The 114139-nt window shown below is 74.7% G+C and carries 102 protein-coding genes, 7 tRNA genes and 1 pseudogene (1 of these 110 cut by a window edge); 68 read left to right on the top strand and 42 right to left on the bottom strand.

Annotated elements, in window-relative coordinates:
• Nucleotides 1-1025 precede the first annotated feature (1025 nt).
• The 12 genes and pseudogenes from ACZ4MO_RS07240 to ACZ4MO_RS07295 all read left to right on the top strand — a co-directional run bounded on the left by ACZ4MO_RS07240 (nucleotide 1026) and on the right by ACZ4MO_RS07295 (nucleotide 14243).
• On the top strand, nucleotides 1026-1817 hold the full coding sequence (locus ACZ4MO_RS07240) for a tetratricopeptide repeat protein (RefSeq protein WP_255437144.1): 792 nt from the start codon (nucleotides 1026-1028) through the stop codon (nucleotides 1815-1817).
• A complete protein-coding gene (locus ACZ4MO_RS07245; protein WP_175008672.1) occupies nucleotides 1814-2836 on the top strand; it encodes an HAD-IIA family hydrolase in 1023 nt (340 codons plus the stop codon). Before ACZ4MO_RS07240 ends, ACZ4MO_RS07245 begins: the two co-directional genes overlap by 4 nt.
• A 149-nt stretch (nucleotides 2837-2985) precedes the next feature.
• Nucleotides 2986-3189 (top strand): hypothetical protein, encoded by a 204-nt coding sequence (locus tag ACZ4MO_RS07250; protein WP_085388060.1) that lies wholly within the window; start codon nucleotides 2986-2988, stop codon nucleotides 3187-3189.
• Nucleotides 3186-4019: pseudogene (locus tag ACZ4MO_RS07255) on the top strand (TlyA family RNA methyltransferase); the annotation flags it as partial. The gene ACZ4MO_RS07250 and the pseudogene ACZ4MO_RS07255, both read left to right, overlap by 4 nt.
• A gap of 224 nt (nucleotides 4020-4243) precedes the next feature.
• Complete coding sequence (locus tag ACZ4MO_RS07260) at nucleotides 4244-5245, top strand: NAD kinase (protein WP_175008671.1); 1002 nt, start codon at nucleotides 4244-4246, stop codon at nucleotides 5243-5245.
• A gap of 2 nt (nucleotides 5246-5247) precedes the next feature.
• Nucleotides 5248-6978 carry a DNA repair protein RecN gene (recN, locus tag ACZ4MO_RS07265; RefSeq protein WP_175008670.1) on the top strand — a complete coding sequence of 577 codons (1731 nt, stop codon included), beginning with the start codon at nucleotides 5248-5250 and terminating at the stop codon, nucleotides 6976-6978.
• Nucleotides 6979-6984: 6 nt separating this feature from the next.
• Nucleotides 6985-8172 (top strand): putative cytokinetic ring protein SteA, encoded by a 1188-nt coding sequence (gene steA / locus ACZ4MO_RS07270; RefSeq protein ID WP_021482582.1) that lies wholly within the window; start codon nucleotides 6985-6987, stop codon nucleotides 8170-8172.
• A 124-nt stretch (nucleotides 8173-8296) separates the two neighbouring features.
• Nucleotides 8297-9391, top strand: a complete 1095-nt coding sequence (locus ACZ4MO_RS07275) for a copper transporter (protein ID WP_175008669.1) — start codon at nucleotides 8297-8299, stop codon at nucleotides 9389-9391.
• A 1-nt stretch (nucleotide 9392) separates the two neighbouring features.
• A complete protein-coding gene (locus tag ACZ4MO_RS07280) occupies nucleotides 9393-10232 on the top strand; it encodes a hypothetical protein (RefSeq protein WP_186810410.1) in 840 nt (279 codons plus the stop codon).
• Nucleotides 10229-11863, top strand: a complete 1635-nt coding sequence (murJ, locus tag ACZ4MO_RS07285; RefSeq protein ID WP_255437142.1) for a murein biosynthesis integral membrane protein MurJ — start codon at nucleotides 10229-10231, stop codon at nucleotides 11861-11863. The genes ACZ4MO_RS07280 and murJ overlap by 4 nt, the downstream gene beginning before the upstream one ends.
• Nucleotides 11864-11933: 70 nt before the next feature.
• Nucleotides 11934-13607, top strand: coding sequence for a CTP synthase (pyrG, locus tag ACZ4MO_RS07290; RefSeq protein ID WP_255181295.1), 1674 nt, complete (start codon nucleotides 11934-11936; stop codon nucleotides 13605-13607).
• Entirely contained in the window at nucleotides 13608-14243 is a 636-nt protein-coding gene (locus tag ACZ4MO_RS07295) for an NUDIX domain-containing protein (RefSeq protein WP_175008668.1), read from the top strand. It abuts the gene before it with no gap.
• A 770-nt stretch (nucleotides 14244-15013) separates the two neighbouring features.
• Here ACZ4MO_RS07295 and ACZ4MO_RS07300 read toward each other — a convergent pair.
• From ACZ4MO_RS07300 to ACZ4MO_RS07310, 3 genes are all read right to left on the bottom strand, one after another.
• Nucleotides 15014-15967 (bottom strand): COX15/CtaA family protein, encoded by a 954-nt coding sequence (locus ACZ4MO_RS07300; protein ID WP_175008667.1) that lies wholly within the window; start codon nucleotides 15965-15967, stop codon nucleotides 15014-15016.
• 67 nt (nucleotides 15968-16034) lie between these two features.
• The gene (locus tag ACZ4MO_RS07305) at nucleotides 16035-16838 is read right to left on the bottom strand and encodes an ABC transporter permease (RefSeq protein WP_175008666.1); all 804 of its coding nucleotides are present in this window, start codon (nucleotides 16836-16838) and stop codon (nucleotides 16035-16037) included.
• The gene (locus tag ACZ4MO_RS07310; protein ID WP_175008665.1) at nucleotides 16835-17791 is read right to left on the bottom strand and encodes an ATP-binding cassette domain-containing protein; all 957 of its coding nucleotides are present in this window, start codon (nucleotides 17789-17791) and stop codon (nucleotides 16835-16837) included. The genes ACZ4MO_RS07305 and ACZ4MO_RS07310 overlap by 4 nt, the downstream gene beginning before the upstream one ends.
• Before the next feature lie 204 nt (nucleotides 17792-17995).
• Here ACZ4MO_RS07310 and ACZ4MO_RS07315 point away from each other — a divergent pair, with 204 nt between their 5' ends.
• The 11 genes from ACZ4MO_RS07315 to ACZ4MO_RS07365 all read left to right on the top strand — a co-directional run bounded on the left by ACZ4MO_RS07315 (nucleotide 17996) and on the right by ACZ4MO_RS07365 (nucleotide 29953).
• A complete protein-coding gene (locus tag ACZ4MO_RS07315; protein WP_175008664.1) occupies nucleotides 17996-18784 on the top strand; it encodes a DNA glycosylase AlkZ-like family protein in 789 nt (262 codons plus the stop codon).
• A 94-nt stretch (nucleotides 18785-18878) separates the two neighbouring features.
• Nucleotides 18879-20339, top strand: a complete 1461-nt coding sequence (sufB, locus tag ACZ4MO_RS07320) for a Fe-S cluster assembly protein SufB (RefSeq protein ID WP_074805987.1) — start codon at nucleotides 18879-18881, stop codon at nucleotides 20337-20339.
• 1 nt (nucleotide 20340) lies between these two features.
• A complete protein-coding gene (gene sufD, locus ACZ4MO_RS07325) occupies nucleotides 20341-21597 on the top strand; it encodes a Fe-S cluster assembly protein SufD (RefSeq protein ID WP_175008663.1) in 1257 nt (418 codons plus the stop codon).
• Nucleotides 21594-21938, top strand: a complete 345-nt coding sequence (locus ACZ4MO_RS07330) for a non-heme iron oxygenase ferredoxin subunit (protein WP_021480875.1) — start codon at nucleotides 21594-21596, stop codon at nucleotides 21936-21938. Before sufD ends, ACZ4MO_RS07330 begins: the two co-directional genes overlap by 4 nt.
• A gap of 67 nt (nucleotides 21939-22005) precedes the next feature.
• Nucleotides 22006-22788, top strand: coding sequence for a Fe-S cluster assembly ATPase SufC (sufC, locus tag ACZ4MO_RS07335; protein WP_137280410.1), 783 nt, complete (start codon nucleotides 22006-22008; stop codon nucleotides 22786-22788).
• Between the two features lie 27 nt (nucleotides 22789-22815).
• Entirely contained in the window at nucleotides 22816-24132 is a 1317-nt protein-coding gene (locus ACZ4MO_RS07340) for a SufS family cysteine desulfurase (protein WP_175008662.1), read from the top strand.
• Nucleotides 24133-24143: 11 nt separating this feature from the next.
• Complete coding sequence (sufU, locus tag ACZ4MO_RS07345) at nucleotides 24144-24680, top strand: Fe-S cluster assembly sulfur transfer protein SufU (RefSeq protein ID WP_175008661.1); 537 nt, start codon at nucleotides 24144-24146, stop codon at nucleotides 24678-24680.
• A complete protein-coding gene (locus ACZ4MO_RS07350; RefSeq protein WP_074805999.1) occupies nucleotides 24677-25030 on the top strand; it encodes a metal-sulfur cluster assembly factor in 354 nt (117 codons plus the stop codon). Before sufU ends, ACZ4MO_RS07350 begins: the two co-directional genes overlap by 4 nt.
• 174 nt (nucleotides 25031-25204) lie before the next feature.
• Nucleotides 25205-26674 (top strand): helix-turn-helix domain-containing protein, encoded by a 1470-nt coding sequence (locus tag ACZ4MO_RS07355; RefSeq protein ID WP_175008660.1) that lies wholly within the window; start codon nucleotides 25205-25207, stop codon nucleotides 26672-26674.
• A 301-nt stretch (nucleotides 26675-26975) separates the two neighbouring features.
• The gene (gene nirB, locus ACZ4MO_RS07360) at nucleotides 26976-29531 is read left to right on the top strand and encodes a nitrite reductase large subunit NirB (protein WP_175008703.1); all 2556 of its coding nucleotides are present in this window, start codon (nucleotides 26976-26978) and stop codon (nucleotides 29529-29531) included.
• A complete protein-coding gene (locus tag ACZ4MO_RS07365; RefSeq protein ID WP_175008659.1) occupies nucleotides 29528-29953 on the top strand; it encodes a nitrite reductase (NAD(P)H) small subunit in 426 nt (141 codons plus the stop codon). Before nirB ends, ACZ4MO_RS07365 begins: the two co-directional genes overlap by 4 nt.
• Nucleotides 29954-29957: 4 nt before the next feature.
• Here the strand turns inward: ACZ4MO_RS07365 and ACZ4MO_RS07370 are convergent, their stop codons facing one another.
• A complete protein-coding gene (locus ACZ4MO_RS07370; RefSeq protein WP_175008658.1) occupies nucleotides 29958-30518 on the bottom strand; it encodes a mycothiol transferase in 561 nt (186 codons plus the stop codon).
• Between the two features lie 119 nt (nucleotides 30519-30637).
• Here ACZ4MO_RS07370 and ACZ4MO_RS07375 point away from each other — a divergent pair, with 119 nt between their 5' ends.
• Nucleotides 30638-31345 carry a lysoplasmalogenase family protein gene (locus ACZ4MO_RS07375; protein ID WP_175008657.1) on the top strand — a complete coding sequence of 236 codons (708 nt, stop codon included), beginning with the start codon at nucleotides 30638-30640 and terminating at the stop codon, nucleotides 31343-31345.
• The gene (locus tag ACZ4MO_RS07380; protein ID WP_175008656.1) at nucleotides 31330-31656 is read left to right on the top strand and encodes a hypothetical protein; all 327 of its coding nucleotides are present in this window, start codon (nucleotides 31330-31332) and stop codon (nucleotides 31654-31656) included. The genes ACZ4MO_RS07375 and ACZ4MO_RS07380 overlap by 16 nt, the downstream gene beginning before the upstream one ends.
• Nucleotides 31657-31660: 4 nt before the next feature.
• Here ACZ4MO_RS07380 and ACZ4MO_RS07385 read toward each other — a convergent pair whose 3' ends face one another.
• From ACZ4MO_RS07385 to ACZ4MO_RS07405, 5 genes are all read right to left on the bottom strand, one after another.
• A complete protein-coding gene (locus ACZ4MO_RS07385) occupies nucleotides 31661-32230 on the bottom strand; it encodes a DapH/DapD/GlmU-related protein (RefSeq protein ID WP_175008655.1) in 570 nt (189 codons plus the stop codon).
• A gap of 9 nt (nucleotides 32231-32239) precedes the next feature.
• Nucleotides 32240-33115 carry an MmyB family transcriptional regulator gene (locus tag ACZ4MO_RS07390; RefSeq protein ID WP_175008654.1) on the bottom strand — a complete coding sequence of 292 codons (876 nt, stop codon included), beginning with the start codon at nucleotides 33113-33115 and terminating at the stop codon, nucleotides 32240-32242.
• A gap of 95 nt (nucleotides 33116-33210) precedes the next feature.
• On the bottom strand, nucleotides 33211-34254 hold the full coding sequence (locus ACZ4MO_RS07395) for a zinc-binding dehydrogenase (RefSeq protein ID WP_186810409.1): 1044 nt from the start codon (nucleotides 34252-34254) through the stop codon (nucleotides 33211-33213).
• A gap of 96 nt (nucleotides 34255-34350) precedes the next feature.
• A complete protein-coding gene (locus ACZ4MO_RS07400) occupies nucleotides 34351-35673 on the bottom strand; it encodes a SpoIIE family protein phosphatase (RefSeq protein WP_175008653.1) in 1323 nt (440 codons plus the stop codon).
• Between the two features lie 98 nt (nucleotides 35674-35771).
• Nucleotides 35772-38222: a DNA topoisomerase (ATP-hydrolyzing) gene (locus ACZ4MO_RS07405; RefSeq protein ID WP_175008652.1), complete on the bottom strand. Its 2451-nt coding sequence runs from the start codon at nucleotides 38220-38222 to the stop codon at nucleotides 35772-35774.
• A 258-nt stretch (nucleotides 38223-38480) separates the two neighbouring features.
• Here ACZ4MO_RS07405 and ACZ4MO_RS07410 point away from each other — a divergent pair, with 258 nt between their 5' ends.
• The 4 genes from ACZ4MO_RS07410 (at nucleotide 38481) to ACZ4MO_RS07425 (ending at nucleotide 43817) form a co-directional block, all read left to right on the top strand.
• Nucleotides 38481-41240 (top strand): GNAT family N-acetyltransferase, encoded by a 2760-nt coding sequence (locus tag ACZ4MO_RS07410; RefSeq protein ID WP_175008651.1) that lies wholly within the window; start codon nucleotides 38481-38483, stop codon nucleotides 41238-41240.
• A 73-nt stretch (nucleotides 41241-41313) separates the two neighbouring features.
• The gene (locus ACZ4MO_RS07415) at nucleotides 41314-41907 is read left to right on the top strand and encodes a DUF5998 family protein (protein WP_074806042.1); all 594 of its coding nucleotides are present in this window, start codon (nucleotides 41314-41316) and stop codon (nucleotides 41905-41907) included.
• The gene (locus tag ACZ4MO_RS07420) at nucleotides 41904-43106 is read left to right on the top strand and encodes an alkaline phosphatase family protein (RefSeq protein ID WP_175008650.1); all 1203 of its coding nucleotides are present in this window, start codon (nucleotides 41904-41906) and stop codon (nucleotides 43104-43106) included. Before ACZ4MO_RS07415 ends, ACZ4MO_RS07420 begins: the two co-directional genes overlap by 4 nt.
• Nucleotides 43107-43175: 69 nt before the next feature.
• Nucleotides 43176-43817 (top strand): thymidine kinase, encoded by a 642-nt coding sequence (locus tag ACZ4MO_RS07425; RefSeq protein WP_175008649.1) that lies wholly within the window; start codon nucleotides 43176-43178, stop codon nucleotides 43815-43817.
• Between the two features lie 13 nt (nucleotides 43818-43830).
• Here the strand turns inward: ACZ4MO_RS07425 and sepH are convergent, their stop codons facing one another.
• Nucleotides 43831-44943: a septation protein SepH gene (sepH, locus tag ACZ4MO_RS07430; RefSeq protein WP_175008648.1), complete on the bottom strand. Its 1113-nt coding sequence runs from the start codon at nucleotides 44941-44943 to the stop codon at nucleotides 43831-43833.
• Between the two features lie 282 nt (nucleotides 44944-45225).
• On the opposite strand from sepH, the gene ACZ4MO_RS07435 reads away from it, so the two are divergent.
• From ACZ4MO_RS07435 to ACZ4MO_RS07445, 3 genes are all read left to right on the top strand, one after another.
• A complete protein-coding gene (locus ACZ4MO_RS07435) occupies nucleotides 45226-45879 on the top strand; it encodes a trimeric intracellular cation channel family protein (RefSeq protein WP_074806054.1) in 654 nt (217 codons plus the stop codon).
• Nucleotides 45880-45882: 3 nt separating this feature from the next.
• Entirely contained in the window at nucleotides 45883-46734 is an 852-nt protein-coding gene (locus ACZ4MO_RS07440; protein ID WP_255181129.1) for an inositol monophosphatase family protein, read from the top strand.
• A 277-nt stretch (nucleotides 46735-47011) separates the two neighbouring features.
• Complete coding sequence (locus ACZ4MO_RS07445; RefSeq protein WP_021483601.1) at nucleotides 47012-47311, top strand: DUF4193 domain-containing protein; 300 nt, start codon at nucleotides 47012-47014, stop codon at nucleotides 47309-47311.
• A gap of 77 nt (nucleotides 47312-47388) precedes the next feature.
• Here ACZ4MO_RS07445 and ACZ4MO_RS07450 read toward each other — a convergent pair whose 3' ends face one another.
• Nucleotides 47389-47904, bottom strand: coding sequence for a DUF3093 family protein (locus ACZ4MO_RS07450; protein WP_175008646.1), 516 nt, complete (start codon nucleotides 47902-47904; stop codon nucleotides 47389-47391).
• Nucleotides 47905-48021: 117 nt separating this feature from the next.
• Here ACZ4MO_RS07450 and dut point away from each other — a divergent pair, with 117 nt between their 5' ends.
• The 4 genes from dut (at nucleotide 48022) to ACZ4MO_RS07470 (ending at nucleotide 50687) form a co-directional block, all read left to right on the top strand.
• A complete protein-coding gene (gene dut / locus ACZ4MO_RS07455; RefSeq protein ID WP_499278742.1) occupies nucleotides 48022-48453 on the top strand; it encodes a dUTP diphosphatase in 432 nt (143 codons plus the stop codon).
• A gap of 106 nt (nucleotides 48454-48559) precedes the next feature.
• Entirely contained in the window at nucleotides 48560-49303 is a 744-nt protein-coding gene (locus ACZ4MO_RS07460) for a DUF3710 domain-containing protein (protein ID WP_175008644.1), read from the top strand.
• A gap of 1 nt (nucleotide 49304) precedes the next feature.
• Nucleotides 49305-49679, top strand: coding sequence for an OB-fold nucleic acid binding domain-containing protein (locus tag ACZ4MO_RS07465; protein ID WP_034652381.1), 375 nt, complete (start codon nucleotides 49305-49307; stop codon nucleotides 49677-49679).
• A gap of 108 nt (nucleotides 49680-49787) precedes the next feature.
• A complete protein-coding gene (locus tag ACZ4MO_RS07470; protein WP_175008643.1) occupies nucleotides 49788-50687 on the top strand; it encodes a DUF3159 domain-containing protein in 900 nt (299 codons plus the stop codon).
• A gap of 24 nt (nucleotides 50688-50711) precedes the next feature.
• Here ACZ4MO_RS07470 and ACZ4MO_RS07475 read toward each other — a convergent pair whose 3' ends face one another.
• Nucleotides 50712-51440 (bottom strand): potassium channel family protein, encoded by a 729-nt coding sequence (locus ACZ4MO_RS07475; RefSeq protein ID WP_074807155.1) that lies wholly within the window; start codon nucleotides 51438-51440, stop codon nucleotides 50712-50714.
• Entirely contained in the window at nucleotides 51440-52108 is a 669-nt protein-coding gene (locus ACZ4MO_RS07480; protein ID WP_286185643.1) for a potassium channel family protein, read from the bottom strand. The genes ACZ4MO_RS07475 and ACZ4MO_RS07480 overlap by 1 nt, the downstream gene beginning before the upstream one ends.
• Before the next feature lie 79 nt (nucleotides 52109-52187).
• Here ACZ4MO_RS07480 and ACZ4MO_RS07485 point away from each other — a divergent pair, with 79 nt between their 5' ends.
• From ACZ4MO_RS07485 to ACZ4MO_RS07505, 5 genes are all read left to right on the top strand, one after another.
• The gene (locus ACZ4MO_RS07485; RefSeq protein WP_175008642.1) at nucleotides 52188-54191 is read left to right on the top strand and encodes an amino acid permease; all 2004 of its coding nucleotides are present in this window, start codon (nucleotides 52188-52190) and stop codon (nucleotides 54189-54191) included.
• Nucleotides 54192-54315: 124 nt separating this feature from the next.
• On the top strand, nucleotides 54316-55695 hold the full coding sequence (locus tag ACZ4MO_RS07490; protein WP_175008641.1) for a TRAM domain-containing protein: 1380 nt from the start codon (nucleotides 54316-54318) through the stop codon (nucleotides 55693-55695).
• Nucleotides 55696-55864: 169 nt separating this feature from the next.
• Nucleotides 55865-56098, top strand: a complete 234-nt coding sequence (locus ACZ4MO_RS07495; protein ID WP_175008640.1) for a hypothetical protein — start codon at nucleotides 55865-55867, stop codon at nucleotides 56096-56098.
• A gap of 210 nt (nucleotides 56099-56308) precedes the next feature.
• A complete protein-coding gene (locus ACZ4MO_RS07500) occupies nucleotides 56309-59131 on the top strand; it encodes an aconitate hydratase AcnA (RefSeq protein WP_175008639.1) in 2823 nt (940 codons plus the stop codon).
• Between the two features lie 114 nt (nucleotides 59132-59245).
• Nucleotides 59246-60130, top strand: a complete 885-nt coding sequence (locus tag ACZ4MO_RS07505) for an arginase family protein (protein WP_175008638.1) — start codon at nucleotides 59246-59248, stop codon at nucleotides 60128-60130.
• Between the two features lie 36 nt (nucleotides 60131-60166).
• Here ACZ4MO_RS07505 and ACZ4MO_RS07510 read toward each other — a convergent pair whose 3' ends face one another.
• Together ACZ4MO_RS07510 and ACZ4MO_RS07515 are read right to left on the bottom strand one after the other, a co-directional pair.
• The gene (locus tag ACZ4MO_RS07510) at nucleotides 60167-60874 is read right to left on the bottom strand and encodes an NUDIX domain-containing protein (protein WP_175008637.1); all 708 of its coding nucleotides are present in this window, start codon (nucleotides 60872-60874) and stop codon (nucleotides 60167-60169) included.
• A complete protein-coding gene (locus ACZ4MO_RS07515; RefSeq protein WP_175008636.1) occupies nucleotides 60871-62322 on the bottom strand; it encodes a GuaB1 family IMP dehydrogenase-related protein in 1452 nt (483 codons plus the stop codon). The genes ACZ4MO_RS07510 and ACZ4MO_RS07515 overlap by 4 nt, the downstream gene beginning before the upstream one ends.
• Before the next feature lie 203 nt (nucleotides 62323-62525).
• On the opposite strand from ACZ4MO_RS07515, the gene dxs reads away from it, so the two are divergent.
• Nucleotides 62526-64448: a 1-deoxy-D-xylulose-5-phosphate synthase gene (gene dxs, locus ACZ4MO_RS07520; protein ID WP_175008635.1), complete on the top strand. Its 1923-nt coding sequence runs from the start codon at nucleotides 62526-62528 to the stop codon at nucleotides 64446-64448.
• A 90-nt stretch (nucleotides 64449-64538) separates the two neighbouring features.
• Here dxs and ACZ4MO_RS07525 read toward each other — a convergent pair whose 3' ends face one another.
• Nucleotides 64539-65636, bottom strand: coding sequence for a carboxylate-amine ligase (locus ACZ4MO_RS07525; RefSeq protein WP_061268198.1), 1098 nt, complete (start codon nucleotides 65634-65636; stop codon nucleotides 64539-64541).
• A gap of 378 nt (nucleotides 65637-66014) precedes the next feature.
• On the opposite strand from ACZ4MO_RS07525, the gene pflB reads away from it, so the two are divergent.
• The 7 genes from pflB (at nucleotide 66015) to ACZ4MO_RS07560 (ending at nucleotide 73810) form a co-directional block, all read left to right on the top strand.
• Nucleotides 66015-68330, top strand: a complete 2316-nt coding sequence (pflB, locus tag ACZ4MO_RS07530) for a formate C-acetyltransferase (protein ID WP_074806089.1) — start codon at nucleotides 66015-66017, stop codon at nucleotides 68328-68330.
• A gap of 30 nt (nucleotides 68331-68360) precedes the next feature.
• On the top strand, nucleotides 68361-69353 hold the full coding sequence (pflA, locus tag ACZ4MO_RS07535) for a pyruvate formate-lyase-activating protein (RefSeq protein WP_175008633.1): 993 nt from the start codon (nucleotides 68361-68363) through the stop codon (nucleotides 69351-69353).
• 71 nt (nucleotides 69354-69424) lie between these two features.
• The gene (locus tag ACZ4MO_RS07540) at nucleotides 69425-70045 is read left to right on the top strand and encodes a GrpB family protein (protein WP_175008632.1); all 621 of its coding nucleotides are present in this window, start codon (nucleotides 69425-69427) and stop codon (nucleotides 70043-70045) included.
• A gap of 60 nt (nucleotides 70046-70105) precedes the next feature.
• The gene (locus ACZ4MO_RS07545; RefSeq protein ID WP_108047630.1) at nucleotides 70106-70303 is read left to right on the top strand and encodes a CopG family transcriptional regulator; all 198 of its coding nucleotides are present in this window, start codon (nucleotides 70106-70108) and stop codon (nucleotides 70301-70303) included.
• Between the two features lie 2 nt (nucleotides 70304-70305).
• The gene (locus tag ACZ4MO_RS07550) at nucleotides 70306-70692 is read left to right on the top strand and encodes a type II toxin-antitoxin system death-on-curing family toxin (protein WP_175008631.1); all 387 of its coding nucleotides are present in this window, start codon (nucleotides 70306-70308) and stop codon (nucleotides 70690-70692) included.
• Entirely contained in the window at nucleotides 70689-72995 is a 2307-nt protein-coding gene (locus ACZ4MO_RS07555; RefSeq protein WP_222592375.1) for a DEAD/DEAH box helicase, read from the top strand. Before ACZ4MO_RS07550 ends, ACZ4MO_RS07555 begins: the two co-directional genes overlap by 4 nt.
• A gap of 59 nt (nucleotides 72996-73054) precedes the next feature.
• Nucleotides 73055-73810 (top strand): PIG-L family deacetylase, encoded by a 756-nt coding sequence (locus tag ACZ4MO_RS07560; RefSeq protein WP_175008630.1) that lies wholly within the window; start codon nucleotides 73055-73057, stop codon nucleotides 73808-73810.
• Nucleotide 73811: 1 nt separating this feature from the next.
• Here ACZ4MO_RS07560 and ACZ4MO_RS07565 read toward each other — a convergent pair whose 3' ends face one another.
• From ACZ4MO_RS07565 to ACZ4MO_RS07590, 6 genes are all read right to left on the bottom strand, one after another.
• Nucleotides 73812-74000, bottom strand: a complete 189-nt coding sequence (locus tag ACZ4MO_RS07565; RefSeq protein WP_175008629.1) for a hypothetical protein — start codon at nucleotides 73998-74000, stop codon at nucleotides 73812-73814.
• Between the two features lie 20 nt (nucleotides 74001-74020).
• Nucleotides 74021-76180, bottom strand: coding sequence for a 3-hydroxyacyl-CoA dehydrogenase NAD-binding domain-containing protein (locus ACZ4MO_RS07570; protein ID WP_175008628.1), 2160 nt, complete (start codon nucleotides 76178-76180; stop codon nucleotides 74021-74023).
• Nucleotides 76181-76182: 2 nt separating this feature from the next.
• Nucleotides 76183-77478, bottom strand: coding sequence for a thiolase family protein (locus ACZ4MO_RS07575; RefSeq protein WP_051028501.1), 1296 nt, complete (start codon nucleotides 77476-77478; stop codon nucleotides 76183-76185).
• A 190-nt stretch (nucleotides 77479-77668) separates the two neighbouring features.
• The gene (locus ACZ4MO_RS07580; RefSeq protein WP_255437139.1) at nucleotides 77669-78712 is read right to left on the bottom strand and encodes a lipid II:glycine glycyltransferase FemX; all 1044 of its coding nucleotides are present in this window, start codon (nucleotides 78710-78712) and stop codon (nucleotides 77669-77671) included.
• 21 nt (nucleotides 78713-78733) lie between these two features.
• Nucleotides 78734-80008, bottom strand: coding sequence for an HRDC domain-containing protein (locus ACZ4MO_RS07585; protein ID WP_175008627.1), 1275 nt, complete (start codon nucleotides 80006-80008; stop codon nucleotides 78734-78736).
• Complete coding sequence (locus ACZ4MO_RS07590) at nucleotides 80005-80628, bottom strand: DUF3000 domain-containing protein (RefSeq protein ID WP_074806118.1); 624 nt, start codon at nucleotides 80626-80628, stop codon at nucleotides 80005-80007. The genes ACZ4MO_RS07585 and ACZ4MO_RS07590 overlap by 4 nt, the downstream gene beginning before the upstream one ends.
• A gap of 257 nt (nucleotides 80629-80885) precedes the next feature.
• On the opposite strand from ACZ4MO_RS07590, the gene gnd reads away from it, so the two are divergent.
• Together gnd and ACZ4MO_RS07600 are read left to right on the top strand one after the other, a co-directional pair.
• On the top strand, nucleotides 80886-82322 hold the full coding sequence (gene gnd, locus ACZ4MO_RS07595) for an NADP-dependent phosphogluconate dehydrogenase (RefSeq protein WP_061268192.1): 1437 nt from the start codon (nucleotides 80886-80888) through the stop codon (nucleotides 82320-82322).
• A 162-nt stretch (nucleotides 82323-82484) separates the two neighbouring features.
• Nucleotides 82485-83654: a DegT/DnrJ/EryC1/StrS family aminotransferase gene (locus ACZ4MO_RS07600; protein ID WP_175008626.1), complete on the top strand. Its 1170-nt coding sequence runs from the start codon at nucleotides 82485-82487 to the stop codon at nucleotides 83652-83654.
• A gap of 102 nt (nucleotides 83655-83756) precedes the next feature.
• Here ACZ4MO_RS07600 and ACZ4MO_RS07605 read toward each other — a convergent pair whose 3' ends face one another.
• Nucleotides 83757-84989, bottom strand: coding sequence for an ATP-grasp domain-containing protein (locus tag ACZ4MO_RS07605; protein WP_175008625.1), 1233 nt, complete (start codon nucleotides 84987-84989; stop codon nucleotides 83757-83759).
• Between the two features lie 99 nt (nucleotides 84990-85088).
• On the opposite strand from ACZ4MO_RS07605, the gene cuyB reads away from it, so the two are divergent.
• Nucleotides 85089-85829 (top strand): cysteate racemase, encoded by a 741-nt coding sequence (cuyB, locus tag ACZ4MO_RS07610; protein ID WP_175008624.1) that lies wholly within the window; start codon nucleotides 85089-85091, stop codon nucleotides 85827-85829.
• Nucleotides 85830-85890: 61 nt separating this feature from the next.
• Here the strand turns inward: cuyB and ACZ4MO_RS07615 are convergent, their stop codons facing one another.
• Both ACZ4MO_RS07615 and ACZ4MO_RS07620 read right to left on the bottom strand, forming a co-directional pair.
• Nucleotides 85891-86376, bottom strand: a complete 486-nt coding sequence (locus ACZ4MO_RS07615) for a hypothetical protein (RefSeq protein ID WP_175008623.1) — start codon at nucleotides 86374-86376, stop codon at nucleotides 85891-85893.
• A gap of 5 nt (nucleotides 86377-86381) precedes the next feature.
• Nucleotides 86382-87254, bottom strand: a complete 873-nt coding sequence (locus tag ACZ4MO_RS07620; protein ID WP_222592374.1) for a dihydrofolate reductase family protein — start codon at nucleotides 87252-87254, stop codon at nucleotides 86382-86384.
• Between the two features lie 37 nt (nucleotides 87255-87291).
• Here ACZ4MO_RS07620 and zapE point away from each other — a divergent pair, with 37 nt between their 5' ends.
• Entirely contained in the window at nucleotides 87292-88419 is a 1128-nt protein-coding gene (gene zapE, locus ACZ4MO_RS07625; protein ID WP_222592373.1) for a cell division protein ZapE, read from the top strand.
• A gap of 3 nt (nucleotides 88420-88422) precedes the next feature.
• Here zapE and ACZ4MO_RS07630 read toward each other — a convergent pair whose 3' ends face one another.
• The 4 genes from ACZ4MO_RS07630 to glgX are packed head-to-tail and all read right to left on the bottom strand — an operon-like array spanning nucleotide 88423 to nucleotide 96078.
• Nucleotides 88423-89313, bottom strand: coding sequence for a PPK2 family polyphosphate kinase (locus tag ACZ4MO_RS07630; RefSeq protein WP_175008622.1), 891 nt, complete (start codon nucleotides 89311-89313; stop codon nucleotides 88423-88425).
• Between the two features lie 14 nt (nucleotides 89314-89327).
• The gene (gene treZ / locus ACZ4MO_RS07635; protein ID WP_175008621.1) at nucleotides 89328-91223 is read right to left on the bottom strand and encodes a malto-oligosyltrehalose trehalohydrolase; all 1896 of its coding nucleotides are present in this window, start codon (nucleotides 91221-91223) and stop codon (nucleotides 89328-89330) included.
• Entirely contained in the window at nucleotides 91220-93874 is a 2655-nt protein-coding gene (gene treY / locus ACZ4MO_RS07640; protein WP_175008620.1) for a malto-oligosyltrehalose synthase, read from the bottom strand. Before treY ends, treZ begins: the two co-directional genes overlap by 4 nt.
• Complete coding sequence (gene glgX, locus ACZ4MO_RS07645; RefSeq protein ID WP_175008619.1) at nucleotides 93871-96078, bottom strand: glycogen debranching protein GlgX; 2208 nt, start codon at nucleotides 96076-96078, stop codon at nucleotides 93871-93873. The genes treY and glgX overlap by 4 nt, the downstream gene beginning before the upstream one ends.
• Before the next feature lie 215 nt (nucleotides 96079-96293).
• On the opposite strand from glgX, the gene ACZ4MO_RS07650 reads away from it, so the two are divergent.
• Nucleotides 96294-96509 carry a hypothetical protein gene (locus ACZ4MO_RS07650; protein ID WP_074806138.1) on the top strand — a complete coding sequence of 72 codons (216 nt, stop codon included), beginning with the start codon at nucleotides 96294-96296 and terminating at the stop codon, nucleotides 96507-96509.
• A gap of 24 nt (nucleotides 96510-96533) precedes the next feature.
• Here the strand turns inward: ACZ4MO_RS07650 and ACZ4MO_RS07655 are convergent, their stop codons facing one another.
• The 9 genes from ACZ4MO_RS07655 to ACZ4MO_RS07695 form a co-directional block, all read right to left on the bottom strand.
• Nucleotides 96534-96848: a hypothetical protein gene (locus tag ACZ4MO_RS07655; RefSeq protein WP_342779548.1), complete on the bottom strand. Its 315-nt coding sequence runs from the start codon at nucleotides 96846-96848 to the stop codon at nucleotides 96534-96536.
• A gap of 56 nt (nucleotides 96849-96904) precedes the next feature.
• The gene (locus ACZ4MO_RS07660; RefSeq protein WP_175008618.1) at nucleotides 96905-97228 is read right to left on the bottom strand and encodes a DUF2277 domain-containing protein; all 324 of its coding nucleotides are present in this window, start codon (nucleotides 97226-97228) and stop codon (nucleotides 96905-96907) included.
• A 47-nt stretch (nucleotides 97229-97275) separates the two neighbouring features.
• Nucleotides 97276-98160: a serine/threonine-protein kinase gene (locus ACZ4MO_RS07665; RefSeq protein ID WP_114553557.1), complete on the bottom strand. Its 885-nt coding sequence runs from the start codon at nucleotides 98158-98160 to the stop codon at nucleotides 97276-97278.
• Nucleotides 98161-98211: 51 nt separating this feature from the next.
• Nucleotides 98212-98286 (bottom strand) — tRNA-Val (locus ACZ4MO_RS07670).
• Nucleotides 98287-98300: 14 nt separating this feature from the next.
• A tRNA-Cys gene (locus ACZ4MO_RS07675) sits at nucleotides 98301-98371 on the bottom strand.
• Nucleotides 98372-98425: 54 nt separating this feature from the next.
• Nucleotides 98426-98498 (bottom strand) — tRNA-Gly (locus ACZ4MO_RS07680).
• A gap of 159 nt (nucleotides 98499-98657) precedes the next feature.
• Nucleotides 98658-98729, bottom strand: a tRNA-Val gene (locus ACZ4MO_RS07685).
• 21 nt (nucleotides 98730-98750) lie between these two features.
• A tRNA-Cys gene (locus tag ACZ4MO_RS07690) sits at nucleotides 98751-98821 on the bottom strand.
• 48 nt (nucleotides 98822-98869) lie between these two features.
• Nucleotides 98870-98942, bottom strand: a tRNA-Gly gene (locus ACZ4MO_RS07695).
• A 173-nt stretch (nucleotides 98943-99115) separates the two neighbouring features.
• Here ACZ4MO_RS07695 and ACZ4MO_RS07700 point away from each other — a divergent pair.
• The 3 genes from ACZ4MO_RS07700 (at nucleotide 99116) to ACZ4MO_RS07710 (ending at nucleotide 101268) form a co-directional block, all read left to right on the top strand.
• Nucleotides 99116-100225, top strand: coding sequence for a chorismate-binding protein (locus tag ACZ4MO_RS07700; RefSeq protein WP_175008617.1), 1110 nt, complete (start codon nucleotides 99116-99118; stop codon nucleotides 100223-100225).
• Nucleotides 100222-101142, top strand: a complete 921-nt coding sequence (locus ACZ4MO_RS07705; protein WP_175008616.1) for an aminotransferase class IV — start codon at nucleotides 100222-100224, stop codon at nucleotides 101140-101142. The genes ACZ4MO_RS07700 and ACZ4MO_RS07705 overlap by 4 nt, the downstream gene beginning before the upstream one ends.
• A 54-nt stretch (nucleotides 101143-101196) precedes the next feature.
• Nucleotides 101197-101268: transfer RNA gene (locus ACZ4MO_RS07710), tRNA-Val, on the top strand.
• Between the two features lie 986 nt (nucleotides 101269-102254).
• Here the strand turns inward: ACZ4MO_RS07710 and ACZ4MO_RS07715 are convergent.
• Genes ACZ4MO_RS07715 through ACZ4MO_RS07725 form a run of 3 tightly spaced genes read right to left on the bottom strand, consistent with a single transcriptional unit; the run spans nucleotide 102255 to nucleotide 104204 of the window.
• Complete coding sequence (locus tag ACZ4MO_RS07715; RefSeq protein WP_175008615.1) at nucleotides 102255-103343, bottom strand: DUF6545 domain-containing protein; 1089 nt, start codon at nucleotides 103341-103343, stop codon at nucleotides 102255-102257.
• Nucleotides 103340-103744: a hypothetical protein gene (locus tag ACZ4MO_RS07720; RefSeq protein ID WP_175008614.1), complete on the bottom strand. Its 405-nt coding sequence runs from the start codon at nucleotides 103742-103744 to the stop codon at nucleotides 103340-103342. The genes ACZ4MO_RS07715 and ACZ4MO_RS07720 overlap by 4 nt, the downstream gene beginning before the upstream one ends.
• Entirely contained in the window at nucleotides 103737-104204 is a 468-nt protein-coding gene (locus ACZ4MO_RS07725; RefSeq protein ID WP_175008613.1) for an XRE family transcriptional regulator, read from the bottom strand. The genes ACZ4MO_RS07720 and ACZ4MO_RS07725 overlap by 8 nt, the downstream gene beginning before the upstream one ends.
• 183 nt (nucleotides 104205-104387) lie before the next feature.
• Between ACZ4MO_RS07725 and ACZ4MO_RS07730 the strand changes: the two genes are divergently transcribed.
• The 9 genes from ACZ4MO_RS07730 (at nucleotide 104388) to ACZ4MO_RS07770 (ending at nucleotide 112664) form a co-directional block, all read left to right on the top strand.
• Entirely contained in the window at nucleotides 104388-104603 is a 216-nt protein-coding gene (locus ACZ4MO_RS07730; RefSeq protein ID WP_175008612.1) for a hypothetical protein, read from the top strand.
• Between the two features lie 127 nt (nucleotides 104604-104730).
• On the top strand, nucleotides 104731-106761 hold the full coding sequence (gene thrS, locus ACZ4MO_RS07735) for a threonine--tRNA ligase (protein WP_186810408.1): 2031 nt from the start codon (nucleotides 104731-104733) through the stop codon (nucleotides 106759-106761).
• 6 nt (nucleotides 106762-106767) lie between these two features.
• The gene (locus tag ACZ4MO_RS07740; protein ID WP_499278694.1) at nucleotides 106768-107406 is read left to right on the top strand and encodes an HIT family protein; all 639 of its coding nucleotides are present in this window, start codon (nucleotides 106768-106770) and stop codon (nucleotides 107404-107406) included.
• Complete coding sequence (gene pgsA, locus ACZ4MO_RS07745; RefSeq protein ID WP_114553008.1) at nucleotides 107406-108074, top strand: phosphatidylinositol phosphate synthase; 669 nt, start codon at nucleotides 107406-107408, stop codon at nucleotides 108072-108074. Before ACZ4MO_RS07740 ends, pgsA begins: the two co-directional genes overlap by 1 nt.
• A complete protein-coding gene (locus tag ACZ4MO_RS07750) occupies nucleotides 108074-109054 on the top strand; it encodes a phosphatidylinositol mannoside acyltransferase (protein WP_114553007.1) in 981 nt (326 codons plus the stop codon). Before pgsA ends, ACZ4MO_RS07750 begins: the two co-directional genes overlap by 1 nt.
• Nucleotides 109051-110262, top strand: coding sequence for a glycosyltransferase (locus ACZ4MO_RS07755; protein ID WP_175008611.1), 1212 nt, complete (start codon nucleotides 109051-109053; stop codon nucleotides 110260-110262). Before ACZ4MO_RS07750 ends, ACZ4MO_RS07755 begins: the two co-directional genes overlap by 4 nt.
• Nucleotides 110259-110909: a hypothetical protein gene (locus tag ACZ4MO_RS07760; RefSeq protein WP_175008610.1), complete on the top strand. Its 651-nt coding sequence runs from the start codon at nucleotides 110259-110261 to the stop codon at nucleotides 110907-110909. The genes ACZ4MO_RS07755 and ACZ4MO_RS07760 overlap by 4 nt, the downstream gene beginning before the upstream one ends.
• 190 nt (nucleotides 110910-111099) lie before the next feature.
• A complete protein-coding gene (gene pdxS / locus ACZ4MO_RS07765; protein WP_034652135.1) occupies nucleotides 111100-112041 on the top strand; it encodes a pyridoxal 5'-phosphate synthase lyase subunit PdxS in 942 nt (313 codons plus the stop codon).
• Nucleotides 112042-112100: 59 nt separating this feature from the next.
• Entirely contained in the window at nucleotides 112101-112664 is a 564-nt protein-coding gene (locus ACZ4MO_RS07770; protein WP_175008609.1) for an NUDIX domain-containing protein, read from the top strand.
• Between the two features lie 6 nt (nucleotides 112665-112670).
• On the opposite strand, the gene ACZ4MO_RS07775 is transcribed toward ACZ4MO_RS07770, so the two are convergent.
• Entirely contained in the window at nucleotides 112671-113342 is a 672-nt protein-coding gene (locus ACZ4MO_RS07775; protein WP_186810407.1) for a hypothetical protein, read from the bottom strand.
• A gap of 85 nt (nucleotides 113343-113427) precedes the next feature.
• Here ACZ4MO_RS07775 and pdxT point away from each other — a divergent pair, with 85 nt between their 5' ends.
• Entirely contained in the window at nucleotides 113428-114090 is a 663-nt protein-coding gene (pdxT, locus tag ACZ4MO_RS07780) for a pyridoxal 5'-phosphate synthase glutaminase subunit PdxT (RefSeq protein ID WP_175008608.1), read from the top strand.
• A gap of 6 nt (nucleotides 114091-114096) precedes the next feature.
• Nucleotides 114097-114139: the start of a YebC/PmpR family DNA-binding transcriptional regulator gene (locus tag ACZ4MO_RS07785; protein ID WP_053370897.1), read on the top strand. Its footprint extends 719 nt past the window's final position; 43 of the gene's 762 nt are visible here — the first part of the coding sequence; its start codon is at nucleotides 114097-114099; its stop codon lies beyond the right edge, outside the window.

The following is a 114139-nucleotide window of genomic DNA, read 5'->3' on the forward strand; positions in this document are numbered from 1 at the left end:
ACTGCCCTGGAGACGGGGTGGGAGAGTAGGACGCCGCCGGACAACCCTTCACCGAAGGCCCACCCCACACGGGGTGGGCCTTCGGCATTTCCGCACCCAGCACGCCGGATCGCCGGCGGCGCAGCAGGCCGCACGTCGCCCGGAGCGCGAGCGAGGGTCGCCGACGTCTGGCGGACGCCGCCGCTCGTCGGCCGCCGGGTGCGACGCCGCGCCGCCGCATCATGTGCGGACCGCCTGTGACAGGGCAGGATCCTCGTCCTCCCGTCGTGGGAGGATGGCCTGCGCAAACTTCAGAACGAGAGGGAACCCCGGTGAACGACACCCCCCGTGAGCCCGAGCCGGATCGTCCGTCCTCGGGCGACGACCGCGGTGGTCGACGCGACCGTGACGGTCGGCAGGAACCTCCCCGTGCGGGACGTGGTCGGGAGGGCGGCGCGCCGTCGGGCGACCGCCGTGGCGGGCCCGCCCGTGGAGCCGGCCGTGGTGCCGGGGACCAGCGAGACCGCGGCCAGGGTGGCTACCGCGGTCGGCGCGACGACGACCGTGGCCGCCCGGGCAGCGATCGTCCGGCACGCGACGGGGCGAGCCGCGGCTCGGGCGGGCGCCCGGACCGCGACCGACGAGACGGCTCCCGCGGGACCGCCGACGCACGGGGTGGGGACCGCTCCGACCGTCGCGGTACGTGGGGCGAGCGCGGTGACTCGTCGCGCGGCCCGCGCCGTGAGTACGGCGCAGCGCGCGACGACCGGTCGCGTCCCCGCGACGGTGACGCCGGGTCGCGTCCGTGGCGCGACGGTGCGGACCGTCCCGCACGGGGCGGAGACGCTGGTCGCGGGCGCTTCGAGCGCGACTCCGCGGGCGGGCGTCGCGGACCGGGCGGACCGCGCGACGACCGCCGCGGCGGTGACCGTCCCGGGGGAGAGCGCCGGGGCCACGCCCCGCGCGCCGGGGCCGGCCGCGACCGCGAGGGCTTCGACCGACGTCCTGAGCCTCGGCACCCTGCCGGCCCGGACCTGCCCGAGGACGTGCAGATCTCCCAGCTCGACCGCGCAGCGCGCGGCAGGCTCCGGACGCTGAGCAAGGACACCGCCGAGGTCGTCGGGCGCCACCTCGTCATGGCGGGCCGCCTCATCGACACCGACCCGGAGCTCGCGTACGAGCACGCCCAGGCCGCGGTGCGTCGTGCCGGACGGGTCGACGTCGCGCGCGAGGCCGCGGGGCTGACCGCCTACCGGACCGGACGGTACGCCGAGGCGCTGCGTGAGCTGCGCACGGTGCGCCGCCTCAACGGGTCCTCCGAGCACCTGCCGATCATGGCCGACTGCGAGCGCGGTCTGGGGCGTCCCGAGCGTGCGCTCGCCCTCGCGTCGTCGGACGAGGCCGCGACCCTGGACGACGTCGGCCGGACCGAGCTGGCGATCGTCGTGAGCGGCGCGCGCGTCGACCTCGGTGAGCTCGACGCGGCCCTCGCCGTGCTCGACAACGTGCCGCCGGTCGGTCGCGGCGGCGAGCTCGGCGCGCGCGTGCTCCAGGCGCGCGCGTCCGTCCTGGAGCTCGCCGGCCGCACGGAGGAGGCCGCCGAGATTCTCGCCGGCATCGACGCGCGCCTGCTGGCCGCCGCGCTGGGCGAGGAGGACGAGGACGTCGTCGTCTACGACCTGAGCGAGGAGCTCGAGGAGGAGGACGAGGACTCGGACGTCACGGGCGACGAGCCGGACGCCTCGACCGGCGAGCCCGAGGCCGCTCCTGACGAGGCCGAGACCGGGTCGGCGTCGTCCGACCCGGATGAGCGGCCGACGGACGGGGGCGACCGGTGACCGCCGGCCTGCTCGCGAGCGACGTCGCGCTCGCCGACCGCTACGACCTCGCGCTCGTCGACCTCGACGGTGTCGCGTACCGCGGGCACGAGCCGATCGAGCACGCGTCCGAGGGCCTCACGGCCGCGCGGGGGCGCGGGATGCGGCTGGTGTTCGTGACGAACAACGCGTCCCGCGAGCCGGAGTCGGTCGCCGAGCAGCTCACCGGTCTCGACATCCCGACGACGCCGGACGAGGTGATGACCGCGGCGCAGGCCGCCGCGGCGCTCCTGCGCACCCGGCTCGAGCCGGGGGCGCGCGTGCTCGTCATCGGCGGTGCGGGCCTGCTGACGGCGGTGCGCGAGGCGGGCTTCGTCGTCGTGGAGAGCGCGGACGACGAGCCCGACGCCGTCGCGCAGGGGTTCGCGCCCGAGCTCGGCTGGACCCAGCTCGCCGAGGCCGCCTACGCCGTCCAGCGCGGCGCGTGGCACGTGGCGAGCAATCTCGACCTGTCGCTCCCGACCGCGCGCGGCTTCGCCCCGGGCAACGGGTCGCTCGTCGGGGCGGTGCGCGCCGCGACGGGCGTGACGCCCGACAGCGCGGGCAAGCCGTCGCCCACGATGTACGGCCTCGCGATCGACCGGGCGGGTGCGCAGGCGCCGCTCGTCGTCGGCGACCGGCTGGACACCGACCTCGCGGGAGCGCGGGCCGGGGGCTATCCCGGTCTGCACGTCCTCACGGGCGTGAGCACCGCGCGGGACGCGATCCTCGCGGAGCCCGGGCTGCGTCCGCACTACGTGGGCGCGGACCTGCGCAGCCTCCTCGAACCGCACCCCGCGCCCGAGCGCGACGCCGAGGGCTGGTGGGCGTGCGGGGACAGCGCGGCCCGCGTCGAGGACGGCGCGCTCCGCCTGGACGTGCGCGGCGCGGCGACGGTCGACACGGTGCGAGCCGCGGCGTCGGCCGCCTGGGCGGCGGTCGACGACGGGCTGCCCGTCGACCCGGCGGGCGTCCCCGACCTCCCGGTGGGGACGCACTGACGGCACGCGGGGCGGATCACCGCGGCGGCGCACGGCGCGCGGCGTGCTTCCGGCACCGCGCGCCCTCGTCCGTGGGACGCTACCGGTAGCGTGGTCCGCGGTCCCGGGGCGACGCTCCGGGTGACGCGCGACCAGACAGGAGGCAGGACATGACGGACGGTCCGCAGCGACCCGTGCCCGGTCCGCCCCCTGGCCGTGCGGCCGACGCGCGCGTCGGCGACGCCGAGGTGTCGCTCGAACCGGTCCTCGCTCGGCTCGCCGAGCTGGACGGCCTCGCGACGGCTGACCACGTGGGGGTGCTGGAGGCCGTGCACGACGCGCTGGTCGCCGAGCTGGCCCGCGCGGAGGACTGAGCGTGGGGGAGCGGGACGGCGCCCGGCTGGACGGCGAGCTCGTCCGGCGCGGGCTCGCACGGTCACGGCGGCACGCGGCCGAGCTCGTCGCGGCGGGCCGGGTGACGCGCGCCGGGACGGTGCTGACCAAGCCGTCGACCGCCGTCGGCTCCGAGGACCTCGTGGCGGTGACGCCCGACCCGCACGACCCAGGCTATGCGTCCCGGGCCGCGTTCAAGCTCGCGGGCGTGCTCGACGCGCTGGACGCGGCCGGTCGTGCAGGCTCGGCGGAGGCCGGGGGGCTGCCCCGTGCCCCGGTCGTCGACGGTGCGCGATGCCTCGACCTCGGCGCGTCCACGGGTGGGTTCACCGACGTGCTGCTGCGGCGCGGCGCGCGCGAGGTCGTCGCGGTCGACGTGGGCCACGACCAGCTGGTGCCCGCGCTGCGGGCCGACCCGCGCGTCGTCGTGCACGAGGGGCTCAACGTGCGCGACCTGTCGCCCGAGCACGTGGGCGTCGTGCCCGACGTCGTGGTCGGCGACCTCTCGTTCATCTCGCTGGCGATGGTCCTGCCCGCCGTGGCCGGCGTCGTCGGGCCCGGGACGGACCTCCTGCTGCTGGTGAAGCCCCAGTTCGAGGTCGGCCGCGAGCGGCTCGGCAGCGGCGGGGTCGTCCGCGACCCCGCGCTGCACGTCGAGGTCGTCGCCGCGGTCGCGCGGCACGCCGCGCTGGTCGGGCTGCGGCCGCTCGCCGTCGTGCCGAGCCCGCTCCCCGGTCCGAGCGGCAACCGCGAGTACTTCTGGTGGCTGCGCGCGGGGGACCCGGGCCGGGCCGACGGCGCGGCGTTCGAGGACGAGGCGCTCGAGGGCGCCGCGGCGCAGGCCGTCGCGTGGCAGCCCGGGCCCGACGGCGGCCCGCCCCCGGTCGTCGCGGTCGCCCGCACCGTGGGCCCGTCCGCCGAGCTGTCCACCGAACCGCCCGATCGACCCTCCGCCGCGGCCGTCCCGCCGCCGGCACCGCACGCCGCACCGGGTGCGGCCCCGACCACCGACCGACCCCTGACCGGAGGAGCAGCGTGACGCGACGCGTCCTGATCGTCACCCACGGCGGCCGCCCCGAGGCGGTCGTCGCGCTGCACGAGGCGGTGAGCGAGCTCGAGCGCGCCGGTTTCGAGGTGACGCTGCACGACGACGACCTCGCGGAGACGTTCGGCGACCACATGGCGCGCACGCGGGCGCGCGAGGGCGTCGCGGAGTCCGAGGTCGTCATCGTGCTCGGCGGCGACGGCACGATCCTGCGCGCGGCGGAGCTCACCCACGGCACGGGCGTGCCGCTGCTGGGGGTGAACCTCGGCCACGTCGGGTTCCTCGCGGAGAGCGAGCGCGAGGACCTGCGCGCGGCGGTGGGCCGCCTCGCGGCGTTCGACTACACGGTCGAGGAGCGCACGATCGTCGAGGTCCGCGCCTACCTGCCGGGCGAGCCGGAGCCGCTCGTCGGCTGGGCGCTCAACGAGGCGACGGTGGAGAAGGCGCAGCGCGAGCGGATGATCGAGGTCGTGCTCGGCGTCGACGGCCGTCCGCTCTCGTCGTTCGGGTGCGACGGCGTCATCACGGCCACGGCGACGGGCTCGACGGCGCACGCGTTCTCGGCCGGCGGCCCCGTGATGTGGCCCGAGGTCGACGCCGTGCTCGTCGTGCCGCTCGCGGCGCACGCGCTGTTCGCGCGCCCGCTCGTCGTCGGTCCCCGGTCGACGATCACGGTGGACGTGCTGCCGGACTCGGCGTCGTCGGGCGTCCTCACGTGCGACGGCCGGCGCCGCATCGACCTGCCGAACGGCTCGCGCGTCGAGGTGCGGCGCTCCGACACGCCGCTGCGTCTCGCGCGCCTGAGCACGGCGCCGTTCACGGACCGGCTGGTGTCGAAGTTCTCGCTGCCGGTGGTCGGGTGGCGCGAGCGTGCGGCGAGCGTCGCCGCGACGGCGGGCACCGCCGCGGAGCGCGCCGCGGCCGCTCCGGGCGGCGCGGGCGAGACGGGCAGGCGCCCCGGCGACGGGGGCACCACGGACGAGGAGGAGTGAGCGTGCTCGAGGAGATCGCGATCGAGAACCTCGGGGTCATCCGGTCGGCGCGCGTCCCGGTCGGCGCCGGGCTGACGGTGATCACGGGCGAGACGGGTGCCGGCAAGACGATGGTCCTCACCGGCCTCGGCCTGCTCATGGGCGGCAAGGCGGACCCGGCGACGGTGCGCCCGGGCGCGGCGAGCGCCGTCGTGGAGGGCCGGGTGCGCGTCGCGGACCGACCGGCGGTCGCGCAGCGCGTCGACGACGCGGGCGGGCAGGTGGACGACGACGGCTCGGTCGTCATCCTGCGCACGGTGGCCGCGGAGGGCCGCTCGCGCGCGCACCTCGGCGGGCGCAGCGTCCCCCAGGGCGTCCTGGCGGAGATCGCCGACGACCTCGTCACGGTGCACGGGCAGTCGGACCAGCTCCGGCTGCGCACCGCGAGCCGTCAACGCGTGGCGCTCGACGCGTTCGCCGGGCCGCAGCACGCCGATCTCCTCGGGCAGTATCGCGAGGCGTGGGCCGAGCGGTCGGCGCTGCAGGCGCAGATCGACGACATCGAGACGCGCGCGGGCGAGCGTGCCCGGGAGGCGGAGCTGCTGCGCCTCGGGCTCGCCGAGGTCGAGCGGGTCGCGCCCCAGCCGGGCGAGGACGTCGAGCTCACCGCGCTCGTCGCGCGGCTCGGGAACGTCGAGGAGCTCCGGGTCGCCGCGCAGCTCGCGCACGACGCCGTCGCGGGCGACGAGGCCGCCGAGCCGCAGGAGAACGCCGTCGTGTCGGTCGACCGCGCGCGCCGCGCGCTCGAGTCGGTGGCCGGGACGGACCCGGCGCTCGCGCGCCTCGCCGAGCGGCTCGCCGAGGTGGGCTACGTGCTCGCGGACGTCGCGACGGAGATCTCCGGCTACGTCGAGGACCTGGCGGCGGACCCGGCCGGCCTCGAGTCCGCGCACGCGCGCCTCGCCGAGCTGGGGACGCTCACGCGCAGCTATGGGGAGACGGTCGACGACGTCCTCGCCTGGGCGAGCGACGCGGGGCTGCGGCTCCTGGACCTGGACGACGGCGGGGAGCGGCTCCAGGCCGCGACGGCACGCCGCGACGAGCTCGACGCGGAGCTGGACCGGCTCGGCACGGCGATCACGGCCTCGCGCGAGCGGGCCGCCGCCGAGCTCGCGACGGCCGTGACCGAGGAGCTGCGCGGGCTCGCCATGGGAGGCGCGAGCCTCGTCGTCGACGTCGAGCGCGCCGAGGAGCCCGGCCCGTGGGGCGTCGACGCCGTGACGTTCTCGCTCGTCGCGCACGCCGGCGCGCCCGCGCGCCCGCTCGGCAAGGGCGCGTCGGGCGGCGAGCTCTCGCGCGTCATGCTCGCGATCGAGGTCGCGCTCGCGACGGCCGCCGTCGACGGCACCGGGCAGGTGCTGCCCACGTTCGTGTTCGACGAGGTCGACGCGGGGGTCGGGGGCAAGGCGGCCGTGGAGGTGGGGCGCCGGCTCGCGTCGCTCGCGCGGCGCACCCAGGTCGTCGTCGTCACCCACCTCGCGCAGGTCGCCGCGTTCGCGGACGTGCAGCTCGTCGTCACGAAGGCGTCGGGCGAGGGCGACCCGTCGACCGCGGTCACGGTCACCGGTGTGCGCGAGGTCACGGGGGAGGAGCGCGTCCGCGAGCTTGCGCGGATGCTCTCGGGCCAGGAGGACTCGGACGCGGCCCGCCGCCACGCGGTGGAGCTTCTGGAGTCGTCGGTCGTGGGACGATAGGGCACGATGAGACTCACTCTGCGCAAAGCCTCCCTGCCGGAGGCCGGGTCCGGCACGCTCGGCCCGGCCAAGGTCGACGCGCGCACCAAGGCGCTCACCAAGCGGCTCAACCCGGGGGACGTCGCGGTGATCGACCACGTCGACATCGACCGGGTCGCCGCCGACGCGCTCGTCGCCGCGAAGCCGTCCGCCGTGCTCAACGCGGCCAAGTCGGTCTCGGGCCGCTACCCGAACCTCGGCCCCGACGTCCTCGTCGAGGCCGGCATCGTGCTCGTCGACGACCTCGGCCCCGCGATCATGGCGATCCCCGAGGGCCGCGTGGTGCGGCTCGACGGTGGCAAGGTGTACCTGGGAGACGACCTCGTCGCCGAGGGCGTGCTGCAGAGCGAGGAGACGGTCGCGCGCAGCCTCGAGGAGGCGCGCGCGAACCTCTCGGTCGAGATCGAGTCGTTCGCCGAGAACACGATGAACTACCTGCGCCGCGAGCGGGACCTGCTGCTCGACGGCGTCGGCGTCCCGGACATCCGCACGTCCATCGAGGGGCGTCAGGTCCTCATCGTCGTGCGGGGCTACCACTACCGCGAGGACCTCGCGACGCTGCGTCCCTACATCACGGAGTACCGGCCGGTGCTCATCGGCGTGGACGGCGGCGCGGACGCGATCCTCGACGCAGGGTGGAAGCCCGACATGATCGTCGGGGACATGGACTCGGTCTCCGACCGCGCGCTGAGCAGCGGCGCGGAGATCGTCGTGCACGCCTACCGCGACGGCAAGGCGCCCGGCCTCGAGCGCGTGCAGGAGCTCGGCGTCGAGCCCGTCGTCTTCCCGGCGACCGGCACGAGCGAGGACATCGCGATGCTCCTCGCCGACGACAAGGGCGCCGAGGTCATCGTCGCCGTCGGCACGCACGCGACGCTCGTCGAGTTCCTCGACAAGGGCCGCGCGGGCATGGCGAGCACGTTCCTCACCCGGCTCCGGGTCGGCGGCAAGCTCGTCGACGCCAAGGGCGTGTCGCGCCTGTACCGGCACCGGATCTCCAACCTCCAGCTCTGGCTCCTCTCGATCGCCGGGCTCCTCGCCGTCGTCGCGGCGCTGTGGTCGACGGCCGCGGGCCAGACGTTCTTCGGGATCGTGGGCGCCCGGTTCGACGACCTGTGGTCGTGGATCGGGACGCTCTTCTCGGGCGGCGGCTGAGCCCGCCGGGCCGTCGTCGTCGACGGCCCGCGCACGTGCCTCCGGCGCGTGCCCTCCGGCGGACGGCGCCGACCCTGACCCTTGCCAGCACGCAGCAGCTCGAACCGAAGGACACCACCGCACAGTGATCGACTTCAGGTACCACATCGTCTCGTTGATCTCGGTCTTCCTGGCGCTCGCCGTGGGGATCATCCTCGGCGCGGGCCCGCTCCAGGGCGCGATCGGCGACCAGCTCACCGGGCAGGTCGAGCAGCTGCGCACCGAGCGCAACGAGCTGCGCGACCAGCTCGACCAGGCCAACGTCACGCTCGGCGACGACGCGCGGTACATCGAGGCCGCGGGGCCGCAGCTCGTGGCGGGGTCCCTCCAGGACCGTCGCGTGGCGGTCGTCGACCTGGACGGCGCGGACGACGAGCGCGACGACGCCGTCACCGCGCAGCTCGAGACGGCGGGCGCGTCCGTCGTCGGGCACGTGCGCCTCACGGACTCGTGGACGAGCCAGGACGAGGAGAGCGCGCGGCAGACGGTGGCCGAGGGCCTCGGCGACAAGCTCGGCGACGTCCCGCAGGACGCGACCCCCGAGCAGCGCCTGTCGCGCGCGCTCGCGCTCTCGCTCACCGGGGCGGCGCCGTCGAGCACGGAGGAGCGCAGCCCCGAGGCGGTCGAGCTCGAGGCGCTGCTCGAGCGCTTCGCGCTCGTCGACGTGGTCTCCGAGCAGACCCTCCCGGCGGACGTGGTCCTGCTGCTCGCGGGCTCCGCTCCCTCGCCGGCGACCCCCGCCGCGGAGGGCGAGGAGCCGCCCGCACCCGACACGTACGCGGTCGACATCGAGGTCCAGGTGGCCGTCGCCGCGCAGGACGTCGCAGGCGCCGCGCTGGTCGCCGGCCCCACGGCGGTCTCGGGCGACGTCGTCTCGACGATCCGCGCGAACGAGGACCTCGCCTCGACGGTCTCGACCGTCAGCGGCATCGAGGCCGAGCCGGGCCGGATCAACGTCCCGCTCGCGCTCGCGGCACGGCTCGCGGACCAGGTGGGTCAGTTCGGGTTCGAGGAGAGCGCGACGGCCGTCCTCCCGCCCGCGGTCGAGCTCCCGCCGGTGACGCGCACGACGGCGTCCCCCGCGGGCGCGCAGGACGCCGCGGCGGGCGACGCCGCGGGCGCCCCGGCCGGTGCCGGGGCCGACGTCGAGCAGGCCGACGCCGGCGCGGGGGAGGGCTGACGTGGGGCGCGCGCTGCGCACGCTCGCGGCCGCCGGCGTCGCCGCGACGGTGACCACCGTGGCACGCCGCGCGGCCGGGTCGCGCGCGCCCGGGGGCGCGGAGCGCTGGACCCGGACCAACCACCGGGGCGAGCCGATCAGCCTGCTCGAGGGCCCGGCCGTGGCGGCCGGCCTCGTCGCCGGCACGCTCGCGGCGGGCGGCGACGCCCGCACGCGCGCGGCGGTCGCCCTCGCGACGGCCAGCGCGGGCACGTTCGGCCTCGTCGACGACCTCGCGGAGGACACGACGAGCCGCACGAAGGGGCTGCGCGGCCACCTCGGAGCGCTGGCGCAGGGTCGGGTCACGACGGGTGCGCTGAAGATCCTCGGGATCAGCGGCGTCTCGCTCGTCGCCGCGGCGATCGGCACGCGCCGCACGGGCGGGGCGTTCGGGCACCTCGTGGACGTGGGCGTGAACGGCGCGCTCATGGCCGGCACCGCGAACCTGCTCAACCTCCTCGACCTTCGCCCGGGGCGCGCCCTCAAGGCCGCCGGGATGGCGTCGCTCCCGTACCTCGGCACCGCCGCGGCGCCGACGACGGGTGCCGTCCTCGGCGCGGCGGTCGCCGCGGCGCCGGGGGACCTCGGCGAGCGCGACATGCTCGGCGACTGCGGCGCGAACGCGCTCGGTGCCGCGCTCGGCTCCCAGGTCGCGCTCACCGCGCCCCGCCCGGTGCGCTGGCTCGCGCTCGCGGGCGTCGTGGGGCTCACCCTCGCGAGCGAGAAGGTGAGCTTCTCGAAGGTCATCGAGGGCAACGGCGTGCTGCGGCGCGTGGACACGTGGGGCCGGCGCCCGGCGTGAGCGCGCGGGCGGGGCGGCTGCGCGCCGCCACGGGCACCCTGGCGGGCGCCGCCGCGATGATCACGCTCGTGACGGTCGCGAGCCGGCTCGTCGGGTTCGCGCGGTCGCTCGTGCAGTCCGCCGCCGTCGGCACCGAGGGCGTCGGGTCGGCGTTCACGGCCGCGAACCTGCTGCCGAACGTGCTGTTCGAGGTCGCCGCGGGCGGTGCGCTCGCCGGCTCGGTGGTCCCCCTCCTCGCCGGGCCGATCGTCCGGCGCGCGGGCACCGAGGTGTCGCGCATCGCGTCGGCCCTGCTCGGGTGGACGCTCGTCGTGCTCGTCCCGCTCGGGGGGCTGCTCGCGCTCCTCGCGCAGCCGATCGCCGGCCTCCTCATGCGCGAGCACCCCGAGCTCGTCGACGTCACGGCGACCTTCGTGCGCGTGTTCGCCCTGCAGGTGCCGCTCTACGGGCTCGCGGTCGTGCTCGGGAGCATCCTCCAGGCCCACAAGCGGTTCTTCTGGCAGGCGTTCTCGCCGCTCCTGTCGAGCGTCGCGGTCATCGTCGTCCTCCTCGTGTTCGCGGGTCTCGCGGGCGGCAACCAGAAGGACGTCGCCGAGCTGTCGGGCCAGGCCATCGCGTGGCTCGGCTGGGGCACGACGGCGGGAGTGGCCGTCCTCGCGCTGCCCCTCGTGCTCCCCGTGCACCGGCTGGGCGTCCGCCTGCGGCCCACGCTGCGCTTCCCGGGCGGCGAGGCGGTCCGGGCGCGCAACCTGGCGTTCGCGGGCGTCGGGGCGCTCGTCGCGCAGCAGCTCTCGGTGCTCGCGATCATGGGCGCCGCCTACCGGTTCGGGCCGGAGCAGACCTTCCCGACCTACTGGTACGCCCAGCAGGTCTACCTGCTCCCGTACGCGGTGCTGGCCTTCCCGCTCGCGACGAGCACGTTCCCGCGCCTCGCGGAGCACGTCGCGCACGCCCGGCACGACGCCTACCGGCGCCTGCTCGCGACCACGACGCGCACGCTGCTCGTCGTGGCGGGGCTCGGCGTCGCCGCGCTGATCGCCGCGTCGGCGGCCGTCGAGGCGGTCTTCGCCCGCATCGCGACGGGCTCGGTCGACGGGCTCGGGGGAGCGGTCGCCGCGATGGCGGTGGGCATCGTCGGGTTCTCGCTGGTCCTGCACCTGTCGCGCGCGCTGTACACGATCGACCGCCAGCGGGTCGCCGTCGTCGTGACCGCCGCGGGCTGGCTCGTCGTCGCGGCGACCGCGTACGTGCTCCCCGCCCTCACGGGTGCCCGCGACCAGGCCGGGGTGCTCCTGCAGCTCGGCCTCGCGACCGCGGTGGGGATGTCGGTCGCGGGCGCGGGGCTGCTCCTCGCGACGCGCCGCCACGCCGGCCCGGAGGCGACGCGCGGCGTCCCGCGGACGCTCGTCGTCGTCGCGGTCGGCGTGGCGCTGGGCGCGCTCGCGGGCTCGGCGCTGTCGAGCGCCCTGCTGCCCGACGACGCAGGCTGGCTGTCCGCCGTCGGCGTCGGAGTGCTGGCTGCCCTCGTCGCGGGCGTGGTCGTCGTCGGCGTCTCCCTGGCCGGCGACCGTGCGGCCCTCCTGGGCGTCCTGCGCCGCGGTGCGCCGGGCTCGCCGCGCCACCCGGTGTGAGCGGACCGACCCTCGGGTCCGCGTGCCGTCGTCGGGCACGCTGTTAGGATGGAGTTCCGTGGCAGATCACCTGAACCGGCCCTCCTCCCGCCTCAACGCCTCGGGCGCTCGTACCGAGCACCGCACCGCGCACGTCTTCGTCACCGGCGGCGTCGCCTCCTCGCTCGGCAAGGGCCTCACGGCGTCCAGCCTCGGTCGTCTGCTCCGCTCGCGCGGCCTGCGCGTCACCATGCAGAAGCTCGACCCGTACCTCAACGTCGACCCCGGGACGATGAACCCGTTCCAGCACGGCGAGGTGTTCGTCACCGAGGACGGCGCCGAGACGGACCTCGACATCGGCCACTACGAGCGCTTCCTCGACGTCGACCTCGAGGCCTCCGCGAACGTCACGACCGGCCAGGTCTACTCCCAGGTGATCGCGCGCGAGCGGCGCGGCGAGTACCTCGGCGACACGGTGCAGGTCATCCCGCACATCACCGACGAGATCAAGACGCGCATGCGCGCCCAGGCCGGTGAGGACGTCGACGTCATCATCACCGAGATCGGCGGCACCGTCGGCGACATCGAGTCGCAGCCCTTCCTCGAGGCGGCCCGCCAGGTGCGCCACGAGCTCGGCCGGGACGACGTCTTCTTCCTCCACGTGTCGCTCGTGCCGTACATCGGCCCGTCGGGCGAGCTCAAGACGAAGCCCACGCAGCACTCCGTGGCGGCGCTGCGGTCCATCGGCATCCAGCCCGACGCGATCGTGCTGCGCGCGGACCGCGTGGTGCCCGAGCCGGTGAAGCGCAAGATCGCCCTCATGTGCGACGTCGACAACGAGGCGGTCGTCAACGCGATCGACGCGCCGAGCATCTACGACATCCCGCGCGTGCTGCACTCGGAGGGCCTCGACGCCTACGTCGTGCGCCGCCTCGGCCTGCCGTTCCACGACGTCGACTGGGACGGCTGGAGCCAGCTCCTCGAGCGCGTGCACCAGCCCGCCCACCGCGTCGAGGTCGCGCTCGTCGGCAAGTACATCGACCTCCCGGACGCGTACCTCTCCGTCACGGAGGCGCTGCGCGCCGGCGGGTTCGCGAACGACGCGAAGGTCACGATCCGCTGGGTCGCGTCCGACGAGTGCCAGACGCCCGAGGGCGCGGACGACGCGCTGCACGGCGTGGACGCGGTGCTCGTGCCCGGCGGGTTCGGCGTGCGGGGCATCGAGGGCAAGCTCGGCGCGCTGCGCTGGGCGCGCGAGAACAGGGTCCCGACGCTCGGCATCTGCCTGGGCCTGCAGTCGATGGTCATCGAGTACGCGCGCAACGTGCTCGGCATCGACGACGCGTCCTCGACCGAGTTCGACCCGGGCACGTCGCACCCCGTCATCGCGACCATGGAGGAGCAGCTCGCGATCGTCGGCGGCGACGGCGACCTCGGCGGCACGATGCGCCTGGGCTCCTACGAGGCCGCGCTCACCCCGGGGTCGGTCGTCGCGAAGACCTACGGCGCGGAGCGCGTCACGGAGCGCCACCGCCACCGCTACGAGGTGAACAACACCTACCGCAAGCAGCTCGAGGAGGCGGGGCTCGTCATCAGCGGCACGTCGCCCGACTCGTCGCTCGTCGAGTTCGTCGAGCTCCCCGCGGACGTCCACCCGTACTACGTGAGCACGCAGGCGCACCCGGAGTTCAAGTCGCGCCCCACGCGCTCGCACCCGCTGTTCAGCGGGCTCGTCCGCGCCGCGCTCGAGAACCAGGCGGACTGAGTGGCCGGCGAGCACCCGGTCGTGGACGCGCTCGCGCCCCGGCCGGTCGTCGAGACGACGGTCGTGCACGAGGGCCGCGTGTTCGACCTGCGGGCCGACGTCGTCGACCTCGGGGACGGGGGCCGCGTCACGCGCGAGTACCTCGACCACCCCGGCGCGGTCGCGATCGTCGCCCTCGACGCCGACGAGCGCGTCCTGCTGCTGCGCCAGTACCGCCACCCGGTGCGGCGCGAGCTGTGGGAGGTGCCCGCCGGCCTGCTCGACGTCGTGGGCGAGGACGGCCGCGTCGCCGCGGCCCGCGAGCTCGCCGAGGAGGCGGACCTGCGGGCGTCGCGGTGGGACGTGCTCGTGGACTACTTCACGACGCCCGGCGGGTCGAACGAGGCGCTCCGGGTCTTCCTGGCACGCGACCTGTCGCCCGTGCCGGACGACGAGCGGTTCGAGCGCGAGGCCGAGGAGCTCGACATGGAGGTGCGGTGGGTCCCGCTCGACGACGCGGTGGCCGCCGTCCTCGGTGGCGCGCTGCACAACCCGTCGGCGGTCGTCGGGATCCTCGCGGCCGCGACGTCGCGCGCGGGCGGCTGGACCTCCCTGCGCCCCGCCGACGCACCGTGGCCGGAGCGCCGCGGGGGCTGACGCCGACCGGACCGGTCCGGTCCGACCAGGAACCGGTCCGGTCCTCGACGGCCCGGCCGCGAGCGACGTCGGGCCATGCCGCGGCCTCTCGTCCCCGGCGTGGCTGGCCACCGGCCCCGGTCTCGTGCCGTTCTGCCCCGGCCCCGCCGAGGCGGGCGCGCTGGCGTCGATGTCGGTCGTGCACCGAGCCGAGGAGGTGAGCCCCGTGAACGCTGTGTCCGTACCGGGCGCTCCCTCGCAGCCCACGATCGCGCGACGGCCGTAGCCGTCCCGGGAGCGCTCGCCGCACCGTCGCGAGAGGCGACTCCCCTGAGCACCACCACACCCTCTTCTGCTCCGGGCTCCTCGACGGGGGCCACGACCCCTGGTCCGGCAGCGGCAGTCCCCGGATCGACGCGGGCGAGCGCGCCCTCGTGCTCGGGGGCGGCGGCTCCACCGGCAACGCGTGGCTGATCGGTGTCGTCGCCGGTCTGGCGCACGCCGAGGTCGACGTCACGACGGCGGGCCTCACCGTGGGGACGTCCGCCGGCGCCACCACCGCGGCACAGCTCGCGGGCGCGGCGCCGGCCGAGCTCTACGCCGCCGTGGCCGCCGGAGCCCCGCCGCGGCGCACGGACGTTCCCGGGGCGGGCGAGCGCCGGGAGCGGACCCGCCAGGCGGCGGAGCAGGTGGCGCGCACGGCCGCGCTCAGCGCCGCGTCGCACGACGCGGCGGACATGCCATGCAGCTCGACGCGCAGGTCGCGGAGCTGCGCTCGCCGGGCCCCGGTGTCAGGCGCGCGTGCGGGTCGTGAGGACGACGCGCGTGGACCCGGCGACGAGGAGCGCGGAGCCGAGCATGTGCAGGCCCACGAGCAGCGCGGGCAGGCCCGTGAAGTACTGGACGTAGCCGATCGCGCCCTGGGCGAGCGTGATGGCGAGCAGGATCCACGCGGCGCGGCGCACCTCCTGCGGCCCGCGGCGGACGCTCACGAGGTACACGACGAGGACGGCGACGAAGACCCAGACGGCCCATGCGTGCACCTTGCTCATGAGCGCCGGGTCGACGGCGAACCGGTACCCGACCTCCTCGTCGCCGCTGTGCGGGCCTGCGCCCGTGACGATCACGCCGAGGACCACGACGACGGCGGTGAGCCCGTACAGCGCCCACGCGAGCAGGCGCGGGCGCGGCGCGACCGTCGGGACGGGCGGGCCGTCGCCCTCGCCGGAGCGGTGCAGCAGCAGCAACGAGACGGACACGAGCGCCGCCGAGACCACGAAGTGGAGCGACACCCAGCCCGGGTGCAGGTGCAGCAGCACGATGACACCGCCGATGATCGCCTGCGCGGCGACGCCGAGGAGCGGCACGGCGCCCAGGAGCCGGTAGGACAGGACGCGGGAACGGTCGGTCCACACGAGCACGAGGGCCGCGATCGCGATGACGCTCAGCACCCCGGTGAGCGTGCGGTTCCCGTACTCGACGAACTGGTGGTACGTCGTCTCGGGGTGGAAGCGTGCCGCGAACTGCCCGGGCTCGCACTGCGGCCACGTGGAGCAGCCGAGGCCCGAGCCGGTGAGCCGGACCGCGCCACCGGTGACGATGATGCCGATCTGCGCGACGAGGTTGGCGACGAGCACCGGTCGGGTCCAGCGGCGCAGCGGCGCGAGCCGGTCCGGTCGGGTGCCGCCGTCGCCGGCGGGGCGGTCGGTCGTGCCGGGGTCGAGCGCGGGGGGCGGGGTGCTCACGGTCCCACGGTATCGGGACGTGCCCGCAGGCCCGGAATCCTGCGGGTGTGAGATGTGCCCGGGCCGGTCAGGTCCAGCGGAAGAGCTTGCCGGCACCCCAGCCGAGCGCGGCGGTCCAGCCCAGCAGCACGACGACGGAGAACGGCGGCACGGACCCGTCGAGCAGGGCGCCGCGCATCGCCTCGCCGAGCGCGCCCGACGGGAGCAGCAGGGCGACGTGCGCGAGCGGCCCGGGCAGCTGGTCCGCCGGGACGAGCACGCCCCCGCCGACCGTGAGGAGCACGAGCACGAGGTTGGCGACCGCGAGCACGCCTTCGGCGCGCAGCGTCCCCGCGAGCAGCATCGCGAGCGACGTGAACGCGGCTGTGCCGAGCAGGACGGCGAGGAGCGCGGCCGGGATCCCCGCGAGGTCGGGCCGCCAGCCGAGCGCGAGCGCGACGGCGGTGATGACGACGACCTGCACGACCTCGACCGCGAGCACGCCCAGCACCTTGCCCGCGAGCAGGCCCCCGCGGCCGAGGGGGGTGGTCGACATGAGGCGCAGCACGCCGTTGCGGCGGTCGAACGCGGTCGCGATGGCCTGGGACGTGAACGCCGTCGACATCACGGCGAGCGCGAGCACGCCGGGCGTCACGAAGTCGACGCGCGTCGCACCGCCCGTGTCGAGGTCGACGAACGACGTGAGCACGAGGCCGAGCAGCAGCATGACGGGCAGGATGACCGTCACGAGCAGCTGTTCCCCGTTGCGCAGGATCATCCGGGTCTCGAACGCCGTCTGGGCGGCGACGCGGCGCCACGCTGGCGCGGCGAGCTCGGTCCCGGCCGGTCGCTGGGCCGCGGTCGTGGCCGACGGCTTCTCGTTCGCGGTCATCGCAGGTGCCGTCCCGTGAGGTCGAGGAACACGTCCTCGAGCGTGCGGCGGCCCACGGTGACGCGCGACGCGAGGACGCCGCGCGCGGCGAGCCACGTCGTCAGCGCGACGAGCGTCGCCGGGTCGGCGGGGCCGGTGAGGGTGTACGAGCCGGGCTGCGGCTCGGCGACGGACCACGCCTCCGGGCCGGGGGCGCCGTCGCGCGCGGCGAGCGCGTCGCGCAGGCCGGCGAGGTCCAGGCCCGCCGTCGCCTCGACGCGCACGGTGCGGTCGGTCTCGCCGTCGGCGCCGGACTCGAGGAGCTCGCGCGTCGCGCCCGCCGCGATGACCTTGCCGTGGTCGACGACGTACACCCGGTCCGCGAGGTCCTCCGCCTCGTCCATGAGGTGCGTCGTGAGGACGATCCCCACGCCCTCGGCGCGCAGCTCGCGCACGAGCTCCCACACCGCGTGGCGGCTCTGCGGGTCCATGCCCGCGCTCGGCTCGTCGAGGAAGACGACCTCGGGTCGCCCGACGATCGCCGCGGCGAGCGCGAGGCGCTGCCGCTGGCCGCCGGACAGGCGCCGGACGGTGGTGCGGGCGAAGCTCTCCAGCCCGAGGCGCTCGGTGAGCTCGCCGACGTCGCGCGGGCGGGCGTACATCGACGCGACGTGCCGCAGCATCTCCAGCGCGCGCACGCCCGTCGGCAGCCCGCCGTCCTGGAGCATCACGCCGACCCGGGGGCGCAGCTCGCGCGCGTCGGTCAGGGGGTGGAGCCCGAGCACCTCGACGCGCCCGGCGTCGGGGGAGCGCAGGCCCTCGCAGCACTCGACCGTGGTGGTCTTGCCGGCGCCGTTGGGGCCGAGCACCGCGGTGATCGCGCCACGCTCGGCGGTGAGGGACACGCCGTCGACGACGGCACGACCGTCGTAGCGCTTGACGAGGTCGTGCACGAGCACGGCGGGGGCGGGCACCCGGCCGATTCTAGGGGGAGCGCGCGCGCCCGCCGACCCGCGGCCGCCCTGGTCGCGCGGGGTGTCGCGTACGCCACACCGGCCGCCTCGAGGACCCGTCTGAGGGTCGCCTTGCTTGCGCCGGAACAATTAGGGAACAACCATGTTGTCTATATCGAGGGCGCTGCGCGCGCAGGCGTGCCCCGACCGACCACGGAGGTGAGCATGGGAGCAGGAGCGGTCCGACCGGACGCGCTGCGTACCGTCGCCCCCTCCGGCGCGCCCGCGACCGACGTCGACCGGCGCACGCGCGAGCGCGTGCTCGAGCTCGTCGCGAGCGCGGGCCCCGTCAGCGCCGGCGACCTCGCCGCGACGCTGGGCCTCACGCCCGCCGCGGTGCGCCGCCACCTCGCGCTCCTCGAGGAGGACGACCTCGTGGCCGTCCACGACGCCGGGCACCCCACGGGGATGCGCGGCCGCCCCGCGCGCCGGTACGTGACGACGTCGGCCGGGCAGAGCGAGCTCAGCGGGACGTACGCCGACCTCGCCGCCCAGGCGCTGCGGTACCTGCGCGACGTCGCGGGCCCCGACGCCGTCGAGCGGTTCGCCCAGGACCGGCTGTCCGAGCTCGCCGACCGCTACGCGGGCCGGCTCGACGCGCCGGACGTCGAGGGCCGCGCGGCCCAGCTCGCCGCCGCCCTCGCTGACGACGGCTACGCCGCGAGCGTGCGCCCCGTGCCCGGCACCTCCGCCGTCCAGCTGTGCCAGGGGCACTGCCCGGTGCAGCACGTCGCCGAGGAGTTCCCGCAGCTGTGCGAGGCGGAGGCGCAGGTCTTCGCCAAGCTGCTCGGCTCGCACGTGCAGCGCCTCGCGACCCTCGCGACCGGCGCGCACGCGTGCACCACGAACGTGCCGGTCGGGATCTCCGTCCCGGCCCCCGCACCGCGGGTGGCGCGAGCCGCCCTGGCCCACGACGTCCGGGCGCGGGGGCGCCCGTCGTCGGGCGAGACCTGACCCCGAGGGGCACCCCGCCCCGCCCGTACGACCTCCCCCGAAGAACCTGTACCGACTGCCCCCGCCCGCAACGACGGACAGTGGAAGGACGACCATGAGCGCTCCCACCCAGGACGCCGCCGGCACGGCCCTGCCGACCGGTGAGAAGCAGACCGACGACGAGATCATCGCCTCGATCGGCGCCTACGAGTACGGCTGGCACGACTCCGACGAGGCCGGCCAGATCGCGCAGCGCGGCCTCAACGAGGACGTCGTGCGCAACATCTCCCGGCTCAAGAACGAGCCCGAGTGGATGCTGAACCAGCGCCTCAAGGCGCTGCGCCTGTTCGGCAAGAAGCCCATGCCGAGCTGGGGCTCCGACCTCACCGGCATCGACTTCGACAACATCAAGTACTTCGTGCGCTCCACGGAGAAGCAGGCCGCCACGTGGGACGACCTGCCCGAGGACATCAAGGAGACGTACGACAAGCTCGGCATCCCCGAGGCGGAGAAGCAGCGCCTCGTCGCGGGCGTCGCCGCGCAGTACGAGTCCGAGGTGGTCTACCACCAGATCAACGAGGAGCTCGAGCGCCAGGGCGTCATCTTCCTCGACACGGACACCGCGCTGCGCGAGCACCCGGAGATCTTCCAGGAGTACTTCGGCACCGTCATCCCGTCGGGCGACAACAAGTTCGCCGCGCTCAACTCGGCCGTGTGGTCGGGCGGGTCGTTCGTCTACGTGCCGCCGGGCGTGCACGTCGAGATCCCGCTGCAGGCCTACTTCCGCATCAACACGGAGAACATGGGCCAGTTCGAGCGGACGCTGATCATCGCGGACGAGGGCTCCTACGTGCACTACGTCGAGGGCTGCACCGCGCCGATCTACTCCTCGGACTCGCTGCACTCCGCGGTCGTCGAGATCGTCGTGAAGAAGAACGCCCGCGTGCGCTACACGACGATCCAGAACTGGTCGAACAACGTCTACAACCTCGTGACCAAGCGGGCGACCGCGGCCGAGGGCGCGACGATGGAGTGGGTCGACGGCAACATCGGCTCCAAGGTGACCATGAAGTACCCGGCGATCTACCTGCTCGGCGAGCACGCGCGCGGCGAGACGCTGTCGATCGCGTTCGCGGGCGAGGGCCAGCACCAGGACGCCGGCGCCAAGATGGTCCACGCGGCGCCCCACACGTCGTCGTCGATCGTCTCGAAGTCGGTCGCGCGCGGCGGCGGACGCACGTCCTACCGCGGCCTGGTCCAGGTGCTCGAGGGTGCCTCGCACTCGGCCTCGACCGTGCTGTGCGACGCGCTGCTCGTCGACCAGATCTCCCGGTCCGACACCTACCCGTACGTCGACGTCCGCGAGGACGACGTGTCCATGGGGCACGAGGCGACGGTCTCGCGGGTGAGCGAGGACCAGCTGTTCTACCTCATGTCCCGAGGCATGGAGGAGACCGAGGCGATGGCCATGATCGTGCGCGGGTTCGTCGAGCCCATCGCGCGCGAGCTGCCCATGGAGTACGCGCTCGAGCTCAACCGCCTCATCGAGCTGCAGATGGAAGGGTCCGTCGGCTGATATGACCACCACCACCGTTCCCGAAGAGGCCGGTCTGACCACCGACCACTCGCGCGCGCAGGCCGACGGGGCGCACTCCCACGGCGTCGTCGTGCCCCAGGGCTCGCGCGCCGAGCGGCTCACGTCGTTCGACCTCGCCGACATCCCCGTGCCCTCCGGGCGCGAGGAGGAGTGGCGCTTCTCGCCCGTGGCGCGGCTCGCGCCCCTGTTCGACGACAAGATCGTCGGGCAGAGCGGCGGCGGCGACGTGCGCGTCACGGTCGTCGAGGCGCCCGAGGTCGAGGTCACGATCGTCGGCCGCGACGACGAGCGCCTCGGCACCGCCGGCAAGCCCGGCGACCGCACGGCCGTGACGGCGTGGAACGCCTTCGAGCAGGCCACCGTCGTCACGGTGCCGAAGGAGGCCGTCGCCTCCGACGTCACCTCGGTCCGCATCGAGGGCCACGGCTCCACGCCGACGGCGAGCCACGTCCTCGTGCGCGCCGAGCGGCACTCCGAGGCCGTCGTCGTGCTCGACCACGTGGGCGCCGCGACGCTCAACGAGACGGTCGAGATCGTCGTCGAGGACGGCGCGCACCTCACCGTCGTGTCCGTCCAGGACTGGGCCGACGGCGCCGTGCACGCGTCGTCGCACCGCGCGCGGATCGGGCGCGACGCGCGCCTCAAGCACGTGGTCGTCACGCTCGGCGGCGACGTCGTGCGCGTCACCCCGGACGCCGAGTTCACCGCCGAGGGCGGCGAGGTCGAGATGGTGGGCCTCTACTTCGCCGACGCGGACCAGCACCAGGAGCACCGTCTGTTCGTCGACCACGCCGTCCCGCGCTGCAAGTCCCGCGTGACGTACAAGGGCGCGCTGCAGGGCGAGGGCGCGCACGCCGTGTGGGTCGGGGACGTGCTCATCCGGGCCGAGGCCGAGGGCACCGACACGTACGAGCTCAACCGCAACCTCGTCCTCACGGACGGCGCGCGCGCGGACTCCGTGCCGAACCTCGAGATCGAGACGGGCGAGATCGAGGGTGCGGGCCACGCGTCCGCGACCGGCCGCTTCGACGACGAGCAGCTCTTCTACCTGCAGGCGCGCGGCATCCCGGAGGTCGAGGCGCGTCGCCTCGTCGTCCGCGGCTTCTTCGCCGAGCTCATCCAGGAGATCGGCGTCACGTCGGTCGAGGAGCGCCTGCTCGAGGCGATCGAGCGCGAGCTGAGCAAGTCCATGTCGATCATCGACGGGAGCGCCGAGCCCGCCGAGGCGACGGCGTGACCGCACAGCCCGCCTGCACGACGTCCGACCTCGGCCCGGAGGAGGCGCTGCGCGTCGAGCTCCCGGCCGAGGACGGGCGCGTCGTCGAGGTCGCGGTCGTGCGCGACGGCGACGGCGGGTGGCACGCGATCTCCGACATCTGCTCGCACGGGGCCGTGTCCCTGTCCGACGGGGAGGTCGAGGGCTGCTTCGTCGAGTGCTGGCTGCACGGCTCGCAGTTCGACCTGCGGACCGGCATGCCGACCGCGCTGCCCGCGATGCGGCCTGTGCCGGTCTACCCGGTGACGGTCGACGGCGAGCAGGTGCTCGTCGACGTCGACCGCGTCGTCGCTCCCACCTGACCCGACCTTCTCTGACCCGGCGCGCCGCGCGCGCCCCCCAGCTCAAGAACCTCTTGGAGAACCACTGATGTCCACTCTCGAGATCCGCGACCTGCACGTCAGCGTCGAGACCAAGGAAGGGCCGAAGCCGATCCTGCGCGGCGTCGACCTGACGATCGCCAGCGGCGAGGTCCACGCCATCATGGGCCCGAACGGCTCGGGCAAGTCCACGCTCGCCTACTCGATCGCCGGCCACCCCAAGTACCAGGTCACCGGCGGCACCGTCACGCTCGACGGCGAGGACGTCCTCGCCATGAGCGTCGACGAGCGCGCCCGTGCCGGCCTGTTCCTCGCCATGCAGTACCCGGTCGAGGTCCCCGGCGTGTCCGTGTCCAACTTCCTGCGCACCGCGAAGACCGCGATCGACGGCGAGGCCCCCGCGCTGCGCCACTGGGTCAAGGACGTCAAGGGCGCCATGGAGCGCCTGCGCATGGACGACTCCTTCGCCGAGCGCTCGGTCAACGAGGGCTTCTCCGGCGGCGAGAAGAAGCGCCACGAGATCCTCCAGATGGAGCTCCTCCAGCCGAAGTTCGCCGTCCTCGACGAGACCGACTCGGGCCTCGACGTCGACGCGCTGCGCATCGTCTCCGAGGGCGTGAACCGCGTCCACGGCGAGACCGACGCGGGCATCCTCCTCATCACGCACTACACGCGCATCCTGCGCTACATCAAGCCGGACTTCGTCCACGTCTTCGTCGACGGCAAGGTCGCGGAGGAGGGCGGCCCCGAGCTCGCCGAGCGCCTGGAGGAGGAGGGCTACGACCGCTACCTCGGTGGCGCCGTCGAGTCCGCCTCGGCCGCCTCGGCCTGAGCGCTCGCACCACCTGAGGAGACGACCATGACGACCACCGCGCACCCCGCAGGGCAGCAGGCCGGTCCGGCGCGCCTGACCGACGTCGAGCTCGCCGCCGTGCGGGCGGACTTCCCGCTGCTCGAGCGCACCGTGCGTGGTGGTCGTCCGCTCGTCTACCTCGACTCCGCGGCGACGTCGCAGAAGCCGCAGGTCGTCCTCGACACCGAGGTCGACTTCTACGAGGAGCGCAACGCGGCCGTGCACCGCGGCGCGCACCAGCTCGCCGAGGAGGCGACCGAGGCGTTCGAGGACGCCCGGGACGACGTCGCGGCGTTCGTCGGCGCGCGTCCGGGCGAGATCGTCTGGACGTCCGGCGCGACGGCCGCGATCAACCTCGTCGCGTACGGGATCTCGAACGCGACGCTCGGCCGCGGGGGAGAGGCGGCCCGCCGCTTCGCGCTCGCGCCGGGCGACGAGATCGTCCTCACCGAGGCGGAGCACCACGCGAACATCGTCCCGTGGCAGGAGCTCGCGGCCCGCACCGGGGCCGTCCTGCGTTGGTTCGAGGTGGACGACGACGGCCGCGTGCGCGTCGAGGACGCGGCGACCGTCATCACCGAGCGCACCCGCGTCGTGGCCTTCACGCACGTGTCGAACGTGACGGGCGCGGTCACGCCGGTCGAGCCGATCGTGGCCCGGGCGCGCGAGGTCGGGGCGCTCACGGTGCTCGACGCGTGCCAGTCCGTGCCGCACCTGCCGGTCGACCTGCCTGCGCTCGGCGTCGACTTCGCCGCGTTCTCGGCGCACAAGATGCTCGGGCCCACGGGCGTGGGCGTGCTGTACGGGCGGCGCGAGCTGCTCGAGGCGCTGCCGCCCGTGACCACCGGCGGGTCGATGATCGAGGTCGTCACGATGACCGAGTCGTCGTACATGGCGCCGCCGCAGCGGTTCGAGGCCGGCACGCAGCCCGTCGCGCAGGTCGTCGGGTTCGGCGCCGCCGCGAAGTACCTGCACGAGCTCGGGATGGACGGCGTCGCCGCGCACGAGCTCGAGCTCGCCGCGGAGCTGCTGCGCATCGGGGAGATCCCCGGCGTGCGCATCATCGGCCCGCGCGAGCCCGAGGACCGGCTCGCCGTCGTGTCGTTCGTCGTGGACGGCGTGCACGCGCACGACGTCGGCCAGGTGCTCGACGACGCGGGCATCGCCGTGCGCGTCGGTCACCACTGCGCCCAGCCCCTGCACCGCCGCTTCGGGGTCGCCGCGACCGCGCGCGCGTCCGCGTCGGTGTACACCACGCGCGAGGACGTCGACGCGTTCCGGGAAGCATTGGCCGGGGTGCGCGCGTTCTTCTCGGTGGACTGAGAGAGGACCCGATGAGCTCGATCGAGCAGATGTACCAGCAGGTCATCCTGGACCACGCGAAGACCCCGCACGGCCGGGGCCTGGTCGAGGTGGCCGACGGCGCGGCCAGCGGCCAGTCGCACCAGGTGAACCCCACGTGCGGCGACGAGGTGACGCTGCGCGTCGAGCTCGCCGGCGACACGATCGACCGCGTGAGCTGGGAGGGGCAGGGCTGCAGCATCTCGCAGGCGTCCCTGTCCGTCCTCACCGACCTCGTGACGGGGCGGCCGGCCGCCGAGGCCGAGCACCTCGGCGACGTGTTCCGCGAGCTCATGGGCTCGCGCGGCAAGGGCCTCGACGAGGCCGCAGAGGACGAGCTCGGTGACGCCACGGTGTTCACGGGCGTCTCGCGCTACCCGGCACGGATCAAGTGCGCCCTGCTCGGCTGGGCCGCGCTGCGCGACTCGCTCGTCACCTCGGGCGCCCTGAGCGCGCTGGGCGACGCATCAACCGCAATGGCTTCCGACGCGGCGCTCGCCGCGCGGGGAACGACGGAGGAGAACCGATGACCACCGAGACCGGCGCGCCCGCCGCGGGCGCCACGCCGAGCCCGCCGAACGTCGCCGACGTCGAGGAGGCGATGCGCGACGTCATCGACCCGGAGCTCGGCATCAACGTCGTCGACCTCGGCCTCGTCTACGGCATCCAGATCGACCAGAACAACCACGCCGTCATCGACATGACGCTCACGTCCGCGGCCTGCCCGCTGACCGACGTCATCGAGGACCAGTCCGCGCAGGCCCTGGAGGGTCTCGTCGACGGCTTCCGCGTGAACTGGGTCTGGATGCCGCCGTGGGGCCCGGAGAAGATCACCGACGACGGCAAGGAGCAGCTCCGCGCGCTCGGCTTCAACGTCTGAGATCACCGCTCCGACCGACGCCGCGTCCCCGTCAGGGGGCGCGGCGTCGTGCTGTTCCCGGCAGGGCGAGACGTGCCGTCCGCCTCCGTCCGCGGTTCGCCCCTTCCGGTACGTTGACGCGGATCGTCCTGAGTGTTGGGATATGTGCGCCCACACCACTTTTCGGAGGACGACGTGACACAGCAGGACCAGACCGACGCGGGCGGTTCCCCGCGGCAGGTGCGCTATCGCGGCCGGCACCTCCCGATGGTGGCGGTGGTCATCGCGGCGACGATCGCCACCGCCCTGGCGTACAGCGGCATGGTCCTGTTCGGTCTCGAGGTGGCCCACATGTCGCCGCTCGAGGCGTACGGGCTCGCGGGCTTCCTCGAGATCAGCCTCGTCGCCGTGGCGCTCATGGCGCGCAACGCGGCGCTGGAGGGGCGGCCCTACGGCGTGCTCCTCGCGCTCACGTGGGTGCTCTCGGGGACGTCGGGCCTGTTCGCGGCGCTGCACGAGATCGCCGTCCCGACGGCGAGCACCCCGTACATGGTGGTGTTCCGGTTCGTGCCGCCGCTGGTCGCCGCGCTCATGTGGCACCTCGCCCTCGTGGGGGAGCGGCACATGGTCACGGGGCACACGCTCGAGGAGCGTCGTCGTGAGCTGCGCGTCCACGGGTACGTCTCCGCGCTGGAGCAGTGGCGTGACGCGCGCGCCGACAGCGCTGGCTCGCCTGCGGACCTGCGCAAGGTCCGTGCCGCGCACGAGCGGCAGCGCGCCGCCCGGGACGCCGCGCTCAAGCTGCTGACGGTCGAGGACTTCGAGCGTCGCATGCAGGTCTGGGTCGACCGCCTGGAGGCCGCCGAGCGGCACGGCAACCGGCTCGACCTCATCGGGGCGAGCTCCGCGAAGCGCGGCACCGCGCGTGGCAAGGCGGGGGCCGCGGTGTCCGAGGCTCCCGCGCCCGCCGAGCCGCCCATGGCCGTGGCCGCCGTGGCCGCCGGGGCGAGCGGCCCGGCGCTGCTCGCGCCGGGGCCCGCGCGCCACGACGACACCGACGCGGTCGAGACTTCCCCGACTCCCGATCCGGTCGACGTCGTGACGACCGACGCCGTGACGACCGACGCCGCGCTGCGCGACGAGGTCCCGACGGACGGTGCGCCGTCGGCCGACCTCCCGGTGCGCGAGGTGACCCGCGACCTGCCCGCCGCCGAGGCGACGGCCGAGGCGACCGACGCGGAGACTGCGGAGGACGCGCCCGCCGCCGAGCCCGCGTTCGAGGCCCTGCCGGACCTCGAGGCACGAGTCAAGGAGATCTTCGGTCGCACGCGGCCGCTCCCGTGGGAGCAGCCCGCCCCCGAGGAGGCGGAGACGCCGTCGGCCCCCGAGCCGCCGGCCGTGACGGGGCACACGCGCCGCGTCGAGGTCTTCGACCTCCCGCGGCCCCAGGACGTGGAGCCGACGCCGGCGGACGACGCCGGGACGACGCTCGGTGAGGACCCGATGGCCGAGCGCGACCGCCGCATCGTCGAGCTCGCGCGCGAGGGCCTCAACCAGCGCGAGATCGCCCAGCGGGTCTCGGCGTCGCGGTCGACCGTGAGCCGCGTCGTGCGTCGCTACGAGGACCAGCTGGCCGACGAGGCCCGCGAGCTCGCGAACGCCTGAGCCCCCGCCGAACGATCGGCGGCACGACGCCGCGTCCCGTCCGGGGCGTGGCGTCGTGCCGTTCCCACCGCACGCATGGCCGGCGGGTGGCTTTCGCCGTGGGTACCGAGGACCTTGGTCCCCGGGGGCGGCTGTGGTCGGACCGCGTCGCCTAGGGTCGGGGCAGGCACCGGTCGCACCCGGGTCGGGGCCTCGACGCAGCCCCCGCCTCTCGAAAGTGCTCCCCGTGCCCTCCCTCTCTCAGCCCCCGTCCCCCGACGGCCCCCTGGACGGCGACCGGATCGTCGTCGTCGGCGCCGGCATGACGGCCCACCGCCTCGTCGCGGGCCTGCGCACGCGCGACCCCGAGGGCGCCTGGTCCGTCACCGTGATCGGTGACGAGCCGCACGAGCCGTACGACCGCGTGCACCTGTCCGAGTGGTTCGACGCCCGCGACGTCGACGCCCTCACCCTGGACCGCGCGGTGTGGGACGACCCGCGCGTCATGCTCGTCACCGGGGACGCGGTCGCGTCGCTCGACCGCACGGCGAGCGTCGTGACGACACGGTCGGGGCGCCAGGTCCACTACGACCGCGCGGTGCTCGCGACCGGCTCGTGGGCGTGGACGCCGCGCGCGGAGGGCACGGACCTGCCGGGACTGTTCACCTACCGCACGCTGGACGACGTCGAGCGGCTCGCCGAGTGGGTGCGCCTGCGCGAGCGGGCGCTGGGGCGGGCGGTGCGCGGCGTCGTCGTCGGCGGTGGCGTGCTGGGCCTCGAGGCGGCGGCGGCGCTCCAGCGGCTCGGCGCGGAGGCCACGGTCGTGGAGTTCGCCGACCGGCTCATGAGCGTCCAGCTCGACCAGGGCGGCGGCGAGATGCTGCGCCTGCTCATCGAGGACCTCGGCGTCACGGTCCGCACCGGTGCGGGCGCGCACCGGTTCCTGCCTGCGGGCGACGGGTCCGTGGGCTCGGTCGAGCTCACGGACGGCTCCGAGCTGGCGACGGACGTCGTCGTCTTCTCCGTGGGCATCCGTCCGCGCGACAGGGTGGCGCGCGAGGCGGGCCTGGCGATCGGCGAACGCGGCGGCGTCGTCGTCGGCGAGGCGTGCCAGACCTCCGACCCGGGCGTGTGGGCGATCGGCGAGTGCGCGTCGGTCGACGGCGCGTGCGCGGGCCTGGTCGCGCCCGGGAACGACATGGCCGACGTCGTCGTCGACCGCTTCCTCGGCGGCGAGCGCGTGCACCGGCGCACCGACGACGGCACCAAGCTCAAGGGCGTGGGCGTCGAGGCGGCGTCGTTCGGCGACGTCAACGCGGTGAGCGCGGGCGCGCTCGAGGTCTCGTTCGTCGACCCGATCCACCGCCGGTACCGCAAGCTCGTGCTCTCGGACGACGCGACGACGCTGCTGGGCGGCGTGTTCGTCGGCGACATCGAGCTCTACTCGGCGCTGCGTCCGCTCCTGGGCCGCCCGCTCGGCGCCGACCCCGCGGCCGTGATCGCGCCCGACGGCGAGGGCCTGGCCGAGACCGAGCTGCCCGACGAGGCCGTCGTGTGCTCGTGCAACAACGTCGACGCGGGGACGGTCCGGGCCGCGGTGACCGAGCACGGCTGCCGGACGATCGGGCAGGTCAAGGACTGCACGACGGCGGGCACGGTGTGCGGGTCGTGCGTCCCGGCGCTCACGAAGCTGCTGAACGGCGAGCTGTCCCGGGCAGGGGTCACCGTCTCGGACGCGCTGTGCGAGCACTTCGCGATGTCCCGGGCGACCCTGTACCGGATCGTGCGGGAGGAAGGGCTGCGCACGTTCTCCGAGATCGTCGCGGCGCACGGGACGGGCCGCGGCTGCGCGGTCTGCCGCCCGACCGTCGCGTCGATCCTCTCGACGCTGCGCCGCGGGCACGTCCTCGAGGGCGAGCAGGCCGCGCTCCAGGACACCAACGACCACGTCATGGCGAACCTGCAGAAGAACGGCACCTACTCGGTGATCCCGCGGATGCCCGGGGGCGAGGTGCGTGCGGACCAGCTCCTGGAGTTCGCGAAGGTCGCCGACGACTTCGGGCTCTACGTGCGTGTCACCGGCGGCCAGCGGCTCGCGATGTTCGGCGCGCGCCTCGACCAGCTCCCGGAGATCTGGCGGCGCCTGACGGCCGTGGGTTTCGAGTCCGGGCACGCGTACGGGAAGTCGCTGCGCACCGTGAAGACGTGCGTCGGGCGCACGTGGTGCCGGTTCGGCGTGCAGGACTCGTCGGCCATGGCGGTGCGGCTCGAGCTGCGCTACCGCGGCCTGCGCTCGCCGCACAAGATCAAGTTCGGCGTCTCCGGGTGCGCGCGCGAGTGCGCCGAGGCTCGTGGCAAGGACGTCGGCATCATCGCGACCCACAAGGGGTGGAACCTCTACGTCGGCGGGAACGGCGGAGCCCAGCCGGCCCACGCCCAGCTCCTCGCCGAGGACCTCGACGACGAGACCCTGGTCCGCTACGTCGACCGGTTCCTCATGCTCTACGTCCAGGAGGCCGACCGTCTCCAGCGCACGGCGCCCTGGGTCGCGGAGCGCGCGGGCGGGCTCGAGGAGCTGCGCCGCGTCGTCGTCGAGGACTCGCTGGGGATCGCCGACGAGCTCGAGGCCGCGATGGCCGAGCACGTGCGCGACTACGAGGACGAGTGGAGCGCGACGCTCGCGGACCCGGCCAAGCTGCGCAAGTTCACGCCGTTCGTCAACGCGCCGGAGGTCGTCGACGGCGACCTCGCGTTCGTCCCCGAGCGCGGGCAGGTCCGTCCCGCCGACGAGACCGACGCCGTCGCCTACCCGGACCCCCGCGGGGCGCGCGACGTCGCGCTCGTTGCCGCCCGCGCCGAGCTGGAGGACGTCCGATGAGCACGTTCGTCGACATCTGCGCGCTCGACGACCTCGAGCCCGAGCGCGGGGTCGGGGCCCTCCTGGGCGGGATCCAGATCGCCGTCTTCCGGCTCGCCGACGGCACCGTGCGAGCCGTCCAGCAGCGGGACCCCTACTCCGGCGCCAACGTCATGTCGCGCGGCCTCGTCGGCACGCACCGCGTCACGCTCGACGACGGCACGGAGCGCGACGTCGACACCGTGACCACCCCGATGCTCAAGCAGGTCTGGGACGTCGACACCGGCGAGGTGCTCGACGCCGGGGGCAAGGACCGCAGACCCCTGGCGGTCTTCGCGGCCGAGGTGCGCGACGGGCGCGTCCTCGTCGCGGACGTCGCGACCTCGATGCGCGAGGACGGCGGGACGCGCGACGACGTGAGCGGCAGGGCCGTCGTCGGCTGAGGACCTACTGGCCGGTCCTGCCGTCGATCCGCTCGCGCAGGAGGTCGGCGTGCCCGCAGTGCCGGGCATACTCCTCGATCCGGTGGACCAGGACCTCGCGGACCGCGACCCGGTCCGCGCCGAGCCGCTCCCCGAGGTCCGGGTGCCGCGCCAGCACCGCGTCGGTCGCGGCCTGCTCGCGCGCCAGGTTCGCGTACGCCTCGTCGACCACGCCCTGGTCGGCGACCGCGCCGTCGAAGTCCGCGTCGTGCCCCCCGTACAGCGCCGGCTCGCCGTCGTCGTCGGAGACCCACCCGCGCCACTCCCGCTCCACCTCCGCGAGATGGCGGACGAGGCCGAGCAACGACATCGTCGACGGCGGCACGGAGCGCCGTGCGAGTTGCTCGGGGTCGAGGCCCTCGCACTTCATGAGCAGCGTCGTCCGGTAGCTCGCCGTGTAGTCGAGCAGCGTCGCGAGCTCGCCGTCCGGGCTCACGCCGTCGGTGTTGCGCGGGTCCTCGTCGGGATCCACCCACATGTCCGGGTAGACGGTCGCGCGGGTCCAGCGCACAGGCTCCTCGGTCATCGCCCCATGCTCGCGCGCGCCGGTGCTCCCCACAAGGTCATTCGTCGGCGGCCCCGGGCGCTAGGATCGGCCACCGCCGGCAAGGACGCCGGTGCACGACCGAAGGAGTCTCCTCGCCCATGATCGTCGCGTGGGGCGCGCTCGCCCTGCTCACCCTCGTCCACCTCGTCGCCCACCTCGTCGGTGCCGAGACCCTCGCCGACTCGTCGCAGTGGTTCCTCATGCCGGTCCTGGCCGGGTGCCTCTGGCTCGCCGCGCGGCGTCGCGCCGCCGACGACCCGGGCCGGCGCTCGCGGCTCATCCGGCTCACGCTCGTCGCGCTGGGCTTCTCGTGGCTCGGCGACACCGCACCCGACCTCGCCGACGGCGACACCGCCTTCCTGGTCATGGTCGGGTTCTTCCTCTGCGCCCAGATCACGTACACGATCGCGTTCTGGCCGTACCGTGCGGGCTCGGTGCTGCGCCGGCCGCTCGCGCTCGTGCCGTACGGCCTCGCGCTGCTCGCCCTCGTCGTCGCCTGCGCGCCCGGCACCGGGTCGCTGCTCGTCCCGGTCGTCGTCTATGGCGTGTGCCTCGTGACGATGGCCGTGGTCGCGACGGGCGTCGACCGGCTCGCCGCGGTCGGGGGTGCGGTCTTCCTCCTGTCCGACGCGCTCATCGCGCTGAACGCCTTCGCCCCGTCGTACGACCTGCCCGGGCACGGCCTCTGGGTCATGCTCACCTACGTCGTCGGCCAGGTGCTGCTCGTGCTCGGTGTGCTCCGTCGAGAGCGTGCGGCGGTGGTCCCCGTCGCGGAGAAGGGAGGAGCCGCATGGGCGTCGACGTGACGCTCGCGAGGGTCGTCCAGCAGGGGACGAGTCCCCGGCGTCGTTCCACGACGTCTGTCGACGTGGTGCCCGACGACGGTGACGTGCTGGCCCGGCTGCTCCCGGCCAGCGGCTTGCCGATGCTCGCGCGGGTCGATCCGTACGGTGACGTCGTGCTCAGCGGCTCCGAGATGGAACAGCTCCTCGACGAGCTGCACATCCTCATGGACCGCTCGTCCCCTCCTGACGCCGTCGTCCTGGGCGCGGTCGTCGCGCTCGCCGAACGGTGTCGTCGGGAGCTCGGGGCAGAGCTGCGGTTCGAGGGCGACTGAGGCCTCAGGCGTCGAGCGCGCGGACGACGCGAGCGGGTGTGCCGACGACGACCGTGCGCGGCGGCACGTCCCGGGTGACGACGGAACCGGCCCCGACGACGGCGTCGTTCCCGATCGTCACGCCCGGGAGGACGGTCACGTTCGCCCCGAGCCAGACGTTGCGGCCGAGGACCACGCGTGCGGGGTGCATGTCGGCGCGGCGGGCCGGGTCGAGGTCGTGGTTGAGGGTCGTGAGGACGGCGTTGTGCCCGATGAGGCACCCGTCCCCGACGAGGATGCCGCCCTGGTCCTGGAACCGGCAGCCGGAGTTGACGAACACGCCACGCCCCAGGGTGAGGTTCTTGCCGAAGTCGGCGGTGAAGGGCGGGAAGAGGTTCACGGACTCGTGCACGGGCTTGCCCGTCAGCTCCGCGAGCAGCTCGCGGACCCGCTCGGGGGAGCGGTAGGCGCCGTTGAGCTCGCCGGCGATGCGCAGCGCCTCCTGGCTCGTGCGGTGCATGACGGCGTGCAGCGGCGAGCCGCCAGGGATCGTCCGCCCGGCGTCGAGCTCGGCCAGCAGGTCGGCCAGGTCCATGGGTTCCTCTCAGTCGGTGAGGGTCGCGGTGGCCGAGGCCGCGGTCGCCGCCCACGACGCGAGCAGGCGCAGCGACTCCTCGGTCGGGGACCCCGGGGTCGCGGTGTACACGGTCATGCCGAGCCCGGGGTCACCGTGGAGCTCGAGCGTCTGGTAGTGCAGCTCGAGCTCACCGACGACGGGGTGGCGGAACGTCTTCTGCCCGGCGTAGTGCCGACGCACGTCGTGGGACGCCCACAGCTCGCGGAACCGCTCGCTGCGCGTCGACAGCTCGCCCACGAGCGCCTGGAGCCGCCGGTCGTGCGGGCTGCGGCCGGCCTCGCGCCGCAGGATCGTGACGTTCGTCCACGCCGCTCGGTCCCAGTCGGGGTAGAAGTCGTGGGACGTCGGGTCGAGGAAGATGTGCCGCGAGAAGTTCGCCGGGCCCGCGGAGCCCGCGATCATGGGCGCGTACATCGCGGACCCGAGGGCGTTGGCGGCCACGAGGTCCATGCGGTCGTTCTGGATGAACGCCGGCGCGGTCGTGATCGCGTCGAGCAGGTACTGCAGCTCGGGGCGCACCGGTGTGTCGCCGTGGCCGCGCTGCGGGCGAGCGCCCACGGGGTTGGCGGTGCGCGCGAGGTCGAGCAGGTGCTCGCGCTCGGCCGCGTCGAGGAGGAGGGCCCGCGCGACGGACTCGAGCACGGCGTCGGACACTCCGCGCAGGTTCCCGCGCTCGAGCCGCGTGTAGTAGTCGACGCTCACGCCGGCGAGCCGGGCGACCTCGTCGCGACGCAGCCCGTCGACCCGCCGGCGTCCGCCGAACGTCTCGATGCCCGCCTGCTCGGGCGTCACCCGGGCCCGGCGGCTCATGAGGAACTCGCGCACCTCGGAACGGTTGTCCATGGCCTCCACGTCCTTCACGGTAGTGCGGGACGACGGCGCGGCGCGGGCGGGCGGCACCCCCACGCCGCGCACGCCCGGTCCGAGCGTCCCGCCGGTCAGAACGTGACGATCGTCTTGAGGGACTCGCGGCGGTCCATCGCGGCGTAGCCCTCGGCGATGTCGTCGAGCACGACGGCCTTGTCGAACACGCGGCCGGGGTCGATCTCGCCGCGGAGCACCTGCGGGATCGCGTCCTCGAGGTACGCGCGGACGGGGGCGGGCCCACCCGTGAGCGTGATGTTGCGGCCGAAGAGCGAGGCGAAGCCGACCGGTGCGTCGTCGTACTGCGGGACGCCGACGCGGCTGATCACGCCCCCGGCGCGCGCGACGCCGTAGGACTGCTCGTAGGCGGGCATGTGCCCGACGGCCTCGAGCACGACGTGGCTGCCCAGGCCGTCCGTGAGGTCGAGGACCCGCTGGACGCCCTCGGCGCCGCGCTCGGGGACGACGTCGGTCGCGCCCCACTCGCGCCCCAGGTCGGTCCGGGCCTCGTGACGGCCCATGAGGATGATGCGCTCGGCGCCCATCTGGCGTGCGGCGAGCACGGCGGACAGCCCGACCGCGCCGTCGCCGACGACGGTGACGGTCTGGCCGGGGGACACGCGCGCCATGTGCGCGGCGTGGTAGCCCGTGAGATACACGTCCGAGAGCGTCAGCAGCGACAGCAGGAGCGGGCTCGTCTCGTCGACGTCCGGCACGGCGACGAGGCTGCCGTCCGCGAGCGGGATGCGCGCGAGCTCGGCCTGCTGGCCGCCCACGTCGCCCGGGTTGCCGTAGAAGCCCCCGTGGGGGCACGCGGTCTGGAACCCGTCGCGGCACACGGCGCACGTGTTGTCCGACCAGGCGAACGGCGCGATCACCAGGTCGCCCGGGCGGACCGTCGTGACGGCGGACCCGGTCTCCTCCACGACGCCGAGGAGCTCGTGGCCGATCGGGACGCCCTCGTCGCTGCGTCCCATCGAGCGGTACGGGTGCAGGTCCGAGCCGCAGACGCACGCGCGCACCGCGCGCACGACCGCGTCGGTCGGCTCGAGGATCGTCGGGTCGGGACGGGTCTCGACCCGGACGTCGCCCGCGCCGTAGATGACCGTGGCCTTCATGGAGCTCTCCTTGCCGTGTGGGGTGCGCTCACCATTCGACACCGGCCCCCGGCCCGCGTGGGAGTCCCGCTCCAGCAGGGTTCCGGCAGTACCTGGCTAGGCGCCCGCGCTCGTGCGCTCGTGGTTGCCGTCGACGTGCACCATGACGAGCGCGACGTCGTCCTGCGAGCCGAGGGGCACGAGCTCTGCGAGGAGCGCGTCGAGCAGCTGGTCCGGCGCGAGGTCGCCGAGCGCCTCGACGCGGCGCGGCAGCTCGGTGAGCACGTCGCGCAGCGACCGGTCCCGACGCTCGACGAGACCGTCGGTGTAGAGCAGGAGGGTGTCGCCCGGGTCGAGGGACGTCCGGTGCTCCGTGCGCGGACCGCCCAGGCCGACGCCGAGCATCGGGGACGGGCGGTCGGCGAGCACGCGCGCGGTGCCGTCCGCGCGACGGACGACGGGCGGGACGTGGCCGGCGCTGGCCCAGCGCACCGCCCGTCGCCCCGTCAGACCGGGCGTGCCGATGCGCGCGACGGCGACGGTCGAGAGCGCCTGGAGCCCGAGCCCCTCGGCGGTGCGCTCGGTGGTGTCGAGCGCGTCGGCGGGTCCGGCGTCCGTCGCGAACGCGACCGACCGCAGCACACCACGAAGGTGGCCCATGTGGGCCGCGGCGGCGACGTCGTGCCCCGTCACGTCGCCGACGACGACCGTCGTCTCGCCGTCGGGGTGCACGAACGCGTCGTACCAGTCCCCGCCGACGTGGACCTCCGGCACCGCCGGGCGGTACCGCACGTCGATCGTCAGGCCGGGGATGCGCGGGGGAGGCGTGAGCACCGAGTCCTGGAGGGCGAGCGACGCGCGGCGCTCGCGCGTGATGACGTCCGCGTACCGGTCGACGGACGACCCGAGCAGCAGGGCCTGGTCGACGACCGAGAGCGCGGTGGCGTCCGCGGGGCCGGTCGTGCGCCCCACGCCCGGGATCGCGACCCCGCCGGCCCGCACGACCGACGTCACGTCCTCCGCGCGGTGGACGACGGCCGTGACCCGGCCCGCGGCGTCGAGCACGGGGAGGTTCGTCGTGATCCACCAGCGCTCGGCCCACCCGCCGCCGGGCCCGCGCAGGTCGTACCGGTGCGGGCCGATCATCTCGAGACGACCCGTCCGCGCGACGCGCTCGAGCGACAGCACGATTCGGTCGACGGCGCTCCTGTCCGGCCCGTTGGCGGGGAAGATGTCGAGGTAGTGGCGGCCGACGACGGCGCTCGCGGGCGCGTCGATCGTGCGCAGGAGGGACTCGTTCGCGTCGAGGATCGTGAGGTCCGGTGCGAGGACCGCCTTGGGCGCCGAGAGGACCGAGAAGACGGCGTGGTAGTCGACGGGGCCGACCGCCCCGTCGACGTCCGAGGGCGTGCGGACGACGCCCCCATCGTTCTCGGCCACACCTCAAGCGTGCCCCCATTCCGCGCACTCGCAAGGGCGGGCGCTCGCCCCCGCCCTTCGCCCGGAGCACGACGACGGCCGGCCGAGCGGGCCGTGGGCTACCCGACGGCCGTCACGGGGGACGCGAGGGGCGTGCCCGACCCGTCGCGGCGCTGGTCGACCGGGGGCAGGTCGACCGACTGCCCGCCCGACCCCGTGGCCCGCGCCGGCCCCTGGCCGACCCATGCCAGGATGAGCGCGTCCTCGCCCTTGAGGAACCGGTGCGCGCGGACGCCGCCGGTCCCGCGGCCCTTGCCGGGGTAGAGCTCGTAGGGCGTCACCTTGCCGGCGCCGGTCTGGGTCCCGGGGAGCGCGTCGGACGACCCCGCGACGGTGACGACGACGCCGAGGTCGCGCACGTCGGCCGGGACGACGCCGAAGAACGCGACCCGCTGGCCGTCGGCGAGCCGGATGCCGGCCATGCCACCGGCCGGACGGCCCTGCGGCCGGACCGCGGACGCGTCGAAGTGCAGCAGGGACGCGTCGCTGGAGACGAACACGAGCTCGTCGGCGTCCGTCGCGGGCGCCGCGCCCACGACGGTGTCGCCGTCCTTGAGCCCCATGACCTCCCACTCGTCGCGGTTGCCCGGGACGTCGCCCGGGGTGACGCGCTTGACGACGCCCTGCGCGGTGCCGAGCGCGAGCGGGGGAGCGTCGGGGTCGAGCGACGCGATGGTCACCGCGTCCTCGCCCGGCTCGAGCGCGACGACCTCGCTGAGCGGGACGCCACCGGACAGGCTCGGCGCGTTGTCCGTCGGCGGGAGCGCGGGCAGGTCGAGCACGGAGACGCGCAGCATGCGGCCCCGGCTCGTGACGAGGCCGACCTCGCCGCGCGCGGTCGTGCGGACCGCGGCGCGCAGCACGTCGTGCGCGGCGCGCGGTCCCGAGCGCGCGGGCTCCGTCTCGTCGCTCGTGCGGGCGAGCAGCCCGGTCGCGGAGAACAGCGCCCAGCACGTGGTGTCGGCGACCTCGAGCGGGACGGCCGAGGTCGTCGTCGGTGCCGCGCCCGCGGACTCCAGCAGGATCGTGCGGCGCGGGGTGCCGTACGTCTTGGCGACGTCCGCCATCTCGCCCGACACCACGGCGCGCAGCCGCGCGTCGCTGCCGAGGATCTCCTGGAGCTCCTCGATCTCGCGGCGCAGCGTCTCCTGCTCCTTCTCGAGCTCGATGCGCGAGAACTTGGTGAGGCGGCGCAGCTGGAGCTCGAGGATGTACTCCGCCTGCGGCTCCGACAGGTCGAACACCGTCTGCAGGCGGCCGCGGGCGGTCGCCGTGTCGTCGGACGACCGGATCACCTGGATGACCTCGTCGATGTCGACGATCGCGACGAGCAGGCCGTCCACGAGGTGCAGCCGCTCGGAGCGCTTGCGCAGCCGGTACGCGGAACGACGGCGCACCACGTCGATGCGGTGGTCGACCCACACCGACAGCATCTCCCGCAGGCCGAGCGTGCGCGGCTGGCCGTCGACGAGCGCGACGTTGTTCATGCCGAACGAGTCCTCGAGCGGCGTGAACTTGTAGAGCTGTTCGAGCACCGCCTCGGGGTTGAAGCCCGTCTTCACCTCGACGACGATGCGCAGCCCGTGCTCGCGGTCCGTGAGGTCGGTCGCGGCCGTGATCCCCTGGATCTTCTTCGTCTTGACGCCCTCGGCGATCTTCTCGATCACCTTCTCCGGGCCGACGAGGTAGGGCAGCTCGGTGATGACGATGCCCTTGCGGCGCGGCGTGAGGCTCTCGACGCGCGCGGTGGCGCGCGTGCGGAACGTCCCGCGGCCCGTGCGGTAGGCGTCCCGGACGCCGTCGAGGCCGACGATCTTGCCGCCCGTGGGCAGGTCCGGGCCGGGCACGAACCGCATGAGCGACTCGAGGTCGGCGTCCGGGTGCGCGACGAGGTGGCGCGCCGCCGCGACGACCTCGACGAGGTTGTGGGGCGCCATGTTGGTGGCCATGCCGACCGCGATGCCCGACGCGCCGTTGACGAGCAGGTTGGGGATCGCCGCGGGCAGGACCTCGGGCTGCTGGAGCTTGTTGTCGTAGTTCGGCACGAAGTCGACGACGTCCTCGTCGAGCCCGGCCGTCATCGCGAGCGACGGCGGCGCGAGGCGCGCCTCGGTGTACCGGGACGCGGCGGGGCCGTCGTCGAGCGTGCCGAAGTTGCCGTGCCCGTCGACCAGCGGCAGCCGCAGCGAGAAGTCCTGGGAGAGGCGCACGAGCGCGTCGTAGATCGCGGCGTCGCCGTGCGGGTGCAGCTTGCCCATGACCTCGCCGACGACGCGCGCCGACTTCACGTGGGCGCGGTCGGGGCGCAGCCCCATGTCGGCCATCATGTAGAGGATGCGGCGCTGGACGGGCTTGAGGCCGTCCCGCGCGTCGGGCAGGGCGCGCGAGTAGATGACGGAGTAGGCGTACTCGAGGAACGACGTCTCCATCTCCGCCTGGACGTCGACGTCGACGATCTTCTCGTTCACCTCGGCCGGGTCGATCGAGGGGGTCGAGGACTTGCGCGCCATGGGCCTGCGGGCTCCTGCCGTTCGGTGCGCCGCGGTGGCGCGGGGTCTGTGCCGTCGTGGCCGGCGCTGTGCCGGCCGGGGTGCTGCGGTTGCGTGCCGCACGCGAGGGTACGCCACGGGTCCGACACGCGGTGCCACGGCGCCTGCCGCGGCGCGGTGCGGGGTTCCGTCCCGCGACGCCTGCCGGGACCATTGTCCTCCCGCCTCGGGCCGGGGTGGCGCAGGCGCACCGCGCGCGCGACCGCATAGCCTGGGGGCGTGAACGACGGCGCGCCGGGGCGGGGCCCGGACCGGTACCCGGTGGAGTGGGAGGCCGACGTCGTGCTGCGCGACGGGACCACCACCCACGTGCGGCCCATCCGCCCCGAGGACGCCGACGCGCTCCAGCGCTTCCACGTCGGCCAGTCCGAGCGCTCCACGTACCTGCGGTTCTTCGCGCCCATGGAGCGGCTGTCCGAGCGCGACCTCGAGCGCTTCACGCGCGTCGACCACGTGGACCGCGTCGCGCTCGTCGCCGTGCGACCGCGCGACAGCGCCCCCGGGGACGGCGGCGAGGACATCATCGGCGTCGCGCGGTTCGACCGCACCGGACCGGCCGAGGCGGAGGTCGCCTTCAACATCGCCGACTCCGCGCAGGGGCGGGGCCTGGGCTCCGTGCTGCTGGAGCACGTCGCCGCGGCGGCGCGCGAGCGTGGCGTGCGCCGCTTCACCGCCGAGGTGCTGCCGCAGAACGGCAAGATGCTCGCCGTGTTCCGCGAGGCCGGGTACGACGTGCGCCAGCAGATGGACGACGGCTTCGTCCAGGTCAGCGTCGACCTCGACCCCACGGAACGGTCCCGGGCCGTCATGGCGGACCGCGAGCACCGCGCGGAGGCCCGGAGCATGCAGGGGCTGCTGGGCGCCACGAGCGTCGTGCTCGTCGGTCCCGACGCCCCGCTCGACGCGGGCGCGGAGCACGACGGCGAGGCCCTCGACCGCCTGCTGGCGCAGCGCGCGCTCGCCGCGCTCGACCGCAGCGCCGTGACGGTCCACGTCGTGGGTGCCGCGCGCGCGCCGGGGGAGGGGCGGTCGCACGCATCCCTCGCCGACGTGCCCGGCCCCGTCGACCTCGCCGTCGTCGCGCTGCCGCCGCCCGCGGCGATCGACGCGGTCCGCCGGCTCGCGCGCCTCGAGGTGCGAGGCGTCGTCGTGCTGTCGGCCGGCTTCGCCGAGACCGGGCCGGACGGGCTCGCGCTGCAGCGCGAGCTCCTGCGCGTCGCGCACACGGCGGGCCTGCGCGTCGTCGGGCCCGCGAGCTACGGGCTGCTGCGCACGGGCGACGCACCCGACCGTCCGGCGCTCGCCGCGACCCTCGCCCACGACCTGCCGGCCCCCGGCGTGGTGGGCCTGTTCAGCCAGTCCGCGCCCATGGCCGTGACCCTCCTCGCGACGACGGCGCGGCGTGGCCTGGGCGTGTCGTCGTTCCTGTCCGCCGGGCACCGCGCGGACGTCTCCGGCAACGACCTCATGCAGTACTGGCAGGACGACGCCGCGACCCAGGTCGTGTGCCTCTACCTCGAGTCCATCGGCAACCCGCGCAAGTTCTCGCGGATCGCGCGCCGCCTCGCGTCGGTCAAGCCCGTCGTCGTGGTCACGGCCGGGCGCTCGGGGCACGTCGTGCCGCCGGGGCACGCGGTCCGCTCGACGCGCGCGCCGCGGCGGACGCTCGAGGAGATGCTCCGGCAGTCCGGCGTCATCCGTGCCGAGAACACGCACCACATGATCGACATCGCCCAGCTCCTCGCGCACCAGCCGCTCCCCGCCGGGCGTCGCGTCGGCATCCTCGCGAGCTCCGCGTCGCTCGCCGCGCTCGTCGCCGAGGCGTCCGCGTCGGCGGGCCTCGTCGTCGCGCGCTCGGACTTCCTGCCCGAGGACGCGTCCGCGGACGAGCTCGCCGCCACGGTCGACGCGCTCTACGCGCCCGACGCGTGCGACGTCGTCGTGGTGGTGCAGGTCCCCGTCGTCGGGCCCCGGCGCACCGACGTCTCGCGCGCCGTCGCGGACGCGGCCGCGCGCACGGGCCGCACGACCGTGGCGAGCATGCTCGGCCTGCACGGCCTCACCGACGAGCTCTCGGCGCCCGCCCCCGCGGCGGAGGCCGGGACCGGGGACGCCCTCGTGCGCGTCCCCGCCTACTCGACGCCGGAGGACGCCGTCGCCGCGCTCGGCGCCGTCGTGCGCTACGCGCGCTGGCGCGAGGCCGACCACGGCACGCCCGTGCGCCCGGCCGGCGTCGACCCGGTGCGGGCGCGCGCGCTCGTCGAGGGCGCGCTCGCCGGCCAGGACGCCGTCGACCTCGACCCGACGACGACGGCGGAGCTGCTCGCGTGCTACGGCGTGCGGGTCTGGCCCGCGCGCCGGGTGCGCAGCGCCGACGAGGCGGTCGAGGCCGCGCGCGAGGTCGGCTGGCCCGTGGCGCTGAAGAGCACCGCGGCAGGCCTGCGGCACCGCGCCGACCTCGGGGGCGTGCGGCTGGACATCGCGGACGAGACCGAGCTGCGCACGGACTTCGCGCAGATGCGCGAGGCGCTCGCGGCGGTGCTGCCGGGCGCCGCGGACGAGCCGTTCGAGGTCCAGGCGATGGCCGACGCGGGCGTCGCGTGCGTGGTCCGCTCGACCGAGGACCAGCTCTTCGGGCCCGTCGTCTCGTTCGGGCTCGCGGGCGACGCCGTCGACCTCCTCGGCGACGTCGCCTACGGCGTGCCGCCCCTGACCGACGTCGACGTCGCGGCCATGGTCCGCTCGGTGCGCGCCGCGCCGCGCCTCTTCGGCTACATGGGCACGCACGTGGTCGCGACGGCCGCGCTCGAGGACGTCCTGGCGCGCGTGTCCGTGCTCGCGGACGACCTGCCCGAGGTCCGCAGCCTCGAGCTGTACCCCGTCGTCGTCTCGGAGCACGGGGCCGCGGTCCTCAGCGCGCGCGTCACGCTCGCCGACGCGCAGCGCGCCGACGCGCTCCGGCGGGCCCTGCCGGGCTGACGGGCCGATCCCTGCCCGCCCAGGACCCGACGGCGGGTGGCCCCGGCCCGGCGCCGGATGGGACAATGCGCGGGTGCCCTCTGCTACCTCCAACGCCTGGACCGACCTGACGACCCAGCTCCACCGCGCCGGCTACTACCCGGAGCTCGTCGCGGACGTCCTCGACCTCGCGGTCGCGGGGGAGGAGATCGTCTCGCACCTCGTGCTCCCCGAGACGACGTTCGACGCGACCGAGGTGCGCCGCCACCTCACCGTGCTCGTCCTCACCCCCACGCGGCTCGTCACGGCGCACGTCGACGACCACCCGGCGGACAGCGAGAACCCGTCGGCCTCCGCCGCCGCCACGACCGAGGCGGTGCCCCTGTCCGAGGTGCGGTCGGTCTCGCTCACGCACGTCGTGGCGGAGCCGCACGAGCACCGTGCGGGCACCGCGCCCCTCGAGGTCACGCTCGCGCTCGGCTGGGGCGCGGTCTCGCGCGTCGACCTCGAGCCCGCCGGCTGCCCCGACCCCGCGTGCGATGCCGACCACGGGCTCACCGGCCAGATCACGCCTGACGACGTCGTCGTCCGGGTGAGCGCCGAGGCGGAGGGCCGGGACGCCGTGCGGGCCGCGGTGGACTTCGCGCGGGCCCTGTCGCGCTCGACGACGCGGCACAGCGCCCGGTGAGCGAGGCACCCGCGGACGCGCCGGCCCCGGTCGCCGCCCCGGCGCTCCCTCCTGGTCTGCTCGCGCCCGAGTACGGGACGGGCGGCCTCGCGGCGGTCCTGCCCGCCGCCGCGGGCGCGCTGGGCGTGAGCCTGACGACGGCCACGGGGCTCGCGAGCGGGGCCGCGCGCAGCGCCCTCGACCTCCCGCGCGCCGAGCGCGTGTGCGTCGTGCTCGTCGACGGTCTCGGCCACCTCAACCTCGCCGAGCGCGCGGGTCACGCGCCGTTCCTGCGCTCGCTCCTGCCCGACGCGCGGCCCCTCACCTCGACGTTCCCCAGCACGACCGCCGCCGCGATCGGCGCGTTCGGCACGGGCACCGCGCCGGGCCGCACGGGCATGCTCGGGTACACGCAGCGCAACCCGGTGACGCGCGGCCTCGCCAACATGGTGTCGTGGGAGGGCGCTCCCGCGCCCGCCGAGCTCCAGCGCGAGGAGCCGGTGCTCGCGCGCCTGGCCGGGGCGGGTGTGGCGGTGACGTCGACCGGCCCGGCCCGGTTCGCCGGGTCGGGCATGACGGTCGCCGCGCTGCGCGGTGGCACGTACGCGTCTGCCGAGCCGCTGTCGGGGCGTGTCGACGCGGCCGTCCGCGCGCTGTCCCGGCCCGGGCTCGTCTACGTCTACTGGGGCGAGGTGGACAAGGCGGGCCACCACCACGGCAGCACGTCGTGGCAGTGGGGCGACGAGCTCGAGGCGCTCGACCGCGAGCTCGCGCGCCTCGTGCGGTCCGTGCCGCGGGGCACCCTCGTCCTCGTCACCGCGGACCACGGCATGGTCGACGTCGACCCGGCGCTGCGCCGCGACGTCGCGACCGACCCCGCGCTCTCACGCGGCGTCGAGCTCGTCGGCGGCGAGCCGCGCGCCGTCCACGTGTACACCGAGCCCGGCCAGTCGGCGGCCGTCGCCGCGCGCTGGCGCGACGTCCTGGGCGACGACGCGCTCGTGCTGGAGCGGGAGGAGGTGCTGGCGCGGGGCTTCCTCGGGCCCGCCCCCCGCCCCGAGGCCGTCGCCGCCGCCGGCGACGTCATGGTCGCGCTGCGAGGGCGGGCGACCGTCGTCGACTCGCGCACCCAGACGCCCGCGTCGCTCACGCTCCTGGGCGTGCACGGCTCGCTCACCGAGCGCGAGATGCGCGTGCCGCTGCTCGTCGCGGCCACCTGACCCGACCGCGCCCCGTCGTCCCGGAGCCACCGGCGCGACCGCACCGACCGACCTCGCGGAGGACCGCCGATGGCAGAGCTCGTCTTCTTCTCCGGGACCATGGACTGCGGCAAGTCCACCCTGGCGCTCCAGCTCGACCACAACCATGCCGCGCGGGGCCGGCGCGGGCTGATCTTCTCGCGCGACGACCGCGCCGGGACCGACCGGCTCTCCTCGCGCCTCGGTCTCGAGGTCGTCGCGCGCGAGGTCCACGACCACACCGACTTCTGGTCGCTCGTCACCGCCGAGCCGGAGCCCGTGGACTACCTCGTGTGCGACGAGGCGCAGTTCTACTCCCCGGCGCAGGTCGAGCAGCTCGCGCGCCTCGTCGACGAGACGGAGATCGACGTCTTCGCGTTCGGCATCACGGCCGACTTCCGCACGCGCCTGTTCCCGGGGTCCGCGCGCCTCATCGAGCTCGCGGACCGTGTCGAGGTCCTGCAGGTCGAGTCGCTGTGCTGGTGCGGTCGGCGCGCCACGCACAACGCGCGCACGGTGGACGGACGCATGGTGGTGGAGGGCGACCAGGTCGTCGTCGGGGACGTCCGGGCCGGCTCGGGGGAGATCGGCTACGAGGTGCTGTGCCGCCGCCACCACATGCGGCGCATGACGACGGCGGTCGCGCGCCGGCACGCGACGGAGGACGGGCTGCCGCTCGACCTGCCGCGCTGACGCGACGCGGTCGTCACTCGGGGCGGGCCCCGAAGACGATCTCGTCCCAGCTCGGGACCTTCGCGCGCGACCGGTTCTTCCCCTTGCGGGCCTCGCGCGCGGCCTGGGGCCGCGCGACGCTCGCGGAGCCGTCGGCGTCGGCCGGCGAGGGCCCGTCGTCGGCCGTGCCCGCCTGCCCGGGCGCGTCGGTCTCCGGGCGCGCGGGCTCGTCGTGACCGTCCGCGGACGCGTCGGCGACGACGGGGCTCTGCTGGGGTCGGATCGTCGGCAGGTGCACCACGGTCGCACCCGCGGGCAGACCGCCGGAGAAGCCGCCCTCGGGCTCGTCCTGCGCACGGCTCCCCGGGGCGAGCGGCCCGAATCCCTCGAACGGCTCCTGCCCCACGGTGTCGCCCGCGGGCGTCGGGTCCTTGCGCGGGCGCACGCCGCGCCGCTGGCTCAGGTCGTCGAGCAGCTCGGCCGTCCCGTCGTCGGCGGGCGGCGCGGACCGCAGTCCGCGGGCGCTGCGCGCGGTCGCGTCCACGTCGAACACCGCGACGTCCCCGGGGGCCGGGTCGCGCGGGGCGTCCGTCCCGGAGAGCCAGCGCGCCTCGTCGTCGAGCGCCTGCAGCGCGCGCGTCGCCGGGTCGTAGGTCCAGCGGGCGGTGCGCTCCCCGGTCCCGGCCTCGAACGTCGCCGTCACGACCCACGGCGAGCCGTGCTCGCGCGCGGCGCTCCACGCGACCGCGGCGGGGTCGACGTCGCGCGCGGCGAGCCGCTGCGCGACGAGCTCGCCCACCGTCGGGGAGTCCTCGTCGTGCCCCGGGCGCAGCCCGCGCACGCGCTCGACGACGTACTCCTGCTCGGCGACGACCGGACCGGCGAACCGGCGCACGTGCTCGACGCCGAGCCCCGCGGCCTCGGCGACCGCCTCCACGGAGTCCCCGGCGCGCAGGCGGGCCTGGATCTCCCGCGGGGCGAGGTTGCGCTCGCCCTCCGCGCGCAGGTGCTCCAGGTGCGGGCGGTCGCGCCGTACGGCCGCGCGCAGCGCCTCGGTGATGGGCAGCACGAACTGCGCGCCACCCGTCGCGCGCAGGACGAGGTGCTCCCCGTCCTCGTGCAGTCTCACCAGCTCCAGCTCGTCCATGGACCCTCCCGTGTCGCCGCGCCCGGTGGCGCTCGCGGTGCTGCTCGTGTGCTGCTCGTGTGCCGCCCGTGTGCCGCTCGTGGTGCCGTCCCGGTCGCCCGGGGCCCGGCCGCGTGCCGGACCGCCGTGCGCCGTGGACCGCGACACCCGCGCCACCGCTCCCTCGAGGGTGCCATCGTCCCATCCCCGAGCCGCGCAGCACGCGCGGTGCGCCGCCCATTCGCACCGGTCCCACCCGGCCCCGGCCCGGCCCCAGCGGGCCGCGGCTGGGATGATGCGGAGGTGATCCTCGACCTCGTCCCCGGCGACGCCCTCGAGCTCGCCGGCGTGTTCTTCGCGGCGCTCTCCGGCGGGCTCGCCGCGGTGCGCAAGCGGTTCGACCTCGTCGGCGTCCTCGTGCTCGCCTGGGCCGCCGGCCTGGGCGGCGGGCTCCTGCGCGACGTCCTCATCGGGGCGATCCCGCCCGTCGGGATCTCCGACTGGCGGCTCGTGGCGGTCGCAGCCCTCGCCGGCGTCGTCACGTTCTTCTGGCACCCGCGGCTCGAGCAGCTGCGGCGCAGCATCATCGTGCTCGACGCCGGCGCCCTCGCCCTCTTCGTGCTGTCCGGCACCATGAAGGCGCTCGAGTACGGCGTCGGCCCGCTCGCGGCGGTCTTCGCCGGGGTGCTGACCGGGGTGGGGGGCGGCATCCTGCGGGACCTGCTGACCAACGAGGTGCCGCTGCTGTTCCAGGACAAGCAGCTGTACGCCATCCCGGCGCTCGCGGGCGCCGCGCTCACGGCGGCGCTCGCCGAGGCGGGCATGCTCGGCCCGTTCTCGCAGGCGGCGGTGCTCGCGCTCGTGTTCGGCTTCCGCCTCGTCTCGCTCCGCCTCGGCTGGTCCGCGCCCGGCCCGTGGGAGGGTCGCCGGGCACGCCGCGGGTCGGGCAGGATGTGAGCCGTGCGCCTCTTCATCGACGACCCCCGGCAGCCCGACGACGTCACCGTGGCCGACCTGCGCGACCTGGCCGAGCGCCTCGCGCGCGAGGCCGGCGAGCTGGTCCGCTCCGGCCGCCCCGACCGCGTCGAGGTGGCCGCGACGAAGTCGACCGCGACCGACGTCGTGACGCGGATGGATGCCGACTCCGAGGCGCTGCTGCGCCGCGGCATCGCGGCCGCCCGCCCCGACGACGCGATCCTCGGCGAGGAGGAGGGCGCCTCGGCCGGGACGTCCGGAGTCACCTGGGTGATCGACCCCGTCGACGGGACCGTGAACTACCTATACGGCGTCGCGTCGTACGCGGTGTCGGTCGCCGCGGTGGTCGGTCCGCCCGACCCGCTGGAGTGGACCGTGCTCGCCGGGGCGGTGCACTCGGTCGTCGACGACCGCACGTGGACGGCGGGGCTGGGCGCCGGCGCGACGCTCGACGGCCGCCCCGTGCACGTCAACGCCGAGACCGACCTCGGCCAGTGCCTCGTCGGCACCGGCTTCGGGTACGACGCCGACCGCCGTCGCGCGCAGGCCCGCGTGCTGCTCGACGTGCTGCCGCAGGTCCGCGACATCCGTCGGCTCGGCTCGGCTGCGATCGACCTGTGCCTCGTCGCCACGGGCGAGCTCGACCTCTACTACGAGCGCGGCCTCAACCCGTGGGACATGGCCGCGGGAGCGCTCGTCGCGCACGAGGCCGGGGCGCGCGTGACGGGCCTGCGGGGCCGGGCCGCGGACCGCGAGATGACGGTCGCGGGACCGCCCGAGGCGGTCGCGCGCCTGGTCCGGATCCTCGAGGACGCGGGCGCCGACTCCGACTCCTGAGGCGGCACCGCGCACCCGTGACCAACGACACCCGGTCGCGTGCCGCGACACAGGGTGCATCCCTCAGGGAAATGGTGCAGAATCCGGGGGCCCACCGGGAACAATTCCGGTGCGCCGCGCATTGATGAGCGTGCAGTGCCACGAACCCCCTCGGGGCACGTCACGTCACGGGGTGCCCCCGCACCCCGCACCCGTGCCGCCCGGCACGACCGGCCGTCGCCGGTGGTCCGGACGCGCACAGTCGCGATCGACGATATTCCGGAGAGTGACCCCACAGATGGCAACAGACTACGACGCCCCCCGCAAGAGTGAAGAGGAGCTCAGCGAGGACTCGCTCCAGGAGCTCCAGGCTCGTCGCTCCGACAAGAGCTCGGGCGTCGTTGACGAGGACGAGACCGAGGCGGCCGAAGGCTTCGAGCTGCCCGGTGCCGACCTGTCCGGCGAGGAGCTCTCCGTCCGGGTCCTTCCTCGTCAGGCGGACGAGTTCACGTGCGCGAGCTGTTTCCTCGTGCACCACCGCAGCCAGCTCGCCTACGAGAAGAACGGCCAGCAGATCTGCTCGGAGTGCGCTGCCTGACCCGCCGCGCACCACGGCCGACGGCCGCCGCCCCCCCCCCCCCGGGCGGCGGCCGTCGGCGTTCGCGGGGCCTGCGCTCAGGCGGCGTGCGCGGCGCGGACCGCGTCGGCCAGGTTCTGCGGGTGCCGGGTCGAGACGAGCCAGTACGGCGTCGGGTCCTGCGGGTCCTCGAGCACCACGTGGACCCCGGTGCGCGCCCAGGCGCGCAGGCACACGTACGCGCGCGCGTCGAGGCGGGGGCCGAGCTGGACGCGCATCGCGTCGGCGTCGAGGGTCGTCACCTGGCCGAGCAGGGACGCCGGGACGTGGGCCCGCCCCGCCCGGAGCTCGCCGTCGGCGACCTCGACGACCGGCGACGTCCACCACAGCGCGACGACGCCCGCGACGGCGGCCAGGCCGCCGACGCCGAGCGCGATGGCGTGGCTCGCCGGCCACAGGGCGATCCCGAGGACGAGGGCGAAGCCGAGCGCCGCGGCCCAGCCGCCCACGCCCGGGACGAGGCGCTCGCGGTACGAGGCCGTGCTCGCGGCGCCGGAGGTCCCGGCGGGTCCGCGGGTCGGGGACGGGGTGCTGCGGTCGGCGGCGTCGGTCATGGGTCCATCATCCCAGCACCTCGTACCGTGGCCGACGTGCTCGCGGCGCTCCGCGCGCACTAGGCTCTGCGGGTGCCGAACCACCAGCAGCCCTCGACCGGCGACGTCGACGTCCTCATCACGCTCCTCGACGACGTCCCCCTGCCCGCCTACGCCCACCCGGGCGACGCGGGCGCGGACCTCGTGACGACCGTCGACGTCGAGCTGGCGCCGGGGGAGCGGGCCGTGGTCCCGACGGGCGTGTCGATCGCGCTGCCCGACGGCTACGCGGCGTTCGTGCACCCGCGCTCGGGTCTCGCGGCGAAGCACGGGCTCACGGTCGTCAACGCGCCGGGGACCGTGGACGCCGGGTACCGCGGCGAGATCAAGGTGACGCTGCTCAACACCGACGTGCGCGAGCCCGTCGTCCTGCGGCGCGGGGACCGGGTCGCCCAGCTCGTCGTCCAGAAGGTCGAGCGGGCGCGGTTCGTGCAGGCCGAGCGCCTGCCCGGGTCGCACCGCGGCGAGGGCGGGTTCGGGTCGAGCGGCGGGTGGACGCCCGCACCCTGACCGGCGCACCCCGACCGCCGCTGCGCGGGCTAGTGTGGAATCAGTGCGGGACGAGCGTCCCGTGAGGAGACCCGGCCGAGTGCCGGGCAGGTGAAGGAGTTCGTCCGTGGGTCTGTTCCGTCGCTCCAGGTCGTCCGAGCCGGCCGAGTCGTCCGAGCCGTCGGGCACGACGTCCGAGCAGGCCGGCGACGGCGCGCCCGCCCCGGAGGCGGCCGCCGAGGCCCCCGCGCGCGGCCCCTACGACTCCTCCCAGGTGCCCGAGCGCGGCCCGCGCCTCGACCTCGGCGCGGTGTGGCTCCCCGGCGTGCCGGGCATGGAGCTGCGCATGGAGGTCGACAAGAAGACGCAGCGCATCACGGGCGTGGCGTGCGCGGTCGGCGGCTCCGGGCTCCAGGTGCAGGCGTTCGCCGCACCACGCACCGAGGGCATCTGGGACGAGATCCGCGGCGAGATCGCGGCGTCCGTCACCAAGCAGGGCGGCACGGTCGACGACCTGCCCGGCCCGTTCGGGCGCGAGCTGCTCGCGCGCATCCCCGCGCAGACGCCGGACGGCCGCCCGGGCGTCCGGCCCGCGCGCTTCGTGGGGGTCGACGGCCCGCGCTGGTTCCTGCGCGGCGTGCTCACGGGCAAGGCGGCGGTCGACCCGGCCGAGGCGCGCCTGCTGGAGTCGGTGTTCGCCAACATCGTCGTCGTGCGCGACCAGAACCCGCGCCCGCCGCGCGACCTGCTCACCCTGCACCTGCCGGGCAAGGGCCCCGACGCCGCCCCGGCCCCGACCCCGGCCGGCGCCCCCGAGACGCCGTCGTTCGACCCGCTGACCCGTGGGCCGGAGATCACGGAGATCCGCTGACATGGTCCCCACCCTGCGTGACGCCTGGCGCACCGCGCTCGCCTCCCAGGAGGAGCTCGCGGCCGACGAGGAGCGCACCGAGGCGGCCCGGCAGAAGGGCTGCCGTGCCGTGGCCGAGCTGCCCAACCGCCGCCGCGCGAAGATCTCCGGCGTCCTGCGGTCCGTCGTGCTCCGCCCGCGCGAGGGCGTGCCGACCGTCGAGGTCGAGCTCTTCGACGGGTCCGGGGTCGTCGACCTCGTCTGGCTCGGGCGCCGCCGGATCGCGGGCATCGAGCCCGGGCGCCGTGCGCTCGTCGAGGGCCTCGTGTGCGACGTCGACGGTCGCCGCACCATCTTCAACCCGCGCTACGAGCTGCTGGCCAAGCCGGGGGAGTGACCGCGCGGCCGTCGTGCACGGCCGTGCCGTACGATCCTGCGCACCCGACCCGGCCGCGCCGGCCCTCCCGCCGGCGCCGCCCACCCGAGCCCCCGAGGACGCCACGACATGACGAGCAGCAGCGACGCGACCGGCGGCCCCGCGGGCGGGCGCCCCGACCCGGAGCGCGCTCCCGTGGCGCACGACGCCGAGGTGGTGGAGACGGTGGTCGACGACGTCGCGGCGCCCGAGGACGGCCGCGCTCGCGGCGTGCGCGCGCTCGCGGGCGAGGACTTCTCGGTGGCCGACGCGATCGGCGGCGTGCGCGGGCTCGTGGAGTCCGTCGCGCCGGGGCTGGTGTTCGTCGTCGTCTACGTCGCGACGACGAACCTGCGCTGGGCGCTCGTGACGTCCGTGGCGGCGGCCCTCGTGGCCGTCGCGGCGCGCCTCGTCCAGCGCACGCCCGTGACGCAGGCGTTCGGCGGTCTCCTGGGCGTGGGCATCGGCGTCCTGTGGGCGTGGCGCTCGGGGGAGGCGCAGGACTACTTCGCGTGGGGCCTGTGGACCAACGCCGCGTACCTCGTCGCGCTCCTCGTGTCCGTCGTGGTCCGCTGGCCGCTCGTCGGGCTCGTCGTCGAGGGCTTCCGCAGCGGCTTCGGCGTGGGGACGGCGTCGGGCGGCGCGGCCGCGGCCGACGGTGACCCGCGCGCGAGCGCGGACGCTCCCGCGGAGCAGCCCGCCGAGCGGGCCGCCGGGGGCGCGGGAGAGCCCGGCGCGTTCGCGCGCTGGGCGCGGGCGTGGCGGTCGGACCGCGCGCTCGTGCGCCGCTACACCGCCGCGACGTGGCTGTGGATCGGGCTCTTCGGGGCGCGTCTCGCGGTCCAGGTGCCGCTGTACCTCGACGGCGACGTCGGCTGGCTCGGTACCGCGCGCCTCGTCATGGGGATCCCGCTGTGGGCCCTCGTGCTGTGGCTCACGTGGATCCTGGTGCGCCGCCCGGCGACCGCCGGTCCGCGGCCCGCGGCATAGCCGCGGGGCGCGCGCGGCGCGCCCTCAGAGCAGGTCGCCGCCGAGCTCGGGAGGCTCGACGGGCGCGTCCGGCGCCGTCGGGCCGTCCTCGGCCTCCCCGGCGAGCAGCCGGGCCAGCGCGCCCTCGTCCGCCTCGTTCCCCGTGACGAGCAGGAGCTCGTCCCCGACCTCGAGCGTGTCGTCGGCGCTCGGCGCGATCGGGCGCGTGCCGCGCACGATCGCGGCGAGCACGGTGTCCGCCGGCCAGCGCACCTCGCCGACCCGGTGACCGAGGAGCGGCGACGACGGCGGCAGCGTCACCTCGAGGATGTCGGCGCCCGACTGGTGGAACGTGAAGATGCGCACGAGGTCGCCCACGGCGACGGCCTCCTCGACCATCGCCGTCATGATGCGCGGTGTGGACACCGCGACGTCGACGCCCCACGACTCGTCGAACATCCACTCGTTCTTCGGGTTGTTGACGCGCGCGACCGTGCGCGGCACGCCGAACTCGGTCTTGGCGAGGAGCGACACGACGAGGTTCACCTTGTCGTCGCCCGTCGCGGCCACGATGACGTCGCACTCGTCGACCTTCGCCTCGGCGAGCGACGACAGCTCGCACGCGTCGGCGAGGAGCCAGTCGGCCTCCGCGACCTGCGCCACGCGCATCGCCGCGGGCTGCTTGTCGACGAGCATGACCTCGTGGTCGTGGCTGAGGAGCTCGCGGGCGATCGAGCGGCCGACGGAGCCCGCTCCGGCGATGACGACGCGCATCACTCGGCCTCGACCTTCGGTGCGTGGGTGAGCCGGCGTTCGACGACGGCGGCCCGCTCGTCGTCCATGAGCACGTGCAGCACGTCGTTCTCCTGCAGGACGGTGCGGTCGGTGACGAGGACGCCGTCGCCGAAGCGGCTGACGAACGCGACGCGCGCCTCGGTCGCGTCCTCGATGGCGCGGACGGTGCGGCCGATCCAGCCGGGGTGGAAGTCGACCTGGGCGAGCCGCACGCGCCCGGACGGGTCGCGGTACTCGTCGGTCGCACCGAACGGGAGCATGCGGCGCAGCACCTGGTCCGAGGTCCAGCGCACGGTCGCCACGGTCGGGATGCCGAGCCGCTGGTAGATCTCGGCGCGCTGCGGGTCGTAGATGCGGGCGACGACCTTCTCGACGCCGAACGTCTCGCGGACCACGCGCGCGGACAGGATGTTCGAGTTGTCGCCGTCCGAGACGGCGGCGAACGCGTAGGCGTCCTCGATGCCGGCCTGCACGAGCGTGTCGCGGTCGAACCCGACGCCGGTCACCTTCTTGCCCGTGAACTCCGCGGGCAGGCGCCGGAACGCGTCGGGGTTCTGGTCGACGACGGCGACCGAGTGGCCGCTCGACTCGAGGGACTGGGCGAGCGTCGCACCGACGCGCCCGCAGCCCATGATCACGAAGTGCACGCACCGAACGCTACCGCCCGCGGAGCCCGTGGGCGCGCACCAGCGCGACCGGGCGCCGTCGGGCATAGCATGTGTCCTCGTGTCGGAGATCGCTGATGCCGCGAAGCGGCTGCTGCTCGGGCGGCCTGTCCGTTCCGAGCACCTGGGGCACACGCTGCTCCCCAAGCGCGTCGCGCTGCCCGTCTTCGCGTCCGACGCGCTCTCGTCCGTCGCGTACGCCCCGGACGAGATCCTCCTGACGCTCGCCCTCGCCGGTCTCAGCGCGACGATGATCTCGCCGTGGGTCGGCCTCGCGGTCGTGGTCGTGCTGCTGACGGTCGTCGCGTCCTACCGCCAGAACGTGCGCGCGTACCCGTCGGGCGGCGGCGACTACGAGGTCGCGACGGTCAACCTCGGCCCCACGGCGGGCGTCGGCGTCGCGTCGGCCCTCATGGTCGACTACGTGCTCACGGTCGCGGTCTCGATCTCCTCGGGCGCGCAGTACGCCGCGAGCGCGATCCCCGCGCTGCGGGACCACGAGGCGGCGTTCGCGATCGGGCTCGTCGTGGTGCTCACGCTCGTCAACCTGCGCGGGGTGAAGGAGTCCGGCACCTTCTTCGCGATCCCCGTCTACCTCTTCATGCTCGCGATCGGCACGACGGCGGTCGTCGGCTTCTTCCAGTACGTCACCGGCAACCTCGGCCCGGCCGAGAGCGCGGAGTTCGAGCTCACCGCGGAGAGCGGGTTCGACCAGGGGCTCATGGGCATCGCGGGCGCCTTCCTCGTGGCGCGTGCGTTCGCGTCCGGGTGCGCCGCCCTCACGGGCGTCGAGGCCATCAGCAACGGCGTCCCCGCGTTCCGCAAGCCCAAGTCGCGCAACGCCGCCACGACGCTCGCCCTGCTGGGCGGCATCTCGGCGGCGATGATGCTCTCGATCCTCTTCCTCGCCCGCGCGACGGGCGTGCACTACGCGGAGGACCCGCACGCGCAGCTCTCGCTCGACGGCGAGCCGCTCCCGGTCGACTACGTGCAGCACCCCGTGATCGGGCAGCTCGCGGAGACGGTGTTCAGCGGCGCCCCGATCCTGTTCTACGTCGTGTCGGCCGTGACAGGACTCATCCTCGTGCTGGCGGCCAACACCGCGTTCAACGGGTTCCCGGTGCTCGGCTCGATCCTCGCCAAGGACGGCTACCTCCCGCGTCAGCTCCACACGCGCGGCGACCGCCTCGCGTTCTCGAACGGGATCATCACGCTCGCGGTCGCGGCGATCGTGCTCATCTGGGCCTTCGACGCCGAGGTGACGCGCCTGATCCAGCTCTACATCGTGGGCGTGTTCGTCTCCTTCACGCTGTCCCAGCTGGGCATGGTGCGGCACTGGACCCGCGCGCTGCGCACCGAGCACCAGCCGCGCGAGCGGTCCCGCATGCGCCGCTCGCGCGTCGTGAACACCGTGGGCCTCGGCATGACCGGCACGGTGCTCGTCATCGTGCTCCTCACGAAGTTCACGCACGGCGCGTGGATCGCGATCCTGGCGATGGCGATCGTCTTCGTGCTCATGAAGTCGATCCGCAAGCACTACGACACGGTGCGCGACGAGCTCGCGCTCGGCGACGACGCCGCAGCCGCCCGCGCGCTGCCGAGCCGCGTGCACGCGATCGTGCTCGTCTCGAAGATCCACCGCCCGACGATGCGCGCGCTCGCGTACGCGCGGGCCTCGCGGCCGTCGGTCCTGGAGGCCGTCACCGTCGGCGTGGACGCCGAGGACGTGGAGGACCTGATGCGGCAGTGGGAGGCGCTCGACCTCCCGGTGCCGCTGCGCGTGCTGGACTCGCCGTTCCGCGAGATCACGCGGCCCGTGCTGTCGTACGTGCGGTCCGTGCGTCGTGAGTCCCCGCGCGACCTGGTGGTCGTGTACATCCCGGAGTACGTCGTCGGGCACTGGTGGGAGCAGCTGCTGCACAACCAGAGCGCGCTGCGCCTCAAGGGCCGCCTCCTCTTCACGCCGGGCGTCGTCGTGGCGTCGGTGCCGTGGCAGCTCTCCTCGACGGAGGGGCAGACGGGGCTCGAGGGCGAGGGCTTCCGCCAGCGCTTCACGGGCTACTGATCCCGCCGGCACGGCGTGCGCGGACGGCCCGGCCCCGACTCGGGGCCGGGCCGTCGTGCGCCCGGACCGGGACGGGCGACCGCGCTCGGGACGCGGACGGGGGAGCGTCCGGGATACTGGGGGCATGCCGTCCTCCTCGCGTGGTCCCGCCGTGCCCTCCGACCGTCCGTCCGACCCCGCCGTGGGACGTCCCGAGCGCGCGCCGCGACGCGGTGGCCGACGCCAGGGGCGCCAGAACCGGCAGTCGCCGCGCACGCTCCCTCGACCTGAGGTCGAGGTCGAGCTCGAGGTCGGTCCCGTCGCGCACGGCGGCCACTGCGTGGCCCGCCACGAGGGCCGGGTCGTCTTCGTGCGGCACGCGCTGCCGGGGGAGCGTGTGCGCGCCCGCGTCACCGAGGGCGGCGACGCGGCCAAGTTCTGGCGTGCCGACGCGGTCGAGGTGCTCGAGGCGTCGCCCGACCGGGTGCCGTCCGTCTGGCCCGAGGCGGGCCCGGGCGGCGTGGGCGGCGGTGAGCTCGCGCACGTCGCCCTGGGTGCGCAGCGGCGGTGGAAGCGCGACGTCCTGGCGGAGCAGCTGCGCCGGCTCGCACGCCTCGATCTCGACGAGCTTCACCCTCAGGTAGAGGTCGAGGGTCTGCCGGGCGACGACGATCGCGGTGGCCTCGGGTACCGCACGCGCGTCGACCTGGTGGCCGACGGCGGGGGCCGCGCCGGCATGCACCGCTTCCGCTCGCACACCGTCCTCCCGCTCGACGCCATGCCGCTCGCGAGCGAGGACGTCGCCGACCTCGCGGCGCACGAGAAGGTCTTCACCCGCACGTGGCGCCCGGGCACGCGGATCGAGCTCGTCGCACCCGTCGGGTCCGCGCCGGTCCTGCTCGTCGACGGCGAGCCCTGGCGCGGGGGGCCCGACCACCGGCCCAACGCGCGGCGCAGCGTCACCGAGCGGGTCGTGCTCGGCGACCGGGAGCACACGTACCGGGTCGCCGCCGACGGGTTCTGGCAGGTCCACCGGGAGGCACCCGCGACGCTGACGGCGGCCGTCCTGGAGGGGGTCGGCGACGTCGGCGGGGCGCGGGTGCTCGACCTCTACTCGGGGGCCGGGCTGTTCACGTCACCGCTCGCCGCAGCCGTGGGCGACGACGGCACGGTCCTCGCCGTCGAGGGCGACGAGCGCGCCGTGCGCGACGCCCGGCGCAACGCGCACGGGCTCGACCGGGTCGAGCTGCGGCACGGGCCGGTCGAGCAGGTGCTCGCGCAGGACGGGAGCGGGGCGGACGTCGTCGTGCTCGACCCGCCCCGCGTCGGCGCCGGGCGTGCCGTCGTCGAGGCCGTGGCGGCCCGGCGGCCCTCGCGCGTCGTCTACGTCGCGTGCGACCCGGCCGCGCTCGCCCGCGACGTGTCGTACCTCGCGGAGCACGGCTACGGGCTCACGTCGCTGCGCGCGTTCGACCTCTTCCCCATGACGCACCACCTCGAGGCGGTCGCCGTCCTCACGCGCTGACCGCGCTGACCGCGCTGACCGCGCTGACCGCGCTGACCGCGCTGACCGCGCTGACCGCGCTGACCGCGCTGATCGTGCGTGGGCGGGGGCGGGGGCGTGGACGCGGTCCGGGCGGCGGAGGGCGCATGATGAGGGGAGAGCCCTGCGACGACGGGACGGTGGTGTGCGCATGACGGGCACGACGGGGACAGGGGCCCGGGCGGACGTCCCGGCGGCGAGCGACGACAGGACCGCCGGTGACCCGGACGACGTCCGGGACGTCGTCGGCGTCGGCGTCCTGATGCCGAACGGACGGCTCGCGGGCCGGAGCTTCGCGTCGCGCGCGGAGGCGGAGGCGTGGGCGCGACCCGAGGAGGGGGAGCGGGTCGTCGAGCTCAACGTCCTGTGCGACTGCGACCTCTGACCCGTCGCCGACCCCATATATCTTGACGTCAAGATATGTGGGGTATGCTGGTCGCGGTGCAGGTCGCAGCGGGTCGTGGACGAGCCGCCGGCCACCGCCCCGACCGTCCTCCGGGACGCGGCCGGAGCGGCGCACCGGCCCGGCGTAGTCTGGGCGAAGCCCCCTGAACCATGGCATCCGTGCCACCGTCTCGCCACGAAGGAGCTACGAGTGAGCAGCGTCGACACGTTCGGGTCGAAGGGAACGCTGGAGGTCGGTGAGAACTCGTACGAGATCTTCCGCCTCTCCGCCGTCGAGGGTGTCGAGCGCCTCCCGTACAGCCTGAAGATCCTCGCCGAGAACCTCCTGCGCACGGAGGACGGCGCCAACATCACCGCGGACCACGTCCGTGCGCTCGCGTCCTGGGACCCGGCCGCGCAGCCGGACACCGAGATCCAGTTCACGCCGGCGCGCGTGATCATGCAGGACTTCACCGGTGTGCCGTGCGTCGTGGACCTCGCGACGATGCGCGAGGCCGTCGCGGAGCTCGGCGGCGACCCGTCGCGCATCAACCCGCTGGCGCCGGCCGAGATGGTCATCGACCACTCGGTCCAGATCGACGTCGCGGGCCGCTCGGACGCGTTCGAGCGCAACGTCGAGTTCGAGTACCAGCGCAACCACGAGCGCTACCAGTTCCTGCGCTGGGGCCAGACGGCCTTCGACGACTTCAAGGTCGTCCCGCCGGGTACCGGCATCGTGCACCAGGTCAACATCGAGTACCTCGCGCGCACCGTCATGACCCGTGAGGTCGGCGGCGTGCTGCGCGCCTACCCGGACACGTGCGTCGGCACCGACTCGCACACGACGATGGTCAACGGCCTCGGCGTGCTCGGCTGGGGCGTCGGCGGCATCGAGGCCGAGGCGGCCATGCTCGGCCAGCCCGTCTCGATGCTCATCCCGCGCGTCGTGGGCTTCAAGCTCAACGGCTCCATCCCGGCGGGCGTGACCGCGACCGATGTCGTGCTCACCATCACCCAGATGCTGCGCCAGCACGGCGTCGTCGGGAAGTTCGTCGAGTTCTACGGCGCGGGCGTGGCCCAGGTGCCGCTCGCGAACCGCGCGACCATCGGCAACATGAGCCCCGAGTTCGGCTCGACCGCCGCGATCTTCCCGATCGACGGCGTGACGATCGACTACCTGCGCCTCACGGGCCGCAGCGACGAGCAGCTCGCGCTCGTCGAGGCGTACGCCAAGGAGCAGGGCCTGTGGCTCGACCCGGAGGCGGACGGCTACGTCGAGCCCGTCTTCTCCGAGTACCTCGAGCTCGACCTCTCGACGGTCGTCCCCTCGATCGCCGGCCCGAAGCGCCCGCAGGACCGCATCGAGCTCGGCGAGGCGAAGGAGTCGTTCGCGTCCGCGATCCTCGACTACGTCGACGCCCAGGAGGCTGCGCCGTTCACGGGTCTCGACGAGTCGGTCGAGGAGACGTTCCCGGCGTCCGACCCCATCGCCGCCGCCGCGCACGACGACCCGTCCGACCAGCCGGTCGCGCCGAGCCACGCCGACAGCGCGAAGCGCCCGCACAAGGTCGTCCCGGTCACGCTCGAGGACGGCACGACGACCGAGCTCGACCACGGGCACGTCGTCATCGCGTCGATCACGTCGTGCACCAACACGTCGAACCCGTCGGTCATGCTCGCGGCGGCCCTGCTCGCGAAGAAGGCGGTCGACCGCGGCCTCGCGTCGAAGCCCTGGGTCAAGACGTCGATGGCGCCCGGCTCGCAGGTCGTGACGAACTACTACGAGAAGGCCGGCCTGTGGCCGTACCTCGAGAAGCTCGGCTTCCACCTGGTCGGCTACGGCTGCGCCACGTGCATCGGCAACTCGGGCCCGCTCGCCGACGAGATCTCGGCGACGGTCAACGAGCACGACCTCTCGGTCGTCTCGGTCCTCTCGGGCAACCGCAACTTCGAGGGTCGCATCAACCCTGACGTGAAGATGAACTACCTCGCGTCGCCGCCCCTCGTCATCGCCTACGCGCTGGCCGGCACGATGGACTTCGACTTCGAGCGCGAGCCCCTCGGCACGGACCCGCACGGCGAGCCGGTCTTCCTCCAGGACATCTGGCCCTCCCCGGAGGAGGTCCAGGCGACGATCGACGCGTCGATCGACCGCGACATGTTCACGAAGGACTACGCGGACGTCTTCTCGGGTGACGACCGCTGGCGCGCGCTCGAGACGCCCGAGGGCGACACGTTCGCGTGGGACGCCGAGTCGACCTACGTGCGCAAGCCCCCGTACTTCGAGGGCATGGGCATGGAGCCGTCGCCCGTCACCGACATCTCCGGCGCGCGCGTGCTCGCGAAGCTCGGCGACTCCGTGACGACCGACCACATCAGCCCTGCCGGCGCCATCAAGGTGGACTCGCCGGCCGGCAAGTACCTCGCGGAGCACGGCGTCGCGCGCCGCGACTTCAACTCCTACGGCTCGCGCCGCGGGAACCACGAGGTCATGATCCGTGGCACGTTCGCGAACATCCGCCTGCGCAACCAGCTCCTCGACAACGTCGAGGGCGGCTACACCTTCAACTTCGTGAAGGACGCGCAGGACACGATCTACGACGCCGCGCAGGACTACGCCGCGCAGGGCACCCCGCTCGTCATCCTCGGTGGCAAGGAGTACGGCTCCGGCTCGTCGCGCGACTGGGCGGCCAAGGGCACCGCGCTCCTGGGCGTCAAGGCCGTCATCACGGAGAGCTTCGAGCGCATCCACCGCTCGAACCTCATCGGCATGGGTGTCCTCCCGCTGCAGTTCCCGGCGGGCGAGAACGCCGAGTCGCTCGGTCTCGCGGGCACGGAGACCTTCGACATCGAGGGCATCACCGCGCTCAACGACGGCACCACGCCGTCGACGGTCAAGGTCACCGCCACGAAGCCCGACGGCACGAGCGTCGAGTTCGACGCCGTCGTGCGCATCGACACCCCGGGCGAGGCGGACTACTACCGCAACGGCGGCATCCTGCAGTACGTGCTGCGCTCGCTCGTCAGCGCCTGACGACGACGCGACCTCGACGGCGCGCCCACCCCGGCCGGGGTGGGCGCGCCGTCGCCGTCCTCGGGCAGGTCGCGCGGAGGGCCGGTGTCGGGGGCGCGGCGTAGCGTCGGCCGTATGACACAGCGGTCGTGGTCGGTCCTGGGCGTCCCGTCGAGCGCGGCGGCCCACGGCCCCGGTCTCGAGAGGGCGCCGTCGGCGCTGCGCGCGGCCGGTCTCGTGGACGCGCTGCGGGGGCGCGGGCTCGCGGTCGTCGACCAGGGCGACGTCGAGCCGGCCCGCTGGCGTGCGCACCACGAGCCCGGGCGCCTGAACGACGTCGAGCGCGTCGCCGCGGGCGTCGGTCGCGTCCGCGGCGCGGTGGGGAGCGAGCTCCGAGCAGGTCGTGTGCCGCTCGTGCTCGGCGGCGAGTGCACCGTGACGCTCGGTGTCGTCGCCGCGGCGGTGGACGTGCACGACGACGTCGGCCTCGTCTACGTCGACGGCGGTCAGGACCTCTTCACGGTCGCGTCGCACCCCGAGGAGCCGATCGCCGACGCGACGGGCGTCGCGCACCTGCTCGAGCTCCCGGGCGCGAGCCCGGAGCTGGCCGCCGTCGGGGCGCGGCGGCCGCTCCTGGACGCGCGGCGGCTCGCGTTCCTCGGCTTCTCCGACGCCGAGGAGGACGACGACGGCCGCGTCGTCGCGACCCGCGTCCCCGCCGCCGAGGTGTCCGCGGGCCCGGAGGCGGCGGCACGCCGCGCCGTGGACGGCGTGGGCAGCGGGCCGTTCGTCCTCCACGTGGACGTGGACGTCCTCGACTTCTTCGCGCTGCCCGCCGCGGACGTGCCCGTCTTCGGACGCGGGCTCGTCCCCGCCGAGCTGGAGCGCGTCGTGCGGGAGGTCGTCTCGGACCCGGACCTCGTCGCGGTGACCCTGGTGGAGTTCAACCCGGACCACGGCGGGGCGGCGACGGCCCGCGCGCTCGTCGACCTGGTCACCCGGGCGCTCGCACCCGGCTGAGGCGCGCGCTGCGCACCCCGACGACCGGACGCGACGTCAGAGCGGGGCGTCGAGCGTGCGGGTCCGGTCCCACGGCTCGGTCCATCCGAGCCGGTCGAACAGCGCGTCGAGGATCCCCCCCGTGAAGCCCCAGACGAGGTGCTCGCGCCCGTCGGCCTCCACGAGGAAGCCGGGGCTCTTGTGCACCCGGCGGTCGCGGCGGACCGTCACGGTGCGGCGTCGGCCGGGGTCGAGGAGGTCGGCCACGGGGACCCGGAACACGTGGGCCGACTCGGCGGCGTCGACGGCGCGGACGGGGGTGGGCCGGGCCCACCACCCGAGCACGGGGGTGACGACGTGGTTGCTCACCGGCACGGGCAGCCGGCCGAGCGTGCCGAGCACCTCGACGCCGCCCGGGTCGAGGCCCGTCTCCTCCTCGGCCTCGCGCAGCGCGCCGCCGACGGGACCGTCGTCCTCGGGCTCCAGCCGGCCGCCCGGGAACGCGACCTGGCCGGGGTGGTGGCCGAGCGTCGTCGCGCGCGCGAGGAGGAGCACGTCGAGGTCGGCGGGCACGGCCGCGGCCGGGTGCTCGGCGGGCACGCCGTCGAGGACGCCGAAGAGCAGCAGCACCGCGGCGTCGCGCGCGTCCGGGCGCAGCGTGCCGACGGCGTGGCGCCACGGCTCGGGCCAGGCGCCGCCGTCGCGCGCGAGCGTCGCGAGCTGCGTGCGCGCCGACGCGCGCGCGGCCCCGGGCTGCGCCGTCACCAGCTCACCGGGAGCGGGCGGCCCTCCTCGTAGCCCGCGGCGGACTGCACGCCGACGACGGCGCGGTCCGCGAGCTCGGCGAGGCTCGACGCCCCGGCGTAGGTCGCGGAGCTGCGCAGCCCGGACGTGATCTGGTCGAGCAGGTCCTCGACGCCCGGCCGCTGGGGGTCGAGGAACATACGGCTCGAGCTGATGCCCTCCTCGTACAGCGCCTTGCGCGCGCGGTCGAACGGGGATCCCCCCGCGGTGCGCGCGGCGACGGCGCGCGCCGACGCCATGCCGAAGCTCTCCTTGTAGAGGCGGCCCGTGCCGTCGTCGTGCAGGTCGCCGGGGGACTCGTAGGTGCCCGCGAACCACGAGCCGATCATCACCTGCGAGGCGCCCGCGGCGAGCGCGAGGGCGACGTCGCGCGGGTGGCGCACGCCGCCGTCCGCCCAGACGTGCTTGCCGAGCTCGCGTGCCGCGGCGGCGCACTCCAGCACCGCCGAGAACTGCGGGCGGCCGACGGCCGTCATCATGCGCGTGGTGCACATGGCGCCCGGCCCCACGCCGACCTTGACGATGTCCGCGCCGGCCGCGACGAGGTCGCGCACGCCGTCGGCCGTGACGACGTTGCCCGCCACCACCGGGACGTCCGGCCCGACCGAGCGCACCGCGTCGAGCGCCTGGAGCATCTTCGCCTGGTGCCCGTGCGCCGTGTCCACGACGAGCACGTCCACGCCCGCCGCGAGGAGCTCCTTCGCCTTCGCCGCGACGTCGCCGTTGATCCCGACGGCGGCGCCGACCCGCAGGCGGCCGGCGTCGTCGAGCGCGGGCGCGTAGACCGACGAGCGCAGCGCGCCCTTGCGCGTGAGGACGCCGACGAGCGCGCCGTCGCGCGTGACGGGCGCGACCTTGAGGCGCGCGGTGTGGAGCTGCTCGTAGGCCGCCTCGAGCCCGGCACGACCGCCGTCGAGGACGGAGGCGTCGAGGACGAGCGGGTGGTCGGTCATCACCTGGTGGACCTGGGTGAAGCGGTCGACGTCGGCACAGTCGGCCTCGGTGACCACGCCCACCGGGCGCCCGTCGTCCACGACGACCGCGGCGCCGTGCGCGCGCTTGCCGATGAGCGTGAGGGCGGTGTGGACGGTGTCGTGCGGGCCGACGACGACGGGCGTCTCGATGACGGGGTCCTTGGACTTCACGTCCGCGACGACGTCCGCCACGACGTCGGTCGGCACGTCCTGCGGGATGATCGCGATGCCGCCGCGCCGCGACACGGTCTCTGCCATGCGGCGCCCCGCGACGGCCGTCATGTTGGCGACGACGACGGGGATCGTCGTTCCCGTCCCGTCGGCGGAGGAGAGGTCGACGTCGAAGCGCGACGTGACCTCGGAGCGCGACGGGACGAGGAAGACGTCGCCGTAGGTGAGGTCGGTCGCGGGGGACTGTCCGGGCAGGAAGCGCATGGCTCCATCCTACGAGGTCGCACCCCACCGTTGTCCGCAGTGCGGAAGGAGAGTTCCACGGACGCCGCGTCCGTGCGTCCGGGGCGCGAGTGTGCGTCAATGACGTGAAGGTCCCGTCGCCCGGCGCACCGCGGCGCAGGTCATCGGCCCGGACGGCCTAGAGTTGTCGGGCTGGTCGCACGGGAACGGAACGGAGCATCTGCATGAGCCTGCTTGGCACGATCACCTCGCCCGAGGACGTGCAACGGCTGACCCCGGGGCAGGCGCGCGAGCTCGCCGCGGAGATCCGGGCGTTCCTCGTCGACTCCGTCTCCCGCACGGGCGGCCACCTCGGCCCGAACCTCGGGGTCGTGGAGCTGACCATCGCGATGCACCGCGTGTTCTCGTCGCCCACGGACACCTTCGTGTTCGACACGGGCCACCAGTCCTACGTGCACAAGCTCCTCACGGGGCGCCAGGACTTCTCCGCGCTGCGCAAGCAGGGCGGGCTGTCCGGGTACCCGTCGCGCGCCGAGTCCGAGCACGACGTCGTCGAGAACTCGCACGCGTCCACCGCGCTCTCGTGGGGCGACGGCATCGCGAAGGCGAACGTCGTGCGCGGCCTCACCGACCGGCACGTCGTCGCGGTCATCGGCGACGGCGCGCTCACCGGCGGCATGGCCTGGGAGGCGCTCAACAACATCGCGGAGAGCCAGGACCGGCGGCTCGTGGTCGTCGTCAACGACAACGGGCGCTCGTACTCGCCCACGATCGGCGGCCTCGCGCACCACCTGTCGACGCTGCGCACCACGCACGGCTACGAGAGCTTCCTGCAGTGGGGCAAGCGCACCCTCAACCGGTCCGGCGCGCCCGGGCGGTTCGCGTACGAGTGGCTGCACGGCCTGAAGAAGGGCCTCAAGGACGTCGTCGCACCCCAGGGCATGTTCGAGGACCTCGGCATCAAGTACGTCGGGCCCGTCGACGGCCACGACGTGGAGGCCATGGAGCACGCGCTGCGCCGCGCGAAGGCGTACGGCGCGCCCGTGATCGTGCACGCGCTCACCGAGAAGGGCCGCGGCTACACGCCCGCCGAGCAGGACGTCGCCGACCGCTTCCACGCCGTGGGCAAGATCCACCCGGAGACCGGGCTCCCGGTCGCACCCTCGCGCTTCGGCTGGACGAGCGTCTTCGCCGACGAGATCGTCCAGATCGGGCGACGACGCTCCGACGTCGTCGCGATCACCGCGGCGATGCTCGAGCCGGTCGGTCTCAAGCCGTTCTCGCAGGCGTTCCCCGAGCGCACGTTCGACGTCGGGATCGCGGAGCAGCACGCCGCGACGTCGGCGGCCGGGATGGCGTTCGCCGGGCTGCACCCCGTGGTCGCGGTGTACGCGACGTTCCTCAACCGCGCGTTCGACCAGGTGCTCATGGACGTCGCGCTGCACAAGGCCGGCGTCACGTTCGTGCTCGACCGCGCGGGCATCACGGGCGACGACGGCGCGAGCCACAACGGCATGTGGGACATGGCGATGCTGCGCATCGTGCCAGGCCTGCGCCTGGCAGCGCCGCGCGACGAGGAGACGTTGCGGGCCGCGCTGCGCGAGGCCGTGGACGTCGACGACGCCCCGACGGTCGTGCGCTACCCGAAGGGCGCGCTCTCGGACGCGCTGCCCGCGGTCGAGTCCGTCGACGGCGTGGACCTGCTCGCGGTGCCCGCGGGCGCGGGCGCCGAGGCCGCCCCCGCTGCGGCGGCTCCGGGTGGTCCGCGCCGCGTCCTGCTCGTCGGCCTGGGCTCGATGGCCCGCGTCGCGCTCGACGCCGGGGAGTCGCTCACCGCGCACGGCGTCGACGTCACGGTGGCGTCGCCCACGTGGGTGCTCCCGCTGCCGAGCGCGCTCGTCAAGCTCGCCGGGGAGTACGACCTCGTCGTCACGGTGGAGGACGGCGTCGTGGACGGCGGCGTCGGTGCGCTGCTGGCCCAGCGGGCGCTGGAGTCGGGCGTGCGCACGCCCGTGCACCCGATCGGTCTCCCGGCGCAGTTCCTCGACCACGCCACGCGCGACCAGGTCGTGTCGGCGTACCGCCTCACCGGAGCAGACGTCGCGCGCGACGTGCTGGACGCGCTCGCGGCGCTCGCGCGCGGCTGACGACCCCCGCCGCGCTCCCGGCTCCCGGGCGCGCGGCCCCGGATACGCGGACGGCCCGCGGCGCAGGTGTGCCGCGGGCCGTCGCGTCGGTCAGGAGTGGGTGACCTCGACCGCGTGCTCGACGACGGCGCGCAGGTCGCCGCCGGACGCCGCGTGCCACGCGCGCTGCCGGGCGGCGCCGTTGCCCCCGGACCACAGGCGGCCGAGCAGCTCGGTCACCGCGTCCAGGTCGCCGGCGTCGACGAGCGCGTCGCGCACGTGCGCGACGAGCTGGCCGACGACGTCGTGCGCGGGGGCCGGGCGCCACGTGAGGGGCGAGACGAGGTCCTCCTCGAGGCCCGAGCGGCCGGCGCGCCAGGACGCGGTGCGCAGGATCTCGGGCCGCAGCTCGGGTGCGGGCGTGCCGTCGGCGGACTCGCGGGCCGCCGTCTCGACGAGGCCGCGGGCGAGCGCCGCGAGCAGCGTCGCGGTGTCCGGGTCGAGGCACACGTCCGCGACGCGGATCTCGACCGTGGGGTAGCGCGACGACAGGCGGGCGTCGAAGTAGACCATGTTCTCGTCGAGGATCGTGCCGGTCGCCACGAGGCCGTCGACCGCCGCGCGGTACGCCTCGGGCGAGCCGAACGCGCGCGTCGGGCCCGAGGTGGGCCAGCGCGACCAGACCTGCGACCGGAAGCTCGCGTACCCGCTGTCCTGGCCCTGCCAGAAGGGCGAGTTCGTGCTCAGCGCGAGGAGCGTCGCGAGCCACGGCCCGATCCGGTCGAGCACGGCGACGCCCTCGGTGTCGTCCGCGACGGCGACGTGCACGTGGCAGCCGCTCGTCAGCTGCTCGCGCGCGGTGAGGCCGAACGCGGCGCGCGCCTCGAGGTAGCGCAGGCGCGACACGGTCGTGCCCTCGAACGGCAGGGGAGACGTCGAGAGCGCGGCGACCCGGGCCCCGACGCGGTCCGCGGCCTCCTGGGCACGGCGCCGGCCGTCGCGGATCTCGGTCGCGAGCTCGTCGATCTCGCGGCGCGGGTGCGTCGCCGTCTCGAGCTGCTCCTCCATGAACTCCGACTCCAGCGAGCCGGTGCCCCCGCCCTTGTCGTCGCTGCCGGAGGCCTCGAGGGCCTCGGCCGCGCGGGCGACGGGCTGCCCGTCGTCGCCGACGAGCAGGAACTCTTCCTCGACCCCTACGGTGCGTTTCACCCGGGCAGTCTCACACGGATGCGCGTGGCACGTCCGGCGAGCGTGTGACGGGCGCCCGTGTCGTGCGTCACGACCGCGGTGCGCGGTCCCTGGCGGCAGGGCCGGAGGGCTTGTGAAGGTCATCACAAGACCTCCCCGGCGGGGATGTCGAAGAGCTCGGGACCCGCAGGATCCCGCCGTTCCTGGCAGGTCCCGCCCGCCTCGGGACCTAGGTCCCCGAGCGGTCCCGAACGCCTCCGTCGCGGGCCCCGGGAACCTAGCCTGGAGGTGGCGAAGGAGCCCGTCGGAACCTCGGCCGAGGACCCCACCCGGGTCCTCGCGAGGCCGGCGGGTCCGGCCGGCGCGCGGACCCGCGCGTCAGGCACGAGGGAGGTCCTAATGACCAGCGTTTCCGAGGCACCCGGCACGACGAGCGGCGGCCGCGCGGCGGAGGCGGGCACCGTCGACCCGCAGCACGACACCGCGCACGTCCCCGCGTGGGAGGGCTTCACCGACGGCCCGTGGCGCGACACGGTCGACGTGCGCGACTTCATCCAGCGCAACTACCGCCCGTACACGGGCGACGCGTCGTTCCTCGCCGGCCCCACGGAGCGCACGACGGGCATCTGGAGCACGCTGTCCGCCATGTTCCCGGAGGAGCGGGAGATGGGGATCTACGACGTGGACACCCACACGCCCGCCGGGATCACGGCGCACGCGCCGGGCTACATCGACAAGGCGCACGAGGTGATCGTCGGTCTCCAGACCGACGCCCCGCTCAAGCGCGCGATCATGCCGAACGGCGGCTGGCGCATGGTCGAGGGCGCGCTGGAGACCTACGGCTACGAGGTCGACGAGACCCTGCGCAAGGTCTTCACCGAGTACCGCAAGACGCACAACCAGGGCGTGTTCGACGTCTACCCGCCGAACGTGCGCGCGGCCCGCAGCTCGCACATCATCACGGGCCTGCCCGACGCCTACGGCCGCGGCCGGATCATCGGCGACTACCGCCGCGTCGCGCTCTACGGCGTGGACGCGCTGATCGCCGCGAAGAAGCTCGACAAGCTCGGGCTCGACACGCAGCCCTTCAGCGAGAAGGTCGTGCGCGAGCGCGAGGAGCACGCGGAGCAGATCCGCGCCCTGGGCGAGCTCAAGGAGATGGCGGCCTCGTACGGCTACGACATCTCCGGGCCCGCGACGTCGGCCCGCGAGGCCGTGCAGTGGCTCTACTTCGCCTACCTCGCCGCGGTGAAGGAGCAGAACGGCGCCGCGATGTCGCTCGGCCGCACGTCGACGTTCCTCGACGTGTTCATCGACCGCGACCTCGAGGCCGGCCGCATCACGGAGTCCGAGGCGCAGGAGATCATCGACGACTTCGTCATCAAGCTGCGCATCGTGCGGTTCCTGCGCACGCCCGAGTACGACGCGCTGTTCTCCGGCGACCCGACGTGGGTCACCGAGACGATCGGCGGCATGGGCGAGGACGGGCGCCCGCTCGTCACGAAGAACTCGTTCCGGTTCCTCCAGACGCTCTACAACCTCGGCCCGGCCCCCGAGCCGAACATGACGGTCTTCTGGAGCCCGGAGCTGCCGCAGGGCTTCAAGGACTACTGCGCGCAGGTCTCGATCGACACCTCGGCCGTGCAGTACGAGTCGGACGAGCTCATCCGCCAGCACTGGGGCGACGACGCGGCGATCGCGTGCTGCGTGTCCCCGATGCGGGTCGGCAAGCAGATGCAGTTCTTCGGTGCGCGCGTGAACCTCGCCAAGACGCTGCTCTACGCGATCAACGGTGGGCGCGACGAGATCTCGGGCAAGCAGGTCTCGCCCGTGGCGGCGCCCGTCGAGGGCGACGTGCTCGACTTCGACGACGTCATGGCGAAGTTCGACGCGACGATGGACTGGCTGGCCGAGACGTACGTCGAGGCGCTCAACTGCATCCACTGGTCGCACGACAAGTACGCGTACGAGCGCATCGAGATGGCGCTGCACGACAAGGACGTGCTGCGGACCATGGCGTGCGGCATCGCGGGCCTGTCCGTCGCGGCGGACTCGCTGTCGGCGATCAAGCACGCGAAGGTCTCCGTCGTCCGCGACGAGCGCGGCCTCGTCGTCGACTACGTGACCGAGGGCGAGTACCCGACGTTCGGCAACGACGACGACCGGGCCGACGCGATCGCCGTCGACCTCGTCGAGCGGTTCATGGCGAAGGTGCGCACGCACCCGACGTACCGTGACGCGGTGCCCACGCAGTCGGTCCTGACGATCACGTCGAACGTCGTGTACGGCAAGGCGACGGGCAACACGCCCGACGGCCGCCGGGCCGGCGAGCCGTTCGCCCCGGGTGCCAACCCGATGAACGGGCGCGACACGCACGGCATGCTCGCCTCGGCGCTCTCGGTGGCCAAGCTGCCGTACGACGAGGCGCAGGACGGCATCTCGCTGACCAACACGGTCGTGCCGAGCGGCCTCGGGCGCACCAAGGAGGAGCAGGTCACCAACCTCGCCGGCCTCCTGGACGCCTACATCGGGTCCGAGGGTTACCACATGAACGTCAACGTGCTGAACCGCGAGACGCTCCTGGACGCCATGGACCACCCGGAGAACTACCCGCAGCTGACGATCCGCGTGTCCGGGTACGCGGTGAACTTCGTCCGCCTCACGCGCGAGCAGCAGCTGGACGTGCTCTCGCGCACCTTCCACGGCGCGCTCTGACGAGCCCTGACGAGCCCTGAGGAGCCAGCCATGACCGTCACCCTTCCCGGCCCCGCCGTCCGCCCGCAGCGCGGGTGCGGCGCCCCCGGGAGCACCCTGCCCGACGACGCCACGCGCCTCGACGTCCCGGGCGCCCCGACCTCCGCGGCCGAGCCCGCGGCGTCGGGCACGCCCGTGGGCCACGCACGCCGGGCGGGCGCGGGTCTGGACGGGTTGACGGTCGCGGACGTGGACCGGGCCGACAAGCTCGCGGCGATGCGCGCGGGCGAGCTCGGCTCGGTCCACTCCTGGGAGCTCGTCACCGCCGTGGACGGACCGGGGACCCGGCTCACGGTCTTCCTCAACGGGTGCCCGCTGCGGTGCCTGTACTGCCACAACCCCGACACGTTCGCCATGAAGGACGGCAGGCCCGTCACGGCGGACGAGCTGCTCGGGCGCGTCCGGCGCTACCTGCCCGTGTTCCGGGCGACGCACGGGGGGCTCACGCTCTCGGGCGGTGAGGTGCTCATGCAGCCCGCGTTCGCGGCGCGCGTCCTGCGCGGCGCGAAGGCGATGGGCGTGCACACCGCGCTCGACACGTCGGGCTTCCTCGGGGCGAACGCGACCGACGCGATGCTCGACGACACGGACCTCGTGCTGCTCGACGTGAAGTCCGGCGACCCGGAGACCTACAAGAAGGTCACGAGCCGCGACCTCGAGCCGACCCTGCGGTTCGGGCGGCGGGTCGCCGAGCGCGGGCTGACCGGCCACGCGCCCGAGGTGTGGGTGCGCTTCGTCCTCGTCCCGGGCCTCACCGACGACCCGGACAACGTCGAGAAGGTCGCCGACTACGCGGCCTCGCTCAACGCGATCCGCCCCGGCACGGTGACGCGCGTCGAGGTGCTGCCCTTCCACCAGATGGGCCGCGACAAGTGGGACGCGCTCGGGCGCACCTACGAGCTCGACGACACGCCCGCGCCGTCGGCCGAGCTCACCGAGCGCGTGCGCGACCAGTTCCGCGCTCACGGCCTGACGACGTACTGACCGACCTGCCGACGAGCGCCGTCTCGGCGGGCCCGCGGTCATGAGGCGGGGCCGGGTCGTAGGGTTCACGGGTGCCTGCAGCGACCGTCGACACCCACGACCCCCGTTGGACCGACACCGGGAGGCGGTGGACCGAGCGCGTCGCCGACGCGCTCGCCGACCTCGCGAGCCGTGACGGCACGGCCCCGGTCGTCGAGCACATCGGGTCGACGGCCGTGCCCGGGCTGGCCGCGAAGCCGATCATCGACCTCCAGGTGCGCGTCGCGACGCTGCCCTCCGAGGCGGCGCTGGAGGCGGCGCTCGGGCCGCTCGGGTTCTCGATCGAGCGCGGGGCGCGCCCCGACTCGCCCGGCGTGTACCGGGACGTCCCGCGCCCGGGCGCCGACCCCGCGCCCGAGCTCTACGCCAAGCGCCTGCTCGCCCGCCCCGGCGACGAGGGCGAGCCGCCCGTGATCCTGCACGTCCGGCGCCTCGACTCGCCGTTCGCCGCATACGTCGTCGCGTTCCGCGACTGGCTGCGCGCCGTTCCCGCCGAGGCCGCGGCGTACGAGGCGACGAAGCGCAGCCTCGCCGCGCGCCACGCGGACGCCGACGACTACGACGACTACACGCGCGACAAGACGGCGTTCCTCGACGCGGCGCAGTCCCGGATGGAGCGCTGGCTCGCCGAGCGCGCGAACGCTCCTGCCTGATCCCCGCACGGCGCCGCCCGCGCACTGATACCGTGGTGGTACCAGACGAGAGGAGCTCACGTGGCTATGACCTTGCGGCTCGACGACGACGCGCAGGCGGCGCTGGAGCGTATCGCCCGCCGCGAGGGCGTCTCCGCGAACACCGCCGTCGCGCGCGCGGTCGTGGAGTACGACGCGAAGCGGCGCGAGATGCGTGACCGGCTGCTCGCCGACATCGTGGCGGAGGACCAGGAGCTGCTCGACCGGCTCGCGCAGTAGCCGTGGTCGTCTACCTCGACGAGGACGACCTCGTCGCCGCCGCCACGGCGTTCCTCGGGCACCCGCCCGCCGTCCGCGACTACGGGCTCCTGTCGTCCGCACTGGCGCGTCCGGCCGCGTCGATGTACGGCGTCGAGGCCTACCCCGCCCTCGACGAGAAGGCAGCGGCGCTGCTTCTCTCCGTCACGAAGAACCACGCGCTGATCGACGGGAACAAGCGACTGGGCTGGGTCGCGGTGAGACTCTTCTACGCGCTCAACGGGGTGCGGCTCGTCATGCCGCAGGACACCGCGTACGCCCTCGTCGTCGGTGTCGCAGCCGGCGAGATCGACGACGTCGAGACCGTGGCGCAGAAGCTCGCGGAGCACGTCGTGCGCCGCGAGTCGTGACCGCCGCGAGCGGCGCGCTGCCCGACGTCGCCACCGCTCGGGCGGTCGTCGCGGACGCGGACGCCCTCGTCGCGCTGCTCGCGGCGCTCTCCGCCGCGCCCGGGACGGCGCGCGACCAGGTGCGCGCCGCGTTCGGCGACAGCCGCGAGGAGAAGGTCCTGGCGCGCCTCGACACCGTCGACGTCGCGTCCCTGCGCGACGTCACGCGCGAACGCCTGCGGCTCGGGGCGCTCGCGGACGCGGGCGTGCGGACGGTGGGCGAGGTCGCGCGGCTCGGGCGCGACGGGCTGGCGAAGCTCCCCGAGATCGGCCCGCAGACGGCGACGCACCTGCTCGCCGCCGCCGAGCAGGTGGCGCGCGCCGTGCGCGAGAGCCTGCGCTTCCGGATCGACCTCACGCCGGCGGACCCGGTCGCGACCGCGCTCGTCCAGGCGCTGCACACGCTCGACCAGGCCGACGCCGCCGTCGCGCGCTACGGCGACCAGGTGCGGGCCGCGCTCGCGGAGCACGAGCGCGTGCGCGCCGACGCGCTGGTCGCCGCGAGCGGCCCGCGCCGCCTGCTCGCGTGGGGCGAGCGGCGGCGTCGGGCCTCAGCCGCAATCACGGTGCTCGCCGCGGTCGCCGAGCGGGCGCGGGCCATCGGGCTCGCCGACGAGGCGCGGCGCGTCGTCGGGCTGCTGGCCGAGCCCGCGCGCCCGTACGACGTCTGGGAGGACTTCCGGCGGCGGTCCGCGGCGTACTACGCGCTGCTCGACGGCGTCGCCCCCACGGGCCGCGACGTCGCCGCCGCGGCCGGGCACCTGCCCGCCGAGCTGGTCGACCGCGTGCAGACGCAGGCGCTCGACGAGTCGCTGCTGACGGTCTCGTTGCGCGGGTACCAGGCGTTCGGAGCCCGCTTCGCGCTCGCCCAGCGGCGCGTCGTCCTGGGCGACGAGATGGGCCTGGGCAAGACGGTGCAGGCCGTCGCCGTCGTCGCGCACCTGGTCGCCCGCGGCGCGACCCACGCGCTCGTCGTGTGCCCGGCGAGCGTGCTGGAGAACTGGGTGCGCGAGCTGCGCGCGCACGCGGACCTCCCGGTGCACGCCGTCCACGGCGAGGACCGGGAAGAGGCGGCCGCCGCGTGGCGCGCGGCGGGCGGCGTCGCCGTCGTGACCTTCGCGGGCCTGCGGCGCGCGGGGACGGAGACGTTCACGGCCGCCCGGCCGGTCGCGCTCGTCGTGGACGAGGCGCACTACGTGAAGAACCCGCTCGCGAAGCGGTCGGTGGCCGTCGCGGCCCTCGCCCAGGCGACCGAGCACGTGCTCCTGCTCACCGGCACGCCCATGGAGAACCGGGTCGAGGAGTTCCGCACCCTGCTGGGCTACCTCCAGCCCGAGCTCGCGGCACGCCTCGACGCCGCGCACGGCGCCGCTGGCCCCGACGCGTTCCGGCACGCCGTCGCGCCCGCCTACCTGCGACGCAACGCCGAGGACGTGCTCGAGGAGCTGCCCGAGCTCGTGCAGGTCGACGAGTGGGAGCGGCTCGGTACGGTCGACGGCGCCGCGTACCGCGAGGCGGTCGCGGCGGGGTCGTTCATGGCGATGCGCCGGGCGGCGTTCGCCGTCGAGCACCCCGAGGACTCGGCGAAGCTGCGCCGGCTCGTCGAGATCGCGCGCGAGGCGGCCGAGAACGGGCGCAAGGTCGTGGTGTTCTCGTACTTCCGGGACGTCGTGGACGTGGTCGTGCGCGCGCTCGGCGACCACGCGCTCCCGCCCCTCACCGGCTCCGTGCCCGCCCGCACGCGTCAGACGATCGTCGACGCCTTCACCGCGGCCGAGGAGCCCCGCGTGCTCGTCAGCCAGATCGACGTCGGGGGAGTGGGCCTCAACCTCCAGGCCGCCTCCGTGGTGATCCTGTGCGAGCCCCAGACCAAGCCGACGACCGAGGCGCAGGCCGTCGCGCGCGCCCACCGCATGGGGCAGGTCGAGAGCGTCCAGGTGCACCGCCTGCTCACGGTCGACAGCGTCGACGAGCACCTCGTGCGCCTGCTCGGCACCAAGGCCCGGCTGTTCGACGCGTACGCCCGCCGCAGCGCGCTCGCCGAGGAGGTCGCGGGCGCGGTCGACGTGTCCGAGGCGTCGCTCGCGCGCGCGGTGGTCGACGCCGAGCGCGCCCGGCTGTTCGTCGACCCGGCCGTGACGTCGGTCGAGGACGCACCGGTCGAGGAGGCGCCTGCCGATGTCGTGCTGCCCGGCGCGGCGGGCGACGGCGCGCTCGATGACGCGCCCCACGACGCGACCGAGGACGCGCCCGTCGAGCACTGACGGGGCCCCGGGCGGGCCGTCGTCGCGCTCGGCGCCGGGACGCGGCATAGCGTGGCGTCATGACCGAGACGGACACCCTGCCCCCGCTCAGCCCGCTGCGAGAGGACTGGACCACGGCGCTCGCCGTCGTGGCCCACCCCGACGACATGGAGTTCGGCGCCGCCGCAGCGGTCGCGCGGTGGACGGGTCAGGGCAAGCGGGTCGTGTACTGCATGGTCACGAGCGGCGAGGCGGGTATCGACGGCATGGACCCCGACGAGGCGCGTCGCGTGCGGGGGGCGGAGGAGATCGAGTCCGCGCGGATCGTGGGCGTCGACGAGGTGGAGTTCCTCGGGCTGGCCGACGGCGTGCTCGAGTACGGGCTGCCGCTGCGGCGCGCGATCGCGGGCGCGGTCCGGCGCCACCGGCCCGACGTCGTGATCACCGGGAACTACCGCGAGACGTTCCCGGGCGGGATGCTCAACCAGGCGGACCACGTCGCGACGGGGCGGGCCGTCGTCGACGCCGTGCGCGACGCGGGGAACCGGTGGGTGTTCCGCGAGCAGGTCGAGTCGGACGGGATCGAGCCGTGGGGCGGGGTGCGCCAGGTCTGGGTCGCGGCGTCGCCCGACGCCGCGCACGGCGTGGACGTCAGCGCGACCTTCGACGCGGGCGTGGCGTCCCTGCGCGCGCACGCCGCGTACCTCGACGGCCTCGGCTGGGAGGACTTCGACCCGGCGGCGTTCCTCGGGTCGATGAGCGCCCCGACGGGCGAGCGGATGGGCGTCGCGCACGCCGTCGCCTTCGAGGTCCTGCACATGAACGGAGAGGACTGACTCAGGAGGGGTCGGGCCGTTCCTCGACCTCGACCTTCAGCTCGGGTGCGAACCCGAACAGAGCGCCGTCGTGCGAGCCGACCCACCACGTGCCGCACATCATGGTCGCGGTCTGCTCGGTGCCCTCCTCCCACCACGCCGAGCATGCGGCTGTCGCCCGTAGTGCACCCAGGACGGGCGACCACCGCATGCTCGGCGGGAGAGGGGTGGTCAGGCGCGAGAGGGTGCCGGGACGTTTGCTGCGCCGTCGGGCAGGAACCGGCGGCCCAGGACCTTCTCGCTGTAGCCCGTGCGGTCGAGGTACGGCGTGATGCCGCCCAGGTGGAAGCCCCACCCCGCGCCAAGGATCATGCACAGGTCGATCTGCGACGGGCTCGCGACCACGCCCTCGTCGAGCATGAGCCCGATCTCCTGCGTGAGCGCCGTGAGCACGGAGTCGAGGACGCCGGCCTCGTCCAGCGCCCCGTCGCCGCCCGCCTCGCCCGTGCCGAAGACCCGCTGGATCGCCGGGTCGACGAGCTTGGGCAGGCCCTTCGGCGCGTCGAGGACGACGGGGATCTGCTCGTCGACGATGCGCTGGAGGCCGGGGGACTCGGGGAACCGGTCGCCCAGGTCCTCGCGCAGCGACGTGAGCACGTGCAGGCCGACGGCGGGGCCCACGAGGTCGAACAGCGCGAACGGCGGCATCGGCAGACCGAGCGGTGCGACGGCGCGGTCCGCGACCTCGACCGACGTGCCGTTCTCGACCGCCTCGACGATCTTGCCCATGAGCAGGATGAGCAGGCGGTTGACGACGAACCCGGGCCGGTCGGCGACCAGCACGGCCGTCTTGCGGAGCTTCTTCGTCATGGCGAACGCCGTGGCGAGCGCGGCGTCGTCGGTCTTGGCCGCCTGGATGATCTCGACGAGCGGCATCTGGGCGACCGGGTTGAAGAAGTGCATCCCGACGACGCGCTCGGGGTGCTGCAGGTCGGCCGCCATCTCGGTGATCGAGAGCGCGGACGTGTTGGTCAGCAGCACGGCCTCGGGCGAGAGCACGCTCTCGAGCTCGGCGAAGACCTTCTTCTTGAGCCCGAGGATCTCCGTGACCGCCTCGATGACGACGTCGCAGCCCGCGAAGTCGCCGAGCTCGGTCGTGCCGTGCACGGAGCCGACGATGCGCGCGCCGGTGTCCGCGGACATCCGGCCCGAGCGCACGAGCTTCTCCACGGTCGAGCGGACGTAGCCGAGGCCCTTGTCGACGCGCTCCTGGTCGAGGTCGCGCATGACGACCGGCACCTGGAGGCGCTGGGCGAACAGCAGCGCGATCTGCGCGGCCATGAGCCCGGCACCGACGATGCCCACGCGGGTGACCGGGCGCGCGAGCTTCGCGTCGGGCGCGCCCTGGGGCCGCTTGCCCTTGGAGACGAGCTGGAACGCGTAGACGCTCGCGCGCATCTCGTCGCTCATGATGAGGTCCGCGAGGGCCTCGTCCTCGGCCGCGAACGCCTCCTCGCGCGACGCGGTGCGCGCGGCCGCGACGAGGTCGAGCGCGCGGTACGGCGCGGGGCGCGAGCCCGCGACCACGGCGTCGAGGCGCTGACGCGTCCCGGCGACGACGGCGTCCCACACGGGCTGCGGGTCGAGCTCGCGCCGCTCGACGACGATCTCGCCGCGCAGCACGGCCTCGGCCCAGCGCAGCGAGGACTCGAGGAAGTCGGGCGCCTCGAAGAGCGCGTCGACGAGCCCGATCTCGTACGCCTCCTTCGCCTTGAACGGCTTGTTCGCGGCGGGGCGGGCGAGGATGACGTCCATCGCCTTCTCGACGCCGAGCAGGCGCGGCACGAGGTAGGCGCCGCCCCAGCCGGGGACCAGGCCCAGGCCGACCTCGGGCAGCGCGAGCGCGCCGGCGTCGGACGCGACGGTGCGGTACGTGCAGTTGAGCGCGACCTCGAGGCCGCCGCCCAGCGCGACGCCGTTGACGAACGCGAACGTCGGCACGCCCATGTCCTGGAGCAGCGTGTACGCGGCGTGCCCGGCCCGCCCGAGGGCGAGCGCGTCGTCGCGCACCTGCACGGCCGCGGCCTGCGTGAGGTCCGCGCCCGCGGCGAGGAAGTACGGCTTGCCCGTGATCGCGACGGCGACGATCTCGCCGTCCGCGGCCCGGCGCCGCAGCGTCTCGAGGGTCGTGTGCAGCTCGGCGAGGCCCTCGGGGCCGAGCGTCGTCGGCTTGGTGTGGTCGAGCCCGTTGTCGAGCGTGACGAGGGCGAGCGTGCCCGTCCCGCCGGGGAGCGCGACGTCGCGCACGAGCGAGTGCGTGACGCGCTCCCCGCGCGCGGCGTCCTTCGTCGCGTCCGCGGAGGTGGTGGTGGTGTCGGTCGGTGCGCTCATCGTCAGTTCTCCGCGGTCTCGAAGGTGTGGCCGGAGTAGTCGGCGTGGTGCGGGTTCTCCCAGATCACGGTGCCGCCCATGCCGAGGCCGACGCACATGGTCGTCAGGCCGTAGCGCACCTCGGGGTGCTGCTCGAACTGGCGCGCGAGCTGCGTCATGAGGCGCACGCCCGACGACGCGAGCGGGTGGCCCATGGCGATGGCGCCCCCGTACTGGTTGACGCGCTCGTCGTCGTCCGCGATGCCGAAGTGGTCGAGGAACGCGAGCACCTGGACCGCGAACGCCTCGTTGATCTCGAACAGGCCGATGTCGTCGATCGTCAGGCCCGCGGACGCGAGCGCGCGCTCGGTCGCGGGGACCGGCCCGATGCCCATGACCTCGGGGTCGACGCCCGCGTACGCGTACGCGACGAGGCGCATGCGCGCCGGGAGCCCGAGCTCGTCGGCGACGTCGCCCGCGGCGAGCAGGCACGCCGTCGCGCCGTCGGTCAGCGGCGAGGCGTTGCCCGCGGTGACCTTCCCGCCGGGGCGGAACGGGGTCTTGAGGTCGCGGATCGAGTCGACCGTGGTGCCGGGGCGCGGCAGCTCGTCGGCCGTGGCCAGGCCCCACCCGAGCTCGGTCGACCGGGTCGCGACCGGCACGAGGTCGGGGGAGATGTCGCCGTTCGCGAGGGCCTTGGCGTACTTGGCCTGGCTCGCGACGGCGTACGCGTCGGCACGCTCCTTGGTGAGGTGCGGGTACCGGTCGTGCAGGTTCTCGGCCGTCGCGCCCATGACGAGCGCGGAGGAGTCGACGAGGCGCTCGGCGACGAACCGCGGGTTCGGGTCCGACCCCTCGCCCATGGGGTGGTGCCCCATGTGCTCGACACCGCCCGCGACGACGACGTCCTGCGCGCCCACGGCGACGTTCGCCGCGGTGGTCGTGACCGCGGTCATCGCCCCCGCGCACATGCGGTCGATCGCGAAGCCGGGCACCGACTTGGGCAGCCCGGCCAGCACGGCGACGCTGCGGCCGAGGGTGAGGCCCTGGTCGCCGGTCTGCGTGGTCGCGGCGAGCGCGAGCTCGTCGATCCGCTCGACGGGCAGCTCGGGGCGGCGGCGCAGGAGCTCGCGGACCGTCTTCACGGCGAGGTCGTCCGCGCGGGTCTCCGCGTAGATCCCGTCGGGGCGCGCCTTGCCGAACGGGCTACGGACGCCCTCGACGAAGACGACGTCGCGCACGGGGCGTCGGCGCGAGCGCTGGGTAGCCGCCTGGGTGGGTGCCGAGGTGGGAGAGGGGGCCTCGTTGGCCACGGTCATGGCATCTCCATCCGATGCAGATGGTCGGGACGGCGGTGTCCGGAGCGGCACCGCTCGGGGGTCGTACGTGCGATACACGCTACCGCGGGTATCGGGAAAGCACGAGACCGATGCTACGACATGAAGAGACCCGGTATCGCATCGCGCGATACCGGGTCTCTCCGAGGTTCGGGGTGCTCGGGAGCCCGCGTCAGCGGCTCCCGCGGAGCTTGCGCACGACCTTCTTCGCGGTCGGCAAGCCCTTGTTCCACGCGGAGTACCACATCGAGAACGGCACGTCGACGCTGTGCACGAGCTCGTCGTCGTGCTGGGCGAAGCTGCGCTTGAACTCGCTGATCCCGTCGTTGAGCAGACCGTTCATGTCGTACCGGACCAGCCCGGCCTGCTGCGCGAGCGTGATCGCGTGCCACTTCACCGGCGCGTTGGCGCGCAGCTTGCGACCCGCGTCGTTGATCCCGCCGTAGAGCTCGAACGAGGTCGTCGCCGACGACACGCACCACACGAACGACACCGGCGCGCCCTCGGAGAACGCGGCGACGAGCACCGAGTGCTCGCTGAGCTCGCGGTGGATCGCGAGGTAGTACTCGTCGTCGTGCAGCGCGAAGCCCGCGCGCTCGGCGGACTCGTGGTAGACGGCGAGCACCTGACGCACCTCGGCCTCGTCCGTCACGCGACGCACCTCGAGCCCCGTGCGCGCCGCCTTGCGGATGTCGTACCGCGTCGACTTGCCCATGGCCTTCGTCAGCTCGTCCTCGGACTTCGTGAGGTCGAGGATCAGGGTCACCGGGTAGAGGATCGGGTTCGCCGCGGGGCGGGCGTCGGGCAGCGCGAGGTGCGTGCCGACGGGCCAGTCGGGCTCGATCGTCACGCCCACGCCGCCCACCGTCGTCTTGCACCAGGCGACGACGGCGCGGGTCACGGCGTCGCGCGTCGCGTCGTCGCCCACGCCCGGGCCGGCGCCCCAGCCGTCTCCCGCCGGCGCGATGACGGGCCCGCGGGGCACGTGGCACAGCGCCTTGAACTGCGCCGGGAGCGAGCGCACGAGCACCTGCGCCAGGCCGCGGACGCGGCCGTCGCCGTCCACCGCCTCCACGCGGTGCGGGGTCCAGGCGCCCGTGGCCTTGACCTCGCCCCAGCCCCAGAGCTGCAGGGGGTGGCCGCCGAGCTCGTTCACCCGGGCGTCCCAGGAGGCTCGGTCGGTGACTGTCCGGATCGTCAGGTTCGCGTCGTGCACGCGGACGACCCTACCCTCCCGCTACCGCTCGCCGGCGCGCTCGAACGCGTCCGCGAGGGGCTCTGCGACGAGCCCCACCTGCCACTCGCGCGCCCCGCGGCCGCGCAGGAACGCGGCGATCCCGTCCGCGTCGGCCGGCTCCGGTGGCGTCCAGCACAGGCGCCGGAGCGCGTCGGGCTGGAGCACGTTCTCGACCGGCACGGCGTACCGCTCGGCGAGCTCCTGCACGACGGCGCGCGCCGCCTCGAGCCGTGCCGCGGCACCCGGGTCGCGGTCCGCCCACGCGCGCGGGGGCGGCGGGGCGTCGGTGCGCGGTCCGCGCGTGGTCGGCAGGGCGCTCGCGGGCAGGGCGAGCGCGGCGTCGACCGCGCGCTGCCAGTACGCCGCACGGCGGCGCGTGCCCTTGCCCGCGAACGGCGGGAGCTCGACGAGCTGGCCCGCCGTGCGCGGCAGCGCCTCGGCCGCGGCGACGATCGCGCGGTCGGGCAGGACGCGCCCGGGGGCGATGTCTCGCGCCCGGGCGGTCGCATCGCGGGCCTCCCACAGGCTCCGGACGACGGCGAGCCGGCGCGGGTCGCGCAGCGTGTGCGTGCCGGACGTCCGGCGCCACGGCTCGGGCCGCGGGGCGGGCGGTCCCGCGGTGCGCACGGCCTCGAACTCCTGCGCCGCCCATTCCGACTTGCCCGCCTCGTCGAGCCGCTCGCCGAGCGCCCGGCGCAGCGGGACGAGCACCTCGACGTCGAGCGCCGCGTACCGCAGCCAGTCCTCGGGCAGCGGTCGGGTCGACCAGTCCACCGCCGAGTGCTCCTTGGCGAGGCCGAGCCCGAGCACCTCGGCGACCACGGCGGCGAGGCCCACGCGCGCCATCCCCAGCAGGCGGGCCGCGATCTCGGTGTCGAACACGCTGGCCGGGACGATCCCGTGCTCCGCGAGCCCGGGCAGGTCCTGCGACGCCGCGTGCAGGACCCACTCGGCGTCGCCGACCGCCTCGCGCAGCGGCGACAGGTCGGGCACGCCGACGGGGTCGACGAGCGCGGTGCCCGCGCCCTCGCGGCGCACCTGGACGAGGTAGGTGCGCTGGCCGTACCGGTAGCCGGAGGCGCGCTCGGCGTCGGCGGCCACGGGGCCGCTCGCGGCGGCGAAGGCCTCGACGACGCGCGCGAACGCGGCGGGCGTGTCGACGACGGGTCCCAGCCCGTCGGACGGCTCCGTCAGCGGGGTGACGACGGTCGGTGCGCGCTCCGCCCCGGGTGCGGGGTCGAGCGGAGGGGGAGCGGGTGCTGCGGTCGAGCTCATGAGCCCACGGTATTGCGTCGCGCAGGGGGTCGAGCACCGAGGGGGGTCACGCCCTCGGGCAACGGCGGCAGACCGGCGGCCGTGCACAGGAGCTGCGACCACGCCGCGAGGTGGTCGCCGAGGTCCGCCGCGCCGGCGCCCTCCGCGGGCACCGGGGTCCACGACGCGCGCATCTCGAGCTCCACGTCGTTGTGCTTGCCGGCGAGCGCGCCGAAGCTCTGCGACAGGACGCGCGTCACCGTGCCGCCCTCCGCGCGGACGGCCGCACCGGCGTCGTGGAGCGCGTCCTCGAGCCACGTCCACGCGACCTCGGCGAGCATGTCCTCCGCCGCCATCTCCGGCTCCAGCGTCGCGCGCACGAGCGTCACGACGCGGAACCGTCCCTCCCACGCCTCCTGGCCCGCCGGGTCGTAGAGGACGATGAAGCGCCCCGACGCGAGGTCGGGGTCGTCGGAGCGGTCGGCCTCGACCTCGCCCGTGAGCGCGACCGACCACGGCGCGATCCGGCGCGGGGCGGGAACTTCGCGCAGCGTCACCTCGGGTCGCAGCCGCCGCGCGCCGAGGGCGTCGAGGACGGCACGGAACTCCGGGGGAGCGTCGGTCCCGTGAGGGGTGGTCACCCCGGCACAGTACGAGCGGGAGGGGCGGGACGGACGCACGCCGCGCGGGTGTCATCGAATCGTGACCCCGACTTCGTCACGATCCCTGCGGGTGACCGGATCGTGGCACCCCCGGGGCGCGACGGCGCCCGAGGACTAGGCTGGCAGCGTATCCATCCCCGGTGCACCCGGCCGCGCGCCGCGCCCGGCTCGGTTCCGCGCCCTCCCGCGCGCAGCCGTCGTGCGCCGGGACCGACCCCCGAGGAGCAGGGAAGCAGATGTCAGCACGCGCACAGATCGGTGTGACCGGACTCGCCGTCATGGGTCGCAACCTGGCCCGCAACTTCGCCCGGCACGGCTACACGGTCGCGGTGCACAACCGCTCGTACGCCAAGACCGAGTCCCTGATCGCCGAGGCGGGCACCGAGGGCGACTTCGTCCCGTCGGAGTCGATGGCGGACTTCGTGGCCTCGCTCGAGCGCCCGCGCAAGGTCGTCATCATGGTCAAGGCCGGCGCGGCCACCGACGCCGTCATCGACGAGCTCGTGCCGCTGCTCGAGGAGGGCGACATCGTCGTCGACGCCGGCAACGCGCACTTCCCCGACACGATCCGCCGCGAGAAGGCGCTCGCGGCGCTGGGCCTGCACTTCGTGGGCACCGGCGTCTCGGGCGGCGAGGAGGGCGCGCTCAACGGCCCGTCGATCATGCCGGGCGGCACGCGCGAGTCCTACCAGAGCCTCGGCCCCATCCTCGAGGACATCTCGGCGAAGGTCGACGGCGTGCCGTGCTGCACCTACGTCGGGCCCGACGGCGCCGGCCACTTCGTCAAGATGGTGCACAACGGCATCGAGTACGCCGACATGCAGCTCATCGCCGAGGCGTACGACCTGCTCAAGCAGGGGCTCGGCGCGTCCGCGCAGGAGATCGGCGAGATCTTCGCGCAGTGGAACACGGGCGACCTCGAGTCGTTCCTCATCGAGATCACCGCGGACGTGCTCCAGCACGTCGACGCGGAGACCGGCAAGGCGTTCGTCGACGTCGTGCTCGACCAGGCGGAGCAGAAGGGCACCGGCCGCTGGACGGTGCAGAACGGCCTCGACCTCGGCGTGCCGATCACCGGCATCGCCGAGGCGACGTTCGCCCGCGCGCTGTCCGGCTCGGTCCCGCAGCGCGAGGCGGGTCGCGCCGCGCTGCCCGCCGACGCCGCGGCGTGGGACGTGCAGGACCGCGACGCGTTCGTCGAGGACGTGCGTCTCGCGCTCTACGCGTCGAAGGTCGTCGCCTACTCGCAGGGCTTCGACCAGATCGCGGCCGCGTCGGCCGAGTACGGCTGGGACATCGACCGCGGCGCGATGGCCCGCATCTGGCGCGGCGGCTGCATCATCCGGGCGCGCTTCCTCAACCGCATCACCGAGGCGTACGAGCGCGACGCGCAGCTCCCGCTGCTCCTCGCCGACGAGTACTTCACGGGCGCGGTCGGCAACGGCCTCGCGGCGTGGCGTCGCGTCGTGGCCCAGGCCGCCCTGAACGGCGTGCCGACGCCCGCGTTCTCGTCGTCGCTCGCCTACTACGACGGCGTGCGGGCCGAGCGCCTGCCCGCCGCGCTCATCCAGGCGCAGCGCGACTTCTTCGGCGCGCACACCTACCGCCGCGTCGACAAGCCGGGCGTGTTCCACACCGAGTGGTCGGGCGACCGGACCGAGTCCGACGCCTGACGTCCCTCCCGACGTCCCGACGGCGGTCGTCGTGCTCCGGCGCGGCGGCCGCCGTCGTGCGTCCCGGTCCGCACGTCCCTGCGAGTCCGCCGACGTGGCAGGCTAGGCCGCGCGGGCCGCTGCGTCGGCCCCCACACCTGACGCCGGACGACACGGAGAACGATGAGCCGCCACCCGCAGGACGCGACCGCGACGAGGATGCTCGCCGACCGGACGGGCACCGACCCGGCCGACTGGTTCCTCGTCTTCAAGGCCCGCTACGGGATGGAGGTCGTGTTCCGCGCGCTCGCCGAGGCCCGTGGCCCGGGCGACGTGGTCACCCAGGTGTTCACGTGCTCGACGGCGGTCGACCCGGTGCTCGTCGCCGGGCTGCGGCCCGTCTACGCCGAGGTGTCCCCGGCGACGGTCGCGATCGACCCCGAGCGGCTCGCCCTCGGCCCGGCCACGCGGGCGGTCGTGCTGCAGAACACGTTCGGCATCGTCGACGAGCTGGCCGCGCGTCGCCTGCGCGACGCCGCGCGCTCGGTCGGTGCGCTGCTCGTCGAGGACAGCGCGCACTGCGTGGGGCGCCTCGCGCGGGACGCCGACGGCACGCCCGTCGCGGACGTCTCGTTCCACTCGTTCGGCGTCGAGAAGCTGCTGCCCACGCGGTTCGGCGGGGCGGTGTGGGTGAGCCCCGCGCTCGACCCGGCGCTGCGCGCGGCGACGGTGGCGGCGCTCGACGCGCTCCCCGTCGTCGGGAAGCGGCTCGACCTCGCGGCGCGCAGCTTCCGCACGCAGGTGCGCGTGCTCAACCGTCTCCCCGGTGCGGCCGCGGGGAAGGTGCGCGGTGCGCTCACGGCCGTCGGCGCCTACGAGCCGGCGATCGCCCCCGTGGAGAACCGGGGCGGGCTCGCGCACCCGCCGCAGCGGCCGTCCGCGTGGGTGGTGGACCGCATGGTCGACGCGCTGCGCTCCAGCGGCGACACCGAGGCACGGCGCGCCGACACGGTCGCGGAGTACGTGCGCGGGCTCTCCGACGTCGTCGAGGTGCCGGCGGGGATCGGGGAGCGCGCGCCGCTCGTGCGGTTCCCGTTCTTCGCGCCCGACGCCGCGACCGCCGACCGCCTGGTCGCCGAGCTCACGGCCGCCGGGTTCTACGTCGGGAAGTGGTACCGGCCGGCGCTGTTCCCAGGCCCGGACGACCCCGCGGTGTACGGGTACACGCCGGGCGACCCCGGGCTCGCGACGACGGAGGACCTCGTCGCGCGCGTCGTGAACCTCCCGACCACGGTCGGCGTCGCGACGGCGCGCCGCGTCGTCGAGGCCGTCCGGTCCGCCCTGGGCGCCTGAGCCCCACGACCAGGCGGTCCACGTCGGCCGACCAGGTGGTCCCGGCGCGTCCGCGACACCGGACGAGCCGGGACCACCTGGTCGGCGCAGGACCTCCCGGGGCTACGCCGACGGGCGCGAGCGCGCGAACTTCACGTAGTCGAGCGTGTGGCGCAGGTCCACGCGCCACACGTCGAGGCGGCGGCGCAGGCTGCGGTCGGGTGCGTACCGCAGGGTGTGCCACACGCCGTGCTTGCGTGCCTTCTTCACGCGGTGGCGCAGCGACACCGGCACGAGCGCCCGGACGACCGGGTAGGGCACGTTGACCCACAGGCGCGCGTTCGACGTGACCTGCTCGGGCAGCTCGCGCCCGTACACGAGGTCCTCGACGTAGCAGCGCGCGAGGTTGCCGCCCGCGGCCATCGTGTAGAAGCTCGCCGCGCCCTGGCGCAGGTTGACCTCGAGGATCTTGCTCGTGCCGGTGCGTCGGTCGTACATGACGTCGAGGTTGGCGGCGCCGACGTAGCCGAGGCTGTCGAGCAGGTGCCGGATCGACTCCGTGAGCCGGTCGTCCTTCATCGTCACGACGGCGTTGTAGTTCCCGACGAGCTTCGGGTCGTACTCGCCGAGCACGATCTGGGCCGCCGACAGGAACCGCAGGCGGCCGTGGCGGTCGGAGTACGTGTTGACCACGCGCATGACCGACTCGTCGCCCGCGAGGTACTCCTGGACGATGAGGTCGTCCGTGTACCCCGCGGCGTAGATGCGGCGGCCGACGTCGCGCAGCTCCGCCGCGTCCTGGACCAGGTACACCTTCTTCTTGCCCTCGAACCGCAGGCGCGGGTAGGTGTCGGTGTCGGCCGGCTTGAGGATGAGCGGGTACGGGAAGGGGAGGTCCTCCCCGAAGCCGGGGGCGTCGACGTCGGCCGCCGTGGCGATCACCGTCTCCGGGTGCGGCACGCCGAGCTCCGCGCACGTGCGCGCGAAGTCCGTCTTGTTCATGAGGCGCGCGGCCAGCTCCTCGCCGACGAGCGGGATGACGTAGAGGTCCTCGAGCTCGGCCCGGTGGGCGATCACGACGTTCGTGTAGAACTCGATGTTCGCGATGAGCAGGCGCTTGCGGCCCGGGAACTCCTCCGCGAGCTCTCGCAGGACCGCGACGATGCGCTCGGGGTCGTCGAAGTCCCGGTAGGTGCGCACGTCGACGATGCGGGAGTCCGCCGTCTCGCGCAGGGGGAAGCGGCCCAGGGCCAGCGTGCGGACGCCGTACGCCTCGTGCAACGACCTCGCGATGTTGTAGGTGTTGAGGTTGGTCCCCAGGACGATGGGGAGGAACTCGGCGTTGCCGTACGTCATCGCGGAGGGTCGTCCGTTTCTCTTCGGGTCGGCGGGCGTCCGCCATCCTACGGTCCGCGCGGCCCGCGCCCCGGGACGCGGGAGCCGTAGGATCCACGGGTGACGTCGCGACCGGACCAGGACCACGCCCAGCCCCTCGTCGGAGTGCTCGGGGGTGTCGGGCCGCTCGCCACGGCCTACTTCCTCCAGCTCCTCGTCGCGCTCACGGAGGCCGAGCGCGACCAGGACCACGTCGACGCCGTCGTGCTCAACCACGCGACGATCCCCGACCGCACAGACTTCATCCTCGGGCGGTCCGACGCCGACCCCGGCCCGGTGCTCGCGCGGGACGCGGAGCGGCTCGAGCGCTTCGGCGCGGACTTCCTCGTCATGCCGTGCAACACCGCGCACTACTTCACGCAGCAGGTGCTCGACGCGATCAGCGTCCCGTTCGTGTCCATCATCGACACGACGGTCGACGCGGCACGGGCGCGGGTCGACGACCTGCGCGCGGTCGGCCTGCTCGCCACGGCGGGGACCGCGGCGTCGGGCGTGTACCAGGACGCGTTCGCACGCCACGGCGTCGAGGCGCTCGTGCCCGACGACGCCGACCAGGCGCTCGTCTCGCGGATCATCTACGAGCAGGTGAAGGCGGGGCGGCCCGTCGACATCGAGACGTTCCGGGCCGTCGCGGGCCGGCTCGTCGAGCGCGGGGCCCAGGTGATCGTGCTGGGCTGCACGGAGCTGTCCGTGGTCGCCGTCGACCACGACCTGCTCGCCGACCCGCTCTACCTGGACTCGACCGACCAGCTCGCCCGCGCGACGATCCGCCGCGCCGGGCACCGCGTCCGCGGGGCATGACCCCGCGGCTCCGACGACCGCCGGGCCGGCCGGTGCGCTCGTCGGCCCGACGAGCGGCGGGTCAGCCCAGCTCGCTCGTGCCCGAGTAGAGGTGCAGCACGGGGACGTGCAGCTCCTCGCGCGCGCGGGAGGCCCAGTCGGTGTGGAACGTGTCCTCGACCGCGTGCGGGTAGGTCACGACGACGATCTCGCGCGCCCCGCCGGAGGCGACGGCCGTGCGCAGCGCCGGCAGCGGGTCGTCGTCGACGACCACGCCGTCTGCCTCGCGGCCCGCCGCGCGGAGCTCGGCCACGCTGCGCTCGAGCTGCTCGCTCGCCTCCGCCTTGGCCGTCGTGGGCGAGGGCTCGCGGCCCAGGACCTCGTCCCACGCCTCCTTGAGCTCGCCCACGCTGAGGTGGTCGATGATCCCCGAGATGACGTTGCGCTCGGTGTCCGCCGGGACCAGCACCCGGTAGGCGAGCTGCTCGTCCTGGTGCAGCGACAGGATGTGCTGCACGTCGGCCGGGTTGAGCGTGTCTTCGGTCAGGACGAGGATCGTGTCGGTCACGCGGGTCAGCCTAGCGGGAGGAGCCAGCGCGCGGCGGTCGTACCGGCGGGCGACCCGGGCCGGTCCTCGGGGGCGTACAGCAGGTGCCCGAGGCGCGCCCCACGGGGGAGCGCCGTCGTCGCCGCCGGTCTCGCGGCACCGGCGACGATCCGGGTCGGGCCGGGCCCCACGAGGGTCGGGGTGGTCGTGACGCACAGCTCGTCGACGAGGTCCGCGGCGAGGAGGTCCGCCAGCAGCGACGGGCCACCCTCGGCGAGGACGCGCGTCAGGCCGCGCCCGGCGAGCGCGGCGAGTCCTGCGGCGAGGTCGAGCGCGTCGCCCGGCTCGCGCGTGTCGTCGGCCGCGTCCTGCCCGACGACGAGCACCCGGTCCGCGGGCACGTCCCCCCGGGCCGTGGCCGCCCCGGCGGGACCGGTCAGCACGAACGGCGGGCGGTCCGTCCCGGTGAGCGTCGGGGGCACGCGGCCGCTCCGGCTGACGACGGCGAGCTCGAGCGGGGCGTCGTGCAGGTGCCGCAGCCCGCGGGGCCGGTCGAGCGGCGTGTACGCCTCCGCGCGCGCGGTGCCCGCCCCGACGAGCACCACGTCCGCCAGCGCCCGCAGGACCCGGAACACGCGCCAGTCCGCGTCGTCGTTGATCGACCCCGACCGCTCGTCGGGACCCCACGCCGCGCCGTCGACGCTCGCGACCATGTTCGCCCGGACGACGCTCGCCCCGCGGACCGGGGTCCCGTAGGCGTAGAGCGCGGCGAGCCGGTCCTCGCGCGGGTCGGGCGGGAGGTGCTCCGCAGCGGGCAGGAGCACGTCGAGCGCGGGGAGGTCGGTGCGCCCGGCGACGGGCGGACCCGGCCCCTCGGGCGGGGTGGTGGTCGAGGTCACAGCGGCCAGGCTAGCCGCAGGCGTAGGCTGGATCCTCGTGACTGCGCCCGCCTCCGGTGGTTCCTCGGCCCCGGCAGCCCTCCCCGGCACCGCCCGCGCGTCGGCCTCCTCGCCGACCCCCGGCCAGCCCGGGCCCGTCCGTGCCCTCGCCGACGTCCGGCCCTCCGTGCCCCCGGCCCGGCTCCTCGCCGACCTCGTGCCCCCGCGGCACTTCGCCGACGCGCGCTTCTCGACCTACCGCGCCAACCCCGCCTACCCGAGCCAGGCGCGCACCGTCGCGCGGCTCGAGGAGGTCGCGGCCGCCGTCGTGAAGCCCGCGCGCAAGGGCCTGTTCGGCGCCCGGAAGCAGACCGCGCCCGCGGTGTACATGGACGGCGGGTTCGGCGTCGGCAAGACCCACCTGCTCACCTCCCTCGCGCACGCGGTGGGACTCGACGTCAGCGCGTACGGCACGTTCGTCGAGTACACGAACCTCGTCGGCGCGCTCGGCTTCCGGGCGACCGTGGACGCGCTCGCCACGAAGAAGCTCGTGTGCATCGACGAGTTCGAGCTCGACGACCCGGGTGACACCGTCCTCATGTCCCGGCTCCTGCGCGAGCTCGCGGACCGTGGCGTCGCGCTGGCCGCGACGTCGAACACGCTCCCCGAGGCGCTCGGCGAGGGCCGCTTCGCCGCCGAGGACTTCCTGCGCGAGATCCAGGCGCTCGCGGCCCGGTTCGAGGTGCTGCGCGTCGACGGCGAGGACTACCGGCACCGTGCGGTCGTCACGGACTCCGCGCCGCTGCCCGAGGCCGACGTGCGGACGGCCGTCACGGGCCGGCCCGGCGCGACCCTCGACGCGTTCGACGACCTGCTCGCGCACCTGTCGCAGGTCCACCCCAGCCGGTACCGGGCGCTGCTCGACGGCGTCGAGGTCGTCGCGCTCACGGGCGTGCACCCCGTCACCGAGCAGTCCGCGGCGCTGCGCCTCGTCGTGCTCGTCGACCGCCTCTACGACCGCGACGTGCCCGTGCTCCTCGCCGGGACCGGCGCGTACACGGGGGAGCGGAGCCTGTTCACCGAGGAGATGCTGCGCGGCGGGTACCGCAAGAAGTACTACCGCGCGCTGTCGCGGCTCGGCGCGCTCGCGGAGGACGGCCGCACGGTCGCGCGCGGCGCGGCCTGAGCGTCACGTCGCCGCGAGGCGCGCCTTCTCGACCGCGACGTCGAAGTCGGCCGGGGGCCACCCGAGGTCGAGGCCGCGCAGCGCGTCGAGCAGGAGCTCGCTCACCGCGAGGCGCGCGAACCACTTCCGGTCGGCCGGGACCACGTGCCACGGCGCGACGTCGGTGCTCGTCCGGTCGAGGACGGCCTGGTACGCCTCCTGGTAGGCGGGCCACTTCTGGCGCGAGTCGACGTCGTTCGGGTTGTACTTCCAGAACTTGTCCGGGCGCTCGAGCCGTTCCATGAGCCGCGCGCGCTGCTCCTCGTAGGAGACGAGCAGCGCGACCTTGACGATCGTCGTGCCCGCCGCGGCGACCTCGGCCTCGAAGCGGTTGATCTCGTCGTAGCGCGCCTCCCAGACCTCGGGCGGCACGAGCGCGTCGACGCGCGCGACGAGCACGTCCTCGTAGTGCGACCGGTCGAAGACGCCGATGTACCCGGGCTCCGGCAGGGCGCGCCGGATCCGCCACAGGAAGTCGTGCCGCCGCTCTTCGGGCGTCGGCACCCCGAACGAGCGGTGCGCGACACCCTGCGGGTCGACGAGCCCGACGACGTGCCGCACGATCCCGCCCTTGCCCGCCGTGTCCATGCCCTGCAGCACGAGGAGCACCGACCGCGACCCGCCCGATCGGCCCTCGGCGAACAGGCGCTCCTGCAGCTCGGACAGCTCGTCCGCGTGCTGTGCCACGAGGGCCTTCCCGGCGTCCTTGTCGCCGGTGAACCCCGGCGTCGACGCGCGGTCGAACGTCGCGAGGTCGAAGCCCTCTGGCACCCGGAGCGCCTGCGCCGGCGGCACCTCCCAGGCGCTCTCGGCGCCCCGGTCGCGCGCGGCCTTCGTCTTCGTCGTCGTCGCCATGGGCGCGAGCGTAGTCACACCCGCGACAGCACGGCGACCGAACGCGCGGGCAGGTCGACGTGGTGCCGGCCCGCCCGCGTCGCCGGGTCCCAGGCGGCGAGCACGCGCGGCGTGCCGCCGAGGGCGAGCCGCAGCCGCCGCGAGGAGTCCCCGAGGTTCACCGCGACCGCGACGGTGCGTCGGTCCACGACGAACGCGGGCCCGCCGTGCGGGGCGGCGCCCGTCGTCGGCTCCTCGCCCGACGCGTCGTCGTCCGCGCCGCCCGGCCCGTGGACGCGCACGAGCGAGAGGTCGCCCGAGCGCACGTCGGGCCGTGACCGCAGGGTCACGAGGTCCCGGTACCAGGCGAGCAGCCGGGCGTGCTCGCCCCGCTCCCGCTCGGACCAGTCGAGCACGCTCGCGTCCCGCGTCGAGCGCGCCTGCGGGTCGGGCACGGGGTCGCCGCCGCCCCACCCGTGGTCGGCGAACTCGGCCGCGCGGCCCGCGCGGACCGCCTCCGCGAGCTCCGGCTCGGCGTGGTCCGTGAAGAACTGCCACGGGGTCGACGCGCCCCACTCCTCGCCCATGAACAGCAGCGGCGTGAACGGCGACACGAGCACGAGCGCCGCGGCCGTCGCGAGGCCGCCGCCGTCGAGCGTGGCCGACGTCCGGTCGCCCTGCGCGCGGTTGCCCACCTGGTCGTGGTTCTGCGAGCTCACGACGAACGCGTGGCCGTCGGTCCCGGCCGGGACCGGCTGCCCCCAGTCGCGTCCCCGGAACGTCGAGTACGTGCCGTCGTGCACGAACACGCCCGTGAGCGCCTTGCGCAGCACCGCGACCGACCCGAAGTCGACGTAGTAGCCCTGCCGCTCCCCGGTCAGCAGCGCGTGCACGGCGTGGTGGACGTCGTCCGCCCACTGGGCGCGCATCCCGCGCCCGCCCTGCTCCACGCCCGTCACGGTCGCCGGGTCGTTCTCGTCCGACTCGGCGACGAGCGTCAGCGGCCGCCCGAGCTCCTGCTCCACGCGCTCCACCCGCCGCGCGAGCTCCGCGAGGAGGTGCGTGGGGGAGTCGTCGACGAGCGCGTGCACCGCGTCGAGCCGCAGCGCGTCCACGTGGAACTCGACGAACCAGCGCTCGGCGTTGTCGATCACCCACTCGCGCACCTCCCGGCTGCCCGGGCGGTCGAGGTTCACGGCCGAGCCCCACGGGGTCGTGTGCGCGTCCGTGAAGTACGGGCCGAACTCCGGCAGGTAGTTCCCCGACGGGCCGAGGTGGTTGTAGACGACGTCGAGCACCACCGCGAGCCCCCGGGCGTGCGCGGCGTCCACGAACCGCTGGAGCGCGCGCGGGCCGCCGTACGGCTCGTGCACGGCGTACAGGTGCACGCCGTCGTAGCCCCAGCCCCGCTCGCCGCCGAACGCCGCGACCGGCAGGAGCTCGACCGCGCCGACGCCCAGCTCGACCAGGTGGTCGAGCCGGTCGATCGCCGCGTCGAGCGTGCCCTGCGGCGTGAACGTCCCGACGTGGAGCTCGTAGATCACCTCGCCGCGCACGTCGCGGCCGGACCACGCGGCGTCCGTCCACGCGAACGCCGGGTCGAACGTGCGGCTCGGGCCGTGCACGCCGTACGGCTGCCACGGGCTGCGCGGGTCCGGACGGCCCGGGCCCCCGTCGACCGAGTACCCGTAGTCCGTGCCCCACGGCAGCTCGTGGTCGTAGCCCCACCAGCCCGGCACGTGCGCCCCCACGAGGCGCAGCGGGAGGCGCTCGGCGCCGTCGAACGTGCCCGCGCCCTGCTCCGGCAGGAGCAGCTCGACGCTGCGCGCCGTCGGCGCCCACACGATCGGCCGGGGCCCCGGCACGGCGAGCAGAGGCGTGGCCTGCGGTGCGGGGACGCGCGGGGGCGGGACGGGGGTGCCTGCCGTCATGGCGCGCCGCCCTCGCCCGTCGCGGCGGTGCCCGCGGGGGAGCCCGGCGCGACGAGGAGCGCGACCGGCAGGTCGGCGAGCAGGTCCGCGACCCGGACGGTCCCGGCCGGGTGCTCGCGCCCGCTGAGCACGTCGACCCACGTGCCCGTGCCCGCGGGGAGCGCGACGACGTGGTCGCGCCACCCGCCGAGGCGGTCGACCGTCCCGGCGAGCCGGGTCGCCACCGTGACGACGTGCGCGACGGCCGCCTCGTCCGTGCGCTCGCCACCGGACGCTTGGTCGGGCGCGGCCCCACCGGCGGAGTTACCGGCCGGTGCGGTGCGCGCGAACGCGAGCGCGCACGGCGTCGACGACGCGACGGGCGCGTACCCGGCCCCGGTGCCGACGAACGCGGCGGCGAGGGCCCGGCGCACGCGCAGGGCGCGTGCCGTGACGAGCAGCTTCTCGTCGGCGAGCGTCCGTGGGGGCGCTCCGCCGTCGAGCCGCGCGAGGCGCTCGGTGAGGTCGTCGACGTCCACGGGGCGGCGGTTGTCCGGGTCGACGAGCGTGGGCGCGTACGACTCGGCGCCCTGGTAGACGTCCGCGACGCCCGGGGCCGTGAGCCGCGTGAGCGTGATCCCGAGGCTCGCGGCGCGCAGCTCCTCGCGGTGCTCGCGCGCCCACCGGGCGAACGCCCCGGTGACGGCCGGGTCGGCGAGCGCGCGCCGCGCGAGCTCGGCGACGGCCTCCTCGTACGCCTCGTCGGGGCTCGTCCACGACGTCGCGACCTTCGCCTCGCGCAGCGCCTTGCGCAGGTAGTCGACGAGCCGGTCGGGCGCGATCGCGGCGTCCGACGTGCCGGCGGGCGCGTCGTCCGACGTGACCACGTCGGGGAGCCACGTCCCGGCGACGGTCTGCCACAGCAGGTTCTCGGCGAGACCGTCGACGAGGACACCGCGGTAGGGGGCGGTCGCCGCGCGCACCTCCTCCACGAGGCGCGACCACGCACCCGCGTCCTCGGACAGCACGCCGAGGGCCGCACGCGTGTCCTCGCCACGCTTGGTGTCGTGCGTCGACCCCGCCGTGAGGGCGTGCGGGGTGAGGGCGGCGAACCGCTGCGCGAACGCGTGCCAGTCGTGCACGCCGAGGCTGAACCGGTCCGGCTCGCCCCCGACCTCGCACAGGCTCACGAGCTCGGTCCAGCGGTAGAACGCCGTGTCCTCGACGCCCTTCGCCGTCACGGCGCCGCACACCTGCTGGAAGCGCACGACGAGCTCGTCGCGGCGCGCCTCGCGCCGCCGTCCCGCGCTCCCGACCTCGCGGCCGAGCACGAGGTCCACGACGACGGCGAGCGTCTCCGCGCGCTGCGGGTCGAGCCGTGCGCGGGCGCGCTCGGCCGCCTCCTCGACGGCCCGGACCGCCTCGTGCCGCGGCGGGGTGCCCGGCACCACGTACGCCCGGTAGCGGTCGAACGCGACGAGCAGCTCGCGCAGGCACTGGTGCAGGCCGCGCCACGTGTGGTCGCGCAGGCGCGGGTCGTCGTGGCAGACGGCGGCCGCCAGGTCCGTGAGCCGGTGCACCTCCGCGTAGAGAGGCCCGGCGACGACCTCGCGCTTCGCCTCCTCGACGAGCGCACCGAGACCGCCCGGTGCCGCGCCCGTGAGGCGCGTCATCACGGCGTCGAGGCCCGACCGGCCGCCCGGGTCGACGAAGAGCTGCTGCAACCGCCACGCGACGTCGTAGCCCGTCGTCCCCACGGTCGCCCAGTCGGGCGGCACCTGCTCCTCGCCCGCGAGGATCTTCTCGACGACGACCCACGCGCCGTCGGTGCGGTCCGCGAGGCGCTGCAGGTACTGCGCCGGGTCCGCGAGACCGTCGGGGTGGTCGATGCGCAGGCCGTCGACGACCCCGGACGTGACGAGGTCGAGCACGAGCGCGTGCGTCGCGTCGAACACCTCCTCGTCCTCGACCCGGACCGCGACGAGCGAACCGACGTCGAAGAAGCGGCGGTAGTTGAGCTCCTCGTCGCCCACGCGCCAGTAGGCCAGGCGGTAGTGCTGGCGCTCGACGAGCTCCGCGAGCGGGAGGTCCTCGGTCCCGGCGCGGACGGGGAACACGTGGTCGTAGTAGCGCAGGACGCGGCGGGGGCCGGGCGTGCCCGGGACCTCGACCTCGTCCAGCACGATCTCGCCCGCCGCGAGCACGTCGCCGAGGCGCGCGCCGAGGACGGGCATGAGGACCGCGCCCTCGCCCGCGGACCAGTCGACGTCGAACCACCGGGCGTACGGCGAGGCGGAGCCGTCCTCGAGCACGGACCACAGCGCGCGGTTGTGCCACGCGGGCGTGGGGACCGCCATGTGGTTCGGGACGACGTCGAGCACCATCCCGAGGCCCGCGCCGCGGGCCGCCGCCGCGAGCCGTCCGAGGCCCTCGCGCCCGCCGAGCTCGGCGCTGATCCGCGCGTGGTCGACGACGTCGTACCCGTGGGTCGACCCGGGCGCCGCCTGGAGCACGGGCGAGAGGTAGAGGTGCGTCACGCCGAGCGTCGCGAGGTACGGCACCTGGCGCGCGGCGTCGTCGAACGTGAGGTCGGGGCCGAGCTGCAGCCGGTACGTCGAGACCGGGACGCGGGGCGGCGCGCCGGGCGTGCCGCCGGGGGAGACGGCGGTCATCGCAGCGGCGGGCGGGTCAGGACGACGACGCTGCGGCCCGTCACGGACACGGTCTCCCCGGGCTGCAGCACCTCGCCGACGTCGACCGTGCCGTCGGTGTCCAGCACGACGTCCCAGCTCTGCCCGTACGCCGCCGGCGGCACCGTGAAGTCCAGCGCGTCGGAGTGCGCGTTGAGCAGCAGCAGGAACGAGTCGTCGACGATGGGCTCGCCCCGGCGGTCCTGCTCGGGGATCGCGTCGCCGTTGAGGAACACCATGACGGTGCGGGCGTAGGCGTGGTCCCAGTCCTGCTGGTCCATGCGCGAGCCGGTGATGTCGAGCCACTCGATGTCCGGCAGGTCGTCGGGACCCTCGGGCGTGCCCGGCTCCGCGCCGTCCTGCCGGCCCACGAAGAACCGCCGACGGTGCAGCACCGGGTGGTCGCGGCGCAGCCAGACGACGCGGCGCGCGAAGTCGAGGAGTGCGGCCCGCTCGTCGTCGAGGCCCTCCTCGCCGCCCCAGTCCATCCAGGTGATCTCGTTGTCCTGGCAGTAGCCGTTGTTGTTGCCGCGCTGCGTGCGGGCGATCTCGTCGCCGTGCGCGAGCATGGGCACGCCCTGCGAGAGCAGCAGCGTGGCGAGGAAGTTCCGCCGCTGGCGAGCGCGCAGCGCCCGCACGTCGGGGTCGTCCGTCGGGCCCTCGACCCCGCAGTTCCAGGACCGGTTGTGGCTCTCGCCGTCGTTGTTGTCCTCGCCGTTCGCCTCGTTGTGCTTCTCGTTGTACGACACGAGGTCGTTGAGCGTGAAGCCGTCGTGCGCGGTGACGAAGTTGATCGACGCGATGGGCTTGCGCCCGCCGTGCTCGTAGAGGTCGGACGAGCCCGTGAGCCGGCTCGCGAACTCGGGCAGCGTCGAGGGCTCGCCGCGCCAGAAGTCGCGCACCGTGTCGCGGTAGCGCCCGTTCCACTCCGTCCACAGGGGCGGGAAGCCGCCCACCTGGTAGCCGCCGTCGCCGAGGTCCCACGGCTCGGCGATGAGCTTGACCTGGGAGATGACCGGGTCCTGCTGCACGATGTCGAAGAACGCCGAGAGGCGGTCGACCTCGTGGAACTGGCGCGCGAGCGTGGCCGCGAGGTCGAAGCGGAAGCCGTCGACGTGCATCTCGGTGACCCAGTAGCGCAGCGAGTCCATGATGAGCTGGAGCACGTGCGGCGAGCGCATGAGCAGCGAGTTGCCCGTGCCGGTCGTGTCGAAGTAGTGCGCCTCGTCGCCGTCCACGAGCCGGTAGTAGGCCTTGTTGTCGATGCCGCGGAAGCTCAGCGTCGGACCGAGGTGGTTGCCCTCGGCGGTGTGGTTGTAGACCACGTCGAGGATGACCTCGATGCCCGCCTCGTGCAGCGCCTTGACCATGGTCTTGAACTCCATGACCTGCTGCCCGCGCGTCCCGTAGGCCGCGTACCCGTTGTGGGGCGCGAAGAACCCGATGGTGTTGTAGCCCCAGTAGTTCGACAGCCCCTTCTCGACGAGCGTGGGGTCGTTGACGAACTGGTGCACGGGCATGAGCTCGACCGCGGTGACGCCCAGCGTCACGAGGTGCTCGATGACGGCCGGGTGCGCCATGCCCGCGTAGGTGCCGCGCAGCTCGTCCGGGACGTCCGGGTGGAGCATCGTCATGCCCTTGACGTGCGCCTCGTAGACGACGCTGTCGTGGTAGTCCCGGTTCGGCGGGCGGTCGTGGCCCCAGTCGAAGAAGGGGTTGATGACGACGGACATCATCGTGTGCCCGGCCGAGTCGTCGTCGTTGAGCGGGGGAGCCGGCGGGGGCGCGTCGTCGTCCTCGCCCTCGGCGGGCTCGTCGGCCCGCGCGACCTCGTCCGCGTCGGCGAACCGGTACGAGAACAGCGACTCGTCGCCGTCGATCTGTCCCTCGATCGCCTTCGCGTACGGGTCGAGCAGGAGCTTCGCCGGGTTGCAGCGGTGGCCGTTCGCGGGGTCGTAGGGGCCGTGCACGCGGTAGCCGTACCGCGTGCCGGGGCCCTTGCCGGGGAGGTAGACGTGCCAGACGTGCGCGTCGATCTCCTCGACGTCGACGCGGGTCTCGTTGCCGTCGTCGTCGAAGAGGCAGAGCTCGACGCGCTCCGCGATCTCGGAGAACAGCGCGAAGTTGGTCCCCGTGCCGTCGTACGTGGCACCGAGGGGGTAGGGGTGGCCTGGCCAGGTCTGCATGCCCCTGAGGATGTCACGGGGTCCTGTTCGCTGTCGTCGCAGGAGACCCCTCGGTGACGCGATCGATCTCGGCCGGGTTCTCGGGCCGCCCGCGCCACCAGTAATAGTGTGCCAAGCGGCGGTCGTGTCTGTGGTCGCCGCCGGCGGACGACGCACCGACCAGCCCGGAGGCGGACGGCCGTGCATCGTGAGACCGGACCTGGTAGACCCGTGCCATGAGCACCCACGCACACCACCGCGACGACCTCAACCAGTCCGACATCGCGTCCGCCCGGCTCTCCCCGCGCCGCGAGGACGAGGGGGAGGCGTCGGGCGACGTGCTCACCGGCGGAGACGCGACGAAGGCGCCGCAGTCGCTCTCGGAGAACGAGCGTCGGCCCATCGACGGCGCGTCCTCGGGTACGTCCTGGGACGACCCCGACGAGCTCTAGCTCGTCGTCACGACGGCGGGCGCGTCAGTCGACGCGCGGCAGGCGGTCGGCGTCGACCGCGATGAGCCGCGGCATCCCCGCGGGGGCGACGGCGCTGAGGGCGAGGTAGCGCGCCTCGGCCCGGTGCAGGCGGATGTGCTCGTCGACGGTCCAGTCGGGACCGTTGGTGAGCGGCATGCCGCACGAGCAGTCGATGGTCACGCGCCCGGCCGCGTCCTCGCGGACCTGCCCGATCGTCACGTGCGCCGACCGCGCGTCCGCCTTGGCCCGGCGCATGCTCGCGCTCACGGGCTCGGGCCGGGCGGCCTGGGGCGGGGGCGAGGAGGGTGCGTCGGTCACGGGTTCCGAGCCTAGACGTTGCCGGGTCCTTGCCGCACCCGCCGTGGCGGGGCGCCTCAGTGCGTGTGCGCGATCCCCAGCGCGTGCGCCCGCTCGTGCTCGCGCTCGGCCGCCTCGCGCGCGGCGATGCGCGCACGGACCTCCTCGCGGCGCAGGGGCGGGACCGTCGTCGGCGGGTTGCGACGCTCGGGCAGCTCGCCGAGCAGGCGCGCGACGACCGCCGTCACCTCGTCGACCGCGCGCTCGAACGGCTCCTCGGTCGCGGCGCTCGTGCGCTGGATGCCCGTGACCTTCCGGACGAACTGGCGCGCGGCCGCCTCGATCTCCTCATCGGTCGCGGGCGGCTCGAGGCCGCGCAGGGTCGTGATGTTCCGGCACATGCCTCGACGCTACGTGCGTGTGAGGAGCGCCACAAGGGCGACCGGGGTCAGGCGAGACGGGCGGTCACCGCGAGGTCCTCGCCCACCTCGACCCGCACGTCCGCCACGCGCACCCCCGGCGGCAGGTCGGCCGCGAGGTCGACGTGGCGCCCCTCCACCTTCGCCAGCTCGCCGCGCGCCACCACGAGCAGCGCCGCGACGACGGGGTTGCGGCTCGACAGCTCGAGGTCGCGGACGGTGAGCACCATGCGCGCGTCGACCTCGGCGGTCCCGGTCGCGCGCACGCTCGCCGAGAGCAGCCCCTTGCGCACGCGGGCGAACGCCTGGAGCGACACCGTGCGCGGGCCCGTCGCGACGAGGTCGACGTCGAGCGAGGCCAGCGTGAGGCCGATGTTCTGCAGCTCGGTGGCGACGATCCTCCGCGCGGTCGCGAGGACCGCCTCGCGCGGGGCCGAGACGCGGACGTGCCCTCCCAGGGGTGCGGAGTCGTCGGGCTCCACGCCCTCGACGGCGAGCGAGCCGTCGGCGCCCTCGACCCAGCGGAAGCGCAGCCCGTCGACCTCGGCCGTGACGTCCACCGGGACGTCGTCCACGAGGAGCGGGTGCGCGTCCACCCGGAGCCGTCGCACCACCGCGTCCTCGCGCGAGCGGACGTGCTCGACGTCGACCGTCGGGGAGGCGCTGCCCCCGGCCGAGGACGCCGGGCGGTCCGCCCCGACGCGGACCCGGACGCCCGTGACGTCGACGTCGAGGCGGGCGACGTCGGGGCCGTCGAGCTCGGCGTCGAGCCGGACGGCCGTCGCGCCCTCGACCTCGGGGCCCAGCGTGCCGAGGACGGCAGGCCGCAGGCGCGCGAGCAGCTCGGGTGCGGTCGTGGGACGCGGGGCCGCGCCGAGCGGCAGGACGTCGTGGGCGGGGCGCTGGTCGGGCATGCGCCGAGAGTAGACGACGAAGGCCGCCCCGGCGCCGGGACGGCCTTCTCATGGTGGGCGATACTGGGATCGAACCAGTGACCTCTTCCGTGTCAGGGAAGCGCGCTACCGCTGCGCCAATCGCCCGGGTGCTGCATACGAGGTGGAGATGGGATTCGAACCCACGTATACGGCTTTGCAGGCCGCTGCCTCGCCTCTCGGCCACTCCACCTTGAGACGCGTCCTCTCATGCTCCCGGGGGAGCAGGCCAGAGAGTGGGCCTCCGAGCGGATGACGGGACTCGAACCCGCGACCCTCACCTTGGCAAGGTGATGCTCTACCAACTGAGCCACATCCGCGCGGCCGATCCGTCGAGAACTCTCACGAGCCCCGTGGTGATCGGCGCGAAGCACATACTAGCCGACTTCCGCCCGGACCCGTGCATCCGGTCCAGGTGATGGTCGGCGCGAGAGAGGCCGCTCCGGACGGTGCCGGGGCGGCCTCTCTCGTCGTGCTCGTGGGCGATACTGGGATCGAACCAGTGACCTCTTCCGTGTCAGGGAAGCGCGCTACCGCTGCGCCAATCGCCCCAGAGGGGTGGTGCTGTTGCGAGGTGGAGATGGGATTCGAACCCACGTATACGGCTTTGCAGGCCGCTGCCTCGCCTCTCGGCCACTCCACCGCGACCTGCCCTCCGCCACCACGAGGGCGGCAGGAGGGTGGGCCTCCGAGCGGATGACGGGACTCGAACCCGCGACCCTCACCTTGGCAAGGTGATGCTCTACCAACTGAGCCACATCCGCGCGGCCGGACCCTGGAGCTTCGGGGAGCGTTTCCCCCGGCCCTCCGGCGTTCCGGCGCGTCCCAGACATTAGTCCACGTTCGCGTCCGGCGTCCAACCGGCTCCACCGAGCCTCCAGCCGCTGCTCGGCGGTCGGGGTCCGGGCGGAGGGTGCGCCCTGGGTAGCGTGGTCCCGTGCCAGGACCTGGGAGAACGCCCGCGCCAGGGCTCGCTCGCTTCGCCGGGCGTGCCGCGACCGGCGTGCTGGAGTCGGTCGACCTCCGGCGCGAGCCGGAGCGGCTGGCCGACGACGGGCCGTGGTTCGTGGTCGCCGACTTCGACGGCCCCGGCCGGGGCGGCAGGGCGCGCGCGTGGCGGTTCGCCGAGCGGCTCGACCCGTCGGACCTCGACGCCGCCACACACGCGGGAGCAGAGCTCGACACGTGGCACGGGCCCGATCCGTCCGCGTGGTGCAGCTCGCTGGACCGGGCCGGCTACGAGGCCGCCGTCGCGCGCGTGCGCGACGAGGTCCGGGAGGGCGAGGTCTACCAGGCGAACGTCTGCCGCGTGCTGGCCGCTCCGCTCGTCGGGCCGGACGGCGGCGAGCCCGACGCCCTGGCCCTGGCGCGTCGTCTCGCCCGGGGCAACCCCGCTCCCTACGGGGGCGTCCTGCACGTGCCGGCGGCGTCCGGCGTCGACCCGGTGTGGGTCGTCAGCGCGTCGCCCGAGCTGTACCTCCGGGTCGCGGAGGGCGCGGTGGCGTCCGGGCCCATCAAGGGCACCGCCCCGACGCCCGGGGGGCTCACGGCCAAGGACCGGGCCGAGAACGTGATGATCACCGACCTCGTGCGCAACGACCTCCAGCGCGTGTGCGACCCGGGGACCGTCGAGGTCACCGACCTGCTCGCGGTCGAGCAGCACCCCGGCCTCGCCCACCTCGTGAGCACCGTGACGGGACGCCTGCGCGCCGGTCTCGCGGGGTCCGCCGCGCTGTGGCCCGCGCTGCTCGAGGCCACCTTCCCCCCGGCGTCCGTGTCCGGGGCGCCCAAGTCGTCCGCGCTGCGGATCATCGACGCGCTGGAACCCGTGCCGCGCGGGCCCTACTGCGGCGCGATCGGCTGGGTCGACGGGGACGAGGCCGTGCTCGCCGTCGGGATCCGGACGTTCTGGTGGACCGCCGGCGTCCTGCGCTTCGGCACCGGCGCCGGGATCACCTGGGGGAGCGACCCCGCGCGCGAGTGGGAGGAGACGGAGCTCAAGGCGCACCGCCTCGTCGGCCTCGCCTCGGGCACACTGGAGCCATGAGCACCCCTGCCGCCACGACACCGACGTCCGCGAGCCCCACCGAGAACCTCGTGATCTGGGCCGACGGGCGCCTCGTGGCACCCGGCGAGGTCGCGCTCAGCGCGGTCGACCACGGCGTGACGGTCGGCGACGGCGTGTTCGAGACGTGCGCCGTGTTCGACGGCCGCGCCTTCGCGCTCACGCGCCACCTGCGCCGGCTCGCGCGGTCCGCCGCCGGGCTCGGCCTGGACGCGCCGGACGAGCGACGCGTGCTCGACGGCGTCGAGGCCGTGCTCGCCGAGGCGGACGCGCGCACGCGCGCCGGTGCCGGGCCGGTGGGCCGGCTGCGCATCACGGTGACGGCCGGCGTCGGCCCGCTCGGGTCCGGGCGCACCCCCGGCGAGCAGACCGTCGTCGTCGCGGTCGGTCCCGCGGTCATCCACCCCGCCGGCCGCGCGGTGCGGTCGCCCTGGACCCGGAACGAGCGCTCCGCCGTCGCGGGGCTCAAGACGACGTCGTACGCGGAGAACGTCGTGGCGCTCGCCGACGCCGTGGGCAAGGGCGGCGACGAGGCGCTCCTCGCGAACACGGCCGGCGACCTGTGCGAGGGCACGGGGGCGAACGTCTTCGTCGAGCGCGGGGGCGAGCTCGTCACCCCGCCGCTGTCCTCGGGCTGCCTCGCGGGCATCACGCGCGAGCTGCTCCTCGAGTGGGCAGCGGAGGACGGTCTGCCCGCGCGCGAGGCGCGCCCCGGCGAGCTCCCGTTCACCGTGCTCGACGAGGTGACCGCGGGGGAGTCGGCGCTGCTGCTCACCGGCTCCGTGCGCAACGTCCAGCCGGTGACCTGGCTCGACGGCGCGGAGGTGGCCGCGGGGGAGCTCTCCGTGGCGGCGCGGGACCTGTTCGAGCGGCGTCGTGGCGAGCGTCTCGACCCGTGACGGCGGCCGGTTTTTCGATCCGGTCCGTTTCAGGCTAGTATCGACCACGCACTCGGGCGATTGGCGCAGTGGTAGCGCGCTTCGTTCACACCGAAGAGGTCACTGGTTCGAACCCAGTATCGCCCACCGAGCAGAGGCCGTCCCCGCACCCGCGGAGGCGGCCTCTTTCGTGTCTCTGGTGCGGCGACGACTCGGGGATCCGCCTCGGTGACGCCCAGTCGGCCCGGAGTTCCGCGGGGGCACCCGGTGCGGTCGCCGCCCCGACGCCTGCTCGACGGCGCCCGGTCCCTGCTCGCGTGCCGATGTCCGCAGGGTGCCGGGGGAGAGCCGTCCGGCCGCGTCCATCAGCCCGACGACCGCCTGGTCCGGGTCGAGCCCCCGGCGCGCGACCTCGCTCGTCGACTCCGTCACCCGGCTGCTCACCCGCCCCGAGGCCACCGCGCGCTGTCCAGGCACGCGATCTCCAGGGCGACGGGTGTGCGGCCGAGCGCATCGTCGCGGCGCTGGAGCACATCGACTTCCGCGGGCGCGGTTCCCAGCGCTTCGGCGGCGACGCGTCGAGCGGGTGAAATCTGGGGCTGCCGGGACCGGCGAGAACTGCTGCTCAGGGGTGCTCGTCCGTGACGAAACGGGACGAAGCGATCCCGGAGACGCCTCCGTGCCCGGAAAGTGAGCGCCGCACGACAGGTCCTGGACAGGCGTCCAGTCTGCGCGGTGCCCCGACGCCGTGCACAGTGCTCGCAAGACCGGAGAACGTGCTCGGTATCGCGCCGAGCGCACCCGCCGCAGCGTTGACGCGACGGCCCCGGTGGTCGTTCTCGCGGTCCTCAGGAGGCCGTGCGGACGTTCGCTCCTCCTCCGTGCGCAGGGGGCACGGAGGGGCCGCCGGTCGCCGTCGACACGGGCCTGGCATCGTCGCTCCGGAGATGCCGCCGCGAGCGACCGCCATCGCGAGACGTCCGCTCCGCGCGCTCCGGGACCGTTGAGTCTTCAACTGTCAGGCACGTTGCTTCTCCCGGCGTCTGTCTGTAGGTTGAGCCGCGCCGGCCGGGGCCCGGCGCGGGGCCAAGCGCGCAGGGGGAGCTTGGCGTCGGGCACCGGCGGCGGGGGGGTCAGACGCCCGCGAGGACGCGGGTCGTCTCCGCCGCGCTCGTCCGGTCGCGCAGCGCGCGCCCCAGCCGGCGCAGCGCGTCGTCGTCGGCGAGCAGGTCCGACCAGTCGTCAGGGTCGACGCTCGGGGCGTCGCCCCGGGCCCGCCGCGTCGCCGCGACCTGGAGCTGGTAGGCGAGGATCACCTCGCGCGGGCTGCCGGGGACCGCGACGCGCACGTGGTCCACGTCGTCCCGGCGCGAGTGCAGCGCGAGCGCGGCGAGGCCGTCGAAGATCTCGATGGTGCGGTGGTACTCGTCCACCGCCGCGCTCGATCCGGGCAGGCCGCCGTCGCCGACGGTCGCCACCACGAACGCGTGCAGGTGCTCGAGATCCCGCCGGCGCTCGCGGGCGTACGCCGCGGACGACGCGAGCTGGCCCACGATGCCGACCGTCAGCAGCACGCTCGCCGCGAGCACGAGGTACCGGGTGCGCACGCCGAGGACGAGGTACGGCTCGGCGCTGCCGGGCTCGTGCAGCAGCAGCGCCACGAAGCTGACGACGGCCCACACGACGGCGACGAGCGCGCCCGCCGCCGCGACGTCCATGCCCCACCGCAGCCGCACGGGGCGGCGCGAGCGGGTGCGGACGCACGACACGGCGAACGTCGCGGTCGCCGCCACGAACGTGCCGTAGTACAGCGCGCGGTAGAACCACATGAGCGGTCGGTCGGAGGTCTGGGCGTCGAGGTCGAGGGTCGTCCACGGTCCGCTCGCGACCGCGAGCGCGATCATCGCCCCGCCGACGAGCCCGGCCGCGAGCGCCACGTACCGCGTCCGCGGGGCGTGGCCTGTCGTCGTGCTGTACGCCCACACGCCGACGAACAGGCAGCCGGCGACGAGCGCCACGTGCTTGGCGACCTCGTGGGTGCCGCCGGGGGCGTGCGTCTTGAGGAGCTCGGCGACGGCGGGGACCCGGAGCGCGGACGCCACGGCGACGAAGGCGAGGCCGAGGGGGAGCGCCGTGTCGGCGCCCGTACGGGCGCGCAGCGCCGTCCACGTGGCGGCGGTGGCGAACAGCGCGGTGGCGACGAGGTCGAGCACGGGGCTCATCGGTAGAGCTCGAGGGACGTCAGGCGTGCGGCGGAGCTCCCGTGCGACGCGATGGAGATCATCAGCTCGCTCGCGAGCCGCTCGACGCGCTGCTCGGCGGGGTCGTCGTGCTCGTCGCGGCACCCGGCGGCGGACGGGGCCGGGCCGGGGCGCGTCGACTCCAGGACGTGCACGAGCTCGTGCGCGACGACGTGGTCGCGGTGGGGGCCGGGGAGCGTCTGGCGGGCGTCGACGAGGACGAGGTCGCGCTCGGGGAACGCGAGCCAGAGGCCGGTGACGCCGGGGCCGAGGTCGCCCTCGACGACCTCGAGGGGCTTGCCGCGGGTCGCGGCGACGAGGCGGCACGCCTCGTCGATGCTGCGGGCGCGATCGAGCCCCGCGGCGCGCAGGAGGTCATCCACGGTCGGCCTCCGGGGCAGGAGGGTGCCCGTGCGGGGTGCCGCGGGGTGCCACGGGAGGGAGGTGCTCGAGGCTCCGGACGCGGTCGACGATCTCGATGATGGCGCGGACGTTCTCGGGCGACAGGCCCTGGGCGCGCAGCGCGAACTGCTCCACGCCCTCGTCGGCGAGCGCGGCGCGCAGCCGGTCGTCGGGGCTCTCCTCGGGGTCGACGAGGCTCCCCGTGCTCACCCCGAAGAACGCGGCGATGCCCTCGACGACGCGCAGGCTGGGCGACGAGCGGTGCCCGCCGCGCAGAGCGCTGAGGTACGCCTCGTTGATGGAGTAGCCGCGCGCCGTCATCCAGTGGGCGGCCTCCCTGTTGGTCACGGGACGCCCGCCGCGGCCGCGCGCGAAGAGCTCGTTGAGCCGGTGCCGGAAGACGCGTGCGGTGCGCTCCCCGGGTGCCACGTCGTCGTCCATGGGCTGATTCTGGCAGGCTCGGACCGCGCGTGCGCCGGCCCGGGTCGGCGGGTCTCGCGGGCGGGGCCCCCGCCCGTGCCCGCGTCGCGCGGCGTGGTGCGGCCGGGTAGCGTTCCGTGCGGGCGCGGGACGAGCCCCGCCCGGTGCGGGACGCGCGCACCACGACCCCCCGAGGGAGCCGGTATGAGCGAGCAGACGCCGAAGGACCGGGGCGGCCTCGGCGACCTTCTCGGCAAGGCCAAGGAGTTCATGACCGACGAGCGCATCGACAAGGCCAAGGAGCTCATGACCGATGAGCGCATCGACGAGGTCGCGGGGAAGATCAAGTCCGTGGCCCCGGACTCCGTCGACCGGCACGTCGACACCCTGGCCGAGAGGGCGAAGAAGGCCAACGACTGACCTGCGGGTCGGTACGATCGAGGGGCGCCGTCCACGACGGCGCCCTTCGTGCTGTCGGGGACGCCCCGGCACCGGGGGACCTGACCGGGCGCCGCGCGCGCCTCCCGCCACAGATCGGAGCACGGACGTGTCTGACGTCGTCTCGTCACCACTCACCATCACCCTCGACGCGGAGGAGACCACGGTGACGACGGGCACGACGGGCACGGACCTGTTCGCGTCGCGTCGCGACGTCGTCGTCATCCGCGTGAACGGGGAGCTCAAGGACCTCGACACGCCGGTCGCGGACGGCGACGTGGTCGAGGGCGTGACGATCGACTCGCCCGACGGCCTCGCCGTGCTGCGGCACTCGGCCGCGCACGTGCTCGCGCAGGCCGTCCAGCAGGTCAACCCGGACGCGAAGCTGGGCATCGGCCCGCCGATCACGGACGGGTTCTACTACGACTTCGACGTCGAGACGCCGTTCACCCCCGAGGACCTCAAGGCGCTCGACAAGGCGATGTCGCGCATCGTCCGGGAGGGCCAGACCTTCCGTCGCCGCGTGGTCACCGAGGACGAGGCGCGCGCCGAGCTCGCGCACGAGCCGTACAAGCTCGAGCTCATCGGGCTCAAGGGCTCCGGCACCACGGACGACACCGAGGGCGCGAGCGTCGAGGTCGGTGGCGGCGAGCTGACGATCTACGACAACGTGCGCGGCGCCGGGCGCGAGAGCGAGACGGTGGTCTGGAAGGACCTGTGCCGCGGCCCGCACCTGCCGAGCACGCGCCTGATCGGCAACGGCTACCAGCTCATGCGCTCGGCCGCGGCGTACTGGCGCGGCAGCGAGAAGAACCCGCAGCTCCAGCGCATCTACGGCACGGCGTGGCCGACGAAGGACGAGCTCAAGGCGTACCTCGAGCGGCTCGCGGAGGCGGAGCGGCGCGACCACCGCCGGCTCGGCAACGAGCTCGACCTGTTCTCCTTCCCGGAGGAGATCGGCTCGGGCCTGCCGGTGTTCCACCCCAACGGCGCGACGATCCGCATGGAGATGGAGGAGTACTCGCGCAAGCGGCACGTGGAGGCCGGCTACTCGTTCGTCAGCACGCCGCACATCACCAAGGCGAACCTGTTCCAGACGTCGCGCCACCTCGACTGGTACGCCGACGGCATGTACCCGCCGATGCACCTGGACGAGGAGCTCGACGACGACGGCAACGTCAAGCGCGCGGGCCAGGACTACTACCTCAAGCCGATGAACTGCCCGATGCACAACCTCGTGTACCGCTCGCGCGGGCGGTCGTACCGTGAGCTGCCCCTGCGGCTGTTCGAGTTCGGCACGGTGTACCGCTACGAGAAGTCGGGCGTCGTGCACGGGCTCACGCGAGCCCGCGGCTTCACCCAGGACGACGCGCACATCTACACCACGCGCGAGCAGATGCGCGGCGAGCTGAGCTCGCTGCTCTCGTTCGTGCTGGACCTCCTGCGCGACTACGGGCTGGACGACTTCTACCTCGAGCTCTCGACGCGCGACCCCGAGAAGTCGGTGGGCGACGACGCGACGTGGGAGGAGGCGACCGAGGTCCTGCGTCAGGTCGCGACGGAGTCGGGCCTCGAGCTCGTCGCCGACCCGGGCGGTGCGGCGTTCTACGGACCGAAGATCTCGGTCCAGGCCAAGGACGCGATCGGCCGCACGTGGCAGCTCTCGACGATCCAGCTCGACTTCTTCGAGCCGGAGCTGTTCGAGCTCGAGTACACGGCGTCCGACGGCACGCGCCAGCGCCCCGTGATGATCCACCGTGCGCTGTTCGGCTCGATCGAGCGGTTCTTCGGGATCCTCGTCGAGCACTACGCAGGCGCGTTCCCCGCGTGGCTCGCGCCCGTCCAGGTCGTCGCGGTCCCCGTCGCGGAGCCTTTCAACGACTACGTGGCCGACGTCGTCGCGCAGCTCAAGGCGCAGGGGATCCGCGCGGAGGTCGACTACTCCGACGACCGGTTCGGCAAGAAGATCCGCAACGCGAGCACGCGCAAGGTGCCCTTCGTCCTCATCGCGGGCGGCGAGGACGCCGAGGCGGGCGCCGTGTCGTTCCGCTACCGGGACGGCCGCCAGGACAACGGCGTGCCCGTGGCCGAGGCCGTCGAGCGGATCGTCTCCGCCGTGCGCGACCGCGTCCAGGTCTGACGGCGCGTGAGCGACGAGCGCACGGGGGCGCCCGGCGCGGCCGACGAGGCCGCGCCGGGCGCCGCACCCGACCCCGCGACCGGTGCGACGGTCGAGACGCCGGACGAGCACCCGCGGTTCGACGACGGCCTGGACCGGCTCTGGACGCCGCACCGCATGGTGTACATCGGCGGGCAGGACAAGCCCGCGGACGACTCGCGCGGCCAGTGCCCGTTCTGCCGCGTGCCGGACCGGACGGACGAGGACGGGCTGGTCGTCGCGCGCGGCCAGGCCGCGTACGTCGTGCTCAACCTCTACCCGTACAACCCGGGCCACCTCATGGTCGTGCCGTACCGGCACGTCTCCGACTACACGGACCTCACGGAGGCCGAGTCGGTCGAGGTCGCGCACCTCACGCAGACGGCCATGCGCGTCGTGCGCGCGGTGTCCGCGCCCGACGGCTTCAACCTCGGCATGAACCAGGGCGCGGTCGCGGGCGCGGGCATCGCCGCGCACCTGCACCAGCACGTCGTGCCGCGCTGGGCGGGGGACGCCAACTTCCTGCCGATCGTCGCGCAGACGAAGGCCGTCCCCGAGCTGCTCGCCGACACGCGGGCGCGGCTCGCGGACGCGTGGCCGACCACCGGCGAGGGGGACGACGCCTGATGTTCGGTCGCCTGCGCGCGCTCACCACGCGCCTGTTCACGCCGCTCGCCGCGTTCCTCCTGCGCGTCGGGGTGAGCCCGGACGCGGTGACGGTCACGGGGACGCTCGGCGTCGTCGTCGGCGCCCTGTGGCTCTTCCCGACCGGGCACCTGTTCGCCGGGGTCATGGTCGTCATGGTCTGCGCCTTCGCCGACGTGCTCGACGGCGTCATGGCGCGCCGCGCCGGCCGGTCGGGGCCGTGGGGCGCGTTCCTCGACTCGACCCTGGACCGGCTCGCCGACGCCGCCGTGTTCGTCGGGCTCACGCTGTGGTTCGTCCGCGCCGACGACCCGCGCCTCACGCCCGACCTCGCCGCGTGGGGGACCGGCGTCGCGCTCGCGTGCCTCGCGCTCGGCGCCGTCGTGCCGTACGCACGGGCCCGGGCCGAGAGCGTCGGCATGACCGCGCAGGTCGGGATCGCCGAGCGCGCCGACCGCCTCGTCGCGGCCCTCGTCGCCGCCGGGCTCGTCGGCCTGGGCCTGCCGCCCGTCGTGCTCGTCGTCGTGCTCGGCCTGCTCGCGCTCGCGAGCGCCGTGACGGTCGTGCAGCGCGTCGCGACGGTGCGCCGCCAGGCGCTCGCCCTCGCCACGAGCGCCCCCCGCACCGACGACACGGAGGACGGTCGCTGATGGCCCTCGACGCCGGCAAGGCGTTCACGTTCGCCTGGCGCAACGCGCGCAAGGTGCCCGACCCGCTGCTGCGCGGGCTGTTCGACGTGATCGCCGACGTGACGTGGCTGCTGCACGGCGGGGGAGTGCGCCAGCTCGAGCGCAACCTCGCGCGCGTGCGGCCCGGGCTCTCGCCGCGCGCCCTGCGCCGGCTCTCGCGCGCGGGCATGCGGTCGTACATGCGCTACTACCGGGAGGCCTTCACGCTCCCCGCGTGGACGCCCGAGCAGGTCGAGGCGCGCGTGCGGCTCGTCGGCTACGAGCACCTGGCCGTGCACCTCGACGGCGACCGGAGCCCGGTCCTCGCGCTGTCCCACCAGGGCAACTGGGACCTCGCGGGCGCGTACGCGACCCCGCACATCGCGCCCGTGCTCACGGTCGCGGAGCGGCTGAAGCCCGACGAGCTGTTCGAGGAGTTCCTCGCGTTCCGCACCTCGCTCGGGCTCGAGATCCTCGCGCTCGGCGACGGCGACGTCTTCCGCGACCTGGTGCGCGGCGCGAGCCGGCCGGGGAAGATCATCCCGCTGCTCGCCGACCGCGACCTCACCCACCGCGGCGTCGAGGTCGACCTCTTCGGTCACCGCGCGCGCGTCGCCGCCGGGCCCGCGGCGCTCGCCGTGAGCACGGGCGCGCCGCTCGTTCCCGCCGGCATCTTCTACGAGCGGCTGCACGGGGACCGCCGTCGTGCCGCGGGCTCGCCCTGGGGGCTGGTCATCCGTTTCTTCCCGCGCGTCGAGATCGCGACGGACCTCCCGCGCGCCCAGCGGGTGGCGGCGGCGACGCAGTCCTGGGTGGACGCGCTGAGCGTCGCGATCCGCGAGCACCCGCAGGACTGGCACATGCTCCAGAAGGTGTTCGTCGACGACCTCGACCCCGACCGCTACGCGCGCACGCGCGCCGCGGCGGGCGAGCCGGCCCCGGACACGGAGCGTGCCGCATGAGCCTGCGCGTGGGCATCGTGTGCCCCTACTCGTTCGACGCCCCCGGCGGGGTGCAGTTCCACGTGCGCGACCTCGCCGAAGCGCTCATAACGCGGGGCCACGAGGTCTCCGTGCTCGCCCCGGCCGACGACGACACGCCCGTCCCGGACTACCTCACCTCCGCCGGCGGCGCGGTCCCCGTGCGCTACAACGGCTCCGTCGCGCGGCTCACGTTCGGGCCGCGCACCGCGGGCCGCGTGCGCCGGTGGCTCGACGCCGGGCGGTTCGACGTGCTGCACCTGCACGAGCCCGTGACGCCCTCGCTGAGCATGCTCGCGCTCTGGATCGCGCAGGGCCCGATCGTCGCGACGTTCCACACGTCGCTCGTGCGCTCGCGCGCGCTGCAGGTCGCCTACCCGCTCGTGCGGCAGAGCCTGGAGAAGATCGACGCGCGGATCGCCGTCTCGGAGGACGCGCGGCGCACGCTCGTGGACCACCTGGGCGGTGACGCCGTCGTCATCCCCAACGGCGTGTACGTCGACACGTTCTCCGACGCCGTGCCGAGCCCGGCGTGGCAGGGCACGCCCGAGGCGCCGACGATCGCGTTCCTCGGACGCCTGGACGAGCCGCGCAAGGGCCTGCCCGTCCTGACGGCCGCGATCCCGCGGATCCTCGAGCAGCTCCCCGGCGCGCGGTTCCTCGTCGCCGGCCGGGGCGACGACGGCCGGGACACCGCGATCGAGGCGCTCGGTGCGCACGCGTCGTCCGTCGAGTTCCTCGGCGGCGTGAGCGACGAGGACAAGGCGAGCCTGCTCGCCTCGGTCGATCTGTACATCGCCCCGCAGACGGGGGGCGAGAGCTTCGGGATCGTCCTCGTGGAAGCGATGAGCGCCGGGGCGTGCGTCGTCGCGAGCGACCTCGGCGCGTTCCGCCGCGTGCTCGACGACGGCGCCGCAGGCGTGCTGTTCCCCGTCGGTGACCCCGAGGCGCTGGCCCGTGCGGTGGTCGACGTGCTGGCCGACCCCGACGCCCGTGCCGAGCACCGGGCGCGCGCGGCCGAGTTCGTCCGCCGGTTCGACTGGTCCGCGGTGACCGACCAGGTCTCCGCGGTGTACGACATGGTGCTCGCGGCGTCCGAGGCGGTCATCCCCGTGCACGAGGACCCGCGCTCGCGCCGGGGCGGGCGCCTGCTCGGACGCGTCCGTGAGGAGGAGGTGGGTCACCCGTGACCTGGTCCGAGATCGCCGTCCTCGTCCTCGTGGTCGCGGCCCTCGCCGCCTGGCTGCTGTGGGTCGCCGCGTCGCGGCTCGACCGCCTCCACCGCAAGGTCATGGCGTCGCGGCTCGCGCTGGACGCGCAGCTGGTGCGCCGCGCGTCGGCCGCCGTGGACCTCGCCGCGTCCGGCGAGCTCGACCCGGCCAGCTCCGTCCTGGTCGCCGAGGCGGCGCACGCCGTCCTCGACGACGACGCGGACGCCCGCCGGCTCGGCGAGCAGGTGCCCGGCCTCGTGCCGCCGGACGGCCCCCGGCCCCGGCGTCTCCTGGGCGGCATGGCGGAGTCGCGCGCGCTCGCCGAGAGCGACCTCACCGCGACCCTGCGCTCCGCGCTGGAGGACGCCGACGACCTCGCCGAGGTGCGGTCGGTCCCGGCGGGCGACGAGCTGCTCGCCACGCTGTCTGCCGCGTGGTACCGCGCCCAGCTCGCGCGCCGCTTCCACAACGAGGCCGTCGCGCAGGCGCTGCGCGTGCGCAGCAAGTGGTGGGTGCGCCTGTTCCACCTGGCGGGCCACGCGCCGATGCCCGTCACGGTCGAGCTCGACGACGCCGCGCCGGACGTCCTCGTGCGGCCGGTCGCCTCCGCGGCCACGGCCGACTGAGGGTCGGCTCTCGCGTGCGGTACCGGGCTCGGCGGCCCCCTCCCGGCCGGTCCGGGCGCCGAGGCCGTGGACGTCCCGGCGATAGGATGGGAGCGCGTGGGAGCATGTGCCGTCGAGCCTGTTCGACGGCGTCCGCGCGCGAGCGCGCGACGTTCCCCTGACCTGAAGGTGTGAGGTACCGGTGACCAACGTGGCCGACCAGAACGTCCCTGCCGAGAGCGCCCCGGGCGCCGCGACCACGGAGGGTGCCGGCGCGGTCGGCACCGCGAAGGTCAAGCGGGGGATGGCGGAGATGCTCAAGGGCGGCGTCATCATGGACGTCGTCACGCCCGAGCAGGCGAAGATCGCCGAGGACGCCGGGGCGGTCGCGGTCATGGCCCTCGAGCGCGTGCCCGCCGACATCCGCGCCCAGGGCGGCGTCTCGCGCATGTCCGACCCGGACATGATCGACGGGATCATCGAGGCCGTCTCCATCCCCGTGATGGCCAAGGCGCGCATCGGCCACTTCGTCGAGGCGCAGGTGCTCCAGTCGCTCGGCGTGGACTACGTCGACGAGTCCGAGGTCCTCACGCCCGCGGACTACGCCAACCACATCGACAAGTGGCAGTTCACCGTCCCGTTCGTGTGCGGGGCGACCAACCTCGGCGAGGCGCTGCGCCGCATCACCGAGGGCGCCGCGATGATCCGCTCCAAGGGCGAGGCCGGCACGGGCGACGTCTCCAACGCGACCACGCACATGCGCACCATCCGCGGGGAGATCCGCCGCCTCACGTCGCTCCCCGAGGACGAGCTGTTCGTCGCCGCGAAGGAGCTCCAGGCGCCGTACGAGCTCGTCAAGGAGGTCGCGGCGACCGGCAAGCTCCCGGTCGTCATGTTCACCGCCGGCGGGATCGCGACCCCGGCCGACGCCGCGATGATGATGCAGCTCGGCGCCGAGGGCGTGTTCGTGGGCTCGGGCATCTTCAAGTCCGGCAACCCCGCCCAGCGCGCGGCAGCCATCGTCAAGGCCACGACGTTCTACGACGACCCCGACGTGATCGCCAAGGTCTCGCGCGGGCTCGGCGAGGCGATGGTCGGCATCAACGTCGACGACATCCCCGTCCCGCACCGCCTGGCCGAGCGCGGCTGGTGACGGACTCCCGCGCGTCGCAGCCGTCCGTCGTCGTGCCGACGACGGACGGCTGAGCCGTCGTGGCCGAGGCCGCCGGAGCGCCGTCGTCCCTGGGACCCGACTGGGTGCTCGGGGACGACGGCCTGTACTTCCGCCGCGGCGCGCGCGTGCTGCTCCTCGACGACGCGGACCGCATCCTCCTGGCGCGCGGGCACGACGTCGACCAGCCCGAGCGCTCGTGGTGGTTCACGATCGGCGGGGGAGTCGACCCGGGGGAGAGCGACGTCGACGCCGCGCTGCGCGAGGTCCACGAGGAGACGGGCCTGCGCCTCGACCCGGGCGCGCTCGTCGGCCCGGTGTACACGCGCAGCGCGATCTTCGACTTCTACCGCCAGCACTGCCGCCAGGACGAGGTGCTGTTCCTCGCGCGCGTCGCCGGGGTGGACGGCGACGGCGGGCTGAGCCGCGACGGGTGGACGGACGTCGAGCTCGACGTCGTCGACGAGATGCGCTGGTGGGCGCTCGACGACCTGCGCGGCGTCCGGATCGAGGTCTTCCCCGAGGGCCTGCCCGACCTCGTCGCGCCGCTGCTGCGCGGGTGGGACGGCGTGACGCGGCACCTCGGCACGGCGCGCGCGGACTGAACGGCGCTACGCCCGGCGGGCGACCACCCGCCACACGATCCCGCCGACCAGCAGGCCCGCGCCCAGCAGCCCGCCGCCGATCGCGACGAACCACAGCACGATCGTGCCGCCGAGCGTCGCGAAGAACGTGCCGAAGCGCCAGCCCTCGGTGACGACGAACGTCGTGCCCGCGGGCGCCGCGCCCTGCGCGACGGACACCGTGCACGTCCCGGACGCGGGCGGCGTGACCTCGGCCACCGTCGTCGCCTGGAAGGAGCCCAGGCCGGAGCTGCCGGACACCGACGGGGCGCTCACCGTGAGGTCGCCGTCGGCGCAGGTCACGGTCACGTCCTCGACGTCGAGGAGCGCGCTGTCCGAGGACCCCGCGCGACCCACCGCCCAGACGCTGTACGGCTGGCCGCCCGTCGCCGCGAGCTCCGCCTCGCCCGGCACGTCGCCCGACGCGAGCGCGGCCGACCCGGGCCGGCCCGCGCCGTCGATCACGCCGGTCGGCAGCGCCCGGACGAACGTCGTCACGCCGAGGACCCCCGCCACGAGCGCGAGCACGAGCACGACGGCGCCGACGACGATCATCGTCGTCGCGCCGCGCGTGCTGCGCGGGGGCCGGGGCGCGGTCCCGGGGTACGGCGCCGGACCGGGCGCGGGGTAGGGCTGACCGGGGGCGGGCGGGTACGTCACGACGGCGAGGCTAGCAACCGTGGGCGCGGCCGGAGGCCCACCGCGCGGACCGGCGGAGAGGACCGCCGACGTATCATTCCCCTTCGTGACGATCACGATCGGTGTCCTGGCCCTCCAGGGCGACGTGCGCGAGCACCGCGCGGCGCTCGAGGCCGCGGGCGCCCGCACGGTGGGCGTCCGGCGCCCCGAGGAGCTCGCCGCGGTCGACGGGCTCGTGCTCCCGGGCGGTGAGTCGACGACCATCGACAAGCTCCTCCGGATCTTCGAGCTCGACGAGCCGCTGCGCGCGCGCATCGCCGAGGGCCTCCCCGTCTACGGCTCGTGCGCCGGCATGATCCTGCTCGCGGACCGCATCCTCGGCGGGACGGCCGACCAGCGCACCATCGGCGGTCTCGACGTGACGGTCCGGCGCAACGCGTTCGGTCGCCAGGTCGACTCGTTCGAGACCGACCTCGCGTTCGCGGGTCTGGCGCCGTCGGACGGCGGGCGCGGCCGTGCACCGAGACCGAGCCGGGACGGGGACGCGGTGCACGCCGTGTTCATCCGTGCGCCCTGGGTCGAGGAGGCCGGGCCCGGGGTCGAGGTGCTCGCGCGGATCCCCGAGCACGGCGCACCCGGCATCCCGACGGCCGCCGCCGGTAGGATCGTCGCAGTCCAGCAGGGATCGCTGCTCGCCACCTCGTTCCACCCGGAGATCTCCGGGGACGCGCGCGTGCACGAGCTGTTCGTCAGAATCGCGAAGGGGTAGGAACGCATGTCAGGGCACTCCAAGTGGGCCACGACCAAGCACAAGAAGG

The sequence above is a fragment of the Sphaerisporangium cinnabarinum genome (genome assembly GCF_055567015.1).

Bases quoted from the DNA above. Each gene is read 5' to 3' on its own strand.
- ACZ4MO_RS07375 (WP_175008657.1), top strand. From the start codon at position 30,638: ATGATCGTCGCGTGGGGCGCGCTCGCCCTGCTCACCCTCGTCCACCTC.
- ACZ4MO_RS07365 (WP_175008659.1), top strand. From the start codon at position 29,528: ATGAGCACGTTCGTCGACATCTGCGCGCTCGACGACCTCGAGCCCGAG.
- gnd (WP_061268192.1), top strand. From the start codon at position 80,886: ATGTCAGCACGCGCACAGATCGGTGTGACCGGACTCGCCGTCATGGGT.
- ACZ4MO_RS07445 (WP_021483601.1), top strand. From the start codon at position 47,012: ATGGCAACAGACTACGACGCCCCCCGCAAGAGTGAAGAGGAGCTCAGC.
- ACZ4MO_RS07250 (WP_085388060.1), top strand. From the start codon at position 2,986: ATGACGGACGGTCCGCAGCGACCCGTGCCCGGTCCGCCCCCTGGCCGT.
- ACZ4MO_RS07650 (WP_074806138.1), top strand. From the start codon at position 96,294: ATGAGCACCCACGCACACCACCGCGACGACCTCAACCAGTCCGACATC.
- sepH (WP_175008648.1), bottom strand. From the start codon at position 44,943: ATGGACGAGCTGGAGCTGGTGAGACTGCACGAGGACGGGGAGCACCTC.
- ACZ4MO_RS07630 (WP_175008622.1), bottom strand. From the start codon at position 89,313: ATGGCGACGACGACGAAGACGAAGGCCGCGCGCGACCGGGGCGCCGAG.
- ACZ4MO_RS07475 (WP_074807155.1), bottom strand. From the start codon at position 51,440: ATGCGCGTCGTCATCGCCGGAGCGGGCTCCGTCGGCCGCTCGATCGCC.
- ACZ4MO_RS07725 (WP_175008613.1), bottom strand. From the start codon at position 104,204: ATGGACGACGACGTGGCACCCGGGGAGCGCACCGCACGCGTCTTCCGG.
- ACZ4MO_RS07385 (WP_175008655.1), bottom strand. From the start codon at position 32,230: ATGGACCTGGCCGACCTGCTGGCCGAGCTCGACGCCGGGCGGACGATC.
- ACZ4MO_RS07755 (WP_175008611.1), top strand. From the start codon at position 109,051: ATGAGCCTGCGCGTGGGCATCGTGTGCCCCTACTCGTTCGACGCCCCC.
- pflA (WP_175008633.1), top strand. From the start codon at position 68,361: ATGACCGTCACCCTTCCCGGCCCCGCCGTCCGCCCGCAGCGCGGGTGC.
- sufD (WP_175008663.1), top strand. From the start codon at position 20,341: ATGACCACCACCACCGTTCCCGAAGAGGCCGGTCTGACCACCGACCAC.
- ACZ4MO_RS07730 (WP_175008612.1), top strand. From the start codon at position 104,388: ATGAGCGAGCAGACGCCGAAGGACCGGGGCGGCCTCGGCGACCTTCTC.
- steA (WP_021482582.1), top strand. From the start codon at position 6,985: ATGAGACTCACTCTGCGCAAAGCCTCCCTGCCGGAGGCCGGGTCCGGC.
- ACZ4MO_RS07750 (WP_114553007.1), top strand. From the start codon at position 108,074: ATGGCCCTCGACGCCGGCAAGGCGTTCACGTTCGCCTGGCGCAACGCG.
- treZ (WP_175008621.1), bottom strand. From the start codon at position 91,223: ATGACGGCAGGCACCCCCGTCCCGCCCCCGCGCGTCCCCGCACCGCAG.
- ACZ4MO_RS07660 (WP_175008618.1), bottom strand. From the start codon at position 97,228: ATGTGCCGGAACATCACGACCCTGCGCGGCCTCGAGCCGCCCGCGACC.
- ACZ4MO_RS07715 (WP_175008615.1), bottom strand. From the start codon at position 103,343: ATGAGCCCCGTGCTCGACCTCGTCGCCACCGCGCTGTTCGCCACCGCC.
- ACZ4MO_RS07705 (WP_175008616.1), top strand. From the start codon at position 100,222: ATGAGCACCCCTGCCGCCACGACACCGACGTCCGCGAGCCCCACCGAG.
- ACZ4MO_RS07380 (WP_175008656.1), top strand. From the start codon at position 31,330: ATGGGCGTCGACGTGACGCTCGCGAGGGTCGTCCAGCAGGGGACGAGT.
- pflB (WP_074806089.1), top strand. From the start codon at position 66,015: ATGACCAGCGTTTCCGAGGCACCCGGCACGACGAGCGGCGGCCGCGCG.
- ACZ4MO_RS07600 (WP_175008626.1), top strand. From the start codon at position 82,485: ATGAGCCGCCACCCGCAGGACGCGACCGCGACGAGGATGCTCGCCGAC.
- ACZ4MO_RS07605 (WP_175008625.1), bottom strand. From the start codon at position 84,989: ATGACGTACGGCAACGCCGAGTTCCTCCCCATCGTCCTGGGGACCAAC.
- treY (WP_175008620.1), bottom strand. From the start codon at position 93,874: ATGACCGCCGTCTCCCCCGGCGGCACGCCCGGCGCGCCGCCCCGCGTC.
- sufU (WP_175008661.1), top strand. From the start codon at position 24,144: ATGAGCTCGATCGAGCAGATGTACCAGCAGGTCATCCTGGACCACGCG.
- dxs (WP_175008635.1), top strand. From the start codon at position 62,526: ATGAGCCTGCTTGGCACGATCACCTCGCCCGAGGACGTGCAACGGCTG.
- ACZ4MO_RS07390 (WP_175008654.1), bottom strand. From the start codon at position 33,115: ATGGACAACCGTTCCGAGGTGCGCGAGTTCCTCATGAGCCGCCGGGCC.
- ACZ4MO_RS07405 (WP_175008652.1), bottom strand. From the start codon at position 38,222: ATGGCGCGCAAGTCCTCGACCCCCTCGATCGACCCGGCCGAGGTGAAC.
- ACZ4MO_RS07495 (WP_175008640.1), top strand. From the start codon at position 55,865: ATGACGGGCACGACGGGGACAGGGGCCCGGGCGGACGTCCCGGCGGCG.
- ACZ4MO_RS07395 (WP_186810409.1), bottom strand. From the start codon at position 34,254: ATGAAGGCCACGGTCATCTACGGCGCGGGCGACGTCCGGGTCGAGACC.
- ACZ4MO_RS07570 (WP_175008628.1), bottom strand. From the start codon at position 76,180: ATGAGCGCACCGACCGACACCACCACCACCTCCGCGGACGCGACGAAG.
- ACZ4MO_RS07560 (WP_175008630.1), top strand. From the start codon at position 73,055: ATGACCGAGACGGACACCCTGCCCCCGCTCAGCCCGCTGCGAGAGGAC.
- pgsA (WP_114553008.1), top strand. From the start codon at position 107,406: ATGTTCGGTCGCCTGCGCGCGCTCACCACGCGCCTGTTCACGCCGCTC.
- ACZ4MO_RS07515 (WP_175008636.1), bottom strand. From the start codon at position 62,322: ATGCGCTTCCTGCCCGGACAGTCCCCCGCGACCGACCTCACCTACGGC.
- ACZ4MO_RS07315 (WP_175008664.1), top strand. From the start codon at position 17,996: ATGGGAGCAGGAGCGGTCCGACCGGACGCGCTGCGTACCGTCGCCCCC.
- ACZ4MO_RS07370 (WP_175008658.1), bottom strand. From the start codon at position 30,518: ATGACCGAGGAGCCTGTGCGCTGGACCCGCGCGACCGTCTACCCGGAC.
- glgX (WP_175008619.1), bottom strand. From the start codon at position 96,078: ATGCAGACCTGGCCAGGCCACCCCTACCCCCTCGGTGCCACGTACGAC.
- ACZ4MO_RS07490 (WP_175008641.1), top strand. From the start codon at position 54,316: ATGCCGTCCTCCTCGCGTGGTCCCGCCGTGCCCTCCGACCGTCCGTCC.
- sufC (WP_137280410.1), top strand. From the start codon at position 22,006: ATGTCCACTCTCGAGATCCGCGACCTGCACGTCAGCGTCGAGACCAAG.
- ACZ4MO_RS07305 (WP_175008666.1), bottom strand. From the start codon at position 16,838: ATGACCGCGAACGAGAAGCCGTCGGCCACGACCGCGGCCCAGCGACCG.
- ACZ4MO_RS07425 (WP_175008649.1), top strand. From the start codon at position 43,176: ATGGCAGAGCTCGTCTTCTTCTCCGGGACCATGGACTGCGGCAAGTCC.
- ACZ4MO_RS07450 (WP_175008646.1), bottom strand. From the start codon at position 47,904: ATGACCGACGCCGCCGACCGCAGCACCCCGTCCCCGACCCGCGGACCC.
- ACZ4MO_RS07465 (WP_034652381.1), top strand. From the start codon at position 49,305: ATGGTCCCCACCCTGCGTGACGCCTGGCGCACCGCGCTCGCCTCCCAG.
- nirB (WP_175008703.1), top strand. From the start codon at position 26,976: ATGACGGCCCACCGCCTCGTCGCGGGCCTGCGCACGCGCGACCCCGAG.
- ACZ4MO_RS07565 (WP_175008629.1), bottom strand. From the start codon at position 74,000: ATGCGGTGGTCGCCCGTCCTGGGTGCACTACGGGCGACAGCCGCATGC.
- ACZ4MO_RS07340 (WP_175008662.1), top strand. From the start codon at position 22,816: ATGACGACCACCGCGCACCCCGCAGGGCAGCAGGCCGGTCCGGCGCGC.
- sufB (WP_074805987.1), top strand. From the start codon at position 18,879: ATGAGCGCTCCCACCCAGGACGCCGCCGGCACGGCCCTGCCGACCGGT.
- ACZ4MO_RS07665 (WP_114553557.1), bottom strand. From the start codon at position 98,160: ATGCCCGACCAGCGCCCCGCCCACGACGTCCTGCCGCTCGGCGCGGCC.
- ACZ4MO_RS07350 (WP_074805999.1), top strand. From the start codon at position 24,677: ATGACCACCGAGACCGGCGCGCCCGCCGCGGGCGCCACGCCGAGCCCG.
- ACZ4MO_RS07505 (WP_175008638.1), top strand. From the start codon at position 59,246: ATGACACAGCGGTCGTGGTCGGTCCTGGGCGTCCCGTCGAGCGCGGCG.
- ACZ4MO_RS07575 (WP_051028501.1), bottom strand. From the start codon at position 77,478: ATGACCGTGGCCAACGAGGCCCCCTCTCCCACCTCGGCACCCACCCAG.
- ACZ4MO_RS07470 (WP_175008643.1), top strand. From the start codon at position 49,788: ATGACGAGCAGCAGCGACGCGACCGGCGGCCCCGCGGGCGGGCGCCCC.
- ACZ4MO_RS07585 (WP_175008627.1), bottom strand. From the start codon at position 80,008: ATGAGCTCGACCGCAGCACCCGCTCCCCCTCCGCTCGACCCCGCACCC.